This window comes from Cupriavidus sp. P-10, from assembly GCF_003402535.2.
In the GTDB taxonomy this organism is placed as follows: Bacteria; Pseudomonadota; Gammaproteobacteria; order Burkholderiales; family Burkholderiaceae; genus Cupriavidus.
The window spans coordinates 796541-909342 of sequence record NZ_AP025171.1; the positions used below are offsets into that span (position 1 = coordinate 796541).

Here is a 112802-nt window from a genome sequence, read left to right on the forward strand (position 1 = left end):
GAAGGGCAGGCCACCCGGTCCGCCCCCTTCGGCCACGCGCTGGTGGAACTGGGCCGCCAGAAGCAGAACGTGATCGGCATGACCGCCGACCTGGGCAAGTACACCGACCTGCATATCTTTGCGCAGGCGTTCCCCGAGCGCTATTACCAGATGGGCATGGCCGAGCAGTTGCTGATGGGCGCTGCCGCCGGCCTTGCGCACGAGGGCGCGCAGCCCTTCGTCACCACCTACGCGGTGTTCGCCACCCGGCGCGCCTATGACTTCATGCACCAGACCATTGCCGAGGACAACCTCGACGTAAAGATCGTCTGCGCGCTGCCCGGGCTGACCACCGGCTACGGCCCCAGCCACCAGGCGGCGGAAGACCTGGCGCTGATGCGGGCCATGCCCAACATGACCGTGATCGACCCGTGCGACGCGATCGATATCGAGCAGATGGTGCCGGCCATTGCCGCGCACAACGGCCCGGTGTACGCGCGCCTGCTGCGCGGCAACGTGCCGGTGGTGCTGGACGAGTACGACTACAAGTTCGAGCTGGGCAAGGCCAGGCTGCTGCGCGACGGCGCCGAGGTGCTGGTGATCTCGTCCGGCATCATGACCATGCGCGCGCTGGAGGTGGCCAAGGCGCTGGAGAAGGACCGTATCGGCGTGGCGGTGCTGCACATACCGACCATCAAGCCGCTCGATACCGAGACCATCCTGCGCGAAGCCAGGCGGCAAGGGCGCCTGGTGGTGGTGGCCGAGAACCACACCGTGATCGGCGGCCTGGGCGAGGCCGTGGCGGCCACGCTGATGCAGGCGGGCACCATGGTGCCGTTCCGGCAGGTCGGGCTGCCCGACGCCTTCCTCGATGCCGGCGCGTTGCCCACGCTGCACGACCGCTATGGCATCTCGGCGGGCGTGATGGCGCAATCGATCCGCGACTGGATCGCCTGACGGCCGTCTTGCACATCGCCATGGTCATTCCCGCGTTCGCGGGAATGACAGCGTGGCTCAGATCCCGGACAGCGCGTGGCGCAGTAGCAGTGCCGACAGCACGAACATCGTCACGCCGATCAGCCCGTCCAGCACCCGCCAGGCCCACGGCCGCGCAAACCACGGCGCCAGCCAGCCCGCCCCGAATCCCAGCAGCCCGAAACAGAACAGGCTGGCCGAACTCGCGCCCGCCACGAACCAGCCCCGCAGCGCCGCCGGCTGCTGCGCGCCGATGCTGCCGACCAGCAGCACCGTGTCGAGGTAGACATGGGGATTGAGCAGCGTGAACGCCGCCGCCTGCGCCAGCGCCGCACCGCGGCCCAGGCGGTCCTGTCCGGCCGCCGCCCGCAGCTGGTGCGACTGGCGCGCGCGCTTCAGTGCCCGCCATCCGTATAGCGCCAGGAACGCGGCGCCGGCCAGCGCCAGTGCGCGCGCCAGGCCGGGGCTCTCTCCCAGTGCTTGCGCCATGCCCATGACCCCGGCGGCGATCAGCAATGCGTCCGCGATGGCGCAGAACAGCACCACGCTGCCGACATGCTCGCGGCGCAGGCCCTGGCGCAGCACGAACGCGTTCTGCGCGCCGATGGCGACGATCAGGCCGAGGCCCAGGGCCATGCCCTGTAGTGAGACCTGTACAGAAACCGACAGCGGGAGGGAAGGGGTGGCGAATAGCGTCATCATGGGCGCAGCTTGCCTGCACGCGCCGATGAAGACAAACTAGCTTTCCTTTATTCGGTTTAGAAAAACTTAAGCCATGCTGGACTACTCGGCACTCTCCGCGCTGGCCGCCGTGGTGCGCGAAGGCAGCTTCGAGCGCGCTGCCCGCGCACTTCATGTCACGCCATCCGCCATTTCCCAGCGCATCCGGCTGCTGGAAGAGCGGCTTGGCTGTGCGCTGGTGGTGCGCGACCAGCCTTGCCGCGCCACGGAGGCGGGCCGCAAGTTGTGCCAGCACGTCGACCGGGTGCGGTTGCTCGAGCAGGATTTGCAGGGCGCATTGCCGGCACTGGCGCCGGAAGGCATTGCGCGCGTCGTGCTGCCGGTCGCGGTGAATGCCGACAGCCTCGCGACCTGGGCCGCGCCTGCCATTGCGGCCTTCGCGGCGGCCAGCCCCGTGCTGATGGAAGTGGCCGTGGACGACCAGGACCACACCACCGAGTGGCTGCGCAGCGGCGCCGTGCTGGCGGCCGTGACCGCGACGGCGCGCCCGGCGGCAGGCTGCAACAGCCAGCCGCTGGGGGCCATGCGCTACCTGGCGGCCGCCAGCCCGGCCTTCGTGCGGCAGCACTTTGCCGGCGGCGTGGGTGCCGGCACGCTGGCCAAGGCCCCCAGCCTGGTGTTCAACACCAAGGACGAACTGCAGGTGCGCTGGGCGCGGCGGCAGTGCCATCGGCACGTGGAACTGCCCCGGCACACGCTGCCTTCGTCGCAGGCGTTCGTGACCGCGGCGCTGGCCGGCATGGGCTGGGGCCTGCATCCGCAGTCGCTGATTGCGCAGCATCTCGACGACGGCTCGCTGGTCGAGCTGGTGCCGGGTACGCCGCTGAACGTGCCGCTGCACTGGCAATACGCGCGCGCCGCGTCCGGATTGCTCGACGGCCTGAGCAGGGAGGTGCTGGCCGCCGGGCGCGCCGCGTTGCTGGCTCCCTGACTTGCCAGCGCTAACTCACCGGCGTGCCGGTGTCAGTCGTGCAGGTGCTCGTCGACGAAACGCCGGAACAACGCCATGCTCGGCGCCTCGGTCCGGCCCGCCAGCGTAAAGAACGCATACCTGGGACCATCGTCGACCGCCGGCGTGGTCACCAGCTCGCACAGCTTGCCCTCGGCGATTTCCGTCCGCACCGCCGCGACGATGCTGAACAGGATCGCGTCCGAGACCAGCACGGCCTCGACCAGGCTGCGCACGTTCTCGCAGCGCAGGCTCAGGCAATGCTCCGGGTCGGCGCGCGGGCCGAAGCGCTTGACCAGCCCGCGCGCGACTTCCGGACTCAGCGGTGCCGACGCCAGCGGATAGCGCATGACAGCGTCGAAGGTCACGGCGTCGCCGGCGGCGGCCTGCTGCAGCAGGGGATGCCCGGCGCGGCAGATGAAGCGGCCCTGCAGCTGCGCCAGCAATTCATGGCGCAGGTCGGTGGCGGGCGCCACGCTGGTGACCTCGACGATGACCGCGTCCAGCGTGCGCTGGCGCAGCTGGATCATCAGCGCATCGGAAGTGCCGAGCGACACCGCCACCTGGATGCCGGGGTGGTGCATGGCCATGTGCCGGAGGAAGGGCGTCATCAGCACCGCGCCCGGGCCCGCGCCCAGCCCGACGCGGATGGCGCCGAGGTGATGGCGGTGGAACAGTTCGACGCTGCGATGCAGCTCGGCCTCCTCGAACAGCATGCGCCGGGCCCGTTCCGCGATCAGCTCGCCCAGCGGGGTCAGCACATTGCGCCGGCCATGGCGGTCGATCAGCTTGCCGCCAAGCTCGTCCTCCAGCGCCTGGATGCTGCGGCTCAGCGCCGACTGGGTCAGGTGCAGGCGCTGTGCCGCGCGGCTGAACGATTCCACGTCCGCAACCATGAGCAGGTGCCGCAGGTGTTTGAGGTGCATCGATGCCTTGTGAATGAGTTTTATGAATAAATTCTAGACGAGTAATGCATTGGACACATAGCAGGCTGGCCGATACGATCCGTCGCACAACACCCACACAAAGCGACGCAAGGCGCCCAGGAGACTGCCATGACCCCAATCCGATTCCAGAACATTGCCCGCCGGCTGCTGCGCGGCGCGGTGGCCGGCCTGCTGTGCGTAGGCCTGGCGCCGGCCTACGCCTACCCCGACCGGCCGGTCACGCTGCTGGTGCCGTTTCCGGCGGGCGGGCTGTCGGATGTGGTGGCCCGCAACCTCAATGCGCCGCTGGGCCGGCAGTTCGGCCAGCCGGTCATCGTCGAGAACCTCGGCGGCGCCGGCGGCGCGATCGCCGCGCAGAAGGTACTGCATGCGCCGGCCGACGGGCACCTGCTGTTCCAGGCCGGCCCGGGCGAGCTGATCACGACGCCGCTGGCCAACGCCGCCATCAAGTACAAGAGCGAGGACTTCCGGCTGGTCCACATGGTCGGCGTGGTCGACCTGGCCATCCTGGTGCGCAAGGACCTGCCGGTGAAGGATGTCGATGAACTCGCCGCCTATGCCGCGCAGGCGGCCCGGGCGGGCAAGCCGCTGACGTACGCCAGCGTCGGCGTCGGTTCGCTCTATCACCTGCTGGGGGCACACCTGTCGCAGACCATCGGCGCACCGATGACGCACGTGCCCTACAAGGGCGGCGCGCCCGTGATCCAGGACCTGGTGGGCGGCATCGTCGATATCTTTATCTCGCCGTTCGGCAAGCCCGATATCGAGCGCATGCGCACCGGCCAGGTCAGGATGCTGGCGGTGCTGTCGCCGAACCGGCTCGACGCGGTCAAGTCCGTGCCGAGCGTCAATGAAAGCAGGGCGCTGCGCGGCTTCAACTACTCGACGTGGGCCGGCGTGTTCGTGAAGAAGGACACCGCCGAGCCAGTCGTGCAGGCGCTGCACAAGGCGCTGGCGCAGACGCTGGCCGAGCCGGCGGTGCGCGCCAGCCTGGACGCCGCGAACCTGCCCGCATCCCGTCCGGCATCGCTGGCGGAAAGCCAGAAGGCGTACCAGCAGAGCATCGACCAGTACCGCGGCATTGCCCGTGCCATCGGCCTGCAGCCGCAATGAAGGAAGCCATGCATCCCATCCTGGCAGCGCTGCGGGACAGCGCCGAAGCCTTCGTTGCCATCCGCCGCGATCTCCATCGCCATCCGGAACTTGGCTTCGAGGAACATCGCACCAGCGACATCGTGGCCCGCCTGCTCGCCGAATGGGGCTACGAGGTGGAGCGCGGGCTCGGGGCCACCGGCGTCGTTGGCCGGCTGCGGCGCGGCAACGGCGGGCGCAGTCTCGGCATCCGCGCCGACATGGACGCGCTGCCGATGGCGGAAGCCACCGGGCTGCCCTATGCCAGTTGCCATCCCGGCGTGATGCACGCCTGCGGGCATGACGGGCATACCGCCATGCTGCTTTGCGCAGCCAGGCATCTCGCGCGGCATGGCAACTTCAGCGGGACCCTGAACCTGATCTTCCAGCCGGCGGAGGAGGGGTTGGGCGGCGCAAAGCGGATGATGGAAGCGGGGTTGTTCGACAAGTACCCGTGCGATGCCATCTTCGCCATGCACAACGTCCCGGGCACGGCGCCGGGCCGGTTGCTGCTGCGCCAGGGCGCGGCGCAGGCTTCGGCGGATAACGTGACCATCACGCTCGCCGGCATCGGCGGCCACGCGGCGTTCCCGCACAACGCGGCCGATCCGGTCGTGGCCGGTGCTTCGATCGTGATGGCGTTGCAGACCATCGTGGCGCGCAATGTCGATCCGCTGCAAGCGGCGGTGATCACGGTGGGCGCGTTCCAGGCGGGTACCGTCTCCAACATCATTCCCGCGCAGGCGGTGCTCCGGCTGAGCGTGCGCGCGCTGGACCGCCGCGTCCGCGAACAGCTCGAACAGCGCATCCGCGAACTGGTGGCCGCGCAGGCGCAAAGCTACGGCGTGACGGCGCAGGTCGACTACGAGCGCGGCTATCCGGTGCTGGTAAACACGCCGGCGGAAACGGCGCTTGCCGGCCAGGTTGCGCTGGAGCTGCTGGGGCCCGGCCACGTCGACTGCCAGGCGCCGCCGATCGCGGCGAGCGAGGACTTCGCCTTCATGCTGGACGCGGTGCCCGGCTGCTACCTGTGGATCGGCAATGGCGAAGGGGCCGAGGGTGGCTGCATGGTGCATAACCCCGGCTACGACTTCAACGACGGCAACATCCCGGTGGGCGCGGCGTACTGGGCGCTGCTCTGCGAGCGCTTCCTGGTGGACCAGCCATGGCCGGCGCATGTGACGAACGCGGCCGCCCGGACACCTGCCTAGGCCGGCCTGCCGCTCTGCTGCACCAGCCATTGCCGGAAGGTGCGCGCGACCGACGTCTCCACCCGGTCCCGATGCCACAGCGCGTAATAGCCGCCACCGAGTGTGGCGCTGGCCTCGCAGGCGCGTACCAGCCGGCCGTCCTTCAGGCAGCCGTCGATCATGTGGCGCCAGCCCAGCACGATGCCGTGGCCTTCGATCGCGAGCTGCACCAGGATCGGGTAGGCGTTCGACACCACGGTGTTCTGCACGCGTGCCTTGCCCAGCCCGTTCTGCGCCAGCCACGCCGGCCACGACATCCACTGGCGCTGCGCGTCTTCCAGCACCAGCAGCGTCTCGCCCGGCAGGTCGGCCACCGCCAGCCGCCGGCCGCGCAGGTAGCCGGGCGCGCAGACCGGCACCACTTCCTCGTCGTAGAGCCGCTGCGCGGCCAGTCCTTGCGGCGGGCCTTCGCGCAGGTAGTACAGCGCGACGTCGAAGCTGGTGTCGACCAGTGACGCGAGCCCGTCGCTGACGAACAGCCGCACCTGTACGTCGGGATGCTCGGCGCGGAATTGCGCCAGCCGCGGCGCGATCCACAGCGTGGACACGCCCGACGACGCCGCCACCGTCAGCTCGGTGCTGCCCTTGCGCCGCATCACGCTTTCGGTCGCTTCGGCGCAGTCGACCAGCAGGCGCTGGATCTGCTCGGCGTATTGCTGGCCGCTGACCGTCAGGCTCAGCGCGCGCGGCCCGCGCTCGAACAGTTTCTTGCCGAGGAAGCGTTCCAGCTGCGCCACCTGCCGGCTGATCGCGCTCTGCGTCAGGTGCAGTTCCGCGGCCGCGCGGGTGAAGTTGCCGTGCCGCATGGCCGCCTCGAAGGCGACCAGGCAGGGAAGGGGAGGAAGGGGGGAGATGCGCATGGGACGGCCGGACGTCGGGGAACCAGCCGCCCATCTTAAGGGAAAGCCAGCCGAAGGCTTACCCCTGCCGCGCGTGGATGCGCCCGGCCTGCATGACCAGAGAGATATGCTCGCCCTGGCCGCACAGCAGGCTGATGTCTTGCAGCGGGTCGCCGTCGACCACCAGCAGGTCGGCCAGCGCGCCGGCCTTGACCGTGCCAAGCTCGTCCTCGCGCTGCAGCACCGCGGCGGCAATCGAGGTGGCCGAGCGGATGGTCTCCAGCGCGCCGAGCAGTTCGGCGCGGATGCGGAACTCGTCGGACTGGTAGTGGTGCATCTCGCCCAGCAGGTCGGAGCCGAAGGCCATCGGCACGCCGGCCTCGGCGTAGATCGCCAGCGAGTTGCGGCCGGCCTCGCGCACGGTCTCGATCTTGGCGACCGATTCCGGCGGCAGGCCCAGGCGCGCGCCGTCGCGGGCCAGCGCATCGTAGGTGACCAGCGTCGGCACCACGAAGGCGCCGTGCTCGCGCATCACGCGCGCCGCCGCGGCATCGACCAGGTTGCCGTGCTCGATGGTGCGCACGCCGCAGCGGATCGCCCGCGTGATGGCGCGGCCGGTGTAGGCGTGTGCCATCACGTAGGTCTGCGCGGCTTCGGCCTCGGCCACGATCGCGCGGATCTCGTCCTCGCTGTACTGGGTGTTGCCGATCGGGTCGGTCGGCGAGGCCACGCCGCCGGAGGCCATGATCTTGATCTGCGTGGCGCCCTTCTGGATTTCTTCGCGCACGGCTAGGCGCACCGCGTCGACGCCGTCGGCAACGCGCGCGATGGCGCCGGCACGGAAGGCGCACGAGCAGGGCTCGAGCACGTCGGCGCGCGGGCGGAAGTCGCCATGCCCGCCGGTCTGCGACAACGCCTTGCCGGACGGGAAGATGCGCGGCCCGGGGATCAGCCCGGTGGCCACTGCCTGCGACAGGCCCCAGTCGGCGCCGCCGGCATCGCGCACGGTGGTGAAGCCGCGCTCCAGCATCGACTTCATGATCGGCATGGCGCGGAAGGCCACCAGCACGTTGGGCTGCACCGCGTTCACGCCGAGGTTGGCCAGCGCGGCCAGCACGTGCACGTGGCAGTCGATCAGGCCAGGCATCACGGTCTTGCCGGTGACATCGATCTGCCGCGCGTGCGGCGCCACGATGCCTTGCGCGGAGACTTCGACGATGCGCTCGCCCTCGATCAGCACATCGGCGCGCGGCAGCGCGGTGCCGCGGGCGGGGTCCAGGACGTTGCCGCCCTTCAGCAGGATCTGGTTCATGGTCATTGCTTGCGGAGGTAGGCCGGTTCGCGCACCAGCAGCGTGCCGGCAAAGCTGATGGCGGCGGCGATCATCACGTAGAACGCGGGCGCCATGGTGCTGCCGGTGGTGGCGATCAGCCAGGTGATGATGAAGGAGGCGAAGCCGCCGAAGATGGTGACCGCCAGGTTGTAGGCGACCGACAGGCCGGTCGACAGCACCTTGGCCGGGAACAGTTCGGAGAAGGCCGCCAGGATCGGGCCGGTGTAGCCGGCGATCAGCACGCCGAACACCAGCTGGAACACCAGCAGCGAGAACAGGCCCGGGACCTGGTTGATGTACACGTACATCGGCCAGGCCAGCACGAAGATCAGCGCGGCCGAGCCCGACAGCAGGATGCGGCGGCCGTAGCGGTCGGCCAGGCGGCCCACCAGCGGCGCGAACACCAGGATCGCCATGCCGCCGACCATGCCGGCCACGAAGCCCGACGACTGCGGCACCTTCAGCACCTTGACGGCATAGGTCGGCATGTAGAACAGCAGCACGTAGGTGCATACCGTCCACAGGATCACCATCGAGAAACTGGCGGCGGTCTGGCGCGGGTAGTCGCGCAGCACTTCCTTCAGCGGCGAATCGGTCTTGTCCTTGGCTTCGCGGAAGGTCGGCGTTTCATCGAGGTGATGGCGGATGTAGTAGCCCACCGGGCCGATCAGCATGCCGATCAGGAAGGGCAGGCGCCAGCCCCAGCTGTTGAGCGCCTCGGGCGGCAGCGACGAGGTGACGAAGGTGCCGACTGCCGCGCCCAGCAGCACGGCCACGCCGATGCTGGCCTGGATCCAGCTGGAGTAATAGGCGCGCTCGCGCTCGGGCGCGTACTCGGTCAGGAAGGCGGTGGCGCCGCCCATCTCGCCGCCGGCGGAGAAGCCCTGCAGCAGGCGCGCGAGCACGATCAGCATCGGCGCGAACAGGCCCACCTGCTCATAGGTGGGCGCGATGCCGATCAGCGTGGTGCCCACCGCCATCAGCAGGATGGTCAGCGACAGCGCCGCCTTGCGGCCGACGCGGTCGGCATAGATGCCGATGATGATGCCGCCCACCGGCCGCATGAAGAAGCCGACGCCGAAGGTGGCGACGGCCAGCAGCAGCGACGACAGTTCGTCGCCGGTGGGGAAGAACAGCCGCGCGATGATGACCGCGAAGAAGCTGTAGACGGTGAAATCGAACCACTCGAGACCGTTGCCGATCACGGTGGCAACGATGGCGCGGCGCCGCTGGCTGGCGGCGATCGGCGCGCTCACGCGGTCAAGGGTTGGGTTGGCTTGCATGTCACTCCACTCCAGGCGACAGATCAGGGCTATGGGCTACGGAAGATGCCGGGCGCGTATGCCAAAGACATCGGCAGGCATCGGTAGGCAAGCCGATGATAGGTGTCGGCCCGATGATGAAAAAAACGATATCTGCGCATGGAGGCATGCGCGTAGCGCATGGCGGGGCGGGCGAGGCGGGCGGTGGACCACGGCCAAGCCGCGCCGGGGCAGGGCTGGCGGGCAGCAGGCCGGAAAGCCTTATGCCACGCCGCTGGCAAGGGCGAAACAGGGGATATCAGGGTTTGCCCTGATGCCGGCGCAGGGCATGCGCGCCGCGCATGCCTCGGGCTCGGCCCGCCGGCGCTCAGCCGGGCTCGCGCCGCAACCCCCGCCGCAACGTCTCCACCAGCGCATGGCGCACCGCGCGGGCGCTGGCATCGCTCATGCCGAACAGGTACTGCGCCGACACCCCGCGCATGGCGCCGATGATTGCCACCGATTCGGCCAGCGGGTCGACATCGGCGCGGATATTGCCCGCTTCGATGCCGCGCCGGATATGCCCTTCCAGGATCGCCACCGATTCGCGGTTGAGCCGGTCCAGCGCGTCGGCCACCGCCCCGCGGGTGACCACGCTTTCCGACAGCAGCACGTGCAAGGCGCGCAATGTGGTGTCGAGCGACGGGTGCCGGCCGACGTAGAAGCCGACGATCCCCAGCACGCTTTCCAGCCCGGGGGCCCAGTTGGCCACCTCCTGGCGCTCATCGCGCACGTCCTTGCCGATCTGCTCGACCAGCGCCACCAGCAGTCCTTCCTTGTGGCCGTAGTGGTGCGCGGCAAGGCCGCGGCTGTAGCCGGCGCGTTCGCCCACCTCGCCCAGCGTCAGGCCGGCGATGCCTTTTTCGCACACCAGCGCCATGGCGCTGTCCATGATCCGGCGCGCGGCCTCGTCGCGCCGCTCCTTCTGCGTGCGGCGCCTGGCGGGGGCCGGCGCGGCCCCGACTTCGGTCGTCATCTGTGTTCTCCGTGGGAATCCGCCTGGACACGCCGATGGTAACGCAGTGATGCGGGCATAACCCCGCCGCGGCGCCTCGGGATTTCACTTACTTGTTTATCAACAAGCAAGTTATAAGCTTCTCCGGCGGGCATGCCCGACCCACGGACAGACCGGCCCGTCACGACAAGAAGACCACCAGGAGACAGCTGTGACCGTAAGCGTTTCAAGCAGGAAAGCCTGTGCCGTGGCGATGACGGCATGCGCGCTCGGGTGGCTCGCCCCGCCGGCGCTGGCCACCCCGGCCGAGGCGGGCGACTACCCGAAGAAGCCGATCCACATGGTGGTGCCGTCGACCGCCGGGGCCGGCGCCGACATCCTGGCCCGGCTGGTCGCCGACAGGCTTGGCAAGACGCTGGGCCAGCCTGTCGTGGTGGAAAACAAGCCAGGCGCCAGCAGCGTGATCGGCACCACGGCGGTGGCGCGCGCCCAGCCGGACGGCTACACCATCCTGTTCACCTGGACCGCGCTGATCCAGTCGTCGGTGCAGAAGGCGAAGCCGCCGTATGACGTCTTTACCGACCTCGCGCCGGTCGCGGAAGTGGCCCGCTCCAGCTTCGTGCTGATCGGCGCCGCGTCGGCCCAGACCGGCAGCGCCAAGGATTTCATCGCGACGGCGAAGCAGCGGCCGGGCCAGTACAGCTATGGCTCGTACGGCAACGGCACTTCCTCGCACATCCTCGGCGAGCTGTTCAAGCAGAGCGCCGGCATCAGCATGGTCCACGTGCCGTACCGCGGCGGCGCGCCCTTGCTGTCGGACCTGCAGGCGGGCCATATCCCGGTGGCGTTCCTCGATTTCGCCAGCGCGCGCGCCAATGCCGGCAACGAGCGCATGAAGATGCTGGCGATCACCAGCAGCGAACGGTCGCCACATTTCAAATCCACGCCGACCTTCGGCGAACTCGGCATCCGCGGGCTCGACCTCGAAGGCTGGTTCGGCGTGCTCGCGCCGGGCAAGACCGACCCGGCCATCGTGCAGAAGCTGTCGGCGGCCGTGGCCAAGTCGTTGCGCGACCCGGACGTGTCCCGGCGCATGGAAGAGCTGGGCGTGACCGTGGTCGGCAACAGCCCCGACGAGTTCGCCGCCAAGCTGCGCCGCGACGAAGAGAAGTGGCGCACCGTCATTACCCACGCCGCTATCCGTGCCGACTGACGCGCCGACTGATCCGGAACCATGACGATGATCCACGCTTCGCCTTCCTTCTTCTCGCTTGCGCTGGCGGCACTGCGCCGCTATCCCGAACGCATCGCGTTCCAGTGGGCCGGCGGCCGGCTGACATACCGGCAGGCCACCAGCCTGATCGGCTGCTACCAGGCCGTGCTGGCGCGGCATGGCATCGGCGCCGGCACCCGCGTGGCCCTGCTCAGCGCCAACCGTGCCGACAGCTGGTGCGCTGGCATGGCAGTGCAGGGCCTGGGCGCTGCCGCCAGCTGGCTGCACCCGATGGGCTCGCTCGACGCGCATTGCTTCCAGGTCGAGGATGCCGACGTTGCGGCGGTCATCGTCGATGCCGCCAGTTACGGCCACCGCGCCGGCGAGATCGCGGCGCGCCTGCCCGGCAGCTGCATCCTGACGCTGGGCGCCGCCGATGCCGGCACCGACCTGGCGGCGCTGGCAGAGGCGGCCGGCGATCCGGATCCGGTTGACCATTCGCTGGCCGGCGCCATGGCCACGCTGTCCTACACCGGCGGCACCACCGGCCGGCCCAAGGGCGTGATGAAGTCGGGCGGCGCCAATGGCCATGTCGCGCTGCAGATGCTCGCCCATTTCGACATGCCGCTGGCGCCGCGCTTCCTGGCGGTGGCGCCGATCACCCACGTCACCGGCACCAATGTCGTGCCGACGCTGCTGCGTGGCGGCACCGTCCACCTGATGGCGCGCTTCGACCCGGAAGAAATGGCCGCCACCATCGCGCGCGAACGCATCAACGCGACCATGATGGTGCCGACCATGGTGTATGGGCTGCTCGATCATCCGCGCTTCGATGCCTTCGACCTGTCGTCGCTGGAAACGCTGCTGTATGCCGGTGCGCCGATCTCGCGCCAGCGGCTGATCGAAGGCATCGAGCGCATCGGCCCGGTGTTCTGCCAGCTGTATGGCCAGTCGGAATGCTCGCCCATGACCGCGCTGCGCAAGGAAGACCACGACCTGTCGCGGCCGGCGCTGATGGACGCCTGCGGCTTTCCGCTGGCGGGCTGCGAAGTGCGCCTGCTCGACGACGACCACCGCGAGGTGGCACCGGGCCAGCATGGCGAGATCTGCGTGCGCAGCCCCGCCGCGATGAGCGGCTACTGGCGCCAGCCGGAACTGACGGAGCAGGCCTTTGCCGGCGGCTGGCTCCATACCGGCGACGTTGCCGTGGCCGATGACTGCGGGCGGCTGGTTATCGTCGACCGCAAGAAGGACATGATCGTCAGCGGCGGCTTCAACGTCTATCCGCGCGAGGTCGAGGACGCGCTGGCCATGCACCCCGCCGTCAGCATGGGCGCGGTGATCGGCGTGCCGGATGCCAAATGGGGCGAGGCCGTGACCGCCTACGTGGTGCTGCGCGCCGGCAAGTCGGCGACGGCGGACGAGCTGATCCACCACGTCAAGGCGCTCAAGGGCAGCGTCAATACGCCCAAGCGCGTGGAGATCGTCATGGCCCTGCCGCTGACCGCGCTGGGCAAGCTCGACAAGAAGGCGCTGCGCGCGCGCCACTGGAGCGGCCAGGGCCGCAACGTTGCCTGATCCCGAAAATGTCTTCCTACTGCACCGATATGAACGCCATCCCTGCTCCCGGCCAGCGCCTGCCGCAATCGATCACCCGCCGCCTGTCGCTGCCGCTGATCGCCGCGCCGATGTTCCGCGTCTCAGGTCCGGACCTCGTGCTGGCCGCGTGCCGTGCCGGCGTGATCGGCTCGTTCCCCACGGCGAACTGCCGCTCGACCGAGGAACTCGACGCGTGGATGACGCGCTTCGGCGCGGAGCTCACGCCCGACGACGCGCCGGTCTGCCCCAACCTGATCATGCGCCGCGAGGCATTGCAGCAGGAACTGGACTGCCTGCTGCGGCACCGGGTCGAAATGGTCATCACCAGCGTAGGCGCGCCGGATGCGGTAGTCGGTCCGCTGCACGAGATCGGCTGCCTGGTGCTGGCCGATGTCGCTTCGGTGCGGCATGCGCGCAAGGCCGTGGCGGCAGGCGCCGACGGCCTGATCCTGCTGACCGCCGGCGCGGGCGGTCAGACCGGGTGGGCCAATGGCTTTGCCTTCGTGCGCGCCGTGCGGCAGTTCTTCGACGGGCCGGTGGTGCTGGCGGGCGGCATCTCCGACGGCGTGGGCCTGTTGTCGGCACAGGTGCTAGGCTGCGACCTCGCCTACATGGGCACCCGGTTCATCGCCACGCGCGAGAGCATGGCCGTCGACGGGTACAAGGACATGCTGGTCAGCAGCGAGCTGGACGACGTGATGCTGTCGCGTGCCTTCACCGGGCTGGAAACCAACACGCTGCGTCCGTCGATCGTCGCCAGCGGCCTCGATCCGGCCAACCTGCCCACCGACATGACCCAGGAGCGCGCCGATGCGCTGTACGGAAGCCAGGGGTCCGCCGGCATCAAACGCTGGCGCGATATCTGGAGCGCGGGGCACTCGGTGTCGGGTGTCGCGCAGGTGGAGTCGGTGGGGGAACTGGTGGCACGCACGCGGCAGGAATTCGACGGAGCGCGCGCGGCAGCGTACCGGGCGCTGGCGCCGGTGGCTTGCGCGTGACGCGCCTGGCGCGATCCGCCGCACTACATCACGCGCCCGAACCACCACAGCGACAGCAGCCCCGCCATCGTCGCCAGCAGCGCGCCCAGCGCGGTGAAGAACGCGGTGACTTCCACCTGGTCGCGCTTGTCGAACGCCAGCTTGGCGTGGAGCGCGCGGTACACCTTCTTCAGCTGGGCCGTATCTTCCAGCCGGAAGTACTCGGCGCCGGTCGCGTCGGCGACCTGCTTCAGCACCCTCTCGTCCAGCCTGACGCGGGACGACATGCCGTCGACCGACAGCACCACGCCTTCGGGCGTGCCGACGCCCACGGTATAGACGCGCACGCCGTGGGTGGCGGCGAGTTGCGCGGCCTGCAGCGCGCCCGGGCCGGCGTTGCTTTCGCCGTCGGAGAACACGACGATCGCGCCCGCGCCGTATGAGCCGGGCGCAACGGCATCCGCGTCGCTGTCGCTGGAAGAGGAGGAGCCGCTGCCCGAGACCGCCGGTTTCTTCGGCTGCGGAGTGTCGTCGTTCATCAGGCGTTCGGCGTCGTTGGTGGCCTCCGGCAGCAGCGCGGTCAGCGCGATCAGCAGGCCATTGCCCAGCGCCGTGCCGCCCTGCGGCTTCAGGCGTTCGATGGCGGCAGCAACGTCGTCCTTGCTGCGGCTGGGGGCCTGCGCCACGGCGGCGGTGCCTGCCATCGCCACCACGCCGACGCTGACGCTGGAGGGCTGGTCGGCAAGCAAGACCCTGGCGGCCTGCTGCGCGGCGCGGATGCGGCTGGGCTTGATGTCCTGCGCGCGCATGCTGCCGGACAGGTCGATGACCAGCACCACCGTCTTGATGCGCGAGGGCAGCGTCAGCACGGCCTGGGGCCGCGCGATGGCGATGATCAGCGCGGTCAGCGCCAGCAGCGCGAGGACGGGGGACACGTGGCGGCGCCAGCCTGTGCCGCCGCGGATGGCCACGCCGACGGTCTTCAGCGCGGGGTAGTGCACGGTCGCGCGCCGGCGGCGCGCATCCAGCCACAGGTAGCCGCCCGCCAGCACCAGCACGGTCGCGAGCCCCCACAGCATGCTCGGCCACAGGAAGCTGAAGACAGGCAGCCGGCTTATCGCATCGGTCATGCTGCACCCCTGGCGGTTCCCTGCCGGTGACGCCGCTGGCGCGTGAAGTGCAGCAGCGCCAGGTCCAGCCGGGCGTAGGTCGACAACGTCAGGCACTGCACGCCGGCGCGCGCGAAGGCCTGGTGCAGCTCGGCCTCGCGCGCTTCGGCCGCGGCGGCGAAGCGCTTGCGGAAGGCCGGGTCATGCGTGTCGACGAAGATCTGCTCGGCGGTCTCGGCATCCTGCAGCACGACCAGGCCCAGGTCGGGCAGGGCCAGTTCGAGCGGATCGACCAGCCGCACCGCGACCACTTCATGGCGCCGCGCCAGCATGCCGAGCGATGCCTGCCAGCCGGTCGCGCTGATGAAGTCGGACACGACGAACACGACCGAGCGGCGCCTGGCGACCGAGCGTGCCTGCTCCAGCAGGTCGCGCAGCCGGGTTTCGCCCGGGCACGCCGCCGGCGTGGCATGCATGCGGTCGAGCACGTGCAGCAGCTGGCGCCGGCCCGAGCGCGCGGGGATGACAGGCGCAGCGGACGCAGCCTTGTCGGTGGCGCCGCCATAGAGCACCGCGCCAACGCGGTTGCCATAGCGCGTCAGCAGCAGCGCCATCACGGTGGTGAAATCGGTGAGCAGGTCGCGCTTGCGCACCGCGCCCGACCCGAACTCGACCGACCCGCTCAGGTCCAGCACGAACCACGCGGAGACGTCGCGGTCTTCCTGGAACTCGCGCACGTGCGGGGTCTGCAGCCGCGCGGTCACGTTCCAGTCGATATGGCGCACGTCGTCGCCGGGGCGGTATTCGCGCAGGTCGGCCAGGTCGAGCCCGAAGCCGCGGAACAGCGTGCGGTAGTCGCCCTGCAGCAGGCCGTCGAGCCGGCGCACCACTGTCCATTCCAGCCGGCGCAGCAGCGCCTCGGTCTGCTTCGACCCGACCGCGGCCACCGCTGCGTTGGCTGCAGCGGTGGCCGCCGCTTTTGCAGATGCGGCAGCAGGCGCCGGGGCGTCCGCCCCGCGCCGGAACCTAGCGCTCAGCCGCCCGAACATGGGATTCCAGCGGCCGCTCGGGGAGCGGCTGCGCCTGCAGGATGCGGCCGATGAGCTGGTCGGCGGTCACGCCGTCGGACATGGCTTCGTATGACAGCGCCAGGCGGTGGCGCAACACGTCCGGCACCAGGTCGGCCACGTCTTCCGGCAGCGCATAGTCCCGGGCGCGCAGGAAGGCCAGCGCGCGCGCGCCCTCGATCAGGCCGATGGTGGCGCGCGGGCTGGCCCCGAAGGCAATGTAGCGGTCCATGTCTTCCACGCCGTAGCTGCCGGGCTTGCGGGTAGCCGCGACCACGCGCACCGCGTACTGGATCAGCGCGGGATCGACATAGACCTTGCGGCACGTCTCCTGCAACGCGGCCAGGTGCTCGGGCGTGGCGATCGCGCCCACGTTGATGCGCGGGCCGGTGACGCGGTTGACGATCACGACCTCTTCTTCCTCGCTCGGGTAGCCCACCAGCACCTTCATCATGAAGCGGTCGACCTGCGCCTCGGGCAGGGGGTAGGTGCCTTCGGTCTCGATCGGGTTTTGCGTGGCCATGACCAGGAACGGCGAGGGCACGCGGTGGGTCTCGCCGGCGATGGTGACCTGCTTTTCCTGCATGACTTCGAGCAGGGCGCTCTGCACCTTGGCCGGCGCGCGGTTGATCTCGTCGGCCAGCAGCAGGTTGGCGAAGACCGGGCCGCGCACGGTGGAGAATTCGCCGGTGCCCTGGTTATACATGCGGGTGCCGACCAGGTCGGCGGGCAGCAGGTCGGGCGTGAACTGGATGCGCTTGAACGTGCCGCTCATGGTCCGCGCCAGCGTGTTGACCGTCAGCGTCTTGGCCAGCCCCGGCACGCCTTCGACCAGCAGGTGACCGCCGGCAAGCATCGCCACCAGCACCCGTTCGAGAAAGTGGTCTTGCCCGACGACCACGCGCTTCACCTCGTACAGCAGGCGTTCCATCAAGTCGGCGCTGTCCGCAGCACCCCTGGCTTGGTCGTTCATAGGCCCTCACGTTTCAGAAAGGAGAAGATCCGATGGCAACGCCGGCGTTTTCGATGGTGACGGCAAAGCCGATGCCAAGGAAGGTGCCGCTCTGGTTAGGGTTGAGGATGGCGGTGACGATGCCAACCACTTCGCCATCCATGTTCACCAGCGGCCCGCCCGAGTTGCCCGGGTTGGCCGCGGCGTCAAACTGGATGAGCTTGTCCAGGCTCTGCTTGTGGTCAGGCGAGACGAACTGGCGGTCGAGCCCTGACACCACGCCGGCCGACACCGACGGGCCGATGCCGAACGGAAAGCCCACCGCGACGACTTCGCTGCCGGGCGCCAGCTCGCGGCTGGAGCCGAGTGTCGCCGCCGGCAAGTCGTCGGGAATGGATTTGGGCCGGAGCACGGCGAGGTCTTTCTCGGGGATGGCCTGCACCACGGTGGCTTCGGCCATGTGGCCGTCGTGGAACCTGACCTCCAGCCGCTTGGCATCGGCGACGACGTGGTAGCTGGTCAGCACCATGCCGCTTTCAGTCACGACCACGCCCGAGCCGATGTGGCGCGCTTCGCGCTTGCCGCCGGCCGGATCCTTGCCGTCGGGCGGGTCGCGCTTGGCAAGCTCATCCTGCGGCGCGGGCTGGGCGGGCGGTGTCGATTTGCGCCGTGTGGCAGGGGGATCACGCTTGGCCTTCGGCGCCGACGCGGCTTCCACGGGTTGTTCCGCCGGCGTATAGCTGCGGATCTCCACCACCGATTCGCGCACCGCCTCGGCCGCCCTGGCCGTGCGCGACGGCAGGCTCTTGGTCTGCAGCGTGTGCAGCACCGCCGCGTCGATGTCTGCCTGCTTGAGCACGCGGGGTGGTGGCTGCGACCGCCAGGCGATGGCCGCGCCCGCCGCAATGACCACGACGACCGCCGTCGAGACCAGCCCGTAGATCGTCACCCGTTTCATCGCAGCCCCCCAGGTCCCGTCCCGCCTTGGAAAATACAGTACCATCCTCTTAACCACGCGCCAAGGAGCAGGGCATGCAGTTTCTCTGGCCGCAGATGCTCTGGTTGCTGCTGGCGCTCCCGGTGCTGGCAGCGGCCTACCTGTACCTGCTCGCGCGGCGCAAGAAATCCGCCCTGCTGTATGCCAGCCTTGCGCTGCCCCGCGCCGCGCTGGGCCCGCGCCAACGCCTGCGGCGTCACATCCCGCCCCTGCTGTTCCTGATCGCGCTGGGCGCGGCTTTGCTGGCCTGCGCGCGGCCCACCGCCACCGTTACCCTGCCGTCCGACACCATCACGCTGGTGCTGGCCATGGACACCTCGCGCAGCATGGAGGCCACCGATGTGCCGCCCACGCGCATCAGCGCCGCGCAGCAGGCCGCGCGTGACCTGATCGTGGGACTTCCGGCCAGCGTGCGGCTCGGCATCGTGTCCTTCGCCGCCACCGCGACCGTGGTGCTGCCGCCGACCAGCAATCGCCAGGACATGCTCGACGCGCTCGATCGCTTCCAGCTGCAGCGCGGCACCGCCACCGGCAGCGGGCTGATCCAGGCGCTGGCGGTGCTGTTCCCCGACGACGGCATCGATCTTGAGGCGATTCTCTTCAACGACGCCGCGAACCCGTTCGGCCGCAGTTCGCCGTCGCTGGACGAGGCCGCCGCCGCGGAGGCCGCGCGCAAGCGCGACCAGAAGCGCCAGCCAGTGCAGCCGGGCACATACCGGCACGGCGCGGTCATCCTGCTCAGCGACGGCCGGCGCACCACCGGCCCGGACCCGATCGACGCCGCGCGCATGGCGGCCGAGCGCGGCGTGCGCGTCTATACCGTCGGCTTCGGTTCGCCGCAGGGTGCCAGCATGCCGGAGTCGAGCCTGTCCTACTTCATGCAGCTCGACGAACCCGCCCTGCGCGCGGTCGCGACGCTGACGGGCGGCGAATACTTCCAGGCGGGATCGGCCGCCGACCTGACCAAGGTGTATCGCCAGCTCAGCGCCCGCTTCGCGCTGGAGCGCCGGGAAACCGAGGTGAGTGCGTTGTTGTCCGCGGCAGCCGTGCTGCTGCTGGTGCTGGCATCGGGGCTGTCGCTGCTGTGGTTCCGGCGTTGACAGGGCCCCGGCGTTAAGAGGAGCCAGCGAGGGCAGGTCGCGTCACGTGGCGCGACATGCGGCACGACACTTGGCGCGTCACGTACCGGTCACTTCGTAGCGTTTCGTATCACAGGCGATTCGCCCTGCGCGTCGGCGCGGCACGCAGGGACAGTACAATGCCGGACGCTTGATTTACCGGACCTGCCTTTTCCGCCACCCCGACCGCTTCGCCCATGTCTAATCTCATCGTCCACGGTGGCACGCCCCTGCGCGGCCGCATCATCCCCTCCGCCAACAAGAATGCCGTGCTGCCGGTGCTTTGCGCCACGCTGCTGACCGACCAGCCGCTGCGCCTGCACGGCGTGCCGGACATCACGGATGTCCGCAAGATCCTCGATATTTTCCGCATGCTGGGCAGCGATGTCCGGCTCGATGAAGCCACCGGCACGCTCGACCTGCACCACCGCGACACCACTTTCGACGCCACCTCGCACCGGCTGCCGGAAGAAATGCGCTCGTCGATCATGCTGGTGCCGCCGCTGCTGGCCCGCTTCGGCGTGGCGCGGCTGGAAGACAACGTCAAGGGCTGCACGCTGGGCGTGCGCGAGATCGACCCGCACGTCGACATCTTCCGCTCGTTCGGCGGCGAGGTGGAGCGCGCCAGCGGCTCGCTGCTGGTGCGCAGCGGCGGCCCGCTCAAGCCCACGCACCACTGGCTCGACTATGCCTCGGTGACCACCACCGAGAACTTCGTGCTGTGCGCGGCCGCCGCCGAAGGCGAATCGACGCTGACCAATGCCGCGTCCGAGCCGCATGTGCAGGAGTTCTGCCGCTTCATGCAGATGATGGGCGCCGATATCGACGGCATCGGCACCTCGCGCCTGACCGTGCGCGGCGGCGGCCGGCTGCGCGGCGGCGAATTCACCTTCGAGGAAGATTTCCACGAGATCACCACCTTCCTCGCGCTGGGCGCGATCACCGGTGGCGACGTGGTGGTGCGCAACAGCACGCCGGGCAATTTCCCGCTGATCGACCGCACCTTCGCCAAGTTCGGCGTGCAGGTGGTGCATGAGGACGGCTGGTCGCGCGCGCTGCTGCAGGGGCCGCTGAAGGTGCAGACGCCGTTCACCAGCAACGTGCTGACCAAGGTCGAGGCCGCGCCGTGGCCGTATTTCCCGGTCGACCTGCTGCCGATCTTTATCGCGCTGGGCGTGCGTGCGCAGGGCAACGCGATGTTCTGGAACAAGATCTACGACGGCGCGCTGGGCTGGACCGGCGAGCTGTCGAAGTTCGGCGCGCATGTGTTCCAGTCTGACCCGCACCGGCTGATCACCTTCGGCGGCAATCCGCTGACGCCCGCCGTGGTGGAAAGCCCGTACATCATCCGCGTCGCGATTGCGCTGTTCATGGTCGCGGCCAGCATCGAAGGCCGCTCGGAGATCCGCAACGCCACGCCGATCCGGCGCGCGCATCCGCGCTTTGTCGAGAACCTGCGCAGCCTCGGCGTCCATGTCGAGTGGACCAGCGAGGAATAATTACAACCCTGCCCGTGGCGCGAGGGCGGCCTGCACCTCGATGACCAGCAGGCTGCCCCTCAAGGCCCGCGCCGCCCCACTGGTTGTAGCGCTCGAAGGCACCTGCCAGGCATGGCGGACGCGGCGCGACAGCGTCGCCACGCCATGCTGCCGCAACCATCCTTCGATATGCGGCCGCCCCGTCTAAGCAAAGAAGAATCCCTGCGTTCGCAAGCGCGCGTGCGGTCCTTACGATGTCAGCTTCGTCGACGACACACGAGGGGAAGCTACAGATGGCACGACGCAACGACCAGATCCGACTGGGCGCGTTTCTCTACCCCAGCGGCCACCATATCGCCGCATGGCGCCATCCGGACGCCAGGGCGGATGCGGGCATCGATTTCCGGCACTACGTCGAACTGGCACAGGCCGCGGACGCGGCGAAGTTCGACCTGGTGTTTCTTGCCGATGGCGTCGGCACGCGCGGCGACGATGTCGAGTTCCTCAGCCGCACCGCGCACAGCTACCAGGCGCAGTTCGAGCCCATCACGCTGCTGTCGGCGCTGGCCGCGGTGACCTCGCGCATCGGCCTGGTCGGCACGGCCTCCACCAGCTTCAACGAGCCGTACCACATCGCCCGCAAGTTCGCCTCGCTCGACCATATTTCAGGCGGCCGCGCCGGCTGGAACCTGGTGACTTCGTCGAGCGCGCATGAGGCGCGCAACTTCAACCGCGACGATCATTTCGACCACGCCGACCGTTATGGGCGCGCCGAAGAGTTTGTCGACGTGGTGACCGGGCTGTGGGACAGCTGGGAAGACGATGCCTTCGTGCGCGACAAGGCCGCCGGGCGCTTCTACGATCCCGCCCGGCGCCATGTGCTGGGCCACAAGGGCGCGCACTTCTCCGTGCAGGGGCCGCTGAACGTGGCGCGTGCGCCCCAGGGACATCCGGTGGTGGTGCAGGCGGGCTCGTCCGAGGCCGGCAAGGAACTGGCGGCACGCAGCGGCGAAGCGGTGTTCACGGCGCAGCAGACGCTGGACGACGCCATTGCCTTCTATGCCGACCTGAAGGGGCGCCTGCCGCGCTATGGCCGTTCGGCCGACGACCTGAAGATCCTGCCAGGCGTGTTCCCGGTGGTCGGGCACAGCGAGAGCGAAGCCAGGGAAAAATTCGAGCAGCTGCAGTCGCTGATCGATCCGGTCGTGGGCCTGGCGCTGGTGGCCGGCCTGAGCGGGGGCTTCGACCTGTCGGGCTATCCCCTCGACGGCCCGATCCCGGAGCTGCCGCCCACCAACGCCAGCAAGAGCCGCCAGCGCCTGGTGATCGACCTGGCCCGGCGCGAACAGCTGACGATCCGGCAGTTGTACCAGCGCGTGGCCGGCGCGCGCGGCCACTGGCAACTGGTCGGGACGCCGGCGCAGATCGCCGACGAACTGGAGGCGCGCTTCCTGGGCTACGGCGCAGACGGCTACAACATCATGTCGCCACTGCTGCCCGGCGGCCTGACGGATTTCATTGCGCTGGTGCTGCCGGAACTGCGCCGGCGCGGCCTGTTCCGCGAGGAGTACACGGGAACCACGCTGCGCGAGCACCTGGGCCTGGCGCGGCCGCAGCACCCGGCGGTGCGCAACCAGCGCGAGCCGGGCCACGTGGCCGTGGCGTAAGGCAAACATGAGGGGGGCCGCCGCGCGGCGGCCCTGTCACGGGCGCCGCGAGCGGTCGTCTTCCCGGCGGCCCCAGCCGGGCGGATAAAGCGGATGACGCAGCGCGGCATACACCAGAACCACGGTTGCCACGGCGGTGATCCAGTCGAGCAGGTCCATAACCCTCCTTGCGGCCCCCGGGTGACTGGCATGCGCGGGGGAACGCTTCCACCATAGTCCAGCCCTGACGGCAGGGGAACTAAGGTGTACGCAGAACCATATGCCCGCGGCAATGGTCCGCGCCGGCCGGGCTGCGCTAGACCTGTTGCTGGAACGCCAGGTAGTAGCCGTTGCAGTCCGTCATGCCGAACTCGTGCGAGCCGTACGGCATATGCTGCAGCGGCCAGCTGATGGCCACCTTGTCCTTGACCTGCGCGTAGTAGCGCGCCACATCCGGCACGGAGATGTAGACGGTGCCGGTCAGCCCCGGCGTGGTGGCGGGCCAGAGGGGCTGGTCGGTAAACAGCAGCCTGGCACCGTCTTTTTCCACCGTGATCGTGTTGCCGGCGGATGCCACGACCCGGAAGCCGAGCGCGGTGTCATAGAACGACCCCGTCTGGGCGAGGTCAGTGCAATGTAGAAGCAGGGTCAGCGGCATCAGTGCTCCGGCGGCGGCATGGTGACGCCGCAGGCATGCGCCACGGCCAGCAGCTTGTCGAGATCCGGTGCGCCGGGCTCGATTTCCTCATCCAGCCGCGTGAACAGGCGCGAGGCGTTGCCGTTGTGGCTGGTGACCGAGACCATTTCGCCCCCGCCGGCGCCGAAGCGGAAGTAGTGCATCGTGCCTGCCGGCACATGGACAAAGGTGCCGGCGACCGCCTGGACTGCCTGCCCGCCATAGCCGATCTCGATCGTTCCGCGCGTCACGAAGAATGATTCGTCCCAGTCGTGGCAATGCGGGGGCGGACCGGTGCCTTCGTCGCCCTGCTGCAGGAAGACCTCGTAGCCCTGCGTGGCGGTGTTGGAGGCGAGTACGGTGATCTTCTCTCCGACCACGTTGAGTGCGCGCGCATACGCGTCCGGCGTCACCACAAAGGGTTCTGGCTTCATGATTCGCGCCTCCGTCTGTCGGGACCTGGATCCGGGAATGGCACCGGCGCCCGTGCCGGGCGCCGTGGTGTCAGCCTATTCTAGGCGCGGGCGCCGGGCTGTCCTAGCCCGGAATGCCGCACGCATGGCTCAGCCGCGCGCTCCCGCGTGATGCGGGCAGCCCGGCGGCGGCTCGCCGATCAGGCTGCGCGCCGACCACAGCTCGGGGAACGGCAGCTCGTCCAGCGTCGGCTTCAGCCACGCGACGCCCTCCGTGCCGAAATAGGCAGGCCGCGTGCCGAAGGTGCGGCGAGTGGCCATCAGGTGGCGGAATTTCCAGTCGGTGAACGCTTCCGCCAGGTCGGCGAGCGTCTCGCCAAGCTGCACCAGCCCGGCGTTGCCGTCCGCGTTGGCGTAGATGTCGCGCCAGGCTTGCTCGACTTGCCGGTGCGGCACGTAAGGCTCGGCCAGGTCCCGGTCCAGCAGCGCGCCGGGGATGGCCACGCCCGCCCGTGACAGGTAGGCGAGCACGTCGTCATACAGGCTTGGCGCGGACAGCGCTTCGTTCAGCATGGCCCAGCGCTGCGGCTGCGGGACGAAATGCTGCAGGTGCTCGCGCTGCTTGATGCCGAGCAGGTAGACCATGTGCCGGTAGGTCCAGCCCTGCAGCGCGGTGTCCTTGCCGTGCGCTTCGCCGACACGCGACAGCATCGCCAGCAGGTCGTTCGGCGTCATCCACGCGATCGAGCGCCACGTGGCGTTGAGCGGCGCGTGGTGGGCGATCACGCGCTGCAGCGCGCGCAGCGCCGCGGCGAGGTCGCCGGCGCGCAGATGGCCCTGTGCCGCCTGGAGCTCGCGGATGATCAGCATCCAGAGCAGCTCAGAGACCTGCGCGACGACGATGAAGCCGAATTCGCCGGGATGGCCGCTGACCGGGCGCTGCAGGCTGTGCAGCGCGTCGGTCTGCAGCCACGCGCTGTAAGGGGTGTGCCCGGCCGCGTCCTGGTCGGGCGGGGCGGACGTGGTCGACGTGGTGGACGTGGTGGACGTGGTGGACGTGTCGCGTGTGGCAAGTTCTGCGGCTTGTGTGGGGTTCATGTCGTGCTCCTCCGGGATGGCAATGCGCTTCAGGCAAGGGCTTCAGGCAAGGGCTTCAGGCAAGGGCTTCAGGCAAGGTTGTGGTCTGGGCTGGACGGCGCCTCCAGCAGGCGTTCGATCTCCAGTGCGATCTTCAGCAGGGCGCCGTCGTCGCCGGGGCGGGCGACGACCTGCATGGCGGCGGGCAGGCTGCCGTCGCGGGCGGGCAACGGGATCGAGATGGCCGGGAAGCCGGCGAGGTTGAACGGGGCGGTATAGCCCATCAGCGCCTGGCGCACCGTGCCGGACCAGCCGTCGATCGTGATCGAGTCGGCGCCGTGCGGCGGTGCCAGGCACGGGCAGGTCGGCAAGACCAGGTAGTCAACGGTCGACAGCAAGGCCCGCAGCGCGCGGATCAGCCGGTGGCGGGTTTGCTGGGCCTGCGCATAGTCGCCCATTAACAGGTCTCCGGCCAGGGCCAGCCGGCCCTGCGTTGCCTCGCTGTAGGACGCGGCAATACGCGCCGCGTCGTTCCTGCGGAAGTGTTCCATGGCGGCCTCGGCCAGCACGATGCCAGCGAAGGCTTCGTAGGCGCCGTCGAACAGGTTGACGGCGGGCAGGGCCTCGCAGGAAAGCACCTTGCCGAGCCTGGCGATGGCGTCATCGAACGGGGCCGCGACCGCCGCCTCGGGCGGTACCGGCGGGATGCCCGCCAGGACGCCAAGCCGCGCCGACAGCCACGCATCGCTCTCGGGGATGGCGATGCCGAACGCCTCCGCCAGCACGATGATGTCGTCGACGCCCCCACCCAGGAGGCCAGGATGGTCCAGCGTCGGCGCCAGCGGGAAGATCCCGCGCGTCGGCAGTGCGCCCAGCGTCGGCTTGAAGCCCGCCACGCCGCAGAGCGCCGCCGGAATCCTGACCGAGCCGCCGGTATCGGTGCCGAGCCCGGCCGCCACGGCACCCCCGGCGATCGCCGCGGCGGCACCGCCGCTGGATCCGCCCGGGATCCGGCGCGTGTCCAGCGGGTTCAGGGTGTCGCCGAAGGCTGCGCTCGCGGTGGTGACGCCCCACGCGAACTCATGCGTGGTGGTCTTGCCGACCACGATCGCGCCGCGTTCCACCAGGGCCTGCACTACCTCGGCATCGGCGCCCGGCACGTGGCCCAGGTATGCCTCGGAGCCGTAGCGGGTCTCGATGCCGCGGGTGTCGATCAGGTCCTTGACCGCAATGGGCAGTCCTTCCAGCGGCCGCGGCTGGCCTGCCTCGTAGCGGCGGTCGCTGTCCGCCGCCGCCTTGAGCGCGCGCTCCCAGTCGATCACCGAAAAGGCATTGAAGTCGCGCTTGCACGCTTCGGCGCGAACCAGGGCCTGCTTGATCTCCGCATGGGCCGTCGTGCGGCCATGGCGCAGCGCGGCGAGCGTGCCGCGCAGGCCCGGGCTGGGGGCGAGGGCGGGGCGGTAGTCCGCCGTCTTCACCACAGGCCCTCCAGCAAGGCATCGAGTGCGGCGTCATGGCCATCGCCAAGGTCGCCAACCTCGTCCGGATAGTGTTGCCGCAGCAGGGCGGCGACTTGCGCCAGCTGCGCGCGGTCGAAGCCGACCATGCGCAGGCGGTCAGGCAGGCCCAGTTGCGCGACTGCCCGCGCGATCCTGTCGGCCAGCTTTGCCGCCGCGTCCTGGCCCGCGTGGCCGGCGCAGAAGATCCGCAGCTTGTCGCCATAGCGTGCGCCGCAGGCGCGCAGCACCGGCGCCAGGGTGATGCACGAGGTAACGCTGTGCGGCAACCCGAAGGTGCCACCGAGGATATGCCCGATGCGGTGGCTGAGGCCGTAGATCACCGACGCCGGGAAGAAATAGCTCTGCCACGCGGCAAGCTGCAGCTGCAGCAGGTCGTCCGCCGTGATCCGCCCCGTGGCCAGCGCCTGCGCGGTATCGAGCTGGCCCGGCCACTTCTCCAGCACCGAAAAGAACCGCGCCACGCCAGCGGCCGCCAGCATCGCGTGCGGATGGCCTGCATCGACCTGGCGCATCCCTTCCACGGCATGGTCGATGCCCTTGATGGCCGATGACAGCAGCAGTTCGCGCGGGGTATGGCGCAGCAGCAGCGGGTCGAGGGCCACCACCTTCGGCACTGTCTCGCGCACGGCATGGCTGCGCTTGAACGGCTCGGGCCCCGTGGTCTCGGTCACGCCGAAATAGTGCGAGAACTCGGATCCCGACAACGTCGTCGGGAAGGCCGCGATGGGCAGGTAGCGGCCGGTCTGCTGGTGGTGCAGGTGCGAGACCGCCTTGGCCGCGTCGAGCACCGAGCCGCCGCCCAGCGCGAGGATCGAATCCGCCTCGGCGCGCACGCAGGCGTCCAGCGCGCGGCGCACGCCGGTATCCGGCGCATGCGGCGGCAGGTCGGTGAAGATGCCGGCGGCGCCTTGCACGTGCGGCTGCAGGTGCCGCGCATGGAAGTCGCGCAAGGGCTCGACGGTAAAGGTCAGCGGGCGCCGGATGCCGTGCTTGCCGAGCGATGCGGCGGCGGCCGGCAGGATGTCGTGGCCCCACAAGACCGCGTCTTGTGGCAGGCAGTTCAGCTGGTTCATCAGTCTCCTCCAGGATGACAGCGCAAGCGGCTGGTCTCTGGATGGAAACGATAGTGGAATGGCCCGGCGTTGAAAGCCTGCCAGCGGCGAACGCAGCGTCTGGGAATCCCGAACGCGGGACTTGCGCGTGCGCCGGCCCCGCTCAGGAAGGATCGAACGCCGTGATCCGCGGAAACTCGGTGGCCAGGAAATCGACCAGCGACCGCACCGCCGGCAGCAGCCCGGTCCGGTATGGAATCAGCGCCGAGATGCGCGCATCCGCGGCGATCCAGCCCGGCAGCACCTGCCGCAACACGCCGGCCTGCAATTCCTGCCGGCAGATATAGCCAGGCAGTGCCGCCACGCCGATATTGGCGCAGGCCGCTTCCTTCAGCGACATCATGCTGTTGCTCTGGAAGCGCGGCTCGACCGGCAGCGTGAAGACCCGGTCGCCGGGGCCTTGCAGCTGCCATTGCAGCGGCCCCTTGCGTGCCATCGAGATGATCGTGTGTGATGCCAGCTGCTCGGGCTGCTCCAGCGGCGGCATCCGTTCCAGGTAGCCCGGGCCCGCGAACAGGCACCACGGCGCGCGCGCCAGCGGCCGCTGCACCAGGTTGGAATCCTGCAGGGGCCCGGTATGCCCGCGGATCGCAAGGTCGAAGCCTTCGCCGACGATGTCGACGAGCCGGTCGGTGGCGACTTCCACGAAACCGACCTTGGGATGCTTGCTCAGGAACGCCGGCAGGATATTGCGCAGCGCGAACTGCGCGACCTCCACCGCGACCGTGACGCGGATGATCCCGCTCGGCTCCGCCATGCGCTGGCGCATCGCCTGCTCGGCGACCTCGGCGCTCTGCAGCAGCGCGACCGCGTACTGGTAGAACTCGGCGCCCACGTCGGTCACGCCGAACTGGCGCGAAGTGCGATTGATCAGCCTGACGCCGAGCGATGTCTCCAGCTCCTTGACCCTGTGACTCAGCGTCGACTTGGGCAGCCGCAGGCTGTCGCCGGCGGCCGTGAAGCCACCGCGGTCGACCACTTGCACGAAGTAATAGACGTCTTTCAGGTCGAGCATCGGACTGGTTGGGGAGGTGTCTGCGTTCGCTCGCATGGTACTGCCTGGGTGCGCGCTTTGCCATGGTGCGGCGCCAGTGTGGCGCCACCGCAGCGATTGTTCGGCGCCCTTGGACATTGCGTACGAGCGCGGGGGGCTGCTCAACCGGATGGGAGCCACTAAGCTGCATTGCACGATAAGAGGAGACACGAACATGGATGTTGCAGGTGTAGTCGATGCGCTGATCCGCGGGCGCCAGACCAAGCGCGGCTTTCTCGATCGTGCGGTGCCGCTCGATACCGTGCGCGAGATTCTTTCCGTGGCGCGCTACGCGCCGAGCTCCAGCAATACGCAGCCGTGGCGCTGCTACATCGCCGTCGGCGACGCGCGCAAACGGCTCGCCGATGCCGCGGTGGATGCGTACCGGGCCGACCCCGAGAACCTGGAGCCTGAATACCCCTTCTTTCCCACGCCGCTGCATGAACCCTATTCGGCGCGCTTCAACACCTTCCGCGGCCAGCTCGGCGATGCGCAGGGTGTGCCGCGCAGCGACAAGGCCGGGCGCAGGCGCGACGTCGAGCGCCAGTTCCGCTTCTTCGACGCGCCGGTCGGCCTGATCTTCACCATGGATCGCCGCCTGGAGCGCGCCAGCTTTATCTGCTACGGCTGCTTCCTGCAGAACATCATGCTGGCCGCCCGCGCCAGGGGGCTGGACACCTGCCCGCAGCAGATCTGGTCGCTGCAGTTCACCGTGCTGCGCGAGCACCTGGCCATTCCGGAAAGCGAAATGGTAGTGGCGGGCATGTCGCTCGGCTACGCCGACGACAGCCTGCCGGAGAACCGGATGCAGCTGCGCAAGCTGGAGCTGGAAGAGTTTGTTTCGGTCGTCGGGGCGTGAGCGCCGGCGACAGCGCCGCCATGCCGCATTTTTATTCGCATGGTTTAACTTCAAGTGGGAGAGACAGATGTCGATGATCAAAGGGTTTCATCACCTGACCGCGGGTGTCAGCGGCGCGCAGGAAGACGTGGATTTCTACGTCAGCTTGCTGGGGCAGAGCCTCGTCAAGAAAACCGTGCTGCTTGACGGCGACGACCCCATCTACCACCTCTATTACGGCAACGCCAACGGCGATCCCGGCACGCTGGTGACGTCGTTCCCGTTCCGGCAGAAGGGCGTCAAGGCGCGTCCCGGATCGGGCCAGGTGCGTGTCATCAACTACTCGGTGCCGCGCGACGCGCTGGAGTTCTGGCGCGAACGCTTCGCGGCGAGGGGCGTGGCCTACGACGCGGACATGACTGAACGCTTCGGCGAACGACGCCAGCGCTTCTACCACCCCTGCGGCATTGAGTTTGACCTGGTGGAAACCGATCACGACGCGCGCCCGCCATGCACGGCCGCCGGCATTCCCGCCGACGTGGCCATCCGTGGCGTGCACAGCGTCACGCTGTCGCTGCGCGAGGTGGCAGAGTCGATCCTGTTCATGACCGAGGCGCTGGACTTCCGCCATGTCGACACGTCCGGTCCCTACCATCGCTTCGAGACCTACACCGGTGGCCCGGGCATGGTGGTGGAATTCCTGCACGAGCCCGACCGCCTGCAGGGGTCGTCCATCTATGGCGAGGGCACGATCCACCATGTTGCCTTTGCCGTCGACAGCGTGGCGCAGCAAATGGTGCTGAAGGACCGCTTCATGGCCATGGGCCATATCGACACCTCCGAGTCGGTCAACCGCAACTACTTCCGCTCGATGTATTTCAAGTTGCCCGGCGGCGTGATCTTCGAAGCGACGACCACCGACATTGGCTTCGCGATCGACGAGCAGCCCGGCCACTTCGGCGAGGAATTCCAGCTGCCGCCCTGGCTGCGCGAGTGCAAGGACGAACTGCTCGGCCGGCTCGAGCCGATCGCCGTCTAAAGCTTTGTACCTTTACCTCAACTTCCAATGACGATGTCCAAACCTAAAGTCCTGATCGCCTTCTATTCCCGCAACCGCAACACGGAGATGCTGGCCAGGGCCGTTGCCGAGGGCGCCATGGAGCTTGGCGCCGAAGTGCGGCTGCGCCGGGCCCGCGAAGTCGTGGGCCCGGACGTCATGCACCAGGCACCGGGCTGGCTGGAGAACGCCACCGCGATGAATGCGCGCTACGAAGCACCGACGCCGGCTGACGCCGAATGGGCCGATGCCATCGTGTTCGGTACGCCGACGCGCTTCGGCTCGATCGCAACCGAGCTGAAGGCCTATATCGATGGCCTGGGCGGCCTGTGGTTCCAGGGCAAGCTGAATGGCAAGGTCGGCTCGGTGTTCGGTTCTGCCTCGTCGAAGCATGGCGGCAACGAATCGACGCTGCTGTCGATCTACACGCCGATGGCGCACCTGGGGCTGATCATCGTGCCGCTTGGCTATGCCGATGCGGTGATGTTCAAGGCCGGCACGCCTTACGGCGCCACCCATGTGTCGAACCGCGACGCCGACCTGCCGGATGACGATCACCTGGCGGTCGCGCGCTTCCAGGGCCGCAGGGTGACCAGTGTCGCCCGGGCGCTGCACGGCCATGGCGAGGTCGCCGCGGTGCCTGCCGCAGTGCCTGCATGAGATAGCGTGGGAAGGTGGCGCAGGTAGGTAGCGCAGGTAGGTAGCGCAGGAAGGCAGCACGATTCACCCCGGCGGGCCGGCCTGACTGGTGCCCGCCGGGCAACGCCATGGGTACCGCCAGCGCCTACCGCCCGCGATGTCCGTCAACTACCCTTTCTTCCATGCGGCACCCCGCCGCGATCGGTGCCCCGGGCATCGCCCCAATCGTCCGGTCCAACAGGAGATACCATGACGCAACGCATCAACTACATCAAGCAATCCCCCGAACTGTTCAAGAAGTACCTGGAATTCAGCACGCTGCTCGACAACAGCGCGATCGAGGCCTCGATCCGCGACCTGGTCGAGATCCGTGCATCGCAGCTCAATGGCTGCGGCTTCTGCCTCGACATGCACATCAAGCAGGCGCGCATCCACGGCGAGCGCGAACTGCGCCTGCACCACGTGGCGATCTGGCGCGAATCGACGCTGTTCCAGCCGCGCGAACGCGCCGCGCTGGCATGGACCGAGGTGCTGACCAACCTGCCGCCGCACGGCGTGCCCGACGACATCTATGAGCGCGTGCGCGCGCACCTGTCGGAGAAAGAACTGTCCGACCTGACCTTCCTGGTCATGTCCATCAACGGCTGGAACCGCGTGAACGTAGCCTTCCGCACGGTGCCAGGGTCATCCGACAAAGCCTACGGCCTCGACAAGGCCAACCTGGAATAACCATCATGAAACGCGCCAGACAATACGGCATCGCCGCGCTGGTGCTCAGCGGACTGCTGGCCCTGCAGCCAGCGGTGGCGGCACCCCCGGAAGCCAAGGTCACGCTGCTGACGACGGAGCCCTTGCCGCAATACCCGGGCAAGGAAGTGCAGATCATCCTGGTGGAATATCCGCCCGGTGGCGCCGACCCGATCCATCGCCACGATGCGCATGGATTTATCTATGTGCTGGAAGGGACCATCGTCATGGGCGTCAGGGGCGGCAAGGAAGTCACGCTGACCGCTGGCCAGACCTGGCATGAAGGCCCTGACGATATCCATTCGGTGGGGCACAACGCCAGCAAGACCCAGCCGGCGAAATTCCTGGTGATGCTGCTGAAGAACAAGGGTGCGCCGATCCTGACGCCGGTGAAGTAGGGCGCAGCCGTGAGGACGAAGGGGCGCGCTGGCGCGCCTTCGTTCTTTGCGGCCAGGTCGAAGGACTTACTTGGCAAACGCTTTGTATTCGGCAGCCGCTGAATCCGGTCGGCAGGCGCATCAACGGCCCATCAGCTCCCCATCAGCTGCCACACGCATGGATCAGGAATTCCCGCAGCGCATCGGCCGGCTTGCCCAGCTTGCGACCCGGCTGCCACAGCATGCCGACCTCCATGTCCGGCACCGCGTTGGCGATCGGCCGGGCTTCGATCTGCTTGCCCTCCAGCGACCACGGGCGGTACACCATGTCGGACAGCACGGTGACGCCGAAGCCGTGCGCGACCAGTCCGCGCAGCGCCTCCATCGATCCGGTGCGGAAGGCGACATTGGGCGCGAGCCTGAGGCTGCGCCAGTAGCGCATGGTCGATTCCTCGGCCTCGTCCACCGTGATCAGGATGTAGGGGTAAGCGGCGATGTCGCGCAGTGACGGCCGCTCGACCTCCAGCAGCGGATGGCTGGCCGAGGTCCACAGCTGGCGCCGGGAGCGCATCAGCGTGTGGCGCTTGAAGCGCTGCGGCCGCTCCAGGTTGGACAGCAGGGCGATGCCCAGCTCGATCTCGCCCGCCAGTACGGCGCGCTCGATGTCCGGCCGGTCCATGTCGAGCAGGTCCAGCTCGATATCGGGGTAGTTGGTGCGGAAGCGCGCCAGCAGGCCCGGCAGGAAGTAGCCGAGCACGGTATAGGAGGCGGCCAGCCGCACGCTGCCCTGCAGGCCGTGCACCTGGAAGCGTGGCTCGCGCAGCGCATCCTCGACCGAATCCAGGATCTGGCGCGCATGCTGGTAGAACAGGTGGCCTTCCGCGGTCAGCGTCACGCCGTGCGGCCGCCGCTCGAACAGGCGCACCGCCAGCCGCTGCTCCAGCGCCAGCACGGCATTGGTCACCGCCGATTGCGACACATGCTCGGCGGTGGCCGCCATCGAGAACTGTCCGGTTTCCGCCGCCGCGACAAAGTAGCGGAACTGCCGCAATGTGATTTCCTTGGCAAGTCTCTCCGAGCTTTCGCGCGCCTGGGCCATGATCGTCTCCGGGATATCCGTTTTGCAGATATCAGGTGTTGGAATTCTTGATTTTACGATAGCCAGCGGCCTTCCTACACTGCTCCGGACACCAGAATAAGCACGGAGACATCGTGAACGCACCCCTACCCCACGCCCTGCTCGACACCCTGGCCAGCACCAGCCTGGATGACAAGTACACCCTCGACAAAGGCCGCGTCTACATGAGCGGCGTCCAGGCCCTGGTCCGCCTGCCAATGCTGCAGAAGGCGCGCGACCGCGCCGCCGGCCTGAACACGGCCGGCTATATCTCCGGCTACCGCGGCTCGCCGCTGGGCGGCGTCGACCAGGCGCTGTGGAAGGCCAAGCAGCACCTGGCAGCCAGCGACGTGGTGTTCCAGCCCGGCGTCAACGAAGACCTGGCCGCCACCGCGGTATGGGGTTCGCAGCAGGTCAACCTGTTCCCCAACGCCTCGCGCGACGGCGTGTTCTCGATGTGGTATGGCAAGGGCCCGGGCGTGGACCGCTCCATCGACGTGCTCAAACACGCCAATTCCGCCGGCTCGTCGCGCCATGGCGGCGTGCTGCTGCTGGCCGGCGACGACCATGCCGCCAAGTCCTCCACCGTCGCGCACCAGTCCGAGCACGTGCTGCAGGCCGCCGGCATTCCGGTGCTGTATCCGTCCAACGTGCAGGAATACCTCGACTACGGCCTGCACGGCTGGGCCATGAGCCGATATTCCGGCCTGTGGGTGTCGATGAAGTGCGTCACCGACGTGGTCGAGTCGACCGCCTCGGTCGAGATCGACCCCGACCGCGTGCAGGTCGTGCTGCCGCAAGACTTTGCCATGCCGGCCGGCGGCCTCAATATCCGCTGGCCAGATACTCCGCTGGAACAGGAAGCGCGCCTGCTCGACCACAAGTGGTACGCGGCGCTGGCCTATGTCCGCGCCAACCGCCTCAACCGTGTCGTGCTCGATTCGCCCGACGCGCGCTTCGGCATCATGACGGCGGGGAAGGCTTACCTCGATGTGCGCCAGGCGCTGGTCGACCTCGGCCTCGATGACGAGACCTGTGCCCGCATCGGCATCCGCGTCTACAAGGTGGGCTGCGTGTGGCCGCTGGAGGCGCATGGCGCGCGCGAGTTCGCCACCGGCCTGGAAGAAATCCTGGTGGTGGAAGAGAAGCGCCAGATCCTGGAATACGCGCTCAAGGAAGAGCTGTACAACTGGCGCGAGGACGTGCGGCCCAAGGTGTTCGGCAAGTTCGACCAGCGCGGCAACGACGGCGGCGAATGGTCGGTGCCGCGTGGCGACTGGCTGCTGCCGGCGCACTACGAGCTGTCGCCGGCGCTGATCGCCAAGGCCATCGCCCGGCGCCTGGAGCGCTTCGACCTGCCTGAAGCCGTGCGCGCCCGCATTGCCGCGCGCGTGGCGGTAATCGAGGCCAAGGAGCGCGAGGCCGCGCAGCCGCGCATCGCGGTCGAGCGCAAGCCCTGGTTCTGCTCGGGCTGCCCGCACAACACCTCCACGCGCGTGCCGGAAGGGTCGCGCGCGCTGGCCGGCATCGGCTGCCACTACATGACCTTGTGGATGGACCGCAATACCGACACCTTCAGCCAGATGGGCGGCGAAGGGGTGGCGTGGACCGGCCAGATGCATTTCACCAGCGACAAGCATGTGTTCGCCAACCTGGGCGACGGCACGTACTTCCACTCGGGGCTGCTGGCGATCCGTGCCTCGATCGCGGCCAAGGCCAACATTACCTACAAGATCCTGTTCAACGACGCGGTGGCGATGACCGGCGGCCAGCCGTTCGACGGCGTGCTGACGGTGCCGCAGATCGCCCACCAGGTGCTGGCCGAGGGCGCCAAGAAGCTGGTCGTCGTCACCGACGAGCCGCAGAAGTACGGCGATGGCAGCATGCTGCCGTCCGGCGTGACCGTGTTCCATCGCGACCAGCTCGATGCCGTGCAGCTTGAACTGCGCGACACCGAGGGCGTCACCATCCTGATCTACGACCAGACCTGCGCCACCGAGAAGCGCCGCCGCCGCAAGCGCGGCACGTATCCGGATCCGGCCAGGCGCGCCTTTATCAACGACGCAGTCTGCGAAGGCTGCGGCGACTGCTCGGTCAAGTCCAACTGCCTGTCGGTGGAACCGCTGGAAACCGAGCTGGGCACCAAGCGCCGGATCAACCAGTCGTCGTGCAACAAGGACTTTTCGTGCGTCAACGGCTTCTGCCCCAGCTTCGTCACCGCCGAGGGCGCGCAGGTGCGCAAGCCGGCGGCGGCGGGCGGCAAGGGCGCCGGCGCCGATTTCGACGCGCTGCCGCTGCCTTCCCTGCCCGCGCTGGAACGGCCGTACGGCGTGCTGGTGACGGGCGTGGGCGGCACCGGCGTGGTGACCATCGGCGGCCTGCTCGGCATGGCCGCGCACCTGGAACGCAAGGGCGTCACCGTGCTCGATATGGCGGGCCTGGCGCAGAAGGGCGGGGCGGTGATCAGCCACGTGCAGATCGCGCCGGCGCCGCACGACCTGCATGCCACGCGTATCGCCACCGGCGAAGCGCGGCTGGTGATCGGCGGCGATGCCATCGTCTCGGCCTCGTCCGAGGTGCTGTCCAAGACCCGGCACGGCGTCACCGCCGCCGTCGTCAACAGCGCCAACACTCCGACCGCCGAGTTCATCAAGAACCCGAAGTGGAAATTCCCCGGCGCCAGCGCCGAGCAGGACCTGCGCAACAGCGTGGGCGAGGCCAGCGCGTTTATCGACGCCAGCGCATGGGCAGTGACGCTGCTGGCGGATGCCATCTACTCCAACCCGTTGCTGCTCGGCTTTGCCTGGCAGAAGGGCTGGATCCCGCTGCAGCATGCCAGCCTGCTGCGTGCGATCGAACTCAACGGCGTGTCGGTCGAGAAGAACCGCCAGGCGTTCGAATGGGGCCGGTATCTGGCGCACCACGGCGAGGCTGCCGTGAAGGCGCTGATGCCGGATGCGCCGGCGCAGACGGCCCACGTGGTGGCGATGCCGCAGACGCTGGACACGCTGATCCGCAAGCGCGAGTCGATGCTGACCGACTACCAGAACGCCGCGTACGCAAACCGCTACCGTGAGGCGGTCGAGCGCGTCCGTGCCGCCGAGCAGAAGCTGGGGGCCGACCGCAAGCTGCCGCTGACCGAAGCGGTGGCGCGCAACCTGGCCAAGCTGATGGCGTACAAGGACGAGTACGAGGTGGCGCGCCTCTATGCCGATCCGGCGTTCCTCGACAAGCTGCGTGCGCAGTTCGAAGGCGAGCCCGGCCGCGACTACCAGCTCAACTTCTGGCTGGCCCCGCCCACGCTGACGAATGCGGGCAAGACTGACAGCAAGGGCCATCCCGTGAAGCGCCGCTTCGGCCCGCGCACGCTGACCGCCTTCCGCTTGCTGGCCCGCCTGAAAGGCCTGCGCGGCACCGCGTTCGACGTGTTCGGCAAGACCGCGGAACGCCGCGCCGAGCGCGCCCTGGTGGCCGGCTACCTGGCCATGGTCGAAGAGTTCGCTGCGTCGCTGAGCGCCGACAAGATGGACACGGCGCTGGCGCTGGCCGCCTTGCCCGACGACATCCGCGGCTACGGGCACGTCAAGGAAGCCAGCATGCAGGCGGCCGCCGCGCGGCGCGAGGCCCTGCTGGCGCAGTACCGCGGGGCGGCACGCCGGGCCGCGGCCTGATCCGCGCCCGCGTGCAACCGGGGGAAAGCCCGGGCTGGCCGGACCTGACATGGTCCGGCCACAATCGGCTATCCTCCCGGCTGCACCGGAGAATCCCTTGACGCAAGACCCCGTATTCCCCCGCAAGACCCCCACCGACGATGACGCCATACTGCGCCGCGAGGCCATCCGCTGGATGGCCGAACTGCCCGAGGCCGTGCGGCCGGTGGAACTCGGACGCGCCTTCCCCCGGATCGTCAATACCGTCGCCGCCAAGTGGTTCGACGCGGTCGGCTGCCGGGAGTACCTGAGCGGCTTGCAGTTCGACGACCGCGGCGGCCGCCAGGGCTTTTCGTTCGCCGTCGTGCAGGAGATTGCCGCGCTGCGCGAGCATTTCGACGCGGTCTATCCGCCGGGCCACGACGTCTGGCAGAAGGCGTTCGATGCCGGCCAGCGCTGACGCGGCTGGAAGCGGAGGCCCTGCGCAGCTGCCGGAGGACGCAACGGTGTTGCAGGCCCCGGCACGGAGCTGACAGAGGGACGGGGCTGACAGAGGGACGGAGCTGACAGAGGGACGGAGCGGGCAGAGGGTCGGGGGACGGAGGGACGGAGCCAGAAATCAAAAACGTGCAGATCAGACCCGGGACCAGCCGCGCTATAGTGGTGCGGCCATTCACGGCATGACCGCACAAGGAGTTCTCCATGGCCGTCTTCTCCCTTGCCGCCACCGTGCGCCGCACCGCGTGGCTCGCCGTTCCGGCGTCCCTGCTCGTCCTGTCAGGCATCGCCAATGCGCAACTCGGCGACTTGCTGAAATCGACGCCCCTGGGCGGCGGCACCGGCGCCACCCAGGGCGCTACCAGCGCGCTGGGCGGCCTGGGCGGGCTGTCGCTGTCATCGCTCACGTCCGGCACTGCCGGCAACGCCGCCGGCGTGATCGAGTTCTGCATGAAAAACAACTACCTGAACGCCGATGCCGCCACTTCCGCGGTGAAGGACAAATTGCTCGGCTCGGTGTCCGGCGGGAGCCAGGACAGCGGCTACACCGATGGCTCGCGCGGCATCCTGTCCACCAGCGGCGGCAACAAGCTCGACCTGAGCAGCAGCGGCCTGAAGGCCGAAGCCACCAAACAGGTCTGCGACAAGATCCTGGCGCAGGGCAAGTCGATGCTCTGACCAGCCGCGCCACGCGCCCGCGCCTTCACTTCCCGACATTGTCATCGCGGCGTGATAACGTCGCGCGAGGCAAATTTCACGTGGGGGAGCAGGCATGCAAGCGGGCATTGTCGAGGCGGGCTATGGATCGGACCCGGTCGGCCTGGTCAGCGGTTTCCTGTTCGCGCCCGGCGGCGCCGTGCGCGAGATCGATTCGCGGGGCGCTGCGGCATGGCTGCAGCAGGCGCCGCAGGATGCCGCGCACGAGCGGCCCCTTCGCCCCCTCGGCCCTTTCCTCTGGCTGCATTTCAACCTGTCGCACAGCGCCTGCGAACGCTGGATGAAAGCGCACCTGGAGTTGCCGGACGAGTACTTCGAGGCGCTGCGACAGGGCTCGCGCTCGACGCGGATCGAGCGGCAGGACGCCGCCTTGCTGGCCGTGGTCAACGATGTGATCTACAACTTCGGCGTCACATCGACGGACATCTCCACCATGTGGGCCCATGCCGACCACCGCCTGCTGGTCACGGCGCGGGCGCGGCCTTTGCGCTCGGTGGACCGGCTGCGCGAGGCGGTGCGGCACGGCGAGGCCTTCCGCTCGCCGCTGGACCTGATGGTGCACCTGCTGCGCGACCAGGCCGACGTGCTGGTGCAGATCGTGCGCGAGACCGGCGTGAACGTCGACCAGATCGAGGACCAGCTGCTGTCGCAGCGCCTGCAGGGCAACCGGGCCGACCTCGGCGCGATGCGCCGCGGGCTGGTGCGGCTGCAAAGGCTGCTGGCGCCCGAGCCGGGCGCGCTGTTCCGGCTGCTGAACCGGCTGCCGGCGTGGCTGCAGGAAACCGACCTGCAGGAGCTGCGCGAATCGACCGAAGAGTTCTCGCTGGTGCTCAACGACCTTGCCGCGCTGGTCGAACGCATCAAGTTGCTGCAGGAAGAGATCGCCGCCAAGCTCAACGAGCAGACCAACCGCACGCTGTTCACGCTGACGCTGGTCACCGTGCTGGCGCTGCCGATCAATATCGTGGCCGGCTTCTTTGGCATGAACGTGGGCGGCATCCCGCTGGCCGAGCATCCGCACGGATTCTGGGTGCTGGTGGCGCTGGTGGCCAGCTTTACCGTGCTGGCGGGGCGCTGGGCGTTCCGCAAGCAGCAAGGCTAGGTGCGCCCCGGCCGGGCTGGCATGCCGCCAGTGTGTGCCGGATCCCCTCGGCGTACGGCGTCTTGCGGATCGGCCCGATCAGCCGCCGCGCACGAGCGCTACCTGGCCGCACACGCGGTGCCGCAGTCACTGGAGGAACTGGCCGGGTTTGCCATGATCGGCTTCGACCGGGAGACGCCGTTTATCCGCCGCCTGCTGGAGCGCTTTCCGGCGTTTCCTTGCGAACGCAGGGCCTTCCGCCCCGACAGTGACCTGGCGCAACTGGGCGCCATCCGCGCCGGGTTCGGCATCGGCGTGTGCCAGTCCGCGCTGGCGGCGCGCGACCCGCGGCTGGTCAGGGTGTTGCGCGGCGAGTTTTCCGTGCAGATGGATACGTGGGTCGCCATGCACGAAGACCTGCGCGCCAGCGCGCGCTGCGCGGCCACGTTTGCCGCGCAGGTGGCGGGACTGCGCGGCTACGCGGAAGGCGCGTAGCCGCGGCGCCTGTCAGGTGGCGCTCTTGCGATCCCTGCGAGCGCTGCTGGCGCAAAGCGCAAGGATCGCAGCCGGGCCGGCACTGCTCAGCCAACTCCGGCGCTACTCAGGCGTGACGCCAGTGGCCTTGATCATCCGGGCCACCACCGGCTCCTGCGTATCGAACTCGCGCCGGAATTCGGCACCGCTGCTGCCGGCCGGATGGAGCGACAGCGCATCGAGCCGTGCGCGCATGGCCGGGGACTGGATCGAGGCGCGCGCTTCGGCTTCCAGCTTTGCCTGGATCGGCGCCGGCGTGCCGGCACGCGCGAACAGGCCGATCCAGGCCGGCGAGCGCAGCTCCTGCTCCGCCAGGCCGGCCTCGGCCATGGTCGGCACGTCGGGCAGTTCCCTGATGCGCTTGTCGGCAAGCACCGCCAGTGCGCGGATGCGGCCGCTGCGGACCTGCGGGCCGAGCGTGGTCATCGAGCCGACCGCCCAGGCGATGTTGCCGCCGATCATGTCCTGCACCATCGGCATTTCGCCCTTGTAGGCGACATGGGCCATGTCCAGGCCGCGCGACTGGTTGAAGTAGGCGCCGACCAGGTGCGGCAGCGCGCCGACGCCGTAGGAGCCGTAGCTGACCTTGCCGGGGTTTTTCGCGGCCCAGGCCAGCAGTTCCTGCACGTTCCTGGCCGGCACGTCGCGGTGGACGGCCAGGATGATCTTGCCGACGGCGAGCTTGCTGATAAATGCCAGGTCGCGCCGCGCGTCGTACGAAACGTTGCGGTACAGGTGCGGCGTATTGACCAGCGGCGTGGAGTGGGTGAGCAGCAGGGTATAGCCGTCCGGCGCGGCGCGGGTCACGGCCTGGACCGCGATCACGCCGTTGCCGCCGCCCTTGTTGTCGATCACAACGGGCTGGCCCAGGCGTTTGCCAAGGTCTTCGGCCAGCGCGCGGGCCACGGCGTCGGTGGCGCCGCCCGGTGGCGCGGGCACGACCATGGTGATCGGGCGCGACGGGTAGCCTTGCGCGCTGCATGCGGCGCTCCAGGCGCCAAGGGTCATCGTAGCGATCGTGGCGATCGCAATCAGGAATGGTTTGCGCATCTTGTTCACCTTGTAAGGAGGGAGGGATCGGCGTGGCGCCTCAGCTCCCGGTCATTTCCTGCTCCTGCAGTTCGCGCCATGCGATCTTGCCGGTGGCGGAGCGCGGCAGGCGCTCGACAAACTGCACGATGCGCGGTGCCTTGTAGTTGGCCATGCTGGCCCGGCACCAGTCGATCAGCGCTGACTCGGAAGCCTGCTGCGCGCCGTCGCGCAACACGATCACCGCCTTCACGGTCTCGCCGCGGTGCGGGTCGCGCGCGGCGATGACGCAGGCTTCGAGGATGGCGGGGTGGGTGTGCAGGATCGCTTCGACCTCGGCCGGCCACACCTTGTAGCCCGAGGCGTTGACCATGCGCTTGAGGCGGTCGCGCATGCGGAAGTAGCCGTCGGCGTCGACGCTGGCCAGGTCGCCGGTGCGGAAGAAGCGCTTGCCGTCGATGGCGATAAAGCTCTCCTCATTGGCGCAAGGCTTGTTCCAGTAGCCCAGCATCACCTGCGCGCCGTGCACCACGATCTCGCCGACCTCGCCCTGCGGCACTTCTGCGAGCGTCTCCGGGTCGATTACGCGTGCGTCGACGCCGTAGGTCGGCACGCCCAGGTGGCCGCTGCGCGGCGCCGCCATCGGGTTGGCGATGATGAACGACGCCGTCTCGGTCAGGCCGTAACCTTCGACGAACTGCAGCCCGTAGCGCTCCTTCATCAGCCGCGCGGTGCTGTCCGGCACGGCCGCGCCGCCGCCGACCACGCACGCCAGGCTGCCCAGCTCGAACGACTCGAGGCCGGGCTGCGCGAAGAACTCCACCAGCATCGGCGGCGGCGCGGCCCAGAACGTGACGCGGTGGCGCGCGATCAGCTGGGCGGCGGTGCGCCGGTCCCAGCGCGGCAGCAGCACGATGGTGCCACCCAGGTACACGGGCGCGTTGATGCCGCTCTGCAGCCCAAGCAGGTGGAACATCGGTGCCACCGCCAGGAAAGTCGATTCGGCATGCGAACGCCGCCACAGCTGCGAGCCCGCCACCGACACCATCACCGTGCGGTGCGTATGCATGCAGGCCTTGGGCGCGCCGGTGGTGCCCGAGGTATAGGGCAGCATGCACAGGTCGTCGGGCGTGCTGCCATAGACATGCGGCGCAAGCGCGCACGCCATCGCATGCCTCCAGTGAACCGCCCCGTCGGGCAAGGCCGCGCCATCGCTGCGCGCGCGCACCCAGTCGGGAATGGCCAGCGTGTCGTCGTCATGCCCGGGCAGGGCATCGCCGTAGTGATGCACGATCAGGTGCCGCAGCGGCGTCTGCCCCAGCAGCGGCGCGATCTGGCCGCCCAGCTCGCCGGCGGCAAAGGCCGCGACCGCGCCGCTGTCGGTAACGATGTGGCGCAGCTCGTCGGCCAGCAGCATGGCATTGGCCGGCACCACCACCGCGCCGGCGCGCAGGATGGCAAAGTAGGCAACGATGAACTGCGGGCAGTTCTGGCTGAACAGCACCACGCGGTCACCGGGATAGACGCCGCAAGCGTGCTGCAGGTAGCCGGCCATGCGCTCGGCCTGCGCCAGCAGCGCGGCGTAGGTGGTGGCGCCATGGTAGAACTGGATTGCCACCTTGTCCGGGAAGCGCCTCGCTGACAGCGCCAGGTTCTCGAACACGGTGGTGTGCGGCGGATGGAACACGCGCGGCACGTCGCCGAGCGTGATGCGGGGCCCGGCCGACAGCGGGCCGGCCGGCGCGGCGACGATGTTTGCGTCGCCGGCGGGATCGATGGTCATGGAGGTCTCCTCTGTGGGATGCGGTGGCCGCGCGCACGCGGCGGCTTTCAGAATGCGGTGTCGCCGTCCAGCAGCCGGCGCGCGATATTGCGGCGCTGGATCTCCGAGGTGCCGTCCGGGATGCGCATGGTGCGCGCCCAGCGGTAGCCCGCTTCCAGGCGCAGCTCGTTGGTCAGACCCATGCCGCCGTGGACCTGCATGGCGCGGTCGAAGACCCGGCCCACCATCTCGGTGGCTGCGGCCTTGACCATCGACACTTCCTTGGTGGCGGGCTTGCCGTGGTCGACCAGCCAGGCGCAATGCCGGATCATTGACTTGGCGGCGTAGATGTCCATCGCGCTTTCTGCCAGCATGATCTGCACGGCCTGATGCTCGGCGATGGGCTGGCCGAAGGTCTTGCGCACCCTGGCGTAGGCCAGCGCCTGGTCCAGCGCCCACTGCGCCAGCCCGACGCAGCTGGCGGCCATGCTCAGGCGGCCGGCGTTGACGCCGTCCAGCGCCACGCTGAGGCCGCGGTCCACCGGGCCGAGGCGGTGGCTGTCGGGCACGCGCACGTTGTCCAGCGAGATGATGCCGATGTCGGCGCCGAGGTGGCCCATCACCGGGATCACGCTGGGCACCGAGAAGCCAGGTATATTGGTGCGCAGGAAGAAGCCGGTGATGCCGCCGCGTCGCGCACGGGCCTGCTCTTCGTCGGTGATGGCAAAGATCATGGCGTAGTCGGCATACGGCGCGTTGGTGATCCATTGCTTGGTGCCGTGGATGACCCAGTGGTCGCCGTCGCGCACGGCGCGCGTGCGCATGCCGAGCACGTCGGAGCCGGCATCGGGTTCGGACAGGCCGAAGCACATGGTGCTCGCGCCGCTGGCCAGTTCGCCGTGCACGGTCTCCAGCAGCGCGGGCTCCATGTGCCTGAGCACCGGCGACAGGCCGTTGGTGAAAGGCGAGGGCAGTACCACGGTCTGCACCAGGTGGCGCTCCGGCCCGCAATGGGCGTTCAGGCGCTCCTGGATATAGACCGCCGCCTGCGGGCCGAGGCCGCCGCCACCCAGCGACTCGGCGCTCAGTGCGGTATAGAAGCCCAGCTCAGCCGAGCGCATGCGCACCTGGCGGCGCAGTGCCAGCACTTCGGGCGCGTAGCGGCCGTCGGCGGTGTAGACGGTGCGCTCGCTGGCCAGCAACGCGCGGTGCTCGTGCTCTAGCGCCGCGACCTCGCGGTCAATGAACTTGAGCAGGGCGTCGCCGAACTCGACCCATTCGCTCGGGATCTCGAAATCCATCTTGGTGTTCTCCTGGTGTGGTATGCCGGGTATGGCCGCGCCGCCTAGCGCACGGCGCCGTGGTCGCGAAGGTGCCGGATCTCGTCCTGGCCGTAGCCGGCGGCCAGCAGGATCTCGTCGGTGTGCTCGCCCAGCAGCGGCGCGCGCCGGCGCACTGCACCGGGCGTGCGGCTGAGCTTGATCGGCACGCCGGCGATCTTCACCGGCTGCGCGCTGCCGGGCTGCTCCACGTCGACCAGCATGCCGCGCACGCGGTAGTGCTCGTCCTCGAAGATCTCCGCCGAGGTGTAGACCGGGCCGAACGGCACCTTGCCGCCCAGGCACCGGCCGATCTCTTCCTTGGTGCGGACCGAGGTGAAGGCCTCGATCGCATCGATAACCTGCTGCGCGTTGCGCACGCGCGCGGCGTTGGTGGCGAAGGCCTCGTCACGGCCCATCTCAGGGCGGCCGATGGCGATCGCCAGCGCTTCCCAGAAGGCATCGGTGGCACAGGCGATCGACACATGGCCGTCGCGCGCGCGGAACAGCCCGAACGGGCACAGCAGCGGATGGCGGTTGCCTTCGGGCGCCGGCACGGTGCCGGTATAGGACGTCTGGTAGACGATGCGCTCGCACATCGCCAGCACCGCGTCGGTCATGGCAACGTCGACGAACTGGCCCTCGCCGGTGTCGCGGGCGCGGTGCACCGCGGCCAGGATGCCGATGCACAGCATCAGCGCGGGAATGGTGTCGCCCACGCCCGGCCCGATCTTGGTCGGCGTGTCACGGTCGGCACCGGTGATGCCCATCATCCCGCCCATGGCCTGCGCGACCACGTCATAGGCCGGCCAGCGCGCGTACGGGCTGGCGCCGCTGCGCGGGTCGCCGAAGCCGCGCACGGTGCCGTAGACCAGCCGCGGGTTGGTGGCGCGCAGCGTTTCGTAGCCCAGTCCCAGGCGCTCCATCACGCCGGCGCGGAAGTTCTCGACCACGATGTCGGCGCCGTCGATCAGGCGGTGTACCAGCGCGCGGCCGGCCTCGGTCTTCAGGTCCACGGCAATCGAGCGCTTGTTGCGATTGACGCTCTGGAAATAGCCGCCGTAGCCGCGCAGGTCGTCGTCCTGGCAAAAAGGACCGGTCACGCGGGTGCCGTCGCCATCCATGGTTTCGACCTTGATCACTTCGGCGCCGTGGTCGGCCAGCATCTGGGTGCAGAACGGGCCGGCCAGCATCTGCGTGAGGTCGATCACGCGCAGCCCGGCAAGGGCGCCACCGGCGGCGGTGGCAGCGCGGGCGGCAACAGAATGCGTGGAAGCTTGCATGTCAGGCTCCGGCATCGGTCAGGCTTCGGCCTTGCCCATCAGCGCGTCGGAGATGATGCGCATCTGGATTTCCGAGGTGCCTTCGAAGATCTTGGTCAGGCGCGCGTCGCGCCAGTAGCGCTCGGCGGCGAAGTGCGTGGTGTAGCCGGCGCCGCCGTGGACCTGCAGGCCCTCGCTGGTGACGCGCTCGGACATCTCGCTGGCGAACAGCTTGACCATGGCGGCCTCGGTCGAGCAGCGCTGGCCATCGTCGATCTTTTCGCAGACGGCGTAGAGCAGGGCACGCGCCGCTTCGATCTGCGTGGCCATGTCGGCCAGCTTGAAGCGGATCGCCTGGAAGTTGCCGATCGGCACGCCGAACTGCGCGCGCTCGCGTGCGTACTGCAGCGAATCTTCCAGGCTGCCCTGGGCCAGCCCGATCGAGCGCGCGGCGGTGTGGGCGCGCGCGGTCTCCAGTCCGGCGGTGGCGAGGTAGAAGGCCTTGCCTTCCTCGCCCACCATGCTGGAGGCCGGCACGCGGCAGCCGTCGAAGGCCAGTTCCCAGGTGGTCCAGCCGTGGTAGCCGATCTTGGGGATCACGCTGCCCTTGACGCCCTCGGGCAACCGGCCGCGCGGCTTTTCCACCATGAAGGCAGACAGGCCGCGGTGGCGCGCACGCGGATCGATCTCGGGATCGGTGCGGCACACCACCAGGATGAAGTCGGCCTCGTCGGCGAAGGTGCACCAGTACTTGCTGCCGGTGATGACCCATTCGTCGCCGTCGCGCACGGCGCGGCAGGCGATATTGGCCACGTCCGAGCCGGCATTGGGTTCCGACAGCGAGAACGCGCCCAGGAACTCGCCGCGCGCCATGCGCGGCAGGTATTCGGCCTTCTTCTCCGGGCTCAGGCCCTTGAGCGCACCGATCAGCCCGTTGCCGCGCGCGATCAGGCTGCCCACGCTCATCCAGGCGCGCGACAGTTGCTCGGCCACCAGGCAGTACTCGTAGGCGCCCAGCCCCAGGCCGCCGTATTCCTCCGGGATCAGGATGCCGAAGTAGCCAAGCCCGGCCATCTCGTCGATCAGTTCGCGCGGGATCTGGCCTTTTTCGGGATCCAGCTTGTTGGCGATGGGCAGCACGCGCTCCATCGTGAACTGGCGCGCGGCTTCCTGGATCATGCGGCGCTCTTCGGTCAGTTTTTGCACTTCTGCACTCCTTTCAGGCGATCCGTGTGGCGCCGTCGTTTTCCGTGTATGTCCGTACATAATAAATCGAAGATCGGGTGGGCAGGCAAGCCCGATAGCTGCTACCCACCCGAATAAGGTGGGTTGAATCGGGCTTAATTCGGCAGGTTTTGGGGTATGCGCGGCGAAAGTTGACAGCCCCGTTTTTGCCGTACATTATGTACGGACATAATCGATTCGGGGTTAGACCCCGGCGGAGAGCGAGGAAAGACAATGCAGAAGGACCGCACCGGCAACTTTTTTGAAGACTTCCGCGTGGGCATGCGCATTCGCCATGCCACGCCGCGCACGCTGACGGAAGGTGACCGCAGCCTGTATATCGGCCTGACCGGCAGCCGCACCGCGCTGGGCACCGCCGACACCTGTGCCGCGCAGCTGGGCCTGCCGCGCCGGCCGCTGGAAGACCTCCTGGTGTTCAACACCGCCTTCGGCAAGACCGTGCCGGACATTTCGCTGAACGCGGTTGCTAACCTGGGCTATGCCGAAGTGCGCTTCCTGGCGCACGTCTGGCCGGGCGACACGCTGGCGGTAGAGAGCGAGGTCATCGGCCTGAAGGAAAACTCCAGCCGAAAGAACGGCGTGGTCTATGTGCGCTCGACCGCGCGCAACCAGCATGGGCACGAGGTGCTGAGCTGGATCCGCTGGGTCATGGTGCACAAGCGCGACCACGGCGCCGCTTGCGGGCAGGCCATGGTGCCGGCGACCGAGCCGGTGGTGCCGGCGGCGCGTCTCTGGCACGGCGACCTTGGCCCCGCGGTGCGCGAGATCTGCGGGCTGACCGGCGTGGACGACCTGTGGGAAGACTATGCGACGGGCGAACGGATCGACCACCCCGGCGCCATGACGGTCAACGACAGTGACCACAGCATCGCCACGCGGCTCTACCAGAACACCGCCAGGGCCCACTTCGACGGCTTCGCCATGGCGGCGGCGGGCGGCCAGCGGCTGGTGTACGGCGGCCACGTGATGTCGCTGTGCAAGGCGCTGTCGCATGACGGGCTGGAAAACGCGCTGTCGATCCTGGCCATCAACGGCGGCAGCCATGTCAATCCGACCTACGCCGGCGACACCATCGCGTGCGCGACCCAGGTGCTGGACAAGCCCGACCTGGGGCTCGCGCACGTCGGCGCGCTGCGCCTGCGCACCATCGGCATCAAGAACGCACCCGCCGCCGCCGTGGTGTTCCCGCCAGCGGGCGAGGGCAAGGCCGCGCATCCGGCCAACGTGGTGCTCGACCTCGACTACACCATCGCCATCCCGCGCCGCGGCCGCTGAGCGGCTTACCACCGGCCTACCCCCGGCCACCCCCCGGCTTACCCCATTCGCACTTTGCACCAGGAGATACCCATGACCACCACCCATCCGCGCGACGCGCTGTTTGCCGGCGAGAAGCCCTTCCCCGTACTGGCAGCGTGCGAGCACTTTGCCGGCAGCGAGAAGCTGATCGGCAAAGCCTTCGACCTGCAGGTCGAGTACGGTCCCGTGTTTGACGTGACCTGCGATTGCGAGGACGGCGCAGCCGCCGGACAGGAGCGCGAGCATGCCGCCATGGTGGCGCGCATGATCGCTTCGGAGCGCAACCGGCACGGCCGTGCCGGCGCACGTATCCATGACCCGTCGCATCCGGCCTGGCGCCAGGATGTCGACATCATCGTTGGCGAGGCCGGTGCGCGCCTGGCCTATCTCACCATCCCCAAGGCCACCAGTGCCGCCCAGGTGGCCGAGGTCATCGGCTACATCGGCCAGGCCGCGCGCAACGCCGGCCTGCAGCGCGAGATCCCGGTCCACGTGCTGGTGGAAACGCACGGCGCGCTGCGCGAGGTGTTCGAGATCGCCGCGCTGCCACACATCGAAGTGCTGGACTTCGGCCTGATGGACTTCGTCAGCGGCCACCACGGCGCCATCCCTGCGGCGGCGATGCGCAGCCCCGGCCAGTTCGAGCACGCGCTGCTGGCGCGCGCCAAGGCCGACATGGTGGCCGCGGCACTGGCCAACGGCATCGTGCCGGCGCACAACGTCTGCCTGAACCTGAAGGACGCGGCAGTCATCGCCGGCGATGCGGCGCGTGCGCGCAACGAGTTCGGCTTCCTGCGCATGTGGAGCATCTACCCGGCGCAGATCCTGCCGATCGTCGATGCGATGCGTCCGGACTTTGCCGAGGTGGAAGACGCGGCTGGCATCCTGTGCGCCGCGCAGGACGCGGAGTGGGGGCCGATCCAGTACCAGGGCGAACTGCATGACCGCGCCACCTACCGCTATTTCTGGGAGGTGCTGGAAAAGGCCAGGGTGACCGGCATGGCGCTGCCGGCGCAAGCCGAACGGCGCTTCTTCGGCGCCTGAGCCTGCGGGGCGGCGGCCAGCGCGTGGCTTACAATGCGCGTCAGCCATTGCGAGCCACCCGCCCCAAGCCGCCATCAAGCAGCCATCGTCACCCCATGCGCAACGAACTGAAGGACAAGCCCGCCGCGGCGCCCCGCTATGCCGAACTGGCCAGCACGCTGGTGCGCGACATCCAGGAGGGCCGCCGCGTGGTCGGCAGCCTGCTGCCCACCGAGCCGGAACTGGCCGGGCAGCACGGCGTCAGCCGCCACACGGTGCGCGCCGCGCTGGCGCTGCTGCAGGACTGGGGCTATATCTCGCGCAAGAAGGCGGTGGGGACCATCGTCGCGAGCGCCAACCCCGATGCCGCATACACGCAGTCGTTCGGCACCGCCGAGGATCTCGTGCGCGTGGCCGCCACGGAGGTCCGCAGCATCGGCTCGGCGCGCCGCGTCACGCTGGACCGCGCCGACGCGCGGCTGCTGGAAGCGCCGATGGGCAGCGAATGGCTGCGTTTCAGCGGCACCCGCGTCGACGCGCGCAAGGGCAATACGCCGGTGGCGCATGCGGAGATCTACATCGATGCCGCGCTGGCGCACCTGGAGCAGGCCATCCGCGACAGCCCGCAGGTGCTGATCAGTGCGCTGATCGAGCGCGAATGCGGGATTGCCATTGCGGAGATCCGGCAGGTCATCCACGGTGTGCTGATCGACGGGGACCTGGCGCAGGAGCTGGGCACCGAAGCACGCACGGCGGGCCTGCGGCTGATCCGGCATTACAAGGACGCGCAGGGCAAGATCCTGGAAATCACCGACACCATCTACCCGGCCGACCGCGTGACCGTGGCGTTCCAGCTCCGGCGCAGCCGCGTGCAGCCGTAGCATGGCGGCACCGCCTGCACGGCGGGGTTCCTCGCGCTAGCCGGAGCGTGCCTGCTGGCGCAAAGTGTGAGTGCGTGCGGCGAGATAGGGCAGGTTTGCCGCGACAAAGAGCGCCAGCAGCAGCGCGCCCGCGCTCCACGCCAGCGCCGGCACCCACGGCAACAGGCTGGCCAGCACCGCGCCCTTGGCGGCGCCGGACGCCACCATGGCAATGCGCAGGAAGGCGGCGATGGCGAGCACGGCAAACACCAGTCCGGTGAACCTGCCTTCACTGCCCACGTGGCCGGCATCCAGCGCGGCATTGGCCGCGGCGCCGAACATGATGCCCCACATGCCGCCGGCCAGGCATTGCGCTACCAGTACCGCCTGCAGCGACGCGGCGGCAGTGAAGCCGGACAATGCCAGCGCGCCCAGCACCGACGCGGCGAGCAGCAGCACGTAAGCAGGAAAACGGCGCAACCATGGCGTCTCGGGCAGCAGCACGCACAGGGCAAAGCCAATCCAGAACGCCGGCATCACCCGTACCAGCTCGGCGCTGGCAACGAAGCGCAGATAGCCAGGCGCCGAATTGATCGCGGTGTGGACCTGGAAGCCCAGCGCGAGCAGCCAGACCGCCGCGAACAGCAGCCACAGGCGCCGCAGGCCGATGCTGGCAGGCGGCTCCGCTGCGGCACGCCGGGATGCCGGCGGCAGTTCGACCCAGCGCAGCGCGATCACGGCGAGCACCAGGGCCGCGCTGGCCGCGACAAAGGGAATCAACGGGGAGGCCTCGCGCAGCCGCGCCGTCAGCACCGGCGCCACCGCACCTGCCAGGCCGATGCCGAGCAGCGACGCCGCCACCAGGAACGACGAAGCCGACCCCTGCAGCCGCCGCGCGATGATCACCATGGGCGGCGCGCGCAACGCCGAAGAGGTGGCGGCCCATAACGCCGTCAGGGCAAGCAGCAGCAGCGGTGAGGAAGCGGACGGCAGCAACACGAACGCCAGCGCGGAAACCACCGACAGCGCCAGGATCCAGCCGCCGAGCCGGCGCATGCCGTTGGCGACACGGTCCGCGGCGATGCCCAGTGCCAGGTCCATGGCGACAAAGATCACCTGGTCCATTACCAGGATCCACGCGACGTGCGCGCGAGGGATGCCGGCCTGCGCGGCCAGCTGCGGCAGGAACGCCACGTAGAGGGTCCACGTGACCGCCAGCAGGAACTGCACGGAGCAAAAGATCAATGCGTGCATGCGGCCCACCTTGCCCGATGTTTTTCTTGGAAGGATAGGGCAAGGAAGGCGCAACGACAGGGGGGCGAAGGCTCGGTGGTTACTGAGCCTTGCCGCTGTTGACCGCGACGGGCGGCCGGCGCGCTTTCAGTCGCCGGACCTGACCGAGCGGACCAGGTTGTTGCGCAGCGTCGCGACTGCCTTCTGCAGCCGCGCGAATTCGTCCGGCGTCAGGCCGGTGGCATCGGCGAGGCTGCCTTCGAGGCGCTTTTCGCGCAGGCGCCGGCCGTTGCGGGTCAGGCTGACCCGCACCTGGCGCTCGTCTTCGGGATCACGCTGCCGTTCGACGAAGCCCATGGCTTCCAGCTTCTTCAGGATCGGCGTCAGGGTGTTCGATTCCAGGAAGAGCTTTTCGCCGAGGCTGCCCACGGTCTGGTCGTCTTCTTCCCACAACGCCACGATGGTGATGTATTGCGTGTAGGTCAGCCCGAGCTGTTCGAGGACGGGCTTGTACGCCTTGCCGAACGCGAGGTTGGCGGAATAGACCGCGAAGCACAGGAAATCGGACAGTTTCGGATCCGCGGTTGCGGCCTTGTCGTTGGCTTTCATGCTCTGGCTCCCGTGTCTGGATGGCGATGCGTGGAATTATAAATCGTATGCGATTGTATCGGTGATGCGATAACCGGATGCGACTCTTGGGCCCCGTACCGCGCCTTGGCGGGCGTGGTGCGGGGCCGCGCGCCTGCGTCAGCCGGTGATGACGTTGATCGCCACGTCGATATTGCCGCGCGTGGCCTTGGAGTACGGGCAGATTTCGTCAGCGGCATGCGCCACCGCCGTCGCCACGTCGTGCGGCACGCCAGGCATGCGCACGTTCAGGCGGGCCTGCAGCAGGTACTCGCGGCCGGTCTGGCCCAGGTCCACCTCGATCTCGACGGCAAGGTCGGCCGGCAGCGTCAGCTTGTGTGCCTTGGCTGCAAGGCCCACGGCGCTGATATAGCACGCCGACCACGCCGCCGCGAACAGCCGCTCGGCGGTGGGATGCGCATCGCTGCCATTGAAGACATGGGCCGGGTTGGCTTCGCTGCCGGGCGACGACAGGCGCATGTCAACGGTGCCGTCATGGCCGCGGGGCGTGTTGCCGGCGGCGCTGAGGATGGTGTAGGTCTTGCCGGTGGCCAGGACTTTGTCGATCTTGCTCATGGTGGGGTTCCTTTCGGTGAGGGTGGTGACTTTGATATCGTATGCGATTACATCGTATACGATATTAATTGGTAAAAAATAAGCAGCTTCCGCTGATTTGTCGCAAGCGTTTAAATCGCATGCGATGAAAAGCATAATGGGATACGGATCGACTGAAGTCAAGGAGAATTTCCACGCCATCTTGCAGGTGTGCAGGGCCGGGCTCAGTCTTCTTCGACAAAGAATTCAATCGCCTCCTGGCCGGCATCGCCGGGCGGCGAGAACGTGATCCAGCCGTGGCCCCGCAGCGTGATCTCGTCGCGGCGCAGCATCAGGTTGTCTTCGCCGTCGATGCGGACGTGGGTGCCGTTGGAGCTGCGGTCGATCAGGACGAAGCGGCCGCCGCGCGGCTCGACGGTAGCCTGGAAGCGCGAGACCTGCCGGTCCAGGATGACGATGCTCATGGTGGCGTCGCGGCCGATGGTCAGCGGCGCCGAGGTGGCGTCCATCTCGAACAGGGTGTCGCGGTAGCGCAGCGACAGGAACAGCGAGCGGCGCGCGGCGACGTCCACCGGGGCGACCAGCGTCAGCTCGGTGTTCTGTTGCCAGATCGCCTCGTAGAGTTCCACCAGCTGGTGCTTGCCCCGCACCTGGATCGGATATAACGCGCGCGTCATCTGCCGCAGCGGTGCCGACAACTGCTCCACCGCATGCTTGCTGGTGATGATCTGCCCGCGCGAGGCCAGCTTGACCAGCCGCGCGGCCAGGTTGACCGTGTCGCCGAACACATCGCCGCCTTCGTCCGACAGGATCGGGCCGTGATGGAAGCCGATATGGATCGACAAGGCAATGCCGGCGATTGGCGCCAGCCCGGCCACGCCTTCCTGCATGTCGAGTGCCGCCTGCATCGCCTGGTCGGCGGCGGGGAACAGCACCATGATCTCGTCGCCGATAGTCTTGACCACGCGCCCCTGCGCCTGCGCGGCGCGCGTCTTCATCAGCGCCAGGCAATGGCGGATGGCGGCGAGAGCCACCGCGTCGCCGGCCTTGTCGTAGAGCCGCGTGCTGTCGCAGATGTCCGCGAACATCACGGCGCCGTCGCATTGGTCAGCTGGCGAACCTGGATCCTTTTGCATCACCGGCGAGATTGTCAGTTTTCCGGGTGGGCCGCGCCGGGCTACTTCAGGCGCGCCACGTCTGCATGATAGGAATTCCACTGCCGGATTGCTGCCCGCACGCGCTCGCCGCCAGTGCGCGAACGCTCAGGTGTGGCGTGGCGCCGACTAGAATGAATCAGCCTGCTTTTGTCCCTGCAACCCGTGAGGAAGATGCCATGGCGGAAATCGAGAAAGACAAGGTCGTCGGGGTGCTGAACCAGATACTGGAAGCCGAACTCGCCGGGGTTGTGCGCTATACGCACTATTCCTTCCTGGTGTTCGGTTTCGGCCGCATCCCCGTGGTGTCGTGGCTGCGCGAGCAGGCCGACGAATCGCTGCTGCATGCACAGCAGGCCGGTGAGTGGATCACCACGCTGGGCGCCTATCCCTCGCTCGGCATCGCCAAGCTGCTGGACAGCCATACCACCGATATCGGCACCATCCTGCGCGAATCGCTGGCCAACGAGCGGCAGGCGCTGGAGCTGTACCGCCAGTTGCTTGGCCTGGTCGAAGGCCGCTCGGTGGCGCTGGAAGAATATGCGCGCGAGTCGATCCAGCTGGAGGAACTGCATGCCGGCGAGGTCGAGAAGATGCTGCGCAAGCCCGGACAAACGTAGCCCCGGGGCGGCATGCATCGGGGCACGCACGTGGCCCGGGTGACGGAAAGGTTGCCCGAGCCCGCTGGCTCGCCTAGACTGGAGTGCGGCCGGCGCCCAGCGCAAGGCTGGCGTACCGATGTGAACCTTTGCGACTTGCACCGCAGGGAGACGATCGATGTTGCCCACGCCCATTTCCGAGAAGACGCTGTCCCGCGGGTTGCTTGACGTACTGATCCGGGCCGGGCTGATCGCCGTCCTGGCGATCTTCTGCTTTCAGATCTTCCACCCGTTTGTCGACCTGTTGCTGTGGTCCGTGATCCTGGCGGTGACCATCTACCCGCTGCAGGTCAGGCTGCGCGCGCGGATGGGAGGCCACGACGGGCGTGTCGCCACACTGATCGTCGTGCTGGTCCTTGCCATCATCCTGGTGCCGACCTACCTGCTGGGCCAGGCACTGATAGATTCGGTGGAGAACGCCATCGCCATGGTCAGGGACGACCGCGTGCATATCCCGATGCCGGCTGAATCGGTCGCCGCGTGGCCGCTCGTCGGGCAGCGGCTCTACGATTTCTGGCTGCAGGCGGCCACTGACCTGACCGCGGTGATGGAAAAGCTGATGCCGCAACTCAAGGGCTTCAGCCTGGCGCTGCTGGGCAAGCTCGCCGGCGTCGGCGTAGCCCTGCTGATCCTGCTGTTCGCGCTGATCATCGCCGGCATCATCATGGCCTATGGCGAGGAAGGGACGCACAGCGCCAGGCGGATCGCCTCGCGCGTGTTCGGGCCGGAGCGCGGCCCCCGGCTGGCCGACCTGTGCACCGCCACCATCCGCGCCGTGGCGCAGGGCGTGGTAGGCATCGCCTTTATCCAGATGCTGCTGATCGGCGTCGCCTTCGTGGTCAAGGGCATCCCCGGCGCCGGCCTGCTGGCGCTGGCGGTGCTGCTGCTCGGCATCATGCAATTGCCGGCGACGCTGATCACCATCCCGGTGATCGCCTTTGTCTTCGCCACCGAGGGCGCCAGCCTGGCGACCATCATCTTTGCCATCTACACCTTCGTTGCGGGTCTGGCCGACAACGTGCTCAAGCCGCTGATGCTCGGCCGCGGCGTGGACGTGCCGATGCCGGTGGTGCTGATTGGCGCGCTGGGCGGGATGGTCACCGGCGGTGTCATCGGGCTTTTTATCGGACCCGTGATGCTGGCGGTGGCCTACCGGTTGTTCTGGCAGTGGGTTGAAGACCAGCCGCCGCCGCAGCCAACCCAGCAGGTTCCTGAATCCATCGAGCAGACCGCGGAATAGCGTAAGCCGGCTCGCCCCATGCCCGACCGCAACCGGCTCAACGGAATGCTGCTGGCCGGCGCGCTGTGCCTGGGCGCGTGCGCGCGGGTGGGGCCGGACTTCCAGCCGCAGCGCGAGGCGTGGACGCCGTCATGGGACAGCCCCGCGCTGCAGGGTGCCACTGAGCAGCGCCCGGCGCCCGACATCCGGCAGTGGTGGCAGGTATTCGACGACCCGACGCTGGAGCGCCTGATCGCCGAGGCCGATGCCAACAACGCCGGCCTGCGCATCGCCGGCCTGCGCGTGATGGAAGCGCGCGCGCAGCTCGGCATCGCCCAGAGCGGCCGCTACCCGCAGTTGCAGCAGGTGAGCACCGACGTGCTCTATACCTCCAGCCGCCAGGCCGGCGGGCGCAACCCGCAGAACAACCGCTTCTGGCAGTTCAGCGCGGGTTTTGACATTGGCTGGGAGCTGGATTTCTGGGGGCGCTTCAGCCGCGCCATCGAGTCGGCCGATGCCGCGTATTTCGCGGCGCGCGCCAACCACGAGGATGTGCTGGTCCTGCTGCGCGCCCAGATGGCCGAAACCTATTTCGCGCTGCGCACGGCCGAGGCGCGGCTGCGCATCGCGCGCGACAATGCCCGGCTGCAGCAGCGCAGCTATGAAATCACCGAGCGCCTGTTCCGCAGCGGCGAGACCGACGAGCTCGACCTGCAGCAAGCCAAGACGCAGTACCTGGGCACGCTCAGCAGCATCCCCGAGTTCGAAGGCCAGATCCTGCGTACGCGCAATGCGCTGGCGGTGCTGGCGGGCCATCCGCCCGGCGCGCTGCCGGAGCTGCCCGACCTGGCGGAGCGGGAAGGGGCCTTGCCACTGATCGACCGCGCCGTGGTGCAGGACGTGCCCGCCAGCCTGCTGCTGCGCCGTCCCGATGTGCGCGCCGCAGAACTGCAGATCGCGGCACAGTCCGCGCTGATCGGCGTGGCAGAGGCCGATCTCTACCCGTCGGTGTCTCTGCTGGGCAGCATCGTATGGTCTGCCAGCACGCTGGCCGGCACGCCCAACGCGCTGGCGCTGGTTGGCGGGCCGAGCCTGCGCTGGAACGTGTTCGACTATGGCCGCATCCGCAACAACGTGCGGGTGCAGGATGCGCGCTTGCAGCAGCTGATCGTGGCCTACCAGGACGCGGTGCGGCAGGCCGCGCGCGAAGCGGACGATGCCGCCAGCAGCCTGCTCAAGTCGCTGGAGCGCGAGCAGATCCTGCGCGACGGCACCGTCGCCGCCAACCGCTCGCTGTCACTGGCCAATTCGCTCTACCGCGAGGGCTATTCCGACTTCCAGCGCGTGCTGGACGCGCAGCGTGCGCTGGCGGCCCAGCAGGACGCCTACGTGCTCAACCGCAGCAGCGCCGTCAGCAACCTGATCGCGCTGTACAAGGCGCTGGGCGGCGGGTGGCACAGCGAACTGCCGCTGGTCGATCCGGCCACGCGCCAGCAGATGCAGCAACGCACCAACTGGGGCGATCTGTTCGACGAAGCCGCGCGGCCGGCCGTGCCCGCCAGCGCCGGCGTTCCTGCGACACCACGGCAGGTATCCAACGCGGAGGCCCGATGAGCGACGCGCCGCAGCCCGCAGCAGTCCCGCCGCCGCCTCCGCCGCCAGCGGCGGCGCCGGCCGCCGATCCGGCAAAGAAAGGCATCCGCTGGGTGCTTGTGCTGATTGCCGTCAGCCTGGTGTGGTACCTGATGGCCGACCGGCTTACGCCGTACACCTCGCAGGCGCGCGTGCAGGCCTTCGTGGTGCCGGTGGCATCGGAGGTCTCGGGGCGCGTGACGCGCGTCCAGGTGCGCAACAACCAGGACGTGGCGGTTGGCACGGTGCTGTTCGAGGTCGACCCGCAGCACTACCGGATCGCCGTCGACCGCGCGCGCGCCGACCTGGAATCGACGCGCCGGCAGATCGGCGCCAGCACCGCCGGCATTGAATCGGCGCAGGCGGCGCTGCGCGCGGCGCGCGCCAACGAGGTCAAGGCGCGTCAGGACAGCGAACGCCTGGAGCGCCTGTACCGTGAGGACCAGGGCACGATCTCCCTGCGCCGGCTCGAGATCGCGCGCGCCAGCCTGGAAGCCGCCACCGCCCAGGTTGCCGCGGCGCGTGCCGAGGTGCAGCGTGCGCGCGAGCAGGAGGGCGGCAGCGCGGAAGACAACGCCAAGCTGCGCAGCGCCGCCACCGCGCTGGAGAAGGCCGAGCTGGACCTGGCCAATACCAGCGTGCGCGCGCGCTCGGCCGGGCTGGTCACCGACCTGCGCACCGAGACCGGCCAGTTTGCCGCCGCGGGCAATCCGGTCATGACGCTGATTACCATCCACGACGTGTGGATCAATGCGGAGATGACCGAGAACAACCTTGGCCACGTGGTGCCCGGCACGCCGGTGGCGATCGTGCTGGATTCGCTGCCAGGGCGGATCTTTACCGGGCGCGTTCGCAGCGTCGGCTACGGCATCAGTGTCGGCGGCCCCCCCACGCCGGCCGGCAGCCTGCCGACGGTGCAGAACAGCCGCGACTGGCTGCGCCCGGCCCAGCGTTTCCCGGTGACGGTGGAGTTCGATCCGGGGCAGCTGTCGTCGCTGCGCGGCGTGCGCGTGGGCGGGCAGGCCGAAGTGATGGCGTTCCCGACGGAGGGCAACCCGCTCAACCCGCTCGGCCGCGCCTTCCTGTACCTGATGAGCTGGCTGTCGTATGTCTACTGACGGCCCCGTGCCGGCACCGCTACCGTCACCGCCATCACCACCGCCGCTACCTTCGCCGCGCGCACGGCGCGCGCTGCGCCTGGCCAGCGGCACCGCGTTGTGCCTGGCGGCCAGCTTCGGCCTGGGCCTGCCGATCCCGATGCTCGCCCCCGTGCTGGCGGTGTTCCTGCTGGCCAGCATGAACCGTCCGCTGGCCCTCAAGGCCGGCGTGGGCCTGTCGCTGGTGGTGATGCTGACCACCGGCAGCGGCCTGCTGCTGATTCCCCTGCTGCGCCACTACCCGGCGAGCGGCGTGCTGCTGACCGGCCTGTGCCTGTTCCTGGCATTCCGCGATGGGCTGCGCGGCGGCAACAACCTGGTCTCGACCTTCCTGGTAGTCGGCCTGACCATGATCTCGTCGGCCGGCACCTTCGACTTCGGCCTGGCCGTGACGGTCATCGCCGCGCTGGTCAAGGGGCTGCTGCTGGCGGTGCTGGCGCTGGCGATCGGGCACTGGCTCTTTCCCGAGCCCGCGGGGACGCCGCCGGCGCCAGCGGCCAGCACGCTGCCGGACGACCTGGCGGCGTGGGTGGCGCTGCGCGCGGCGCTGGTGGTGATGCCCGCCTTCCTGCTCACGATGACCGATCCCACCGTCTACATGCCGATCATCATGAAGGCCGTCAGCCTGGGCCGGCAGAGCTGCACCACCTCCGCGCGCAACGCGGGCCGCGAACTGCTGGGCTCGACCCTGCTCGGCGGCCTGCTGGCGATCGCGTTCTGGGGCGCGCTCAGCCTGTTCGTGCACCTGTGGATGTATTTCCTGTGGATGCTGCTGTTCGCGCTGCTGGTGGCGCGCAAGCTCTACGGGCTCAGTCCCACGCGCCAGGCGCCCGGCTTCTGGCTCAATACGCTGGTGACGCTGGTCATCCTGCTGGGGCAATCGGTGCAGGACAGCGCGGCCGGCAAGGACGTCTATACCGCCTTTGTCGTGCGCATGGGGCTGTTTATCGGCGTCACGCTGTACGCCTGGCTGATGATCGAACTGCTGGACCAGCCGCGCGCGGTGCGCCGGGCAGCACGCTGATACGGACGACGCCTGCTATCCCAGCGCCAGCCCGCCATGCGCCAGCAACTGGCGGAAGACCGCCAGCTGGGTGTCACCGGTCTCGGCCAGCCGGTGGCAAACGTGGACGTGCGCATCCATGTCGCTGTGGCCGCGCAGCGCGTCCTTGCACTCGCGCTCGGAAATCTCCAGGTGTACCCCGGTCAGGATGGCGCGCCCGTAGCCGACGCGCGCGGCCACGATGGCGGGCGGGGTGCTGGCCATGCCCGTGTAGACCGCCAGCACCTGCGTACCGGGGCCGGGCTCGCCCCCGAAATCGAACAGGCAGCCGCCGTGGTAATGCGTGTAGAGCGAGACCGGCGCCGGTGTCAGGTGGTCGGTGGTGCGGATCTCCACGGCGGCGGCGGTGCGCGGCGTGCCGTCGTACAGGCGTCCGCCGGTGAGGTCCGGCAACGAGCCGACCGCCACCGCGTCGACAAAGCGCAACTCGCGCGCGCCGCAGATCGCACCGGACGTGCCGGCGTGAAAGGCAAGTTCGCGGCACGCGTAGTAGGCGCCGGCGCAGATGCCGAGGTAGACGCCACCCCTCTCGACGAAGCTGCGGATGCGTGCGTTGGGTGCGCCATTGAGCGCCGCGCAGTAGGGCAGGTCGGCACCGCCGGGCATCACGAACATCACCGCGTCGTCGAACAGCGTGCGGTCATGGCGGATATCGTCGGCCATGACCGCGCGGATTTCATAGGCGCCGGCCTGCAACTGGTGGCCGATGGTGCGCATCAGGCAGGCGGTCCAGTCGGAGGCGCCGGCGTCGACATAGGTCAGGATCTGGGGCTTGGACATGCTGGTCGTGGCGATTGGTTCGGGGTGGCACAGGCAACGCGTGCCCCTGGCCAGATTTCTACCTTAGTTTGCGCGCTGGCGCAGTACCGGCTTTCCTGGGTGCCGCCCGCGCCGCCATGGTTTCACCGACGGCTTCGCGTACGCATTCCGCCAGCAGCGCCGCCGCGCGCGTCTGGCCGGTACCCGCCTGCGCGATCACCAGCGGCTGGCGCACAGTTTCCTCCAGGATCGGCTTTTCCACGACGCTGGCTGACTGGCCGGACGCCGGCGCCTGCGTGATCAGCAGCGCCGAACCAAGCCCGTTCGCCACCATGCTGCGCGCCAGCTCCAGCGACGTGGCGCGGTAGCGCACCTCCGGCTGCAGGCCGAATTGCCAGAACGGCGCCATCAGGAATTCGCGGCTGTGCGGCAGGTCGATCAGGATCAGCGGCTCGCGCGCCAGCGCGTGCAGCGAGATCGCCGCCTTGCCGCGGGCCAGCTTCGAGCCGGCCGGCACCAGCCCATAGGGCCGCAGTTCCGCCAGCACTTCGCGGCCGATCTCGGCAGGCAGGCCCACGTCATAGGTCAGGGCCAGTTCGATCTGGCCGCCGTGCAGCCAGTCTTCGAGCTGGGCCAGGTCGCCTTCGACAAAACGCACCGCCAGCCTGGGATAGCGCTCGCGCGCCACGCGCAGCACCGCCGGCAGGTAGGCCGGCGCCAACGTGCGGAAGACGCCGATGCGCACTTCGCCGGCGTCGCCGTCGCCACGCTTGTCAATCTCGAATGCCGTCGCCGCGCCCAGGATCTGGCGCGCTTCCGCGAGTTTGCGCGCGCCGAAGCGCGTCAGGGCCAGCTTCGTGCCGGCGTCGCGTGCGAACAGGGCTTCGTCGAACAAGCCTTCCAGCTCGCGGATGGCAACCGAGATGGAGGGCTGCGAGACGTTCAGCAGCCGCGCCGCTGCGGTGGTGCTGCCGGTTTCCGCCGTGGCGGCGAAGTAGCGCAGCAGGCGCAACGAGACGCGCGCGGGAGAGGTTGGCGAAGGCATTAGAAAAGCCTATAGGTGCTACTAGAAATCAATATTTTACTTGATAGCCTGCGCTGCGCAGAATCGGCTGACTGGAACCCGTTGCCGGGCCCCGCAAGCCCTGGAGGAACAAGACAATGACCCACCTGTCCGATTTGCCGCTGGCCGGCCTCCGCGTGATCGATTTCTCGCGCGTGCTCGCCGGCCCCTATTGCACCGCGCTGCTCGGCGACCTCGGCGCCGAAGTGATCAAGGTCGAGCCGCCCGGTGGCGACGACTATCGCGCGGTCGGCCCCTTCGCCGACGGCAAGAGCGGCCTCTTCTCCGCGATGAACCGCAACAAGCAGAGCATCGTGATCGACCTGAAGACGGAGGACGGCCTGGCCGTCGCCCGTGCGCTGTGCCGCGGTGCCGACGTGGTGGTGGAGAACTTCCGTCCCGGCGTCGCGGACAAGCTCGGCATCGGCTACGCCGCGCTGCGCGAACTGAACCCGTCGCTGGTCTACGCCAGTGTGTCGGGCTTCGGCCAGACCGGCCCGGAATCGCACCGGCCGGCCTACGACATCATCCTGCAGGCGATGTGCGGGCTGATGGATGCCACCGGCGCGCCCGACGGCGCGCCGACCATGCTTGGCGAAGCCGTGTCCGACGCGGTCAGCGGCCTGTTTGCCTCGTGGGGCGTGCTGGCCGCGCTGCTGGCGCGCGAGAAGACCGGGCGCGGCACGCATGTCGATGTGTCGATGTTCGACGCCACGCTGAGCCTCAGCGCCACGCTGGTCGCGCGCTACGCGGCCACCGGGCTGGCACCGCGGCGCGTGGGCAACCGCCATCCGTCGTCCGCACCGTTCGGCGCCTACCGCGCCGCGGATGGCTTCTACGTGGTGGCGGTGCTGAACAACAAGCTGTTCCAGGCGCTTGCCGACGCCATTGGCCAGCCGGCGATGGCGCAGGATCCGCGCTTTGCCGATGACGAGACGCGATGCCGCTTCGAGTCCGACCTGCGCGCCATGCTGGAAGGCTGGTCGGCCACGCGCACCGTGGCGGAGGTAAACGCGGCGCTGGGCGCAGCGGGCATCCCGGTCGCGCCGATCCGCAATGTCAGGGAAGCGCTGGAAAGCGAGCACGCCGCGCATCGGCGCCTGTTGACCGAGGTGCCCGACACGGACGGCGGCACGGTGCGCCTGCCGTCGCAGCCGGTCAAGTTTTCCGCGTACGGCGCCAACCGCGTGACGCCCGCGCCGGCACTGGGCCAGCACACCGAGGCCATCCTGGCCGTGCACGATTTCAATAAGGAGAAGCAACATGCATAAGCGAATGGGCGTCGAAGCGGAAGACCTGGAGATTGCCGATGCGATCGGCCGCTTTGCGCAGAGCGAGCTGGCGCCGAACGCCGCCGAAGTGGACCGCGCCGAAACCTCCACCACGCGTTACGTGCCGCAGCTTGCCGAGCTTGGCCTGATGGGCATGAACCTGCCGGAACGCTGGGGCGGCACCGAGACCTCGCCGGTTGCGCTGATCCTGTCATTGGTCGAAGTCGCGAAGGCCTGCGCGTCGACCTCGTCGATGATCGGCGCGCACTACCTGGCCACCGACTCCATCCTGATCGGCGGCGACGACAGCCTGCGCGAACGCTACCTGCCCGCCGCCGCCGCCGGCCGCAAGCTGGGCGCGTTCGCGCTGACCGAGCCGCGCGCCGGCTCCAACCCCGCCGACATGGCCACGCGCGCCACGCCCGAGGGCGACGGCTACCGCCTGCGCGGCGTCAAGCATTTCATCTCCAATGCCGACGCCGCCGACTTTATCGTCGTCTACGCCAAGACCGATCCCGCCGCCGGCACGCGCGGCATCAGCGCTTTCGTGGTGGATCGGCACAGCGCCGGCGTGGAGGTCGCGCCCGCCGAGAAACTGATGGGCATCCGCGGCGCGCCGGCGCACGAGGTGGCGCTGGACTGCTTCGTCCCGGCCGCCAACCGGCTGGGCCCGGAAGGCAGCGGCTTCCGCACCGCGATGAAAGTGCTCGACAACAGCCGCCTCGACGTCGCCGCCACCAGCCTCGGCATTGCCGAAGCCGCGCTGGCGTGCGCGGTCGACTGGGCCCGGCAGCGCCAGGTCGGCGGCGAGCCGCTGGCGCGCAAGCAGGGCCTGCAGTGGATGTTTGCCGACATGCGCACGCGTCTGGAAGCGGCCTGGCTGCTGACGCTGCAGGCCGCGGTGCGACGCCGCGACGGCGAGCCCTTTACCGAGCAGGCATCGATGGCCAAGCTCTACGCCTCGGAAACGGTCGCCTTTGTGACCGATACCGCATTGCAGATCCATGGCGGCTACGGCTTCACCCGCGAGATGCCGCTGGAGCGGCTGGTGCGCGACGCGCGCATCCTGCGCATCTACGAGGGTTCTTCGGAAATCCAGCGCACCGTGATTGCGCGCGCGGTGCTGGCGTAGGGCAGGCGCAGCAAGACGCCCAGGCCACGCCCAGGCCACGCCCAGGCCACGCCCAGGCCACGCCCAAGCCACGCCCAGGCCGCATCCGGCGATCTCGCCCATTCAGGAAAACGACAAGGGCGCAGCTGCCCGCCGCTGGCTATAGTCTGCGGGGGCCGCGCGCCGCTTGCGCAATCAATGCAATCAATGCAATTGATGCGCAACTGGCATGAATGCATGCGCGTCCCGACTCAATCCGAAGGACCGGACCAGGCAGGGCGGCGGACGGCCCTGCAAAAGGGGGAGGCATGGACGTCGAACTGCAGCGCGCCATATTGAACAACATCCCGGACCAGGCCTGGCTGAAAGACGCCAGCTCGCGCTACGTGCTGGTCAACGATGCCTTCATGGCCGCATGCGGACGCACCGAGGCCGAGATCCTGGGCAGCACGCCGGACCAGGTCTGGTCGGCGGAATGGGGCCAGGTCTACCTCGATACCGACAAGTCGGTGGTCGACAGCGGCGTGCGCCGCCGCTACGAGGAAAGCCGGCATGGCAAGGACGGCAGCGTGCGCTGGTTCGACACCATCAAGATGCCGATCCGCAACCCGCGCGGCGAGGTCATCGGCACGGTGGGGATCTCGCGCGATATCACTGACCGCAAGCGCTCGGAGCAGGAGCTGCTGGCTTCGCGCGCGCAGCTGCGCGAGCTGTCCGCGCACCTGCAATCCGTGCGCGAGGCCGAACGCACCCGTATCTCGCGCGAGCTGCACGATGAGCTGGGCCAGTCGCTGACCGCCTTGCGCCTGGGCCTCAGCTTCATCGAGGCACAGCAGGGGCCGGCTGCCGACGATGCGTACCGCAGGCACGTGCAGATGCTCAAGGAGATCGCGGACTCGACGGTGGACGCGGTGCAGCGCATTGCGGCGGACCTGCGCCCGCCGGTGCTGGACGAACTGGGGCTGGCCTCGGCGATCGACTGGCTGGTCGAGTCGGTGTCCGAGCGCAGCGGCATTGCCGGCGAAACCGCGCTTGAGCCGGTAGCGGACCTCAGTGCGGAAGTCAGCACCGCGGTCTTCCGGATCGCCCAGGAAGCCCTGACCAATGCCTGCCGCCATGGCCAGGCCGATCGCGTGCGTGTTGAGCTGGGCGAGGCGGACGGCATGCTGCGGCTGGTGGTTGCCGACAACGGCTGCGGCATCGATACCTCCGTCACCGGCCGCCGCCGCAGCCTGGGCTTGCTCGGCATGCGCGAGCGCGCGCTAATGCTGGGGGGCAAGCTGATGGTGACCAGCGAAAAGGGCTGCGGCACGCGGATCGAGGCGCTGATTCCGCGCGACAGCGTTGCCGGGGCTACCGGCGCTACCGGCGCTACCGGGGCTACCGGAGGAGACACCAGATGATCCGCATCCTGCTGGCCGATGACCACACCATCATCCGCGACGGGCTGAAGAAGATCCTGTCCACCGTGCCGGACATGCAGGTGGTGGCCGAGGCCGCCGACGGCAACGAACTGCTCGCGCTGCTGCGCGCCGAACTGCCGGACGTGCTGCTGCTGGATATGTCGATGCCGGGCCGCAGCGGCATCGTGCTGATCCAGCAGCTGCAGGCCAGCTATCCCACGCTGCCCGTGCTGGTGCTGAGCATGTACCGCGAGTCGCAGTACGCGGTGCAGGCGATCCGCGCCGGCGCTGCCGGGTATCTCACCAAGAATGTCGAATCGGACCAGCTGATCGGCGCCATCCGCAAGGTGGCGCGCGGCGGCACCGCGGTGTCGGCCGCGATTGCGGACAAGCTGATCGGGCAGGCGCGGCAGCCGCTGGCAGCCTTGCCGCATGCGCGGCTGACGGCGCGCGAACTGCAGGTGTTCCAGATGCTGGCCGAAGGGCAGGGCATCAATGAGATCGCACTGACGCTGTCGCTCAGCGGCAAGACGGTCAGTACGCACAAGGCCAATATCCTGGCCAAGCTGGAACTCTCCTCCACCGCCGGGCTGGTGCACTACGCCATCCGGCACGGGTTGCTGGCGGAAGCGGGAGAGCTCGGGGAGGCCAGCCACACCCCATAGCATGCTGCGGCGCAGCTAGGCCGATCCTTAGGTCGAATTCAGCCGATCCTGATGCAGCCGGCGCGCGCCGGCACCTACGCTTCAGGTCACGGGGCAGCGGCTCCGACAGAACCACAAGACCCGAGGAGACACGCCATGCAGCTGGACCTGCTGATCCGGGACGCGTGCGTCCGCGACGACGCGCCCCTGACCGATATCGCCATCCGCGACGGGCGCATTGCCGCCATCGAACCCGGCATCGACGCGCCGGCGCACGAAGTGATCGAAGCCGGCGGCCGCGCCGCCATCCCGGGCCTGGTGGAACCGCACCTCCACCTGGACAAGGCGCTGCTGCATCGCCGGCTGCCCGCCCGGCTGGGCACGCTGGACGAGGCCATCCGCGTCACCGGCATCCTGAAAAGCAAGCAGCAGCGGCACGACGTGCTGGACCGCTCGCGCCAGGTGCTGGACATGGCGGTCCGGCACGGCACCGTCGCGATCCGCGCCCATCCCGACGTCGACCTGATCCAGGGGCTGATCGGGGTGGAGACGCTGCTGGAGCTCAAGGCGGAATACCACGACCTGCTCGACCTGCAGATCGTGGCCTTCCCGCAGGAGGGCATCCTGAAGTCGCAGGGTACGCGCGAGCTGATGATCGAGGCCATGGACATGGGCGCGGACGTGGTCGGCGGCTGCCCGTACAACGAGCTCAGCTGGGCCGACACCGTGCGTCATATCGACATGGTGTTCGAGCTGGCGTAACGCTATGACGCGCCGGTCGACATGCATGCGGACTTTGCCGACGACACCGCCGACCAGCGCTTTGCCGCGGTCGACTACATCGCGCGCAAGACCATCGAATGCGGCTACCAGGGCCGCGTCTCGCTGGGCCATGTGACCAGCCTGGGCGCGCTCGACATGGCGCAGCTGGAGCCGCTGGTGGCGCAGCTGCGCGAGGCCGGCATCAGCATCGTGACCCTGCCCGCGACCGACCTGTACCTGGGCGGGCGCAAGGACGCGCAGAACCAGCGCCGCGGGCTGACCCCGGTGAAGGCCCTGCATCACGGCGGGGTCAACGTGGCGTATTCGTCCAACAACATCCGCAATGCCTTCACGCCGTTCGGCAAGGCCGACATGCTGCAGATCGGCAACATGCTCGCGCACGTGGCGCAGCTTGGCGTGCCGGAGCACCAGCTCGCGGTGCTCGGCATGGGCACGCACAACGCCGCGCGCGCGATCGGGCTGCAGGACAGCTATGGCCTGGAAGTGGGTCGGCAGGCCGATATCGTGATCCTCGACACCTTCAGGGTGGCGGACGCGCTGATCGACATTCCGCCGCGCCTGTGGGTGGTCAAGCGCGGGCGGATCACGGTGGTGACGCAGCACCGCTGCGACATCCGCCGGCACCAATGCTGCGCGCACTGAACCGCCCCCATACCTTTCAAGTTTTCCAGGAGACGATCATGAAGAAGCTGCCCGCCGAAGTCGTGGCCTCGCTGCTGGCCATCACCACCGTGCCCATTGCCGCGCATGCCTCGCACCTGCCCCCGTGGGCCATCTTTATCAGCTGGGCCGCGACCTTTGCCATGGGCGGGCCCACGCCGGAGAACCTGAAGAAGCTCTGGCCGACCTTGCCGGTGGGATCGCTGTTCGCGTTCGTGATCGTGCTGTGCTTCAGGCAGGCCGCCGAGCAGTTCTCGGGGCCGGCGCTGATCGCGGCGGAGATGGTGATCCTGTTCATGCTCAACGCCAGCATGATGTTCCTGGCGCGCGTCTTTTACACGCTGCGTTTTATTCCCGGGATGTTCTTCGGCTTTGCCTCGTACTTCGCCACGCTGTTCGGCGGCTTCGGGCCCACGCCGGGCGATCCCGTCGCCGCGCTCGGCGCCGTCATCGCCATGAATGCAATGGGGCCGGCCTATGCGTGGATCAAGGCGCGCTACTCGGCGCCGGAAAGCCTGGTCGAGCGCCCATGGCCGGCGCACAAGCGCGAGGCCTGAGCCGCCATCACATCGTCATCATCATCGCGGCTGCCCGCGCGGCGCGGCGCAGCCAGTCTTCCCGGGGGAGTGGGCATGGAACATACGATTGAAGTCGATCCCTGCGGCGGCACTTCGCGCAGGGCATTCCTGGCAGGCTCGGCGGCGCTGGCGGGCAGCACGATCCTCGCGCCAGCAGGCGCCGAGGCGGCGCAGGACGTCGCCCCCGCGGCGCGCACCAGTCTCGCGCATTCGGATGCAGGCATGGTCACCAGCCCGCACGGGCTCGCCAGCCAGGCGGGGCTGGAAGTGCTGAAGGCAGGCGGCAATGCGATCGAGGCCGCGATTGCGATCGGCGCCGTGCTGGGCGTGACCTATCCGCATTTCACGGGGCTTGGCGGCGATGCCTTCCTGGTGATCAGCGACCGCGACGGCAATGTGCGCTCGTTCTCCGGGATCGGGCAGGCCGCTGCAGAATCGCCTGGCTACAGCGGCGCCATCCCGTTGCGAGGGCCGGGATCTGCGCTGACCGCGGCCGCGACGGTCGCGATCTGGGACCGTGCCTTTGCCTTCAGCAAGAGCCAGTGGAGCGGTACCCAGTCGTGGTCGGCACTGCTGGCGCGCGCCACCGAGTACGCGGCCAACGGCTTCCCGGTCACGCCGTCGCAATGCTTCTGGCAGGAGTTCCGCGCCGCGGACCTGCCGGCCTGGAGTGGCTTCGGCCGCGTGTTTGCCCCCGACGGGCGCATGCCGAAGCCGGGCCAAATGTTCCGCCAGCCCGAGTTGGCGCGCACGCTGGACCGGCTGGCGTCGCAGGGCGGGCGGGAGTTCTATGAGGGCGATATCGCCGGCCGGCTTGCGGCAGGGCTGGCGCAGGCCGGCTCGCCGTTGCGCGCCAACGACCTGGCGCGCTGCCAGGCACGCGAGGAAGTGCCGCTGCGCGTTGCCTACCGTGGCGGCGAACTGCTGGGCCTGCGTCCGCCCACGCAGGGCGTGACGACGCTGGAGATCATGGGGATCCTCGACCGCTTCGACCTGTCGGCCGTGCCCGAGGGCAGTGCGGACTACTATCACCTGCTGGTCGAATCCGTGAAGCTGGCGTTTCTCGATCGCAATCGCTACGTTGCCGATCCCGATTTTGTCGACGTACCGGTGGATCGGCTGCTGTCGCGCCGGCACCTGGATGCGCAGGCGCAACGCATCCGCATGGCACGGGCCATGCCGTGGCCGCATGTCTACCAGCCCGGCGACACGGTGTATATCGGCGCGGCCGACCGCGAGGGCCGCTGCGTCAGCATGCTGCAAACGGTGTATTTCGACTGGGGCAGCGGCGTGGTGGTGGGCGACACGGGCGTGCTCTGGCATAACCGCGGCGCGTCGTTCAGCCTCGATCCCGCCAGCCCCAACGTGCTGCAGGGCGGCAAGCGGCCCTTCCATACGCTGAACCCGGGCATCTACCTGAAGAACGGCCGGCCGCGGCTGCTTTACGGCACGCAGGGCGCCGACGGACAGCCGCAGACGCTGGCGGCGGTGCTCACGCGCATGATCGACTACGACATGGATCCTCTGACCGCGCTTGGCCGGCCGCGCTTCCTGCTGGGCAAGACTTTCTCGGACAGCCGCGACAGCCTCAAGCTCGAACAGGACGCCGGCCGGCAGGTGTTCAGTGAACTGGCGGCGCGCGGCCACCAGCTGAGCCCGATCCCGGCGCAGAGCCAGCTGGCCGGGCATCCGGGCGCGATCCGGATCGGTCCGAAGGGGCAGCTTGCCGGCGCGCACGACCCGCGCAGCGACGGCCGCGCGCTGGGGCTGTAGCCGGCGCGCGGCTAGCCGCGCCCGCGCAACGGCTTCAGCAAGTGGGACAGGCCGTTGTGGTCAAGCTCGTGCATCAGCGCCAGCAGCCCGCCAATCTCCCCTGGCGGGAAGCCTTCGCGGGCGAACCAGTTAAGGTAGTTGCCCGGCAGGTCGGCGATCACCGTGCCCTTGTGCTTGCCGTAGGGCATGGTGACGCTGACGAGCCGCTTCAGTGCATCGGAATCGAACGGAGTCATGGTGGCGTCAAATCGGCAGGGCGCTACGCTACCACAGCTTGCGCCCGCCGTTGACGCGCGGGGACTGGCGTCAGGCGCCGTCGAGGAAGGAGCTGCGCTGGCCCAGGCGGGTGCCGAGCGCATCGGGGGCCAGGCTCATGCTGGCGGGGTCGACGGCGCCGGCCGGCGCGGCTGCCTGCATCGGATCGACCGGGGCAGGCGCCATGCCCGGTTGCGCGGGCTGGCCTGCCGGTGCGTACGGGCTGGCTGCGCCCGGGGCTTGCGCGACCTGTGCGGACGGCGCGGTGGCCGGCATGGCTTGCATCGGCTGCGCGGACAGCGCCGGCGGGGTGGCTTGCATCGGTTGCGTGGCTGGCATCGGCTGGGCCGGTTGAAGGGGCTGGGCCTGCTGTGCGAACAGCGGGTAAGACGCGACCATCGCGCCAGCCATCAACAGGGATTTCGCCAGATGTTGCTTCATGCGTGTACCTCCAAAATTGCCTTCAGGCATGGGAAGGGCCACTTTAGCGCCGAGCCACCTGACATTCTGTTTGTTTTTGCAACGGTGATTTACCAGCCTTGCCAAGCCCGCGTGAGCGGGTTAATTACGCGCGCGATGCCAGCGCCACCGCTTCCACCTCCACCTTGAGCCCAAAGTGCAGCGGGCCGGTGGGCACCACCGCGCGCGCCGGCCGCGCTGCGCCCGCCCACGCGGCGTAGATCGCGTTGAAGACAGGCCAGTTGTCGATGCTGTCGACATAGACGCGCACCTGCACCAGCGCACCGATGCTGCTGCCGCCTGCTACCAGCGCGGCTTCGACGTTGGCCAGCACTTGCATGGCCTGCTCGGCGAATGGCGCGTCGGCCAGCTTGCGGCCGTCCGGCGTGATCGGCAGTTGCCCCGAGATGAAGACCATGCCGTTGGCGACGGTGGCGTGGCTGTAGTGTCCGCCCGGGGTGGCCAGGGTGTCCGGGGAGATCGTCCGGATCGTGCAGATCGTGCGGTCGCTTGTGTCGGGGTTACCAGCCATGCAGTCGGCTCCATTCGGTGGTCTCGCCGTCGGCGGCGAGCGCGTGGTACGTGGGGAACTGCGCACCGGTGGCGCAGGCGTGGTTGGGCAGGATACGCAGCAGCGTGCCGATCGGGAAGCGCGCGGCGATATCGCGGTCAGGCTCGCCCTCGCGCGACAGGATGCCGTGTTCCTGGTTGGCGCCGCTGAGCACATAGCCGTCGATGGCCGCGCCGTCGAGCGCGCACACCTGGCCGTAGCCGAAATCGCGCTTCTGCTTCTGCGTGCCGCGGTCGCGGCTCATCGCCATCCAGCCCGCGTCGACGATGGCCCAGCCCTTGTCCGGCTGGTGCCCGATCACTGTGGTCAGCACGCTCAGCGCGACGTCGCCGGTGGCGCATACGCCAACGTTGTGCATGACCAGGTCGAAGAAGACGTAGACGCCCGCGCGCACTTCGGTCACGCCCTCCAGGCCTTGCGCGGACAGCGCGGTGGGCGTCGAGCCCACGCTGACCACAGCGCACGGCAGGCCCGCCCCGCGCAGGCGCTGCGCCGCATGCACGCAGCCGGCGCGTTCCTGCTCGGCCATTGCCGCGAGTGCCTCGGGCGTGTCCAGGTCGTAGCTGGAGCCGGCGTGCGTCATCACGCCGCCCAGGCGCGCGCCGCCTTCATGCAGCACGGTGCCGACTTCGAGCAACGCCGGCTCGTCCGGGCGGATGCCCGAGCGGTGGCCGTCGGTATCGATCTCGATCCAGACCTCGAACGCTTCGCCATGCGCGGCGCCGAACGCCACGATGGCGCGTGCGGACTCTACGCTGTCGGTGACGATCCTGAGGTCGCAGCCCTGGCGCCGCAGCGCCAGCGCCTGCGGCAGCTTGCTGGCCACCATGCCAACGCCGTAGAGGATGTCGCTGATGCCGTGGGCAAAGAAATGCGCGGCCTCCTTCAGCGTCGAGACGGTGATGCCGCTGGCGCCCGCATCGATCTGCGCGCGCACGACCGGCGTGCATTTGCTGGTCTTGGCATGGGGGCGGAAGCGCACGCCGAGTGCATCCATGCGCGCCTGCATGCGGTCGATATTGCGCTGCATGCGCACGATGTCGATCACTGCCGCTGGCGTTTCAAGTTGCGCCAGCGGGGTATGGGAAAGGGTCATGTTTTTTCACGGGTGGTTCTGTCAATGGCTGGAGTGGCATGGTTTCCCCAAGTGTAGGAAGCAAACGGTAGCCCGTGGTTAAATGGCGGAACATCAATCGTTAAGCTGAAGTGAATGATCCAGATCGAGGACTTGCGCCTGGTCGATGCGCTCGCGCAGTCGCCGTCGCTGAGCGCGGCCGCGCGTTCGCTCAATGTGACGCCGCCCGCGCTGTCGGCACGGCTGCGCAAGCTGGAGGCCACGCTGGGGCTGGCGCTGGCCACCCGCACCGCCAGGCGGCTGAGCCTGACGCCCGAGGGCGAGCGCTTTGCCCGTGAGGGCACGGCGCTGCTGGCGCAGCTGGAGGCGTTGCCGGAATCGTTCCGGCGCGAGGACAGCCGGCTCACGGGCACGCTGCGCATCGCCGCGCCGTTCGGCTACGGGCGGCACCACGTGGCGCCGCTGCTGGCGCGCTTTGCCGAGCGCCACCCGGGCCTGCGGCTGCAGCTGGACCTGCGCGAGACGCCGTGGCCTGACCGCCATGATTCCGATGCCGTGATCCACGTCGGCGCGGTGCGCGACTCGTCGTGGATCGCGCGCACGCTCGCGCCCAATGCGCGCTGGCTGTGCGCGAGCCCCGGCTACCTGCGCCAGCACGGCACGCCCGCCGAGCCGCGCGACCTGCTCGACCATGCCTGCATCTGCATCCGCGAGAACGATGAGGACGTGACGCTATGGCGCTTCCGCCGGCCAGCCACGCGCGCCGCCAGGCGCCCGCCCGCGCGCGAAACCGTGCGCGTGGTGCCGGCCTATACCAGCAACGACGGCAGCGTCGCGCGCCAGTGGGCGGAACAGGGGCTCGGGCTGGTGCTGCGCTCGGAATGGGATACGGCCGATGCCATCGCGCGCGGCGCGCTGGTGCGGGTGCTGGCCGACTGGGAGTGCGACAGCGCCCCGGTGACCTTGCTGGTGCCCACGCGGCGCGGGCGTACGGCGCGCGTGCAGGCGCTGATGCAGTTCCTGGAGGAGGCGCTGGGCAGCGGACGCGGCAGGGCCGACGGCAAGGGCCGCCGCTAGCGCAGCGAAAGCGCCGGCGCGGTTACACGTTGCTACGTGCCTAACGTTCTGCCAACACCTGCGGCCGCGGGGCGCCGCTACATTGCCGGCCAGGAGGACATCACCATGCGAACAATCCTGGCCGCCTGCGCTCTCGCGGGCGTCGCAGTCATGGGTCCGGGCACCGCCCAGGCCCGCGTCAACGTTGATATCGGCATCGGCGTTCCGGGCTATGCCGTGGCGCCGCCCCCGGTCTACTACGAGCCGGCGCCGGTCTATGTGGCACCACCCCAGCCGGTGGTCGTGGCGCCGGCCTACTACGACGACGGGCATGCCCGCGCCTGGCGCGAACAGCAATGGCGGGAGCGCAAGTGGCGCGAGCGCGAGTGGCGTGAACAGAGGCGGCGCGAGCGGGAATGGCGCCGCTGGCACGATGGCTACGACGATTGAGTGATGCCCGCGGCCTATGGCGCCTGAGCGTCTACGTTCGCTGTCGCTTTCCGTGCGAACCGGATGAAGCGCGGGTTCCGGCCGCCTTGACCCGGGTCAAGGCCCAATCGGTCTTGCCGCCTAGACTGGAAGCAAACAAGACCGAAGCGAGGGCATCATGGCCTACGACAGCATCCTGGTCCACCTGGACGGCAATCCACAGTCCTGCCGCCGCCTGCACCTTGCCGGCCGCCTTGCCAGCGCCGCCGGCTGCCCGCTGATCGGCCTGCTGGCCGGGCGCGTGCCCGACCCCGGCTGGTCCTACCGCACGGGCAATGCCCAGCGCTGCCTGGCCGAAGACCAGGAGCGCCGCCGGCTGCAGCGCGAAAACATGCACTGCGCCTTCGAGGCAGCCACCCGCGAACTGGGGGTCGTGGCCGATTGGCGTGCCGTCGATCGCGACCCCGTCACGCTGGCGCTGCGCGAAGCGCGCGAGGCCGGGCTGATCGTGTCGGGCCAGTACGATGGCGACAATATCGAAGGCCCGGTCGCGCGGCAGTTGCTGGAAGCGCTACTGCTGGAATCCGGCCGGCCCACGCTGGTGGTCCCGTGCGCCGGCGAATTCAGCACCGTCGGCACGCGCGTGCTGCTGGCCTGGAATGGCAGCCGCGAGGCCGCGCGTGCCCTGCATGACGCGCTGCCCCTGCTGGCTGGCGCGCAAGTCCGCGTGCTCGGCGCCCATACCGCTGCCAAGGAGTTGCGCGCCGATGCCACGCCAGTCAGCCACGCGGTGCAGGTGCTGGAACGGCAAGGCGCCTCGGTCGAGGTCGAGCACGGCCCCGGCGGCGCCGACCTGACCATCGGCGAGCTGATCCTGTCGCGCGCCGCGGACTTTGGCGCCGACCTGATCGTGATGGGCGCCTACGGCCATGGCCGGCTGCGTGAGCTTGTGCTTGGCGGCGTGACCCGCGTGCTGCTGCAGTCGATGACCGTGCCGGTGCTGTTCTCGCACTGAAGCCCGCGCCGCCGCAACCTTCTTGCCGTCTTACTTCAGCTGCGAGGCAAATTCCTCCAGCTGCGTGATGCAGGTATTCCAGCCCTCATGGAAGCCCAGTTCTTCATGCTGCTTGCGCGTGGCCTCGTCCGGATGCATCACGCGCGCGGTGTAGCGCGTGCCGTCGCCTTCGTCTTCCATGGTGATGACCGCGGTCATCGACAGCCATGGCGTGGCCGGGCGATAGCCCGCGACCAGTGCCGAGGTGGAGACGATGCGCTCCATCGGCACCACCTCCAGGAAGCAGCCGGGATTGTCGCTGGTGCCACCGTCGGGGCCTTGCATGAAGGTATGGAAGGCGCCGCCGGGGCGCAAGTCGAAGGCGCGCACCTCGGTGGTCCAGGGCTTGGGGCACCACCATTGCCTGAGCAGTTCCGGATCGCTCCACGCGCGCCAGACCTTGGCGCGCGGGGCCTTGAGCAGGCGCGAGATGACCAGGTCCCGGGTGGCTTCAGGGCTTGTGTTGGGGCTTGCGTTGTTTCCGTTCGGCATCAGACAGTTCCTCCTGGTGAAGCGCTTCGACAAAGGCGGCGAGGCGGTCGGTGCGGGCCTCCCAAAGCGCATGTTGATCGGCCAGCCATTGCTGCGCCTCGGACAGCGGCTGCGGCACCAGCTCGCAGGTGCGCACGCGCCCCGTCTTGCGCGAGCGGATCAAACCGCTGCGCTCCAGCACCTGCAGGTGCTTCAGGAACGAGGGCAGTGCCATCGCGAACGGGGCTGCCAGCGCCGAGACCGTTTCCGGACCGCCTCCGAGCATGGTGACGACGGCGCGGCGGGTGGGATCCGCCAGCGCGTAGAAGACGTCGGACAGCTCGGGAACGGCAGATAAGGCGGATTGGGCGGACTGGGCGGACTGGGCGGACTGGTCGGCGTAATGGTTAGCCATGTGGCTAAGTATAGGAATGCCGTCGCGTCTGGCAAGGCAAAAAGGCAAACGCCCCGGCGACGGCCGGGGCGCGATTTGCAGGGCGCGTGTTATTGCTGGCGCACGTAGGCCGCCAACGCGCGTACTTCGTCGGGCTTCAGGCTGGCAAACGGCGGCATCGGCACCGCGCCCCACTTGCCGCTGCTGCCGCCGCGGATGCTGGTTTCGAGCTTCGCCTGGGCCTGCGCATCGTTCTTGTAGCGCACGGCGACCTCATGGTAGGCCGGTCCCACCACCTTCTGCGTCACGCTGTGGCAGCTCAGGCAGGCATTCTTTGCCAGCAGCCCCTGCAGGTCGACGCTGGCCGCGGCGGCGCTGGGGGCAGGGGCGGCGGCCGGTTTGCCGGCCTTCTGCGCGATCGCCACGATCTCGGGATCCCTGGCCTTGGCCGAGCCATACGCCACGGCAAGGTAGGCGCCGAGCTGCTCGACCTCGGCATCGTCGATCGGCGCGCCGTAGGCCTGCTGCATCTTCTTCATCTCGGCGGTCCATTGCGCCAGGCTCAGGCCGGGCGGCTGGTAGGAGACGTAGTCGGCCGAATGGCAGATCGCGCATTTCTGCATGGCGATGCCGTAGCCCGGCAGCTTGGCGGGTTTGAGCTTGATGTTCTCCGCCGGCAGCTTGATGTCCTGCGGCGCGGCGCAGGCACTGCCGGCACCGAGCAAGGCGAGCGCCAGCAGCGCGGGGGCGATGGTTGCTTTCATGGCGCGTTCCTCAGGCGATGGTGACCGGCGTGGCTTCGATGACATTGCGGCGATAGCCGGCGGGGTTCCAGCTGGCCTTGGCCGGTTGGGTCTCGCCGTTGTTGCTGGTGGCGCGCACCATCAGCACCGCGGGGCCTTTGCGAGCGAACTTCACCGGCAACTGCCACGCGCGGAACGAGAAGCGGCCCAGGTCCTCCCCGAGCGTTGCGGCCTGCCAGTTCTGCCCGCCATCGACCGAAACCTCGACGGTGCGGATGCCGGCGCCGCCGTCGAAGGCGATGCCCTTCAGCGCCACGGTGCGGTCGGCCGGCAGCCTGGCGCCGCTTTCGACGCTGGTGATAAAGCTGCGCACGGCCAGCGTCGAGATCGGCCGCGTCCTGGCGGGCGGCGTGCCGGGGGCCACGCACTGGCAGTCGTTGTCCGGCACGCGGTAGCCCTTGGTCATGAAGAACGCGTCATGGCCCTCGAACGGGTGGTCGAGCACTTCGATCTCGGACAGGTGCTTGATCCAGTAGGTACCGAAATATCCCGGCACCACCAGCTTGAGCGGATAGCCGTTAAGCAGCGGCAGGTCTTCGCCGTTCATGCCCCAGGCCAGCAGCGGTTCGCCGTTCATCGCGTGCGCGATATCGAGCGACTTGCGGAAATCCGGCGTGCTCGGCAGCACCGGCGTATCCATGCCGTTGAAGGTCACGACCTTGGCCCCGGCCTTGACGCCCGCATGCTCCAGCACCTTGCGCAGCGGCACGCCGGTCCAGCGCGCATTGCCCATCGCGCCGTTGGCGAGCTGCGCGCCGAACACGCGCGGCTCGGCAAAGCCGCGGCTGTTGCCCGAGCACTGGTTTACCGCGACCACCTCGACCGGGTCGGCCAGCTTCTTGAGTTCATCCAGCGACAGCCGCAACGGCTTGCCGACGTGGCCGCCCACGCTCAGCCGGTACGTGTTCAGGTCCACCGACAGCGGGATATTGGCCAGGTGATAGCGCACGAAGAAGGCGTCGTTTGCCGTGATCGGCCCTTCGTTGAACGTGGAGAAGGGCGTTTCCAGGTGCGGCGGGCGGGTGCTGACGCGCACCAGCGGGCGCTTGCCGGGATAGCGCACCAGCGGGCGCGGGCCGTCGGCGAGCGTGACGCCGTCGGTCGCCTTTGCGGCAAGGGCGCCAAGCGGCGAGGCGACCAGCGCCAGCCCGCCTACATGGCGGACGAAGCGGCGGCGCGCGGGGGCGTAGTGGGGATTGCGGTGGGGGTTGCTGTCGGGGGCGACGGCAGGCTCGGCGGGATGGGTCTTGTCTCGCATGGGGGCTTCCTCCTTGGCGCTCGCGGGGTCGGGCGCGATGCGTTGTGGCGCACACTTTGCTCCGGCAGCGTTAGCTTGTGAAACGGGTTTTCCTGCTAGCTGTTATCGATTTAGTCGATATAGGGCTTGAGGTGGCCGGAGAAACCGCTTGCATCGCAGTTTTGGTTTCCCTACACTTACCAAAACGTTTTTGTTAGCGGAAATCCATAACATCTGAGGCGAACTGCGCACAGACGCAGCGGCTTGGCCACCGGCCACCGCACAACCGCCCGGCACACCAAACGAGGAGCCTTTAAATGTCCCACGCCGCCCCCGCGCCGGTGGACGAACTGCTGCCATGGCGGCGCCTGTTCGTCTTCGGCCTCCAGCATGTCCTTGTCATGGCCGCGTCTCCGATCGCGTCCGTGTTCCTGATGAGCAAGGCGCTCAACTTCCCGCCCGCGCTGGCGGTGCAACTGCTCAGCGCCACCTTCGTGATCTGCGGGCTGGGCACGCTGCTGCAGTCGCTCGGCAAGCGCGGCATCGGCGCCAGGCTGCCGTTCGTGATGCTGCCCGGCGGCGCGCCGATCGTGCTGTTTATCCTGATCGCGCAACAGACCGACGTGCAGACCGCTGCCGGCGCGGTGATCCTGACCGGCGTCTTCTATTTCTGCGTGCTGCCGGTGTTCCGGCGCTGCCTGCGGTATTTCCCGCCGGTGGTGGTGGGGACGATGCTGCTGCTGGTGGCGATCAACCTTGCGCAGGTATCGGGCCGGCTGGTCGCGGGGCATCCTGCCGCGGGCACCACGGTCGATCCGCTCAACCTGCTGCTGGCGTTTGCCACCATCGCCTGCACGGTGGCCGCGTCGCGGTTGCTGACGGGCATGCTGGCGCAGCTGGCAATCCTGCTGGGATTGCTGGGCGGGGCGCTGGTCGCGGCGCTGACCGGTGCCTTCCATGTCGGCCATGTGTCGATGACGCCGGTCATCGCGCTGCCCACGCCGTTCCCGTTCGGCATGCCGACCTTCGACGTGGTGGCCGCGATCCCGCTGATGGTGTTCGCCGTGATCTCGATGGTGGAGGCGACCGGCCAGACGCTGGCGATCAGCGATGCGGTCGGCAAGCCGGTGGACCAGCAGCGCGACGTGCCGCGCACCATCCGCGCGGATGCGCTGACCTCGCTGGTGGGCGGGATGTTCGGCACCTCGCTGGTCATCACCAGCGGCGAGAACATCGGCATCGTCCGTGCGACCGGCGTGCGCTCGCGCTTCGTCACCGCGGTGTCGGGCGCGATCCTGGTGGTGTTCGGGCTGCTGGTGCCGGTGTCGTCGCTGATCAGCGCGATCCCCGAGGCGGTGGTAGGCGGCACCGGGCTGGTGGTGTTCTGCATCGTCGGCACCATGGGCATCGACATGCTGCGCAAGGTCGACCTGCGCCATCACGCCAACATGTATGTCGTCGCGGTGGCGCTGGCAGTGGGCCTGCTGCCGATCCTGGTGCCTGGCATCTATGGCGGGCTGCCGGCCAACCTGCGCATCCTGGTCGGCAATGGCGTGGCCATGGGCGCCATCACCGCCGCGCTGCTCAACTTCCTGTTCTTCCACACGGGCTTGCGTGCCGCGGCACCGGCCCCGGCGGTCGGCGACGATGCCGCCGCCACGCACTGATCCCGTTTCCTGAATCGCAATGACTCGACACGATGCAACCTCGCCGGCCTGGCCCGGTGAAAATACTCCGGCACTGCTGCCGGACCTGTTCAAGCAACCGCGCATCCTGCTGCCGGAATGGACGCTGCTGCGCCAGGGCGCGGTGCGCGGGCATGCGGTGGTAGTGGAGGATGGCCAATTCACGGCCGTGGGCAGCGCCGATGAGGTGAAGGCAAGGTTCCCTGAACTGGAAACCCTCCCGCTGCCGCGCATGCTGCTGATGCCGGGCATGATCGACACGCACCACCACCTGACGCAGTCGTTCGGCAAGTCGCTGGTGTTCGGCGAGCCGTCCGAAATCTTCCGTCGCGTCTGGGTGCCGCTGGAGGGCAGCCTGACGGCGGAGCACCTGTACCTGTCGTCCAAGCTGGCGGCGCTGGAAGCGCTGCGCGGCGGCTTTACCACCGTGGTCGATGCCGGCACGCGCAGCGAGGCGGGGCTGGATGCGATCGCGCGCGCGGTCACCGATGCCGGCGTGCGCTGCGTGCTGGGACTGATCTGCAACGACAAGCCCGGCGCCGAAACGCTCGACGCCGCGCCAATCCTGCGCCGCGCCGCCGCGCACCTGGACAAGTACGCCAGCGACCCGCTGGTGGCGCCGTCGCTGGCGATCTCGATCCCCGAAGTGGCCTCCGACGCGATGCTGCACCACGTCTACCAGCTCTGCGCCGAGTCTGGCCGCATCTTCCAGACCCACGCCAACGAGCATCTGGTCGCGGTGGAGCGCTCGCTCAACGCCTGCGGCCGCCGGCCCATCGAACACCTGGCGGCGGTCGGCGCACTGGGGCCGGCGGCGCTGCTGGCGCATGCCACGCTGGTGACGCCGCAAGAGATCCGCCTGCTGGCCGATACCGGCGCGGCGGTGGCCTACAACCCCGTAGCCAGCGCGTGGAAGGGCAACGCGGTAGCGCCCGCCGAAACCATGGCGACCTTCGGCGTGCGCCTGGGCCTCGGCACCGACGGCACCCGCAGCGACGCCTTCCGCCTGCTCGACTACGCCGAGGCGGCGCAACGCTTTGCCTTCGGCATCGGCGTGGGCGATTCGTCGTGCGGCGCCGGCTGGCGCTGGGTCGACATGGCCACGCATGACGCCGCCGATGTCGCGGGGCTGGGCGCACTGACCGGCGAGATTGCCACCGGCAAGCGCGCCGACTTCCTGCTGGTCGACCTCGACGTGCCCGAGCTGGCGCCGTCGTGGGACCTGACCTGGGAGTTGGTGCGACTGGCCAATCGCGACCAGATCCGCGCGGTGTTTGTCGACGGCAGCCTGCGCCTGTGGCAAGGCTGGCCAACCGACTGGGATGCCCGCGCGCTGATGCAGGCCATCCACGCCATGGCCGCGGACACCGTCGCGAACGCGCCGATCCGCAAGCTGCATGACGCGGCCGACGTGCACCGCGCGCGCCATGCCTCCGGCATCGCAACCGGCGAGGCAGCGTGACGATGGACATGACGTGGTTCAGTGTCGGCGTGGCGGTCTTCACCGGCGCGCTGATCCAGGGCGCGACCGGCATGGGCTTCGCGCTGATCGTGGTGCCGGTGCTGGCGCTGGCCGCGCCGGCGATGCTGCCGGGCGCGTTGCTGCTGGCGATGCTGCCGCTCAATGCCTATGTAGCCTGGCGCGAGCGCCACGCCATTGACCTGCGCGGCGCGGGCTGGATCAGCGCCGGGCGGCTGGCGGGCACCTTCGGCGGGCTGTGGGTGCTGGTGGCGATGCCGATGGCGTGGCTCAATGCGCTGGTCGGCGGCAGCACCATTGCGGCCGCGCTGGCCTCATTGCTGGCGCCGGCCTTTACGCCGGGGCGGCTGACGTTTGCCTCGACCGGGCTGATCACCGGCGTCACCGAGACCGCCACCGGCGTGGGCGGCCCGCCGCTGGCGCTGGCCTACCAGCACGCGCCGGTGGCAACGCTGCGCGCGACCGTGGCGCTGTGCTTCCTGGTCGGCGAAGTGATTTCGCTGGTGGTGCTGGCGCTGAGCGGCAAGCTCGGCATGGAGCAGGTGTTCTACGCCGCCGGCCTGTTGCCGGTGCTGGGCGTGGGCATGGTGGCCAGCCATCTGGTGCACCGGCGCATCAACCAGCGCATGCTGCGCATCGGCGTGCTGGTGTTCGCGCTGGTGTCGGGTGCGGTGGTGCTGCTGCGCGGCTAGGCCAGGGGCTATGCGGCTGGCGTCGACGAGGCCCGCACCACCAGTTCGGGTGCGGGCCCGGCGATCACCGTGTGGCTGCGATCGCCGGAGAGGTGGGCGAACAACAACTCTACCGCCAGCGACGCCACCCGCTCCAGATGCAGGTTGACCGCGGTGATCGGCGGCTGCGCGCCGCGGGCGCGGATGCCGTCGTAACGGGTGGCCAGCAGCACGTCGTCGGGCACGCGCTTGCCCAGGCTTTGCAGGTGGGCCATCGCGCCCACCGCAAACGCATCGACCGGCGCGCACAGCGCATCGAGCTGCGGCATCTGCGCCAGCAGCTGCGCGCAGGCATCGGCACCGCCGGCTTCGCCGCGTTCCTCGGGCGCCTTGGCGATGTGGCAGGGCAGGCCGGCCGCCTGCGTGAATTCGCGATAGGCGCGCTCGGTTTCCACATATGACTGCCGCGGCGCGGCGCCGATCATCAGGCCGATATGCCGGCGGCCATGTCCATGCAGGTGTTCCAGCAGCAGGCGCGCGGTTTCGGCGGATTGCAGGTCGACGCAAGGCACCGGCGTCTCGGTCAGCGGCTCGCGCCCGATCGACACGATGCTGACGCCGCGCTCGCGCAGCCGTGCGATATGCGGGTCGCCGGCAATCGGCTCGATCACGATGGCGCCGTCGATATCGAGCGTATCGAGCAATCCGCCCGCGCCTTCCAGCGGCGGCACCAGCACCACGCCAAGCCCGCGCCCCATTGCCGCTTCGGCCGCGATCGCCGCCACTTCCATCATAAACCCCAGCCGCGACGTCCCGCCCGCCACCGCGAACGGCATCGACGACAGCAGCGCGATGCAGTTGGCGCGGCCCGACTGCAGCCGCTGCGCACGCACGCTGGGCCGGTAGCCCAGTTCCGCCGCGATGCGCTTGACGCGCGCGCGCGTGGCCGGGTCCAGCACGCCGCGGTCGTTCAGCGCGTGCGAGACCGTGGTCAGCGACACGCCGGCGGCGCGGGCAACGTCGTGGATGGTGAGGCGGCGGGGGCGGTCTGGCGTGGAATCGGTCATGCCGGGTTTGAGCTGGGAATCAGCCGGAGCATACATCAGCGGACATGGGCAGGTCAGCGGCGCGCGCCTTGCCCGGTTGGCGCCGACGACAATTCCTTCCAATGCTCGCGCGTGAATGCGTAGAGCGTGTCGAGCGCCGGCGACAGCACGCCGAACAATCGGCGCCTTCGACGCCGCGGGAGCGGATGCCATTTCCGCCCGCATGGAGTCTGCACTGGCCTGAGACAGCAGGCCTCAGGTATGGAACTCGCCGGTGGGGGCATCCGAAGAAGGCGGTTGCTCCCAGCCGCTGCGCTCGAATTCGGCGATCACCTGCGCCCCGAGCAACAAGAGTGTCGCCGCGATCTCCAGGCTCAGCAGCACCACGATCGCGGTGGTCAGCGAGCCATAGACCCGTCCCACCTGCGACAGCGTGGTGAAGTACCACACCAGCACATGGCGCGAGATCTCCCACAGCACCGCGGCGAGCACAGCGCCGCACAGGGCATGGCGCAGCGACAGCCGGCCCACCGGCATCACCATGTAGATCGACGTCAGCAGCAGGATCTCGCCCAGGAAGCCGAGCAGGTATAGGAGGGTGGTGGAAAGCCGGTCGAGCGACCAGTCATGGCCCAGCACTTCCACGTGACGTTCGCCGATGGCGATCAGCCCGCCCGAGACCAATGTCACCAGCAGCAGCCCTACACTCAGCACCGCGATATAGCAGTAAGGCAGCACCGCCGAGATCAGGAAATGCCGGCGCCGGATCGCCACCCGATGGACGAAGATCACCGACATGGCGTTTTCCAGCACGGTAAACGCCAGCGAGCTGAAAAACAGCATCGTGCCCAGCAAGACCCAGCCGACCGTGGCGCGGCTGCGCAGGAACGACGCCAGCTCGGGCACCAGCGCCCTGGACTGTCCCGGCACCACCCACTCCAGGTAGCGCGCCAGCGTCGACAGCAACAGCCGTGGGTCGATCACATGCGACAGCGCGATGACCATCAGGATCAGCAACGGCACGATGGACAGCAGCGCGTAATACGCAACCGCGCCGGCAAGCAGCAGGCCCTGGTTGGCGCGAAACTGGAGCAGCGTGCGCCACAGGAAGCGCCCCGGATGACGGAGCAGGTCGCGGACGCGGGCGTCGAGAAGCTGCATGGGGGGCACCGGAGAGTGCAGGTGCCGACATTATGCGTCGGCGGGCGCCCATGTGTCCGGCCCGAGGTGCCGGCAGCGCCCGCGCCGCGACGGCTTGCGCCGCGCGAAAATCAGATCTTGATGTCGATGGTCTGGCCCAGATGCGGCGGATTGCTGGCCGCAACCGGCTGGGGCATGGCCTGCAGCAGTGCAGCCACGCCTTGTGCCTGCATGTCCAGCGACTTGCGCAGCATCAGCAGGCCCACCGCATCGGCGCCCGGATCGCCAGCCAGGCCGGCGGTGACATTGGAAATTTCCATGAAGAGGATTCCTTGGTGAAGGTTGGGAGGGACGGCGGAACGGAACTGCCGCCAACACCCAATGACGGCCCCGGCCGTTCAACCTTGAGGGTGGCGCCTGTTCTTGAATGCTTCCGGCACGACCGAATATCACAGCTCCTGCCCTTCATCGATCACTTTCCGGCGTAGCTTTCAGGCTGCCCCGCGACAGTCGCCCATGCCTGCCACTCGCTACGCCAGCGGCGCCTCCGCCGGCGCCTGCGGCGCCCCGGCCGCCCGCCGCAAACAACCCAGCATCGCTGCCACCGCCGCGCGCGATTCGCCGTCCGCGCGCCAGTACATCGACACCGAGCCGAACCCCGCCAGCCGCAGCGGCACGATGCGCAGTGCCCCAAGTTCTTCCAGCCGGCGTGCGGTACGGTGCGAGGCCAGCCCGACCATGTCGCTGTTGTTGAACAGGGTCAGGTTCAGCACGGTAGAGTTGCTTTCCACGCAGTCCGCCGGCAGCGCGCGCCCGGCGCTGGCCAGCGCGCCTTCCAGCGCGTTGCGGATCGGCGTGCCGCGTGGCCAGACCACCCAGCGGTGGCGGTACAGGTCGTCCCAGGCAACCTTGCCGCCCTGTAGCAGCGGGTGCCGCGGCCGGGCGACGAAGTGGATCGGCTCCATGTAGAGCGATTCGGTGCGCATCTGCGCGTCCTGCAACTCCGGCGCAGAACGGCCCACCACAATATCCAGCTCGCTGCGCGCGAGCTGCCCCATCAGCCGGTCCATGGTGGTTTCCAGCAGCCGCACACTGGCGCGGGGCATCTGCTGCAGCAATTGCAGCGCGGCCAGCGGCACCGTGTCGGCCGCCGAGGCGCCCGAGGTGCCCACCACTACCAGCCCGCTGCCGCCGTCGCGCATGGCCTGCAGGTCGTCGCGGGCGGTGTCGAGTTGCGCCTCGATCCGGCGCGCGTGCTCGATCAGCGACTCGCCGTAGGGCGTGGGCCGCAGGCCGCGCGCCTGGCGCTCGAACAGCGGCAGGCCGATATCGTCCTCCAGGTCTTTCAGCCACTTGGAAAGCCCGGGCTGGGTGGTGTTCAGCATGGCGGCGGACTGGCTCATGTTGCCGGTCTCGGCCAGGCTCAGCAGCATCTGCAGGTTGCGCAGGCGCAGTCTCTGGGTCCAGTCCATGGTGAGTGACCTATACGGTAAATAGTATCGATAAGATGAAAAGTTCATTTCAAATCTTATAGGGCGCGGCGTATAACGACAACACAGACGGTGCGCAGTCATCCAGGCACCCACCCAAAAGCGCTCTCAAAACGCCCTGTGCGAAGTTACGGAGACAGCATGTCCGAGCACACCCCAGACCCGGCCCGCGTGGCCTACTACGAAGAAATCGGCCGCAGCCACATGACCCCGTTGTGGGAGTCGCTGCACGCCCTGGTGCCGCCACAGCCGCGGCCGCAGATTGTTCCCGCCATCTGGAAGTACGCGCAGATCCGCCCGCTGGTGATGCAGGCCGGCGGCGTCATCAGCGCCGAGGAAGCGGTGCGCCGCGTGCTGGTGCTGGAGAACCCCGGCATCCCTGGCAAGTCCAGCATTACCTCAACGCTGTATGCCGGCCTGCAGCTGATCCTGCCCGGCGAGATCGCCCCCAGTCACCGTCATACGCAATCGGCGCTGCGCTTTATCGTCGAAGGCAAGGGCGCCTGGACCGCCGTCAACGGCGAACGCACCACCATGCATCCCGGCGATTTCATCATCACTCCGTCGTGGACCTGGCATGACCATGGCAACCCCGGCGTGGAAGACGGCGGCGAGCCGGTGGTGTGGCTCGACGGACTGGACATCCCGCTGGTGCAGCAGTTCGACGCCGGCTTTGCCGAGAACTACCCCGAGTCGCAGCAGCCCGTGACCCGCGCCGAAGGCGACAGCTTTGCCCGCTTCGGCCACAACATGGTGCCGGTGCGGCACCGCGTGATTGATCCCACTTCGCCGGTCTTCAGCTACCCGTACGCGCGGTCGCGCGAGGCGCTGGACCAGCTCTACCGCAACGGCGAGCTCGATCCCTGGGATGGCGTCAAGCTGCGCTACGTCAACCCGGCCACCGGCGGCTGGCCGATGCCGACCATCGCCACCTTCATGCAGTACCTGCCCGCGGGTTTCCAGGGCAAGACCTACCGCAGCACCGACGCCACCGTGTACAGCGTGGTGGAAGGGCGCGGCACGGTGCGCATCGGCGATGCACAGTTCCAGTTCGAGCCGCGCGATGTGTTCGTGGCGCCGTCATGGGCGCCGGTGCAGCTCGGCGCGCTGGAAGACGCCGTGCTGTTCAGCTATTCCGACCGGCCGGTACTGTCCGCGCTGAACCTGCTGCGCGAATCGCGCACCTGAGCCCGCCAACCCTGACCACAGCCGCCGCGCGCGGTGCCGGCCGGCACCGCCGGGCCGGCGCTCACCTGACAAATCCTTGGAAGCCTTGACCATGTCCTACGTCTTCACGCCCCCCGCCACCGTAGCCATCCCCGTTGCCGGCAGCGATGACCAGTTCGCCGTGCGCCGCGTCTACTGCGTGGGCCGCAACTACGCCGCCCACGCCCGTGAAATGGGCTTCGATCCCGACCGCGAGCCGCCGTTCTTCTTCTGCAAGCCGGCCGACGCCATCGTCCCGGTGCAGGCCGGCACCACGCTCGACCTGCCATACCCGGCGCAGACGCAGAACTACCACTACGAGGCCGAGCTGGTGGCCGTGGTCGGCAAGGGCGGTTCCGACATCCCGGTGGAGCAGGCGCTGGAGCACGTCTGGGGCTATGCCGTCGGCCTCGACATGACCCGCCGCGACCTGCAGATGAAGATGCGCGAGATGGGCCGCCCGTGGGAAATCGGCAAGGCCTTCGACGCCTCGGCGCCGGTCGGCCCGATCCACCGTGCCAGCGATATCGGCCACCCGCAGCAGGCCGGCCTCTGGCTGACGGTCAACGGTGAAACCAAACAACGCAGCACCGTGGCACACCTGATCTGGTCGGTGGCCGAGACCGTGGCCTACCTGTCGCAGTTTTTCCGCCTGGAACCGGGCGACGTCATTTTCACCGGCACGCCCGAAGGCGTGGGCGCGGTCAAGGCCGGCGACACCATGGTCACCGGCGTCGACGGGCTGGGCGAACTGACCGTGCGCGTGGTCTGACCCCGCGCCAGGCACAGCACACAGGCAATCCGACCATGCAGCTCTACAGCTTCTTCAACAGCTCGACCTCCTACCGCGTGCGTATCGCGCTGGCCCTCAAGGGCCTGCCGTATGACTACCTGGGCGTCAATATCCGCACCGGCCAGCACCGCGAAGCCGAATACGTCGACGGCATCAACCCGTCCGCTTCCGTGCCCGCGCTGGTCGATGGCGACTTCACGCTGGGGCAGTCGTTCGCGATCATCGACTACCTGGACGCGCGCCATCCCGAGCCGTGCCTGCTGCCGCAAGACCCCGGGCAGCGCGCGCGCGTGCTGGAGCTGTCGATGCTGATCGGCTGCGATATCCACCCGGTCAACAACCTGCGCGTGCTGCGCTACCTGCAAGACGTACTGAAGGCCACGCCCGAGCAGAAGGACGCCTGGTACCGGCACTGGATCGACGAAGGCATGGCCGGTGTCGAGCGGCTGCTCGCGCGCCACGGCCATGGCAAGTGGTGCTTCGGCAACGCGCCCACGCTGGCCGATGTCGCGCTGGTTCCGCAGGTAGCCAACGCGCTGCGGATGGGCTGCGACCTCAGCGCGTACCCGCGTGCCATGGCGGCCTATGCCCACGCCAGCGAGCATCCGGCCTTCGCCCAGGCGGCGCCGACACGCCAGCCAGATTTCATCGCCTGACGCCAGCGGCGCAGGCCAGGAGACAAGCATGAGCAGCACCAACAACGCGACCGGCAAGGTCCTTATCATCGGCGGCGGCATCGGCGGCATCGGCGGCCTGGCCGCGGCGCTGGCGCTGGCACGCCAGGGCATCCGCATCGAACTGCTGGAACAGGCCGAGCAGATCGGCGAGATCGGTGCCGGCATCCAGCTGGCCGCCAATGCCTTTGCCGCGCTGGATGCGCTGGGCGTGGGCGAGGCCGCGCGCGGCCGCGCGGTCTTTACCGATTACCTCAGCCTGCGCGACGCCATCGACACCCGCGTCATCGCGCAAGTCGATGTCGGGCAGGCGTACCGCGAGCGCTTCGGCAACCCGTATGCGGTGATCCATCGCGCCGACATCCACCTGTCGATCCTGGAGGCGGTGCAGGATCATCCGCTGATCACCTTCCGCACCAGCACCCGCGTGGAGCAACTGCTGCAGGACGACCACGGCGTGACCGTGATCGACCAGCACGGCGAACACCACCGCGGCGACGCGGTGATCGGCTGCGACGGCGTCAAGTCCGCGATCCGCCAGGCGCTGATCGGCGACGAGGCACGCGTGACCGGCCACGTGGTCTACCGCGCCGTGGTCGACGTGGCCAACATGCCCCGGGACCTGCAGGTCAACGCCCCGGTGGTGTGGGCCGGCCCGCACTGCCACCTGGTGCATTACCCGCTGCGTGGCGGCCAGCAGTACAACCTGGTGGTGACCTTCCACAGCCGCGAACAGGAAACCTGGGGTGTGCGCGACGGCAGCAAGGAAGAAGTGCTGTCGTATTTCGAGGGCATCCACCCGCTGCCGCACCAGATGCTGGACCGGCCGAACTCGTGGAAGCGCTGGGCCACCGCCGACCGCGACCCGGTCGAGCGCTGGAGCTTCGGCCGCGCCACCATCCTCGGCGATGCCGCGCATCCGATGACGCAGTACGTTGCGCAGGGCGCCTGCCAGGCGCTGGAAGATGCCGTGACGCTGGGCGCGGCGGTGAAAGCGGCGGATGGCGACTACGCTACGGCCTTCAAGTTGTACGAGCAGGCCCGCATCCCCCGCACCGCGCGCGTGCTTTACGCCGCGCGCGACATGGGGCGTGTCTACCACGCCAAGGGCGTCGATCGCCTGGTGCGCAACAGCCTGTGGACCGGTCGCAGCCAGTCCCAGTTCTACGACGCGCTGCGGTGGCTGCACGGCTGGCGCGCGGAGAACTGCCTGAGCCCCACGCCGTGGCTGTAAGCCGCTGAGCGCGGCGCTTTTCCCCGCAATGACCCGATAGCAATCCGGCGGCCCATGCCGCCGCCGGGCCCTCGCACGCCCCTAATCCTGGCATCAAGGAGGAGACACCATGCCTGCCAGCCAACCGCTTGACGTCACCGCGTTCATCGACCGCCAGCCGCTGTCGGCGTTCCAGGTGACCATCGTCGTACTGTGCTTCCTGATCGTCGCCGTCGACGGCTTCGATACCGCCGCGATCGGCTTTATCGCGCCCGCCATCCGCGCCGAATGGCAATTGACGCCGGCACAGCTGGCGCCGCTGTTCGGCGCCGGGCTCGGCGGCCTGATGGCCGGCGCCTTCCTGTTCGGCCCGCTGGCCGACCGCTTTGGCCGCAAGGGCGTGCTGGTGCTGTCGGTGCTGTTCTTCGGCGCGGCCAGCCTGGCTTCTGCTTGGTCGAATGACCTGTGGACGCTGGTGCTGCTGCGCTTCCTGACCGGGCTGGGCCTGGGCGGCGCCATGCCCAACGCGATCACGCTGACCTCGGAGTTCTGCCCGGACAAGCGCCGCTCTTTCCTGGTCACCACCATGTTCTGCGGCTTCACGCTGGGCTCCGCCTTCGGCGGCCTGGCCTCGGCCGGGCTGATCGACGCCTTCGGCTGGCGCTCGGTGCTGGTGGCCGGCGGCGTGCTGCCGCTGCTGCTGGCGGTGGCGCTGGTCTGGATGCTGCCGGAATCGGTGCGCCACCTGGTGATGACCGGCAAGTCTCGCGAGCGCATCGTCGCCACGCTGCAGAAGATCGCCCCGCATGAAGACCTGCGCAATGCCAGCTTCGCGGTGGGCGGGCAGCGGGTCACCACCTCGCCGGTGCGGCACCTGTTCCGCCCCGAGCTGCTGCGTGGCACGCTGCTGTTCTGGCTGACGTTCTTCATGAGCCTGCTGGTGATCTACCTGCTGTCGAGCTGGCTGCCGACGCTGCTGCGCAGCACCGGGCATTCGCTGCGCACGGCTGCGCTGGTGACGACCATGTTCCAGGTCGGCGGCACGGTGGGCGCCATCGCGCTGGGCTGGCTGATGGACCGGATCAATCCGCACTATGTGCTGGCTTCCAGCTATTCGCTGGCGGCGGTGTGCATCGCGGCGGTTGGCAGCTTTGCATCTGAACCGGTCGCCGCGGGGTTTGCGGTGTTCCTGGCGGGGTTCTGCATTTCCGGATCGCAGGTGGGGGCCAATGCGCTGTCGGCCAGCTTCTATCCGACGGACTGCCGCGCCACCGGCGTGAGCTGGGCCAATGGGGTGGGGCGCATGGGCTCGGTGGTTGGGTCCGTGGGCGGTGCGACGATGTTGTCGTTGGGAGTGGGGATGCCGGCGCTGTTCGTGCTGATCGGGGTGCCGGCATTGGTTGCCGGGATGTCGATGTTCTCGCTGGGCGTGGTCAGGCGGGAGAGGACGGTGGAGAGGCTGGCGGTCTGACCTGGGCTTCGACCGGGGTGGTCGTGGCTACATGGCCGCGCAGGACCGGGGGCCGGGAACGCCTCGGCCGGGACCGGCCCGCCGATCAGGTAGCCCTGCAGGACATCGCAGCCGAGCCTGGTCAGGGTGGCCTGCTGCGCGGCGGTCTCTATGCCCTCGGCGACGATGGTCAGGTTGAGGGTGCGGCCAAGCGCGATGATGGCGGCAACAATGGCGGCGTCGCCGCTGTCGCGCGCAAGGTCCCGCACGAAGTCGCGGTCGATCTTCAGTTCCTTGGCCGGCATGCGTTTGAGATAGAGCAGGCTGGAGTGTCCCGTGCCGAAGTCGTCGATGGCGATGCGCACGCCCATCTCGTCGAGCTGGCGCAGGATCGCCAGGCTGCTCTCCATGTCGCGCATCGCCGTCGACTCCGTGACTTCGACGGTCAGGGCGCGCGGGTCGAGCCGGTGCTTCTCGATCGCGGCGTGCACCGTGTCGATCAGCGAAGGGTGGCCGAACTGGACGGCGCTCAGGTTCACGGCGATGGTCCACTGGCTGCGTCCCGCGGCATGCCAGCGGGCAAGCTGGGCGCAAGCCTCGTCCAGCGCCCACGCGCCGATCTGCAGGATCAGGCCGCTCTTCTCCGCCAGCCCGATGAACTGATCGGGCATCAGCAGGCCACGCCTGGGATGGCGCCAGCGCAAGAGCGCCTCGGCGCCCAGCACGCTGCCGTCGGATGCCGCGATCTTCGGCTGGTAGTGCAGCTCGAATTCGTTGCGCGTCAGTGCCAGGCGCAGGTCCTGTGCCAGCTCCAGCCGCGCCTGCGCATCGTTGTTCATGGCATGCGTGAAGAAGCAGCAGCTGTCGCGGCCCGATGCCTTGGCGTGATGCATCGCCGCGTCGGCATTGCGCAGCAGCGTGCGCTGCCCGGTACCGTCGTCCGGATAGATGGCGATGCCGATGCTGGCGGAGATCTGCAGGGACTTGGCGCCAACCTGAAGCGGCTCGCGCAGGTCGTCGAGGAGGCGCATGGCAAGGGCGCTGGCCTCTTCGGGCGCTTCGATCACGGTCAGCAGCACGATCTCATCGCCGCCGAGCCGGCCGGCGATATCGTCGGTGCCGAGATTGGCGCCGATGCGCCGAGCGGCTTCGGCAAGCACGTGATCCCCGACATGATGGCCGAAGGAATCGTTGATGCCCTTGAATCCGTCCAGGTTGATGAACAGCACCGCCATGCGCTGGCGATGCCGTGCGGCGGCCTGCAGCGCCTGCTCGAAACGGTCTTCCAGCAGCGCGCGGTTGGGCAGCTTGGTCAGCTTGTCGTGCAGCGCCAGGTACCCGAGCTCCTGTCTCGCCGCCGCCAGCGAGGAGGCCAGCGCAGCGGTGCGGGCCTCCACCCGCAGGTCTTGCATTGCCGTCACCAGGGCCATCGCCAGCACGCAGATGGTGATGACCAGGATCGGCAGCGCCAGTTCGTCGCCCGCGAGGCCGGTGTCCGCGGCGCCGCAGACGCTGCCGGGCGCGAAGCGCGCAGCCGCCATGCCGATATAGTGCATGGAAGCGGTGGCGAGGCCCATCAGCCCGGCCGCACCGAGGCGAAGCCGCGTGGTGTGGCGGCCGTGGTGGCGAAGCTGGAAGGCCATCCACAGCGCCGTGCCGCATGCCGACACGGCAACCACGATGGACAGCGCCACCAGCAGCGGGTCATAGTCGATGGCGGGGTGCATGCGCATCGCGGCCATGCCGGTGTAGTGCATGCCCGCCACGGCACCGCCCATCAGCACTGCGCCCAACGCCAGCCGTCGCCACGGCAGGGTGTCCGTGCAGACCAGCCGCAGCGCGAAGCCCGACGCCGCCACCGCGATCAGCAGCGAATACGCGGTCAATGGCAGGTCATAGCCCAGCGGGATCGGCAGCTGCAGTGCGAGCATGCCGATGAAATGCATCGACCAGATGCCAAGTCCCATCACCACGCTGCCCGCGGCAAGCCAGACCTGCGCGGCACTGCCGCGCGCGTTGGCCAGCCGGCTGACCAGGGTCAGCGCCGTATAGGACGCCATCGCCGCCACCAGCACGGAGAAGAGCACAAGAAGATTGTCGTAGCGAGGGGCGAGCACGAATGAAAGCTTGGGGGGCGAAAATGCAGGAACGACGGCAACGGACCGGAATGCTACGCGCAATCAGCGCAAGCAGCAGCGCAAGCAGCAGCGCAAGGAGCGCAAGCAGCACCGACAGGCGACCGTGGTCGCCGTGATCGTCGGTATCTTCGGTATCGTTCCCCTCCTCAGAACGGCAGCGGCCCGACCGCTGACCGGGGCGGCGCAGGCGGGAAGCCGATCGGGTCCGTCTGGCGCTGCAGCGCGTAGCGCACGTACATGCCGGCGTACCACTGCCGGTAGTCGCGCGCATTGTCGATGCCGACCAGGCCCCCGACGTACAGTTGCTGCGCCGCCTGGTACTCCAGGGCCCCCACCAGGTTGTAGGCCAGGCCGGTCTTGGACTGGCCGGCATAGACCGCCGAGGTCTGGCTGGTCAGGTTGTTGGCCCTGGCGAGCGCCACCGCGGCATTGGCCGCGGCCTGGGCGCCGGCATTGGTCGGGAAGTACGGGGCGTCGTCCTCGTTGAACGCCTGCACGCCCAGAGCGCCCCGCACATGGTAGGACAGCCGGCCGCTGCGTCCCTCCAGCGCCAGCGGCACGGTGACCGAGAAGTAGGTCTGCGGGCTGAAGTAGCCGCCATGGCCAAAGGTGAAATAGCGCAGGTTCTCGCTGTAGCCCATCGACGTGAAGTTGATGCCCGAGGTGAAGCGCTGCGTGTCCGAGTCGACCAGCTTCATGTAGAAGCCGCCGCCGCCTTCCCACTTGTTGTTGCGCGCGACATCGTGGCCGGTCAGCACGCTGTAGCCGCCGTAGCCGTAGATGCCGAACGAACCGTCGCTCCAGCCGAGTTCGGCGCGGCCGCCGGTCGCCATCACGCCGCCCCAGGTCAGGCCAGCGCGCTCGTCGCGCGCGCCCGCGTAGGACAGCAGGCTGTCGGTGACCGGGCGGCGCGCCGCGGCCAGGCCGAGCGTGGTCCGCTGCGTCAGCGGCAGGTTCAGGCGCGCGCCGGCGTTGACATCGGTGTAGCGGAAGCCGAGCGGCGTGCTGCCGATGTCCACGCCGAAGCGCTCGGCCTCGTAGGCCAGGCCGAGCGCCACGCCAAACGCACTCTGCGAGCCGGCCGACGTTGCATTCAGGTTCTGGCCGAACAGGTTCTGGCTGGTGCCGGGCACGGCCCAGCCCTGCGGTCCGGCGCCAAAGCGGCTGCCGTTGTTGAAGTCCGAGCCGACCGTGCCCGCATCGAGCGCAACCGGGGTGACCCGCGCCACCAGCTTGCCGTCGCCGACCGGCACCTTGCCTTCGGCCACCACCTGCAGTTCGGTCAGCTGGCTCATGCCGGAGTCGCCGCTGCGGCCGCGCAGCATCGGGCCGCCCGCGAACGAGCTGGTGCGTTGCTGCTCGATCTCGCGCAGCTCCTCCAGCGCGGTCTTCGGGCCGGCGGGCGCGGCTGGCGTGTCGGCATCGGCCAGCCAGGGCAGGCGCGACTGCGCGCCAAGCGCAGGCTGACCCTGCGGTGCCGCGTACGCCTGCGTGGCCACCATTTCGGGCTGCGCATACGGTTGCACAGTCGGCTGCGCCGCGACGGCCGGCGCGCGTCCGGCCTTGGCCGGGCGTGCCGCGGCGCTGGCGGTACCGGCAGCCGCAGGGTAATACGAGGCCGGCGCCATCATCGGGGCTTGAGCCGCCGCTACCGCAGGGGCGCCAGCGGGCTGCGGGATATATGGCTGTCCCGGCGCCGTGCCGGCGGCCTGCCGTACTGCCATCCCCGGCACGGGCGGGTACGGCGCGGGCGATCCTGCCGGCGGCAGCGTCGACGCCTGCCGCTGTCCCGGCAGCCCGACGAAGGGATTGGCCGGCACGCGGTCGAAGCCGCCGCCGGGCTGCATACCGGCGCTGGCTACACCCGCGCGGCTGCCTTCGGCCGCGACCGCGGCGCGGAAGTACTCCGCCGCCCTGGCATTCTTGCCTTGTGCCTTGTACAGGCGGCCGGCCGCGGTCAGCACGTCCGGAGAAGCGGGTGCCTGCTTCAGGGCCGGCTGCAGGGCACGCTCGGCCCAGCCGTATTCCCTGGCGGCCGTGGCGGTACCGATGGCGGCCAGCCGCAGGTCGAGATTGCCCGGTTCCTTGGCCAGCACGCTTTCATAGAGCGAGAGTGCCTTGTCGTTCTCGCCGGCCTGCGCGTACATGCGCGCCAGGCTGGCCCGCACCGACGGGTTGCCGCCGCGCTCGGAGAGTGCCGTGGCGAGGGTGTCGTAGGCGGCGACGAGATCGCCCGCCGCGGTCAGCGCGTCGGCCTGCCGGACGATATAGGCGATGCGGATATCGTCGTAGCCGCGCCGCTGCTCGGGCGTCATTCCGGCGCCGGCGAGCTGGCGCAGCAGGCCGGCCAGCTCCATGTCCTGCTGCGCCTTGAGCAGCACCGCTGCGTACTGGAGCTGCATGCCGACATCGGGCACCACCGCGCGGCGCATCGCATTACGCATCAGCGACAGCGCCCGCGCGGTGTCGCCCGCGTCGGCGTAGCCCTGTGCGATGGCCCCGGTCAGTTCCGCGTCCTGTCCGGCAAAGCGCTCGGCCTGCTGCAGCACGCCGATGGCGGCGGCCTGCTGGCCGGCAGCGGCCAGTTCGCTGGCGCGCGCGGCTTCGGCGTGGACCCACAGGCGTCCCTGGAGCTTGCCCATGTCGGCGCTGCGCCGGTTGGCGGGCACGCGCTCGAGCAGGTCCAGGCCACGCTGCCATTCATTCGATTCGGCGGCGGCCAGCGCGCTGGCGTAGAGCGCTTCGGGGTCGTCCGGCACGGACATCAGCAGGTTGTCCATGACGCCGCGCGCCTGGTCCTTCATGCCCATCGCGAGGTACAGGCGCGCGACCTCCAGCCGCACCCACGCGTTGGTCGGGTCGGCCGCCATCGCGTCTTCAAGCAGGCGGCGCGCGCCGGCCGTGTCGCCTTGCTGCATGGCCTGGCGGGCCTGTGCGCGGGCCTGGTCGGCGCGCAGCCGCCCGAGCGGGGCAAGCTGCCCGCGCTGGGCCGGCGTCATGCGCTCGACCAACCCCAGTGCTTCCGTGGTCTTGTTCTGTGCCTGGAGTACCTCCACCAGCCCGCGCGTGGCCGCAGCGTTGCCGGGCTGCGCGCGCAGCACGCGGCGGTAGCCCGCCTCGGCGGCGGCGTATTGCCGCGCGTCGGCCTGCAGGTCGGCCAGTGCCACCTGCGCGGCGGGCTCGTTCGGCTCGATGCGTTGCGCCTGCTCCAGCAGGCGGCGTGCCTCGGTGGCATTGCCCGCGTCGCGCTGGGCGGCGGCACGCTGCACCAGCAGCCAGTAGCTGGCGCTGTTGCTGGCCTGGCGGTAACGGCTGCCGGAGCCGTGGCGCGACGCGCGCGCGAAGTAGTCCGCCGCTTCCGCGAACTGTTCCTGCCTGAGCCGCAGCACGCCCATGCCGCCGAGCGCATCGGGATCGTTAGGCTGCTGCGCGAGTGCGCCCTGGAAACGCTCGCCGGCGCGCGCAAGGTCGCCGGCGTCCAGTGCCGCGAAACCCTGCTGCACGATGCCTCGCATGGCGTCGGTTGCCGCCGCGCCGGGCTGGCGGGCCGTGGCAGGCTGCCGCGTCGCGGCTTCCAGGCGGGCGCGGATGGCGGCGTCGTCAGGATGCGCCGCCAGCCAGGCCTGGTAGAGCGGGGCGTCCGCGGGGCGCTCGCCGAGCCAGCCCAGCGCGCGGCGCCAGCTCTCGGTGGCGTCCTTGCCAACGTCAGGGCGGCTGGCCAGGCTTTCCAGCTGGCGGATGCCGTCGCGGCGCGTGTTGTCGCGGTAGGTCAGGTGCTGCGCCAGTGCCAGCTGCGCGCGGGCATCGGCCGGGTTGGCGCGCGCCAGGCGCTCCATGCCCTGCCGTGCAGCGTCCCAGCCCTGCGCGGTGCCGCCCAGCGTCTGGTAGTACTCAAGCGCGAGGCCGCCCTGCGGCACGTTGCCGCCGGCGGCTTCCTCATAGCGCCTGACGGCCTGCTCGGATTGTCCGCTGCGCGCGAGCTGGCGCGCCTGCTCGACCTGTTGCCGGGCGCCGGCGGTACCGCCGCGCGCGATCTGGTCGCCCAGTTGCCTGGCCAGCGCGGAGTTTGGGGCCGCTTTCTGCAGGCGGTCCAGGTAGGTGCGCGCCGAGTCCGGCCGCCCCGCCTCCAGCTCGGCAACGCCCATGCCGTACAGTGCATCTGGCTGCGCCGGGTTCAGGCGCAGCAGCTTCTGCCACACCTCGGCCGCGCGGTCCGGCCGGCTGCGCGCCTGCCAGTATTTGCCTTGCTCGACGAGCGCCTTGACGGGATCTTCCTGCGCCGCGGCGGGCCCGATACTCCCGGCCAGCAGCGCCAGCACCAGCGCATGCCTGCGCATGCGCCGGCTGGAGGACTCGCGAGTCCGGTTCATTGCCGTGCGCATGCCTTGTTTCCGCTCTTGCCCTGCAACCACCGCAGCTCCAGTTGTCCCGACGGGACGAAGTGATAGTGACCGTCGGCGTGCCCGAGTCCGAACAGGCCCAGAACGGTGTCGTAATAGGTCGCCCTGGCCGTGGCGTCGGCCAGGCCTTGCGCGCGTGCGCGCTGCACTGTCGCCACCGGCGAGCCGGCAGCCTGCAGGAAAGGCAGCAGCGCGGCCGAGAAGCCGGCCGGGCCTTCGCCTGCAAGCGCACCGGTGGCGGCGCGCATTTTTTCCGGCGGCGCCTGCCGGCCCTGCATCAGCTGCGCGACCGGGGCGAGCGTTTGCATCAGCCGGCGCGACGCGGCGTCGCCTTTGGGCGTGATGCCGGCCCACAGGTAGACACGGATGGCGTCGTAGCTGCCGACATCGCCCTTGTCCGGATCGATGCCCCAGCCCGCCGGCTGGCCCGGCCTGGACTGGTATGCGGACCAGTCCGGCACGATGCCGCGCGGGGCCACCGCCTGCACCATCGCGGGCACCTGGTTCGCCAGCGCGCCCCAGGGCCCGGCGGGGTCGAACGCGGCCAGCCGGCGCAGCAGCGGCACGGGCAGGTAGCTGGCGTTGAGACGCCATACGCGCGTGTTTTCCGCCTGGTCATGGACAAAGCCCTGCTTGCCGGGCAGCAGCATGGGGCCGAAGCCGGGCAACGTCACCACCTCGTGCTTCGCGACCAGGCGCAGCAGCGCGCGCGCGGCCTGCGCATAGGCGGGCGCCTTCCAGGCCCGCGCGGCTTCTGCAAGTGCGTACGCGTACCAGAGGTCGGCGTCCGAGGCCGGGTTGGCATCCAGGACACCCCATGAGCCGTCGTCACGCTTGCCCCAGCGCCAGGCGGGCAGCTTGTCGGCGAGATTGCCGCCGCCAAGGTTGGCCACGCTCCATTGCCATGCCTTGTCGAAGGTGGCGCGGTCGTTGGCGATCAGCGCGAACACCATCGCGTAGGACTGGCCCTCGGAGGTGCTGTGCTGCTCGCGCACGGACGGGTCGATGACGCGCCCGTCGGCCTGCATGAAGCGGCTGAGGAACTGCTCGTAGAGCGGCCACGGGCAGGCGGTACGCGCGGGGGCGGCTGCGACAGCCGGCAATGCGCCGGCAACCGCGCCCAGCGTGACGATGGCGCCCGCGCCGAGCAGCGCGCGGCGGCGCGGGTCGGGCCCGGTCGGGGTCATGCCTGGCCTGCCTTGCGGCGCCTGGCGCGCTGGCGCAGCATCAGGAACAGTACGGCGGCGAGCAGCGGCGTGGCCAGCGCCAGCATCAGCGCCATCGCGTACGGCCGCTGCGACAGCCACCAGTGCACATAGGTCCAGGGATTGAGCTTGCCAACATGGTAGTTCTGCTGCGCCGCGAGGCTGTCGACCGACGTGCCGCGCACCAGCACCAGGCTGCCCTGTACCCGCGGCAGGCGCTCGGCGTCGAGCAGGGTATCGGTGACGGCATGCAGGCCGCCCGGCGTGTTGCTGGTGATGGCGACCACGCTGCGGCCGGCGGCCAGCGGCGACTCGAACCCGGCCAGCGCCGCATCGGTGCCGGGGCTGTTGAGCGACAGGTTCGCTTCGACCGGGCGGTTGCGATTGCCGTCGGCACCGTTCCACCAGCCCATGACGGTGTCATAGACCCCCGTCAGCGTGAAGCGCTTGCCCGCGCTGGCCAGCGACACCGGCATCTGGTCCGCCCATTGCGTCAGCAAGGGCTGGCTCTGCGCGGTGCCGATCACCAGCAGGTCGCGGTCGGCCACCTGCTGGACCTCGGCGGGCGCGGCGATCCTGACGCCGGTCGCCGGGTAGCCGGTCGACTCGCCCATGCGGCCCATCATCGTCAGGTAGGTCGAATAGTCCTCCGCCGATGGCGTTGCCGGCAGCACCACCGCGGTCTCCGACAGGTCGGCCAGCCGCGTGAACGGGAAGCCGCTGTTGCCGAAGGCGGCCAGGTCGGGCAGGGCGATGAAGTGCGGCAGGCCCGAGATGTCGATGGTCGAATCCGGGTCGATGGCGCCCTTCACGTTGTCGACCAGCACGTCCTTGCAGGCGCCTTGCTTCAGGTAGTCGTAGTAGTAGTGGAACTGCAGCTGCGATTGCGCCGGCAGCATGAACAGGGGCAGGTGCAGCGTGTGGCGTGCCGGCACCGAGCCGTCGGGCAGCACGCGCGCGACCAGTTCGGAAGCCTTGCCCTGATCGTCCTTGAGCGAGCGCAGTGTGTACGCGCGCAGGAACTGGCGGTTGACGTTGACGTTCAGCGTGGACTTGTCCAACGTCGGGCGCGGCGTGTAGCGATAGCGCAGGTCGATCGGGATGCCGCGCGAGCGCCAGCCGAACAGGTCGGGCGGCACGCGGAAGTTCACGCGCACCAGGTCCGGCTGATAGCCGGATACGTTGAGCTGCTCCACCGGCATCAGCTCGCCGAAGCGCACCGGGCGGTCGCTGCGCAGCCAGTTCGGGGCATCGTAAGGCCTGCGCGGTGCCACCGCTTCAAGGCTCGTGATGGTGGCGCGCGGACCCGACAAGGCCTTCGCCCCAAGCACCAGCGCGCGCGCGGCGGTCTTCAATTCGGCGCTGTCGCGGCCCAGCACCAGCAGCAGCTTGCTGCCGGGGTCATTGGGATGGGGCACGACCGCCAGGGTCGGGCCATCGAGCTGCGGCAGCTCGATGCCGGCCGGGCGTTCCTGCTGCGTGGCGAACACGACGGCGTTGCCGCCGGCCGGCACCTGGTTGAGCGAAACCGGGAAGGTGGCGCCGCGGTAGCCCGCCAGTCCGCCGAACCACGACGACACCGCGCCCGCCGCTTCCAGCGCCGCCGGCGATGGCGAGCCGGCGAACACGAACGGCAGCTTCAGTCGCCGGACGTCGCGGCGGTCGAAGAAAGGCAGCGGCAACAGTGCCAGGTCATTGGCCAGCGCCATCGGCGTCACCGTGAGTTCCAGCACGCTGCTGTTGCTGACCGTGGCCCACAGGCTCGAATGGAACGGGTCTTCGCAATCGGTGGTGTAGTGGCCGATCAGCTGCAGGTTGAGCCGGTTGAATTCAGTGATCAGCCGCGGCTCCAGCGTCAGGTCCTTCTCCAGGTTGCTGCCGGCCGTGTCGCGCGGCACGGGCACGGTCTGCGCGACCTCGCCGTTGACCAGCACGTTGATGTGCGAGATCTGCGGCAGCAAAGCGGGGGAGTAGCTGTAGCGCAGCTTCAGGCGCGCACCGGTGACGACCTCGTCCGCGCGTACGGAAAAGGGCACGCCGTTGATCCCATCCACGCCACGCAGCTGGAATGGAAGATCCGCGCCGAGCTGCTTGAGCGTCATCGACACGACGCGGCTGCCAGAGCGGGCAGCGGGAACGCCGGAACCAGCCGTGTCAGTGGTCGTGGCAGATGTCGTGGCAGGGGCGGCGCCAACCCCCTGCGGCGCGCGCGGCTGCGCCTGCGCTGCAGCGCACGCGCTAGCCGCGAGCAGGGGAATGACGCAACGGGCGAGCAGGCTGCGGACCGGAGTGGGCGGCGTCATGATTCAGGCGAATTCCTTGTTGCCAGGTTGGGTATGGGATCGGATGCGGCCGACAGGGTCGGGCGGAGCCACTGCAAGCAAAAAGCCGGGGATCGCGGAGCAGGCGTTTCAGGTGCGTGCCGCCTCTCCGCGCCGCATCAGCTTGCGCAGCTCACGGCCAAGGTGGAAGGTCACGTTGCGGAACCCAAGCAGGCCGATCTGCATGATCTGGCCCAGCGCCAGCCGCGGCGTGTCGTGCCGCTTGGCGCCCCAGGAATCGAGCCATGCGTCGGCCCGGGAGAAGGTGCACTGGATGAAGGCCATTTCCTGCGCGGGGGTCATCTGCTCCAGGCGCAGGCCGGTATGGTTCTGCCCCTGGAATACCACATGGGCCGGGAACACATGCTCGGCGTTCTGCAGGTATAGCGAGACCCCGACCCTCTCACCGACACGCGCCACCACGCCCTGGGGCAGCCGGATGCCGATGCCGCGCTCGGCAAAGTCCACGGTCTCGCAGGTCACGGCGCGGCCGTCGTCGAAGCGCAGCGTCGCGGGCAGCTTCATGGCGACGCGGTGCGCTTCGCGCACCTGCCGCGTCTCGCTTGCCACCGCGATCGATGCGCCGATGATGATCAGGTTGTAGGCGGTCCACAACAGGTTCAGGACCACCGTGATCGCTTCATCGGGCATGCCATGGCTGCCCGCTGCGAGCTGCCAGATGCCCAGGCCGAAGCCCAGCAGGTTGAATACCAGCAGGACCAGGTAGGGGCGCGAGATGATCCAGTCGAAGTACGCCTCCTCGATGACGCCGCCCTTGGGCGTCACGTTGAACTTGCCCGCCGCCGGGTTGATAAAGGCGACCAGCGTCGGCCGCATGATGTACCACGCGAGCACCGACTCGTAGACCTCGTTCCAGAACGAATGCCGGAAGCGGCCCTGGATGCGCGAGTTCGTCATGTTCGCGTGCAACAGGTGCGGCAGCGCAAAGATGGCGATACTCAGCGCCTGCGCATTGATGACGTGCGCGCCGAACAGCAGGTACGCCAGCGGCGCCGTCAGGAACACCAGCCGCGGCAGCCCGTAGAAAAAATGCAGCATCGCGTTCAGGTAGCACAGCCGCTGCGGCAGCGACAAGCCGGGCCCGAGCAGCGGATTGTCGATGCGGCAGATCTGCGCCATGCCACGGGCCCAGCGGATGCGCTGGCCAACGTGGCCGGACAGGCTTTCCGTGGCCAGCCCCGCGGCCTGCGGGATGGCCAGGTAGGCGGTGCTGTACTTCAGCCGGTGCAGCTTCAGCGCGGTGTGGGCATCCTCGGTCACGGTTTCGACCGCGATGCCGCCAACCTCCAGCAGCGGCGCGCGCCGGATGATCGCGCAGGAGCCGCAGAAGAAGGTGGCGTCCCACAAATCGTTGCCGTCCTGCACCAGCCCGTAGAACAGCTCGCCCTCGTTGGGCACGTCCTGGAAGGTGCGCAGGTTCTTCTCGAACGGGTCGGGCGAGAAGAAGTAGTGCGGCGTCTGCAGCATGGCCAGCTTGCGGTCCTTCAGGAACCAGCCCATGCAGAGCTGCAGGAAGGAACGCGTCGGGATGTGGTCGCAGTCGAAGATCGCGACATACTCGCCGCTGGTCTGCGTCAGCGCCGCATTGATGTTGCCGGCCTTGGCGTGGCGGTTATTGTCGCGCGTCAGGTGCCTGACGCCGACCTTCTCGCAGAAGGCGCGGAATTCTTCGCGGCGGCCATCGTCCAGCACGTAGACGTTGATCTTGTCGCGCGGCCAGTCGAGCGACATTGCCGCGAAGACCGTCGGCTTCACCACCGACAGCGGCTCGTTGTAGGTCGGGATGAAGATGTCCACCGTCGGCCACTCCGCCAGGTCCCGCGGCATCGGCAGCGGCTTGCGCTGCAGCGGCCATGCGGTCTGGAAGTAGCCAAGCACGAGCACCACGAAGGCGTAGGCCTCGGCCGCCAGCAGCCCGGCACCGAAGGCCATGTCGACCCAGGACTCGAAGGCCGTGGTCTCGGTCAAGCGCCAGTACATATAGCGGCTGGTGGCGGCCAGCGACAGGATCACCATCATCAGCGTGGCGAGGTGGCCCCTGGTCCGGGAAAGCCATACGGCCATCAGGTAGCAGGCCGCGGCAAAGCCGACCTGCTGCCAGAAGTCCAGCGGCACGGTCACGACGATCGCGAACAGCAGCAGGCCGAGCAGCAGCCCCGCCGTGCGGCCGGCGACGTTGTCGAACGGCAGGTCCGCCAGCCATTGGGCCAGGCCGCTCCTCGGCGACGCCGGCGCGCTGGCGGGCCTGGAAGGCTTCGGGGAAGTCATCAGGCTTGCTCTTGAAGGGTGGCTTGTGGGGTGGCTTGGGGGGTGGCCTGCAACCTGCCGCGCAGCCAGGTGGCGCAGCGGCGGATGTCCTGCCCGGCCTGGCTGTGCGGGCTGCGTTCAACGACGGTGCAGTCGTGCGCCAGCGCCTCCGGGACGGCCTGGTCCTGGTGGATGACGCCGAGGACGCGATCGCCCAGCTGGTTGCGCAGGACTTGCACCACGTCCTTGCTCAGCTGGCGCGCCATGTCGACCTGGTTGATGACCAGTGCGTGGCCGAGGAAGTCGGAGCGGCGCTCGCAGTAGGTACGGATCAGGTCGTCCATCAGCGGCAGGGTGGCGTACGACGCCGCATCCGGAAGCGTCACCACCAGGCAGACGTGCGCACACGACAGTGCCTGCCGCATGTAGGGCGACGGGCCGGGCGGGGTGTCGATGACGACAATGTCGTCTTCGGCCAGCCCGAGCGCGCCCAGCTGGGTGCGCAGCCAGTTCGGATGCGTGGCCAGGTGCTGCTCGAAGGTGGCGCGGTCGGACTCGTTGAGGCTGCCAAACGGCATCACCAGTGCGCGCCCGCCCGGCCAGATGCTTTCGAGCCAGCGCTCGCCGGCGAGCGTGGCGCGGGCGTGGCCGGCGACGTCCTGCACCGGCATGCCAAAGTGCAGGCGCAGCGCATTCTGCGGGTCGAGGTCGATGGCGAGGACACGATTGCCGGCCTGCGCCAGCGTATCGGCGAGCGTGGCCGACAACGTCGTTTTCCCAACTCCGCCCTTGGCGGAGACAACGGCTACGATTTTCACGGACGGATGCTCAGCTGCGCTTCAGGCGATCGAGGAAGGAACGGCGGGCCGGCGTGTGCTCCGGCTGCGCCGCCGGCATGGCCTGGCCCTCAAGCCGCGCGAAGACCTGGGTCAGCGGAGTATGGCCGGCGGGTCTTGGGGCGGCAGCGGGCGCGGCAGCGGCCGGCCGGGGTTCCGCGGCGACATCGGCGGTTGCCGGGGCATTCGCCCAGCCAGCGGGTTGCAAGGGCTGTGCTGGCGTGTTCAGGACCGGATGGGGCGCGCCGGCCTGGACCGGCGGCTGGACCGGCGCGGCAACGACCGGCTGCGCGGCGGCGGGCGCCACCGGCATGCCGATCCCCAGTGCCTGCACCGGCGGCACCACTGTGTTGCGATCTACCCGCAGCGCAGCGAGCAATGGCCAACGCTGCTGGGCCTCTTCGGCAGCGTCCTCGCGGACAATTTCGCGGTAGGTCTCGGGGTGGCCACCAAAGCGGCTGAACAGCTTGGACAGATCGTCGGACTGGCTCATGGCAACAGGAAATCGCCCGCGCCCCGGGCAGGAACGCGGCACGGCTACGGAATCAATGGACTGGGGTGGTGGAACCTGTGGCTGTTCAGCGTCCGAGCCGGAAGCTCATGCTTCCGGTCGCATCGAATGGTGACGCTGGCGTAACCTGCAGCAAGCCGGGCGATCCGAGCGACTGGAACCAGTGCTGGTAGGCGCCAGTCAGGAATGCGGCCTGCCAGGGCGCGGCAATGCCATCATCCGGCCGGGAGCGGGGCGCGCAGTGGTGGCGCACGAGCAGGGCATCGCCGGTGTCGGAAATGCTGGTCCAACCCCAGTCGATGTCCAGCCAGGTCTGTGCGATGGCGCGTTCGAGATCTTCAACCGTATTGCAGGCGCCGAGCGGGAAACGTGCGGCGAAACGGGCGCCGGCCGCTGCCATGATCGCGGTCACGCCGGCATCGCTCAGTTGTGCGGACATTTCCTCGACCAAGGCTTCGATGAAATCACGCCATTGTATTGAGGCGTGACGCTCGGTCAGGTATTGAAGTAAAGCATCGTCCACTTAAGATTCCCCGTTCTCGTCTTATTTTTCTGCGGAACGAATGGTGGCCGATTGTTTAGGTCTGCGCAAAGGTTTTGTAAAAAACACACGATGCGCGCCAGCAACACCTTTTTGGGAAAGCTATGGAAAGCTATGGAAATCTATTAAGTACCTACATATAAATGGAAATGTCGCGTCAAAGTCATTTCAATCTGGCATACGCCATTTGCGGCGCTTAATTCTCACGCGCACCAAAGTCGGGCCTTAAACAACCGCGCGATCGCAGAGGGGCGTCATCGAGCCGAATATGCCAAAAATGCCGAAACGGCATTAAATTGAAATATTCGGCGGCTAATCATTCCACGTCAATCACCCGCCCCGGACACAGAATCAAATTCGGATCCAGCGAACGCTTAAGCAAGCGCATCAACCCCAGCGCCGCCGGCGTGCGCGAATGCCCGAGGAAGGGCTTCTTGTGCGTGCCGATGCCGTGCTCTGCGGAAATGCTGCCGTCGAATTCGCGCACCTTCGGATAGAGCACCTCACTGATCTCATGCTCCGGAAAATTTTCTGCGGTCGCGCCAGGCAGATAGACACTGACATGCAGGTTGCTGTCGCCCACATGGCCGAAGTTGACCAGCTCGGCGTGCGGCCACCGCGCCAGCACCGCCGCGCGCAGGCTCTCGGCGAAGCGGCCGATCTGGCCGATCGGCAGGCTGACGTCGTAGGCGGCATTGGGCGCCCACATCACGGGGAACTCGGCGACCGCGTCGCGCAGTTTCCAGAAGCTCTCGGCTTCCTTCTCGCTGGATGCCACCGCGGCGTCGGTGATCAGGCCGGCTTCCATCGCCGTTTCCAGCATGGATTCGAAGGCCGCGGCGTCCTGGTCGGCGTCATTGCCCTGCAGGTCGACCAGCACATAGAACGGCGAGCCGGCCGGCAGGGGGGCGCGCACGCCGGGCACGCGCGTTGTCACCAGGTCATAGAAATCGGCCCACATCGCCTCGAAGGCCGAGACGCGGCCGGACAGGCGGCGCTGCGCATGACGCAGCAGCGCCACCACGTCTTCGTAGCTGCGCAGCGCGCACAGCGCGGTCTGCGTGCAGCCTGGCAGCGGCGCGAGCCGCAGCACGGCGCGCGTAATCACGCCGAGCGTGCCTTCGCTGCCGATAAAGAGCTGGCCCAGATCGTAGCCGGCGTTGTTCTTCTGCATCTTGTTGAGCGAGCTGACCACGGTGCCGTCGGCCAGCACCGCTTCAAGGCCCAGCACCTGCTCGCGCATCATGCCGTAGCGGATCACGCGGTTGCCACCCGCATTGGTGGCGATATTGCCGCCGATCTGGCAACTGCCGCGCGCGCCCAGGTCCACCGGAAAGAGCCAGTCCGCCGCGCGCGCAGCGTCCTGCACGGCTTGCAGCGTGGTGCCGGCCAGCACGGTCATGGTGCCGGCCTGCGCGTCGATCTCTTCCACGCCGCGCATGCGCTCGAGCGACAGCACCAGTTCGCCGCCGGCGGGCGTGGCGGCGCCCGCCAGGCCGGTCAGGCCGCCCTGCGGCACCACCGGCTGCCGGTGGCGATTGCAGATCGCCAGCACCGCCGACACCTCGGCCGTGCTGCGCGGCCGCGCCACCGCCATCGGCGGCTGGGGATCGAGCGGCGCGTACCAGTCCTTGCGGAAGCGGGTTTCGATGGCATCGCCAACTTGCAGGCCGGCGGAGTCGAGAACGCCGGCCAGTTCGGCCAGCAGGGCGGAGGGGTCTTGCACGGTTGCCATCGAGGGTCTTTCCGGTTGCGTGGATGAGCGGGGGAGAGTGCTTGGGCGCAGCCACGAATGCTATGGCAAGGCCGCGCATGGTGATAAGAGCCAATCGGCGCCGGCGCGGTGGCACCACGCCTTGCGCCCGGCTTCACGTGCTTGCCTTATGCACCGCTCCATGCTTCGTTGTTGATGCGCGCGCTGAACTCGCGCGGCGGCTGGCGCGTGCGGGCCAGGTGATCCATGGCGGGTTCGATGACTTCGGCCAGCTTGTGGAAGGCGGGGCCGATGTCGTCCTCCGGTACGCAGGCGTAGCCCAGCAGCAGCCCTTGCCGCGCCCGCTGCTCGTTGCTGTAGTAGCGCGACAGCGGCCGCGCCGACAGGCCCTGCGTACGCGCCGCCATGCTGATGCCGAGATCGTCGGCGCCCGGCGGCAAGTGCATCACCAGGTGCAGCCCGGCCTCATGCGTGGAGGTGGGCCAGTCCTGGCCGAAGCGCTTCGCAATGGCCTCGCGCAGCAGCCCCTGGCGCTGCGCATAGCGCTGGCGCATGCGGCGCAGGTGCGTGGCGTAGTGGCCTTCCTCGATAAAGTCCGCCAGCACCGCCTGCTGCATCAGTTGTCCCTCGCGGAACAGTTCCGACAGGCCGGTGGCGAAATGCGGCGCCAGCGGCTTGGGCAGCACCATGAAGCCCATGCGCAGCCCGGGGAAGAGCGTCTTGGAGAAGGTGCCCATGTAGATGACCCGGTCGTGCTCGTCCAGGCCTTGCAGCGAAGCCAGCGGCCTGCCCTCGAAGCGGAACTCGCTGTCGTAGTCGTCCTCGACGATCCAGGCGCCGCGCTGCCGCGCATATTCCAGCAGCATGCGCCGGCGCGTCAGGCTCATCACCGTGCCGAGCGGGTACTGGTGCGAGGGGGTGGCAAAGATAAAGCGGGGCGGGTCCTGCAGCGTGGCGGCATCGGGCGCGATGCCTTCGTCATCCACCGGCACCGGGATCACGTCGACGCCCGCGTTGGTCAGCAGGCTGCGCGTGCCCCAGTAGCCGGGGTCTTCCATCCATGCCTTGTCGCCCGGATCGGCCAGCAGGCGCGCGATCAGGTCGATGGCCTGGTGGATGCCGGTGGTCAGGATGATCTGCTCGGGCTCGCAGCGCACCGCGCGCGCCAGCCGCAGGTGCTCGGCCAGCACGCGCCGCAGCGGCATATAGCCGCCGTGGTGGGCATAGGTCAGCAGTTCCGGACGCGGGTTGCGCCAGTGCTTGTTCAGCAGCCGGGCCCAGGTCGCGTGCGGGAACAGCGAGACATCGGGCACGCCCGCCATGAAGGCGCCCCACTGCCGATCCGACGCGCCGGCGTTGGACACGAGGTGCATCCCGCGCCGTGACAGATCGAAACGGTTTGAATTTTGCTGCACTGCGGGCACAGGCGTGGTGCCAATCCGGGCACCAGGCTTGTGCAATGCACTATGGTCGGGAAAAGTCTGCGAGACAAAGGTGCCACGTCCGGTCGATGCGGTGACGTAGCCTTCTGCCAGCAACTGCTCATACGCGTACAAAACGGTATTGCGGGAAACCCCTATCTCCGTCGCCAGCAGCCGCGATGCGGGCAGCTTGCTGCCCGCGGAGATAGAGCCAGCAAGGATTTCCTGGCGAATCAGCTCATACAGCTGGCGGTTCATATGCGTCCCGTTGCGGTCCGCCTGCGTTCCCGCCGGGCGCTCCAATCGCTGCAGCAACAACTCGGACAGAATCGTTTCCTTCAAAGTGGCTCCAGCAAATATCGTGAATATGGATCTATGTATGGTACCAACGATCGTTTAATTTTCCATCCGTGGTTGGCGTCATCGAGAAATTTTTCGTGATTGCCGATCGATGCGTTGGCTTTGCGTCCCCTTGATGCGTCCCCCTCATGCGTCCCCCTCGCCAGGAGAGTTTTCATGTCAGGTCCCGATTCCCTCACGGTCAGTCTGTCCCCCGTACAGGCGGCGGTACCCACCACCGCTGAACTCTCGCAGGCCGTGCGTGAACTCTTGCCCTATATGGTCGAGAAGCTGTCCGGCTTCGTGGCCGCCAGGAGCCCGTCGGGCGAAGAGCAGCCCGCGGCGGACTTCATCGAGGGCGCGCTGGCCGAACTGGGCCTGGCTTCCGAGCGCATCGCGCTGCGCACCGAGGACATCCGCCACTTGCCGATGTACTCGCCGGCGTGCTGCCCGGACGGCGGCCGCTACAACCTGCTGGCGACGCACCGGCCCAGCGGCAAGGGCGGGCGCTCGGTGCTGTTCAACGGGCATCTCGACGTGGTGCCGACCGGTCCGGAATCGATGTGGAGCCAGTCGCCGTTCGCGCCGGTGGTTAAGGATGGCTGGCTCTATGGCCGCGGCGCCGGCGACATGAAGGGCGGCATCGTGTGCGCGCTGGCCGCGTTCAAGGCGCTTGCCAGCCTGGGCCTGCAGCCGGCGGGGGCGGTCGGCTTCAATGCCGTGCTGGAAGAAGAGAACACCGGCAATGGCGCGCTGGCCACGGTGGCGGCGCTGCGCAGCGCGGTTGGGGCCGGCAAGCTGGCATCTTTCGACACCGTGATCATTCCCGAGCCGCTGGGCGAGAGCCTGATGAGCGCGCAGGTCGGCGTGTTCTGGATGTTCATCGAGCTGACTGGCAAGCCGGCGCACGCGGCCTACATGACCAGCGGCGTCAACCCGGTCGAGGCAGGCATCGCGGTGATGGCAGACCTGCGCCAGCTGGAGGCCAAATGGAACCGCCCCGAGCACCGCCCGGCGGCTTACCGCGACCACGCCCACCCGATCAACTTCAATCTCGGCCAGATCCAGGGCGGCGAGTGGAACTCGTCGGTGCCGTGCACCTGCACGCTGGGCGTGCGCATCGGCTTCTTCCCCAGCATGGATATCGACGAGGCCAAGGCCACTGTGGAAGCGCGCATCCGCGCCACCGTGGAGCGCCTGGCCAGCAACCTCGAACTGCGCATCCGCTATGAAGGCTTCCACGCCCCCGGCTGCGAATTCGATCTCGACGTGCCCAGCATGCAGGCGCTGGGCGAAGCGCACCGCAAGGTCAATGGCACGCCGATCCGCCGCGAGGCGACCACGGCAACCACCGATGCCCGGCATTTCCGCATCGGCCTGGAAACGCCGGTGACCTGCTACGGCCCCGAGGCCCGCAATATCCACGGCATCGACGAATCGGTGTCGCTGGAAAGCATGGTGCGAGTGACCACGACGCTGGCCCAGTTCCTGGTGGACTGGTGCGGCGTGGAACCGGCCGGCGACGCGGCCTGAAGAAGCCGCGCGCAAGCACAACCGGCTTGCCATCCCAAAGTCATCACTGCTCCGAGCCAATCCGAGCCAAACTGAGGAACTGCCCGATGAACCGATTCACGATGCGCCTGACCAAGAGAGCATTTTCGATGGCGCTTGCCGCCGCCGGCCTGTCGCTGCTGCCGCTGGCATTGCCGGCAGGTAACGCCATTGCCCAGACCAAGGGCGGCACGCTGTCCGGTATCGTCCAGCCCGAGCCGCCGATCCTGGTGAGCGCGATGAACTCGCAGGCGCCGACGCAGTACGTCGCCGGCAAGATCTACCAGGGCCTGCTGACCTACAGCGCCGACCTGAAGCCGCAGCCGGAGCTGGCCAAGTCGTGGACCATCTCGCCGGACGGCCTGACCTACACCTTCGAGTTGCAGAAGGGCGTGAAATGGCATGACGGCAAGCCGTTCACGTCCGCCGACGTAGTGTTCTCGATCGACAAGATGCTGCGCGACGTGCACGTGCGCACGCGCGCGGTCATCAACAAGTACATGGCGTCGATCCGCGCGGTCAACGACAGCACCGTCGAGATCAAGCTCAAGGAGCCGTTCCCGCCGTTTATCTCGATGTTCGAGACCGGCACCATGCCGATGATGCCCAAGCACATCTACGACGGCACCGACTACCGCAACAACCCGGCCAACCAGAAGCCGGTCGGCACCGGCCCCTTCATGTTCAAGGAGTGGAAGAAGGGCGCCTATATCAAGCTGGCGAAGAACCCCAACTACTGGAAGGCGGGCAAGCCCTACCTGGATGAGCTGGTGTTCTACGTGATCCCCGATTCCGCCTCGCGCGCCGTGGCCTTCGAGAAGGGCGACGTGCAGGTGCTGCGCGGCGGCGATGTCGACAACGTCGACGTCAAGCGCCTGCGCGCGCTGCCCAACGTGGAGTACACCACCAAGGGCTGGGAAATGTTCTCGCCGATGGCCAGCATGCTGCTCAACGAGCGCAAGCCGCCGTTCGACAACGTCAAGGTGCGCCAGGCCGTGATGCACGTGCTCAACCGCAAGATGATCGTCAACAACATCTTCTTCGGCATGGGCAAGCCGGCGGTCAGCCCGTTCTCGTCGACCACGCTGTTCTTCGACAAGAACATGCCCGAGTACGACTTCAACCTGAAGAAGGCGCGCGAGCTGGTCAAGGCGTCGGGCGTTGACGTGGGCAAGTATCCGGTCAAGATCCTGTCGACCTCGTACGGCGCCAACTGGGATCGCCTAGACGAGTACGTCAAGCAGATGCTCGAGCAGCTCGGCTTCAAGGTCAGCATCGAATCGGCCGACGCCGGCACCTGGTCGGCACGCGTCAGCAACTGGGAATTCGACCTGACCACGACCTACACCTACCAGTACGGCGACCCCGCGCTGGGCGTCGAGCGGCTCTACGTGACGCGCAATATCGTCAAAGGCACGCCGTTCGCCAACGTGCAGGGCTACAGCAATCCGAAGGCTGACGAGCTGTGGGCCAAGGCCGGCTCGACCATGGACACCGCGGAGCGCCAGAAGCTGTACAGCGAGCTGCAGAAGATCCTGGTGACCGACGTGGCCAACGCCAACCTGTTCGAGGTGGAGTTCCCCACGCTGTATCGCAAGCATTTCAAGAACCTCGTGACCACCGCCATCGGCCTGAACGAGTCCTTCGACAACGTCTCGCTCGAGAAGAACTGAGCGAGACCGGAGCCACTGCCCGCGCCCGAGCCGGCGCGGGCAGGCAATCTTGAAGCCTGAAATCCGCTGCCATCGCCGCGCCCCGCATGGGGAACGGCGAGGGCCAGCTGCATCCCAGTGCCGTGGTGGCCAGCCCGGCCGCCAGCGTGGAGCAAGCCGTGAACTTTCTATCCTTTCTTGGCGCCCGTCTCGGAAAGGCCGTCGTGGTCGTCCTTGGCGTGGTCGTCATCAACTTCTTCCTGATCCGGATGGCGCCGGGCGACCCGGCCACCGTGATGGCGGGCGAAGCCGGTGCCGGCGACGCCGCCTTCGTCAACCAGCTGCGCGAGCAGTTCGGGCTCGACCAGCCCGTGATGACCCAGCTTGGCATCTATCTCAAGGGCGTGGCGCAGCTTGACCTGGGCTACTCATACCGCAACCACCTGCCGGTGCTGGACCTGATCCTCGACCGGCTGCCCGCGACCTTCCTGCTGATGAGCGGGGCGTTTCTCTTTTCCATCGTGCTGGGCGTGCTGCTCGGCGTGATCGCGGCGCGCACCCGCTACGAGAACCGGCGCCGCTGGATCGACAGCGCGGTGATGTCGGGCGCGCTGCTGCTGTATGCGACGCCGCTGTTCTGGCTGTCGCTGATGGCCATCATCCTGTTCTCGGTGGTGCTGGGCTGGCTGCCGGCCTTCGGCATGGAGACCATCGGCGCCGGCTACACCGGCCTGGCCCGCGTCAAGGACGTGGCGCTGCACCTGATCCTGCCGACGGTGTCGCTGGGCTGCTTCTTCATGGCCGTGTACGTGCGCCTGACGCGCGCTTCCATGCTGGAGGTGATGGGCATGGACTACGTCAAGACCGCGCGCGCCAAGGGCGTTCCCGCTGGCCGCGTGATCCGCGTGCATATGCTGCGCAACGCGCTGCTGCCGGTGATCACCTTCGCTGGCATCCAGCTGGGCCAGATGGCCGGCGGCGCGGTGCTGACCGAAACCGTGTTCTCGTGGCCGGGCATCGGCCGGCTGATGTTCGATGCGCTGCTGCAGCGCGACTACCAGCTGCTGCTCGGCATCTTCTTCGTGACCTCGGCGCTGGTGGTGTTCTTCAACCTGGTGACCGACGTGATCTACCGCTTTATCGACCCCCGCATCGCCGCGGGTGGCAAGGGAGCCACCGCATGAAAGCCTTCCTGCAACGTTATTGCCGCAACTATGGCGCGGTGATCGGCCTGCTGGTGCTGTTGGGCGTGCTGGCACTTGCCGTGCTTGCGCCGATCTTCTACGAAGAGTCGCCGTGGCTGATGGTGGCCGAGCCGCTGGTGCAGCCGTTCACCGACCCGGCGCTTCCTTTTGGCACCGACATGCTCGGGCGCGACATCACCGCCGGCATGCTCTACGGCGCGCGGGTCTCGCTGCTGGTCGGCGTGATCTCCACCGCGGTGGCGCTCGCCGTCGGCATCGCCGTGGGCGCGGTCGCGGGCTATTGCGGCGGCCGTGTCGACGATGCGCTGATGCGCATCACCGAGTTCTTCCAGACCATTCCGCAGCTGGCCATGGCAGTTGTGATCGTGGCGATCTTCAACCCGTCGATCTATTCCATCGTCGCCGCCATCTCGGTGGTGTCGTGGCCACCGGTGGCGCGCCTGGTGCGCGGCGAGTTCCTGTCGCTCAAGCAGCGCGAATTCGTGCAGGCCGCGGTGGTGATCGGGCAGAAGCCGGTGCGCATCATCGCCACGCAGATCCTGCCCAATGCCATGTCGCCGATCATCGTGTCGGCCTCGTTCATGGTCGCCACCGCGATCCTGACCGAATCGGCGCTGGCCTTCCTGGGGCTGGGCGACCGCAACATGATGAGCTGGGGCTTCATGATCGGCGCGGCGCGCACCATGATCCGCGAAGCGTGGTGGATGAGTGTATGGCCCGGCGTGGCGATCCTGCTGACGGTGCTGTCGATCAACCTGATCGGCGAGGGCCTGAACGACGCCATGAACCCGCAGCTGCGCCGCCGCGGCGAGTGAGCGCCCGCCTGGAAATGCAAAGGACAACTGTGATGAAGACCAGCGACCAAGCGCCCCTGCTGTCGATCCGCGACCTCTCGATCGCGCTGCCCGCGGGCGGCGACCGCCCCTACGCGGTGCGCGATATCTCCTATGACCTGCATGCCGGCGAGATCCTCTGCATCGTCGGCGAATCGGGTTCTGGCAAGTCGATGAGCGCCAACGCCATCATGGGCCTGCTGCCAACCTACCTGAAGCCGGAGCAGGGCCAGATCCTGTTCAAGGGCCGCGACCTGCTGACGCAGGACGAAGCCACGCTGCTCGGCATGCGCGGCAAGGACATGGCCATGGTGTTCCAGGAGCCGCTGTCCGCGCTGAACCCGGTGATGACCGTGGGCGACCAGATCGCCGAGGTCATGCGCGTGCACAACGCCTGTTCGGGCGAGGCGCGTGCGCGCCGGGTGCTCGAATT

General features: G+C 68.6%; 101 protein-coding genes and 2 pseudogenes (2 of these 103 running past the window's edge). 52 read left to right on the forward strand and 51 right to left on the reverse strand.

Going from position 1 to position 112802, the window contains the following annotated elements; all coding sequences use genetic code 11:
• Positions 1 to 936: the 3' portion of a transketolase family protein gene (locus CTP10_RS20710; protein WP_116319753.1), read on the forward strand. 87 nt of this gene lie to the left of the window's left edge; the window shows 936 of its 1023 coding nt (coding positions 88–1023); the start codon falls outside the window, past its left edge; the stop codon is at positions 934 to 936.
• Positions 937 to 993: 57 nt separating this feature from the next.
• On the opposite strand, the gene CTP10_RS20715 is transcribed toward CTP10_RS20710, so the two are convergent.
• A complete protein-coding gene (locus CTP10_RS20715) occupies positions 994 to 1656 on the reverse strand; it encodes a LysE/ArgO family amino acid transporter (protein ID WP_116319752.1) in 663 nt (220 codons plus the stop codon).
• Positions 1657 to 1729: 73 nt separating this feature from the next.
• Here CTP10_RS20715 and CTP10_RS20720 point away from each other — a divergent pair, with 73 nt between their 5' ends.
• Positions 1730 to 2626 (forward strand): LysR family transcriptional regulator ArgP, encoded by an 897-nt coding sequence (locus tag CTP10_RS20720; protein ID WP_116319751.1) that lies wholly within the window; start codon positions 1730 to 1732, stop codon positions 2624 to 2626.
• Positions 2627 to 2658: 32 nt separating this feature from the next.
• Here the strand turns inward: CTP10_RS20720 and CTP10_RS20725 are convergent, their stop codons facing one another.
• Complete coding sequence (locus CTP10_RS20725; RefSeq protein WP_116319750.1) at positions 2659 to 3570, reverse strand: LysR family transcriptional regulator; 912 nt, start codon at positions 3568 to 3570, stop codon at positions 2659 to 2661.
• Positions 3571 to 3699: 129 nt separating this feature from the next.
• Between CTP10_RS20725 and CTP10_RS20730 the strand changes: the two genes are divergently transcribed.
• Both CTP10_RS20730 and CTP10_RS20735 read left to right on the forward strand, forming a co-directional pair.
• The gene (locus tag CTP10_RS20730) at positions 3700 to 4704 is read left to right on the forward strand and encodes a Bug family tripartite tricarboxylate transporter substrate binding protein (protein ID WP_116319749.1); all 1005 of its coding nucleotides are present in this window, start codon (positions 3700 to 3702) and stop codon (positions 4702 to 4704) included.
• 8 nt (positions 4705 to 4712) lie between these two features.
• Positions 4713 to 5933: a M20 aminoacylase family protein gene (locus CTP10_RS20735; protein WP_116319896.1), complete on the forward strand. Its 1221-nt coding sequence runs from the start codon at positions 4713 to 4715 to the stop codon at positions 5931 to 5933.
• Here the strand turns inward: CTP10_RS20735 and CTP10_RS20740 are convergent.
• The 4 genes from CTP10_RS20740 to CTP10_RS20755 form a co-directional block, all read right to left on the reverse strand.
• Positions 5930 to 6832 (reverse strand): LysR substrate-binding domain-containing protein, encoded by a 903-nt coding sequence (locus tag CTP10_RS20740; RefSeq protein WP_116319748.1) that lies wholly within the window; start codon positions 6830 to 6832, stop codon positions 5930 to 5932. The genes CTP10_RS20735 and CTP10_RS20740 overlap by 4 nt on opposite strands.
• Positions 6833 to 6890: 58 nt before the next feature.
• Positions 6891 to 8123 (reverse strand): metal-dependent hydrolase family protein, encoded by a 1233-nt coding sequence (locus tag CTP10_RS20745; protein WP_116319747.1) that lies wholly within the window; start codon positions 8121 to 8123, stop codon positions 6891 to 6893.
• Positions 8124 to 8125: 2 nt separating this feature from the next.
• Entirely contained in the window at positions 8126 to 9427 is a 1302-nt protein-coding gene (locus CTP10_RS20750; RefSeq protein WP_116319746.1) for an MFS transporter, read from the reverse strand.
• Between the two features lie 346 nt (positions 9428 to 9773).
• Positions 9774 to 10421: a TetR/AcrR family transcriptional regulator gene (locus CTP10_RS20755; protein WP_233528128.1), complete on the reverse strand. Its 648-nt coding sequence runs from the start codon at positions 10419 to 10421 to the stop codon at positions 9774 to 9776.
• A gap of 232 nt (positions 10422 to 10653) precedes the next feature.
• On the opposite strand from CTP10_RS20755, the gene CTP10_RS20760 reads away from it, so the two are divergent.
• Genes CTP10_RS20760 through CTP10_RS20770 form a run of 3 tightly spaced genes read left to right on the forward strand, consistent with a single transcriptional unit; the run spans position 10654 to position 14210 of the window.
• Entirely contained in the window at positions 10654 to 11613 is a 960-nt protein-coding gene (locus CTP10_RS20760) for a Bug family tripartite tricarboxylate transporter substrate binding protein (protein WP_116319745.1), read from the forward strand.
• A gap of 21 nt (positions 11614 to 11634) precedes the next feature.
• Positions 11635 to 13191: an AMP-binding protein gene (locus CTP10_RS20765; protein WP_116319744.1), complete on the forward strand. Its 1557-nt coding sequence runs from the start codon at positions 11635 to 11637 to the stop codon at positions 13189 to 13191.
• Positions 13192 to 13220: 29 nt separating this feature from the next.
• Complete coding sequence (locus tag CTP10_RS20770) at positions 13221 to 14210, forward strand: NAD(P)H-dependent flavin oxidoreductase (RefSeq protein ID WP_116319894.1); 990 nt, start codon at positions 13221 to 13223, stop codon at positions 14208 to 14210.
• 23 nt (positions 14211 to 14233) lie between these two features.
• On the opposite strand, the gene CTP10_RS20775 is transcribed toward CTP10_RS20770, so the two are convergent.
• The 4 genes from CTP10_RS20775 to CTP10_RS20790 are packed head-to-tail and all read right to left on the reverse strand — an operon-like array spanning position 14234 to position 18275.
• Positions 14234 to 15319, reverse strand: coding sequence for a VWA domain-containing protein (locus CTP10_RS20775; protein WP_116319743.1), 1086 nt, complete (start codon positions 15317 to 15319; stop codon positions 14234 to 14236).
• The gene (locus tag CTP10_RS20780) at positions 15316 to 16347 is read right to left on the reverse strand and encodes a DUF58 domain-containing protein (RefSeq protein WP_116319893.1); all 1032 of its coding nucleotides are present in this window, start codon (positions 16345 to 16347) and stop codon (positions 15316 to 15318) included. Before CTP10_RS20780 ends, CTP10_RS20775 begins: the two co-directional genes overlap by 4 nt.
• The gene (locus CTP10_RS20785; RefSeq protein ID WP_116319742.1) at positions 16325 to 17338 is read right to left on the reverse strand and encodes an AAA family ATPase; all 1014 of its coding nucleotides are present in this window, start codon (positions 17336 to 17338) and stop codon (positions 16325 to 16327) included. Before CTP10_RS20785 ends, CTP10_RS20780 begins: the two co-directional genes overlap by 23 nt.
• A gap of 13 nt (positions 17339 to 17351) precedes the next feature.
• On the reverse strand, positions 17352 to 18275 hold the full coding sequence (locus CTP10_RS20790; RefSeq protein WP_116319741.1) for a S1C family serine protease: 924 nt from the start codon (positions 18273 to 18275) through the stop codon (positions 17352 to 17354).
• 74 nt (positions 18276 to 18349) lie between these two features.
• Here CTP10_RS20790 and CTP10_RS20795 point away from each other — a divergent pair, with 74 nt between their 5' ends.
• From CTP10_RS20795 to CTP10_RS20805, 3 genes are all read left to right on the forward strand, one after another.
• The gene (locus tag CTP10_RS20795; RefSeq protein WP_116319740.1) at positions 18350 to 19414 is read left to right on the forward strand and encodes a VWA domain-containing protein; all 1065 of its coding nucleotides are present in this window, start codon (positions 18350 to 18352) and stop codon (positions 19412 to 19414) included.
• 215 nt (positions 19415 to 19629) lie between these two features.
• The gene (locus tag CTP10_RS20800) at positions 19630 to 20931 is read left to right on the forward strand and encodes a UDP-N-acetylglucosamine 1-carboxyvinyltransferase (protein WP_116319739.1); all 1302 of its coding nucleotides are present in this window, start codon (positions 19630 to 19632) and stop codon (positions 20929 to 20931) included.
• A gap of 272 nt (positions 20932 to 21203) precedes the next feature.
• On the forward strand, positions 21204 to 22577 hold the full coding sequence (locus CTP10_RS20805) for an LLM class flavin-dependent oxidoreductase (protein WP_116319738.1): 1374 nt from the start codon (positions 21204 to 21206) through the stop codon (positions 22575 to 22577).
• Between the two features lie 36 nt (positions 22578 to 22613).
• Here CTP10_RS20805 and CTP10_RS20810 read toward each other — a convergent pair whose 3' ends face one another.
• From CTP10_RS20810 to CTP10_RS20840, 7 genes are all read right to left on the reverse strand, one after another.
• Positions 22614 to 22736 (reverse strand): hypothetical protein, encoded by a 123-nt coding sequence (locus CTP10_RS20810; protein WP_271815877.1) that lies wholly within the window; start codon positions 22734 to 22736, stop codon positions 22614 to 22616.
• A 136-nt stretch (positions 22737 to 22872) separates the two neighbouring features.
• On the reverse strand, positions 22873 to 23214 hold the full coding sequence (locus CTP10_RS20815; RefSeq protein WP_116319737.1) for a VOC family protein: 342 nt from the start codon (positions 23212 to 23214) through the stop codon (positions 22873 to 22875).
• Positions 23214 to 23666 carry a cupin domain-containing protein gene (locus tag CTP10_RS20820; RefSeq protein WP_116319736.1) on the reverse strand — a complete coding sequence of 151 codons (453 nt, stop codon included), beginning with the start codon at positions 23664 to 23666 and terminating at the stop codon, positions 23214 to 23216. Before CTP10_RS20820 ends, CTP10_RS20815 begins: the two co-directional genes overlap by 1 nt.
• A 129-nt stretch (positions 23667 to 23795) precedes the next feature.
• Entirely contained in the window at positions 23796 to 24743 is a 948-nt protein-coding gene (locus CTP10_RS20825) for a tryptophan 2,3-dioxygenase (protein WP_116319735.1), read from the reverse strand.
• Between the two features lie 68 nt (positions 24744 to 24811).
• Entirely contained in the window at positions 24812 to 26200 is a 1389-nt protein-coding gene (locus CTP10_RS20830; RefSeq protein WP_116319892.1) for an amidase, read from the reverse strand.
• Positions 26197 to 27315, reverse strand: a complete 1119-nt coding sequence (locus CTP10_RS20835) for an iron-containing alcohol dehydrogenase (protein WP_116319734.1) — start codon at positions 27313 to 27315, stop codon at positions 26197 to 26199. The genes CTP10_RS20830 and CTP10_RS20835 overlap by 4 nt, the downstream gene beginning before the upstream one ends.
• 142 nt (positions 27316 to 27457) lie before the next feature.
• Entirely contained in the window at positions 27458 to 28369 is a 912-nt protein-coding gene (locus CTP10_RS20840; RefSeq protein WP_116319733.1) for a LysR substrate-binding domain-containing protein, read from the reverse strand.
• A 193-nt stretch (positions 28370 to 28562) separates the two neighbouring features.
• On the opposite strand from CTP10_RS20840, the gene CTP10_RS20845 reads away from it, so the two are divergent.
• The 5 genes from CTP10_RS20845 (at position 28563) to CTP10_RS20865 (ending at position 32066) form a co-directional block, all read left to right on the forward strand.
• Positions 28563 to 29246: a nitroreductase gene (locus CTP10_RS20845; protein ID WP_116319732.1), complete on the forward strand. Its 684-nt coding sequence runs from the start codon at positions 28563 to 28565 to the stop codon at positions 29244 to 29246.
• Between the two features lie 67 nt (positions 29247 to 29313).
• Positions 29314 to 30264: a VOC family protein gene (locus CTP10_RS20850; protein ID WP_116319731.1), complete on the forward strand. Its 951-nt coding sequence runs from the start codon at positions 29314 to 29316 to the stop codon at positions 30262 to 30264.
• Positions 30265 to 30297: 33 nt separating this feature from the next.
• Positions 30298 to 30942 carry an NAD(P)H:quinone oxidoreductase gene (gene wrbA, locus CTP10_RS20855; RefSeq protein ID WP_116319891.1) on the forward strand — a complete coding sequence of 215 codons (645 nt, stop codon included), beginning with the start codon at positions 30298 to 30300 and terminating at the stop codon, positions 30940 to 30942.
• A gap of 228 nt (positions 30943 to 31170) precedes the next feature.
• Complete coding sequence (locus tag CTP10_RS20860) at positions 31171 to 31650, forward strand: carboxymuconolactone decarboxylase family protein (RefSeq protein ID WP_063240720.1); 480 nt, start codon at positions 31171 to 31173, stop codon at positions 31648 to 31650.
• 5 nt (positions 31651 to 31655) lie between these two features.
• Positions 31656 to 32066 carry a cupin domain-containing protein gene (locus tag CTP10_RS20865; protein ID WP_116319730.1) on the forward strand — a complete coding sequence of 137 codons (411 nt, stop codon included), beginning with the start codon at positions 31656 to 31658 and terminating at the stop codon, positions 32064 to 32066.
• A 142-nt stretch (positions 32067 to 32208) separates the two neighbouring features.
• Here CTP10_RS20865 and CTP10_RS20870 read toward each other — a convergent pair whose 3' ends face one another.
• Positions 32209 to 33144 carry a LysR substrate-binding domain-containing protein gene (locus CTP10_RS20870; protein ID WP_116319729.1) on the reverse strand — a complete coding sequence of 312 codons (936 nt, stop codon included), beginning with the start codon at positions 33142 to 33144 and terminating at the stop codon, positions 32209 to 32211.
• 113 nt (positions 33145 to 33257) lie between these two features.
• On the opposite strand from CTP10_RS20870, the gene CTP10_RS20875 reads away from it, so the two are divergent.
• From CTP10_RS20875 to CTP10_RS20895, 5 genes and pseudogenes are all read left to right on the forward strand, one after another.
• Positions 33258 to 36833, forward strand: a complete 3576-nt coding sequence (locus tag CTP10_RS20875) for an indolepyruvate ferredoxin oxidoreductase family protein (RefSeq protein WP_116319728.1) — start codon at positions 33258 to 33260, stop codon at positions 36831 to 36833.
• Positions 36834 to 36930: 97 nt separating this feature from the next.
• Entirely contained in the window at positions 36931 to 37272 is a 342-nt protein-coding gene (locus CTP10_RS20880) for a hypothetical protein (protein ID WP_116319727.1), read from the forward strand.
• Positions 37273 to 37514: 242 nt separating this feature from the next.
• The gene (locus tag CTP10_RS20885) at positions 37515 to 37988 is read left to right on the forward strand and encodes a DUF2501 domain-containing protein (RefSeq protein ID WP_116319726.1); all 474 of its coding nucleotides are present in this window, start codon (positions 37515 to 37517) and stop codon (positions 37986 to 37988) included.
• A 94-nt stretch (positions 37989 to 38082) separates the two neighbouring features.
• The gene (locus tag CTP10_RS20890) at positions 38083 to 39129 is read left to right on the forward strand and encodes a transporter (RefSeq protein ID WP_116319725.1); all 1047 of its coding nucleotides are present in this window, start codon (positions 38083 to 38085) and stop codon (positions 39127 to 39129) included.
• Between the two features lie 87 nt (positions 39130 to 39216).
• Positions 39217 to 39603: pseudogene (locus CTP10_RS20895) on the forward strand (LysR substrate-binding domain-containing protein); the annotation flags it as partial.
• Positions 39604 to 39705: 102 nt separating this feature from the next.
• Here the strand turns inward: CTP10_RS20895 and CTP10_RS20900 are convergent.
• From CTP10_RS20900 to CTP10_RS20920, 5 genes are read right to left on the reverse strand one after another with little or no spacing between them, the layout of a single operon-like run.
• On the reverse strand, positions 39706 to 40692 hold the full coding sequence (locus CTP10_RS20900; protein ID WP_116319890.1) for a Bug family tripartite tricarboxylate transporter substrate binding protein: 987 nt from the start codon (positions 40690 to 40692) through the stop codon (positions 39706 to 39708).
• Positions 40693 to 40732: 40 nt separating this feature from the next.
• Positions 40733 to 42454, reverse strand: coding sequence for a long-chain fatty acid--CoA ligase (locus tag CTP10_RS20905; RefSeq protein WP_116319723.1), 1722 nt, complete (start codon positions 42452 to 42454; stop codon positions 40733 to 40735).
• A 47-nt stretch (positions 42455 to 42501) separates the two neighbouring features.
• Complete coding sequence (locus CTP10_RS20910; RefSeq protein ID WP_116319722.1) at positions 42502 to 43734, reverse strand: acyl-CoA dehydrogenase family protein; 1233 nt, start codon at positions 43732 to 43734, stop codon at positions 42502 to 42504.
• A 44-nt stretch (positions 43735 to 43778) separates the two neighbouring features.
• Positions 43779 to 45035: a CaiB/BaiF CoA transferase family protein gene (locus CTP10_RS20915; protein WP_116319721.1), complete on the reverse strand. Its 1257-nt coding sequence runs from the start codon at positions 45033 to 45035 to the stop codon at positions 43779 to 43781.
• Positions 45036 to 45053: 18 nt separating this feature from the next.
• Positions 45054 to 46220: an acyl-CoA dehydrogenase family protein gene (locus tag CTP10_RS20920; RefSeq protein ID WP_116319720.1), complete on the reverse strand. Its 1167-nt coding sequence runs from the start codon at positions 46218 to 46220 to the stop codon at positions 45054 to 45056.
• A 252-nt stretch (positions 46221 to 46472) separates the two neighbouring features.
• Between CTP10_RS20920 and CTP10_RS20925 the strand changes: the two genes are divergently transcribed.
• From CTP10_RS20925 to CTP10_RS20935, 3 genes are all read left to right on the forward strand, one after another.
• A complete protein-coding gene (locus CTP10_RS20925; RefSeq protein ID WP_116319719.1) occupies positions 46473 to 47534 on the forward strand; it encodes a MaoC family dehydratase in 1062 nt (353 codons plus the stop codon).
• A 72-nt stretch (positions 47535 to 47606) separates the two neighbouring features.
• A complete protein-coding gene (locus CTP10_RS20930) occupies positions 47607 to 48599 on the forward strand; it encodes an HpcH/HpaI aldolase/citrate lyase family protein (RefSeq protein ID WP_116319718.1) in 993 nt (330 codons plus the stop codon).
• Positions 48600 to 48694: 95 nt separating this feature from the next.
• The gene (locus tag CTP10_RS20935; protein ID WP_116319717.1) at positions 48695 to 49459 is read left to right on the forward strand and encodes a GntR family transcriptional regulator; all 765 of its coding nucleotides are present in this window, start codon (positions 48695 to 48697) and stop codon (positions 49457 to 49459) included.
• Positions 49460 to 49495: 36 nt separating this feature from the next.
• Here the strand turns inward: CTP10_RS20935 and CTP10_RS20940 are convergent, their stop codons facing one another.
• The 4 genes from CTP10_RS20940 to CTP10_RS20955 all read right to left on the reverse strand — a co-directional run bounded on the left by CTP10_RS20940 (position 49496) and on the right by CTP10_RS20955 (position 52941).
• Entirely contained in the window at positions 49496 to 50692 is a 1197-nt protein-coding gene (locus CTP10_RS20940) for an MFS transporter (protein ID WP_116319716.1), read from the reverse strand.
• Positions 50693 to 50818: 126 nt separating this feature from the next.
• Positions 50819 to 51280, reverse strand: coding sequence for a MarR family winged helix-turn-helix transcriptional regulator (locus tag CTP10_RS20945; RefSeq protein ID WP_116319715.1), 462 nt, complete (start codon positions 51278 to 51280; stop codon positions 50819 to 50821).
• 138 nt (positions 51281 to 51418) lie between these two features.
• Complete coding sequence (locus tag CTP10_RS20950; protein WP_116319714.1) at positions 51419 to 51874, reverse strand: Ohr family peroxiredoxin; 456 nt, start codon at positions 51872 to 51874, stop codon at positions 51419 to 51421.
• 203 nt (positions 51875 to 52077) lie between these two features.
• The gene (locus CTP10_RS20955; RefSeq protein WP_116319889.1) at positions 52078 to 52941 is read right to left on the reverse strand and encodes an adenylate/guanylate cyclase domain-containing protein; all 864 of its coding nucleotides are present in this window, start codon (positions 52939 to 52941) and stop codon (positions 52078 to 52080) included.
• A gap of 245 nt (positions 52942 to 53186) precedes the next feature.
• Here CTP10_RS20955 and CTP10_RS20960 point away from each other — a divergent pair, with 245 nt between their 5' ends.
• The 5 genes from CTP10_RS20960 to CTP10_RS20980 all read left to right on the forward strand — a co-directional run bounded on the left by CTP10_RS20960 (position 53187) and on the right by CTP10_RS20980 (position 58698).
• Positions 53187 to 53627, forward strand: coding sequence for a ferritin-like domain-containing protein (locus CTP10_RS20960; RefSeq protein WP_116319713.1), 441 nt, complete (start codon positions 53187 to 53189; stop codon positions 53625 to 53627).
• 157 nt (positions 53628 to 53784) lie between these two features.
• Positions 53785 to 54906, forward strand: a complete 1122-nt coding sequence (locus tag CTP10_RS20965; protein WP_116319712.1) for an AI-2E family transporter — start codon at positions 53785 to 53787, stop codon at positions 54904 to 54906.
• A gap of 18 nt (positions 54907 to 54924) precedes the next feature.
• Positions 54925 to 56499 carry an efflux transporter outer membrane subunit gene (locus CTP10_RS20970; protein WP_116319711.1) on the forward strand — a complete coding sequence of 525 codons (1575 nt, stop codon included), beginning with the start codon at positions 54925 to 54927 and terminating at the stop codon, positions 56497 to 56499.
• Positions 56496 to 57635 (forward strand): HlyD family secretion protein, encoded by a 1140-nt coding sequence (locus CTP10_RS20975; RefSeq protein WP_116319710.1) that lies wholly within the window; start codon positions 56496 to 56498, stop codon positions 57633 to 57635. Before CTP10_RS20970 ends, CTP10_RS20975 begins: the two co-directional genes overlap by 4 nt.
• Complete coding sequence (locus CTP10_RS20980; RefSeq protein WP_116319709.1) at positions 57625 to 58698, forward strand: DUF2955 domain-containing protein; 1074 nt, start codon at positions 57625 to 57627, stop codon at positions 58696 to 58698. Before CTP10_RS20975 ends, CTP10_RS20980 begins: the two co-directional genes overlap by 11 nt.
• 15 nt (positions 58699 to 58713) lie before the next feature.
• On the opposite strand, the gene CTP10_RS20985 is transcribed toward CTP10_RS20980, so the two are convergent.
• Both CTP10_RS20985 and CTP10_RS20990 read right to left on the reverse strand, forming a co-directional pair.
• Entirely contained in the window at positions 58714 to 59517 is an 804-nt protein-coding gene (locus CTP10_RS20985; protein ID WP_116319708.1) for a BPL-N domain-containing protein, read from the reverse strand.
• A gap of 58 nt (positions 59518 to 59575) precedes the next feature.
• Positions 59576 to 60541, reverse strand: coding sequence for a LysR substrate-binding domain-containing protein (locus CTP10_RS20990; RefSeq protein WP_116319707.1), 966 nt, complete (start codon positions 60539 to 60541; stop codon positions 59576 to 59578).
• Positions 60542 to 60657: 116 nt separating this feature from the next.
• On the opposite strand from CTP10_RS20990, the gene CTP10_RS20995 reads away from it, so the two are divergent.
• The 8 genes from CTP10_RS20995 (at position 60658) to ggt (ending at position 68782) form a co-directional block, all read left to right on the forward strand.
• Positions 60658 to 61830: a CaiB/BaiF CoA transferase family protein gene (locus CTP10_RS20995; protein ID WP_116319706.1), complete on the forward strand. Its 1173-nt coding sequence runs from the start codon at positions 60658 to 60660 to the stop codon at positions 61828 to 61830.
• On the forward strand, positions 61823 to 62962 hold the full coding sequence (locus tag CTP10_RS21000; RefSeq protein ID WP_116319705.1) for an acyl-CoA dehydrogenase family protein: 1140 nt from the start codon (positions 61823 to 61825) through the stop codon (positions 62960 to 62962). The genes CTP10_RS20995 and CTP10_RS21000 overlap by 8 nt, the downstream gene beginning before the upstream one ends.
• A gap of 287 nt (positions 62963 to 63249) precedes the next feature.
• Positions 63250 to 64344 carry a PAS domain-containing sensor histidine kinase gene (locus tag CTP10_RS21005; RefSeq protein WP_116319704.1) on the forward strand — a complete coding sequence of 365 codons (1095 nt, stop codon included), beginning with the start codon at positions 63250 to 63252 and terminating at the stop codon, positions 64342 to 64344.
• Complete coding sequence (locus CTP10_RS21010) at positions 64341 to 65009, forward strand: response regulator (RefSeq protein ID WP_116319703.1); 669 nt, start codon at positions 64341 to 64343, stop codon at positions 65007 to 65009. Before CTP10_RS21005 ends, CTP10_RS21010 begins: the two co-directional genes overlap by 4 nt.
• A gap of 135 nt (positions 65010 to 65144) precedes the next feature.
• Entirely contained in the window at positions 65145 to 65750 is a 606-nt protein-coding gene (locus CTP10_RS21015; RefSeq protein ID WP_233528127.1) for a hypothetical protein, read from the forward strand.
• Between the two features lie 21 nt (positions 65751 to 65771).
• Positions 65772 to 66413 (forward strand): amidohydrolase family protein, encoded by a 642-nt coding sequence (locus CTP10_RS21020; protein WP_233528126.1) that lies wholly within the window; start codon positions 65772 to 65774, stop codon positions 66411 to 66413.
• Positions 66414 to 66451: 38 nt separating this feature from the next.
• Positions 66452 to 66988 (forward strand): DUF1097 domain-containing protein, encoded by a 537-nt coding sequence (locus tag CTP10_RS21025; RefSeq protein ID WP_116319702.1) that lies wholly within the window; start codon positions 66452 to 66454, stop codon positions 66986 to 66988.
• Between the two features lie 75 nt (positions 66989 to 67063).
• On the forward strand, positions 67064 to 68782 hold the full coding sequence (ggt, locus tag CTP10_RS21030) for a gamma-glutamyltransferase (protein WP_116319701.1): 1719 nt from the start codon (positions 67064 to 67066) through the stop codon (positions 68780 to 68782).
• 11 nt (positions 68783 to 68793) lie between these two features.
• Here the strand turns inward: ggt and CTP10_RS21035 are convergent, their stop codons facing one another.
• The 4 genes from CTP10_RS21035 to CTP10_RS21050 form a co-directional block, all read right to left on the reverse strand.
• Positions 68794 to 69018 (reverse strand): DUF3820 family protein, encoded by a 225-nt coding sequence (locus tag CTP10_RS21035; RefSeq protein WP_063240740.1) that lies wholly within the window; start codon positions 69016 to 69018, stop codon positions 68794 to 68796.
• A gap of 70 nt (positions 69019 to 69088) precedes the next feature.
• Complete coding sequence (locus CTP10_RS21040) at positions 69089 to 69478, reverse strand: hypothetical protein (protein WP_116319700.1); 390 nt, start codon at positions 69476 to 69478, stop codon at positions 69089 to 69091.
• A gap of 124 nt (positions 69479 to 69602) precedes the next feature.
• Complete coding sequence (locus tag CTP10_RS21045) at positions 69603 to 70028, reverse strand: RidA family protein (RefSeq protein ID WP_116319699.1); 426 nt, start codon at positions 70026 to 70028, stop codon at positions 69603 to 69605.
• Complete coding sequence (locus tag CTP10_RS21050) at positions 70018 to 71163, reverse strand: DSD1 family PLP-dependent enzyme (protein ID WP_116319698.1); 1146 nt, start codon at positions 71161 to 71163, stop codon at positions 70018 to 70020. Before CTP10_RS21050 ends, CTP10_RS21045 begins: the two co-directional genes overlap by 11 nt.
• Before the next feature lie 114 nt (positions 71164 to 71277).
• On the opposite strand from CTP10_RS21050, the gene CTP10_RS21055 reads away from it, so the two are divergent.
• From CTP10_RS21055 to CTP10_RS21065, 3 genes are all read left to right on the forward strand, one after another.
• A complete protein-coding gene (locus tag CTP10_RS21055; protein WP_116319697.1) occupies positions 71278 to 72219 on the forward strand; it encodes a LysR family transcriptional regulator in 942 nt (313 codons plus the stop codon).
• A 105-nt stretch (positions 72220 to 72324) separates the two neighbouring features.
• Positions 72325 to 72648 (forward strand): hypothetical protein, encoded by a 324-nt coding sequence (locus CTP10_RS21060; protein ID WP_116319696.1) that lies wholly within the window; start codon positions 72325 to 72327, stop codon positions 72646 to 72648.
• A 157-nt stretch (positions 72649 to 72805) separates the two neighbouring features.
• A complete protein-coding gene (locus CTP10_RS21065) occupies positions 72806 to 73642 on the forward strand; it encodes a universal stress protein (RefSeq protein WP_116319695.1) in 837 nt (278 codons plus the stop codon).
• Positions 73643 to 73672: 30 nt separating this feature from the next.
• Here the strand turns inward: CTP10_RS21065 and CTP10_RS21070 are convergent, their stop codons facing one another.
• The 4 genes from CTP10_RS21070 to sorA all read right to left on the reverse strand — a co-directional run bounded on the left by CTP10_RS21070 (position 73673) and on the right by sorA (position 76607).
• A complete protein-coding gene (locus tag CTP10_RS21070) occupies positions 73673 to 74173 on the reverse strand; it encodes an SRPBCC family protein (protein WP_116319694.1) in 501 nt (166 codons plus the stop codon).
• On the reverse strand, positions 74133 to 74567 hold the full coding sequence (locus CTP10_RS21075) for an ArsR/SmtB family transcription factor (protein ID WP_116319693.1): 435 nt from the start codon (positions 74565 to 74567) through the stop codon (positions 74133 to 74135). Before CTP10_RS21075 ends, CTP10_RS21070 begins: the two co-directional genes overlap by 41 nt.
• A gap of 89 nt (positions 74568 to 74656) precedes the next feature.
• Positions 74657 to 75310, reverse strand: coding sequence for a SorB family sulfite dehydrogenase c-type cytochrome subunit (sorB, locus tag CTP10_RS21080; protein ID WP_116319692.1), 654 nt, complete (start codon positions 75308 to 75310; stop codon positions 74657 to 74659).
• Between the two features lie 10 nt (positions 75311 to 75320).
• Positions 75321 to 76607 carry a SorA family sulfite dehydrogenase catalytic subunit gene (sorA, locus tag CTP10_RS21085; RefSeq protein WP_116319691.1) on the reverse strand — a complete coding sequence of 429 codons (1287 nt, stop codon included), beginning with the start codon at positions 76605 to 76607 and terminating at the stop codon, positions 75321 to 75323.
• 296 nt (positions 76608 to 76903) lie between these two features.
• Between sorA and CTP10_RS21090 the strand changes: the two genes are divergently transcribed.
• Genes CTP10_RS21090 through CTP10_RS21100 form a run of 3 tightly spaced genes read left to right on the forward strand, consistent with a single transcriptional unit; the run spans position 76904 to position 80443 of the window.
• Positions 76904 to 78253, forward strand: coding sequence for a uracil-xanthine permease family protein (locus CTP10_RS21090; RefSeq protein WP_116319690.1), 1350 nt, complete (start codon positions 76904 to 76906; stop codon positions 78251 to 78253).
• Between the two features lie 19 nt (positions 78254 to 78272).
• Entirely contained in the window at positions 78273 to 79733 is a 1461-nt protein-coding gene (locus CTP10_RS21095) for an amidohydrolase family protein (protein WP_116319689.1), read from the forward strand.
• A 2-nt stretch (positions 79734 to 79735) separates the two neighbouring features.
• Complete coding sequence (locus tag CTP10_RS21100) at positions 79736 to 80443, forward strand: sulfite exporter TauE/SafE family protein (protein ID WP_116319688.1); 708 nt, start codon at positions 79736 to 79738, stop codon at positions 80441 to 80443.
• A gap of 8 nt (positions 80444 to 80451) precedes the next feature.
• Here the strand turns inward: CTP10_RS21100 and CTP10_RS21105 are convergent, their stop codons facing one another.
• From CTP10_RS21105 to CTP10_RS21120, 4 genes are all read right to left on the reverse strand, one after another.
• Positions 80452 to 81489 carry a LacI family DNA-binding transcriptional regulator gene (locus tag CTP10_RS21105; protein ID WP_116319687.1) on the reverse strand — a complete coding sequence of 346 codons (1038 nt, stop codon included), beginning with the start codon at positions 81487 to 81489 and terminating at the stop codon, positions 80452 to 80454.
• A 234-nt stretch (positions 81490 to 81723) separates the two neighbouring features.
• On the reverse strand, positions 81724 to 82629 hold the full coding sequence (locus tag CTP10_RS21110) for a YihY/virulence factor BrkB family protein (protein WP_116319686.1): 906 nt from the start codon (positions 82627 to 82629) through the stop codon (positions 81724 to 81726).
• A 110-nt stretch (positions 82630 to 82739) separates the two neighbouring features.
• Positions 82740 to 82928 (reverse strand): YjfB family protein, encoded by a 189-nt coding sequence (locus tag CTP10_RS21115; RefSeq protein ID WP_116319685.1) that lies wholly within the window; start codon positions 82926 to 82928, stop codon positions 82740 to 82742.
• Positions 82929 to 83138: 210 nt separating this feature from the next.
• Positions 83139 to 84080, reverse strand: coding sequence for a LysR family transcriptional regulator (locus CTP10_RS21120; RefSeq protein ID WP_116319684.1), 942 nt, complete (start codon positions 84078 to 84080; stop codon positions 83139 to 83141).
• Between the two features lie 159 nt (positions 84081 to 84239).
• On the opposite strand from CTP10_RS21120, the gene gtdA reads away from it, so the two are divergent.
• From gtdA to CTP10_RS21145, 5 genes are all read left to right on the forward strand, one after another.
• A complete protein-coding gene (gtdA, locus tag CTP10_RS21125) occupies positions 84240 to 85286 on the forward strand; it encodes a gentisate 1,2-dioxygenase (protein WP_116319683.1) in 1047 nt (348 codons plus the stop codon).
• Between the two features lie 91 nt (positions 85287 to 85377).
• Positions 85378 to 86076, forward strand: coding sequence for a fumarylacetoacetate hydrolase family protein (locus CTP10_RS21130; protein WP_116319682.1), 699 nt, complete (start codon positions 85378 to 85380; stop codon positions 86074 to 86076).
• Between the two features lie 35 nt (positions 86077 to 86111).
• Positions 86112 to 86753, forward strand: a complete 642-nt coding sequence (maiA, locus tag CTP10_RS21135; protein ID WP_116319681.1) for a maleylacetoacetate isomerase — start codon at positions 86112 to 86114, stop codon at positions 86751 to 86753.
• Positions 86754 to 86781: 28 nt separating this feature from the next.
• Positions 86782 to 88005 (forward strand): 3-hydroxybenzoate 6-monooxygenase, encoded by a 1224-nt coding sequence (locus CTP10_RS21140; RefSeq protein ID WP_116319680.1) that lies wholly within the window; start codon positions 86782 to 86784, stop codon positions 88003 to 88005.
• 109 nt (positions 88006 to 88114) lie between these two features.
• Positions 88115 to 89455 (forward strand): MFS transporter, encoded by a 1341-nt coding sequence (locus CTP10_RS21145; RefSeq protein ID WP_116319679.1) that lies wholly within the window; start codon positions 88115 to 88117, stop codon positions 89453 to 89455.
• Between the two features lie 59 nt (positions 89456 to 89514).
• Here CTP10_RS21145 and CTP10_RS21150 read toward each other — a convergent pair.
• The 10 genes and pseudogenes from CTP10_RS21150 to pdxR all read right to left on the reverse strand — a co-directional run.
• Positions 89515 to 91551, reverse strand: a pseudogene (locus CTP10_RS21150) (putative bifunctional diguanylate cyclase/phosphodiesterase); the annotation flags it as partial.
• Positions 91552 to 91718: 167 nt separating this feature from the next.
• A complete protein-coding gene (locus CTP10_RS21155) occupies positions 91719 to 95954 on the reverse strand; it encodes a cellulose biosynthesis protein BcsC (protein WP_116319678.1) in 4236 nt (1411 codons plus the stop codon).
• On the reverse strand, positions 95939 to 97159 hold the full coding sequence (bcsZ, locus tag CTP10_RS21160; protein ID WP_116319677.1) for a cellulose synthase complex periplasmic endoglucanase BcsZ: 1221 nt from the start codon (positions 97157 to 97159) through the stop codon (positions 95939 to 95941). Before bcsZ ends, CTP10_RS21155 begins: the two co-directional genes overlap by 16 nt.
• Complete coding sequence (gene bcsB / locus CTP10_RS21165; RefSeq protein ID WP_116319676.1) at positions 97156 to 99480, reverse strand: cellulose biosynthesis cyclic di-GMP-binding regulatory protein BcsB; 2325 nt, start codon at positions 99478 to 99480, stop codon at positions 97156 to 97158. The genes bcsZ and bcsB overlap by 4 nt, the downstream gene beginning before the upstream one ends.
• 108 nt (positions 99481 to 99588) lie before the next feature.
• Positions 99589 to 101787: a UDP-forming cellulose synthase catalytic subunit gene (bcsA, locus tag CTP10_RS21170; RefSeq protein ID WP_116319675.1), complete on the reverse strand. Its 2199-nt coding sequence runs from the start codon at positions 101785 to 101787 to the stop codon at positions 99589 to 99591.
• Positions 101787 to 102584: a cellulose biosynthesis protein BcsQ gene (bcsQ, locus tag CTP10_RS21175; protein ID WP_116319674.1), complete on the reverse strand. Its 798-nt coding sequence runs from the start codon at positions 102582 to 102584 to the stop codon at positions 101787 to 101789. Before bcsQ ends, bcsA begins: the two co-directional genes overlap by 1 nt.
• Before the next feature lie 10 nt (positions 102585 to 102594).
• Positions 102595 to 103095, reverse strand: a complete 501-nt coding sequence (gene bcsP / locus CTP10_RS21180; protein ID WP_116319673.1) for a cellulose biosynthesis protein BcsP — start codon at positions 103093 to 103095, stop codon at positions 102595 to 102597.
• An 85-nt stretch (positions 103096 to 103180) separates the two neighbouring features.
• Complete coding sequence (gene bcsD, locus CTP10_RS21185) at positions 103181 to 103636, reverse strand: cellulose biosynthesis protein BcsD (protein WP_116319672.1); 456 nt, start codon at positions 103634 to 103636, stop codon at positions 103181 to 103183.
• Positions 103637 to 103970: 334 nt separating this feature from the next.
• On the reverse strand, positions 103971 to 105389 hold the full coding sequence (locus CTP10_RS21190) for an FAD-binding oxidoreductase (RefSeq protein ID WP_116319671.1): 1419 nt from the start codon (positions 105387 to 105389) through the stop codon (positions 103971 to 103973).
• Positions 105390 to 105535: 146 nt separating this feature from the next.
• Positions 105536 to 107131: a MocR-like pyridoxine biosynthesis transcription factor PdxR gene (gene pdxR, locus CTP10_RS21195; RefSeq protein WP_199414587.1), complete on the reverse strand. Its 1596-nt coding sequence runs from the start codon at positions 107129 to 107131 to the stop codon at positions 105536 to 105538.
• A gap of 174 nt (positions 107132 to 107305) precedes the next feature.
• On the opposite strand from pdxR, the gene CTP10_RS21200 reads away from it, so the two are divergent.
• The 5 genes from CTP10_RS21200 to CTP10_RS21220 all read left to right on the forward strand — a co-directional run.
• Positions 107306 to 108661 carry an ArgE/DapE family deacylase gene (locus tag CTP10_RS21200; RefSeq protein ID WP_116319670.1) on the forward strand — a complete coding sequence of 452 codons (1356 nt, stop codon included), beginning with the start codon at positions 107306 to 107308 and terminating at the stop codon, positions 108659 to 108661.
• Positions 108662 to 108747: 86 nt separating this feature from the next.
• Entirely contained in the window at positions 108748 to 110352 is a 1605-nt protein-coding gene (locus tag CTP10_RS21205; RefSeq protein ID WP_116319669.1) for an ABC transporter substrate-binding protein, read from the forward strand.
• Between the two features lie 158 nt (positions 110353 to 110510).
• The gene (locus CTP10_RS21210) at positions 110511 to 111515 is read left to right on the forward strand and encodes an ABC transporter permease (RefSeq protein WP_116319887.1); all 1005 of its coding nucleotides are present in this window, start codon (positions 110511 to 110513) and stop codon (positions 111513 to 111515) included.
• Positions 111512 to 112351, forward strand: a complete 840-nt coding sequence (locus tag CTP10_RS21215; RefSeq protein ID WP_029044537.1) for an ABC transporter permease — start codon at positions 111512 to 111514, stop codon at positions 112349 to 112351. The genes CTP10_RS21210 and CTP10_RS21215 overlap by 4 nt, the downstream gene beginning before the upstream one ends.
• 32 nt (positions 112352 to 112383) lie before the next feature.
• Positions 112384 to 112802, forward strand: the start of a protein-coding gene (locus CTP10_RS21220) for an ABC transporter ATP-binding protein (RefSeq protein ID WP_116319668.1). Its footprint extends 1219 nt past the window's final position; the window shows 419 of its 1638 coding nt (coding positions 1–419); the start codon lies at positions 112384 to 112386; the stop codon falls past the right edge of the window.

Excerpts from the sequence above, each read along its gene's own strand:
- CTP10_RS20715 (WP_116319752.1), bottom strand. The coding sequence starts at position 1,656 with ATGATGACGCTATTCGCCACCCCTTCCCTCCCGCTGTCGGTTTCTGTA.
- CTP10_RS20720 (WP_116319751.1), top strand. The coding sequence starts at position 1,730 with ATGCTGGACTACTCGGCACTCTCCGCGCTGGCCGCCGTGGTGCGCGAA.
- CTP10_RS20725 (WP_116319750.1), bottom strand. The coding sequence starts at position 3,570 with ATGCACCTCAAACACCTGCGGCACCTGCTCATGGTTGCGGACGTGGAA.
- CTP10_RS20730 (WP_116319749.1), top strand. The coding sequence starts at position 3,700 with ATGACCCCAATCCGATTCCAGAACATTGCCCGCCGGCTGCTGCGCGGC.
- CTP10_RS20735 (WP_116319896.1), top strand. The coding sequence starts at position 4,713 with ATGCATCCCATCCTGGCAGCGCTGCGGGACAGCGCCGAAGCCTTCGTT.
- CTP10_RS20740 (WP_116319748.1), bottom strand. The coding sequence starts at position 6,832 with ATGCGCATCTCCCCCCTTCCTCCCCTTCCCTGCCTGGTCGCCTTCGAG.
- CTP10_RS20745 (WP_116319747.1), bottom strand. The coding sequence starts at position 8,123 with ATGAACCAGATCCTGCTGAAGGGCGGCAACGTCCTGGACCCCGCCCGC.
- CTP10_RS20750 (WP_116319746.1), bottom strand. The coding sequence starts at position 9,427 with ATGCAAGCCAACCCAACCCTTGACCGCGTGAGCGCGCCGATCGCCGCC.
- CTP10_RS20755 (WP_233528128.1), bottom strand. The coding sequence starts at position 10,421 with ATGACGACCGAAGTCGGGGCCGCGCCGGCCCCCGCCAGGCGCCGCACG.
- CTP10_RS20760 (WP_116319745.1), top strand. The coding sequence starts at position 10,654 with ATGACGGCATGCGCGCTCGGGTGGCTCGCCCCGCCGGCGCTGGCCACC.
- CTP10_RS20765 (WP_116319744.1), top strand. The coding sequence starts at position 11,635 with ATGACGATGATCCACGCTTCGCCTTCCTTCTTCTCGCTTGCGCTGGCG.
- CTP10_RS20770 (WP_116319894.1), top strand. The coding sequence starts at position 13,221 with ATGAACGCCATCCCTGCTCCCGGCCAGCGCCTGCCGCAATCGATCACC.
- CTP10_RS20775 (WP_116319743.1), bottom strand. The coding sequence starts at position 15,319 with ATGACCGATGCGATAAGCCGGCTGCCTGTCTTCAGCTTCCTGTGGCCG.
- CTP10_RS20780 (WP_116319893.1), bottom strand. The coding sequence starts at position 16,347 with ATGTTCGGGCGGCTGAGCGCTAGGTTCCGGCGCGGGGCGGACGCCCCG.
- CTP10_RS20785 (WP_116319742.1), bottom strand. The coding sequence starts at position 17,338 with ATGAACGACCAAGCCAGGGGTGCTGCGGACAGCGCCGACTTGATGGAA.
- CTP10_RS20790 (WP_116319741.1), bottom strand. The coding sequence starts at position 18,275 with ATGAAACGGGTGACGATCTACGGGCTGGTCTCGACGGCGGTCGTCGTG.
- CTP10_RS20795 (WP_116319740.1), top strand. The coding sequence starts at position 18,350 with ATGCAGTTTCTCTGGCCGCAGATGCTCTGGTTGCTGCTGGCGCTCCCG.
- CTP10_RS20800 (WP_116319739.1), top strand. The coding sequence starts at position 19,630 with ATGTCTAATCTCATCGTCCACGGTGGCACGCCCCTGCGCGGCCGCATC.
- CTP10_RS20805 (WP_116319738.1), top strand. The coding sequence starts at position 21,204 with ATGGCACGACGCAACGACCAGATCCGACTGGGCGCGTTTCTCTACCCC.
- CTP10_RS20810 (WP_271815877.1), bottom strand. The coding sequence starts at position 22,736 with ATGGACCTGCTCGACTGGATCACCGCCGTGGCAACCGTGGTTCTGGTG.
- CTP10_RS20815 (WP_116319737.1), bottom strand. The coding sequence starts at position 23,214 with ATGCCGCTGACCCTGCTTCTACATTGCACTGACCTCGCCCAGACGGGG.
- CTP10_RS20820 (WP_116319736.1), bottom strand. The coding sequence starts at position 23,666 with ATGAAGCCAGAACCCTTTGTGGTGACGCCGGACGCGTATGCGCGCGCA.
- CTP10_RS20825 (WP_116319735.1), bottom strand. The coding sequence starts at position 24,743 with ATGAACCCCACACAAGCCGCAGAACTTGCCACACGCGACACGTCCACC.
- CTP10_RS20835 (WP_116319734.1), bottom strand. The coding sequence starts at position 27,315 with ATGAACCAGCTGAACTGCCTGCCACAAGACGCGGTCTTGTGGGGCCAC.
- CTP10_RS20840 (WP_116319733.1), bottom strand. The coding sequence starts at position 28,369 with ATGCTCGACCTGAAAGACGTCTATTACTTCGTGCAAGTGGTCGACCGC.
- CTP10_RS20845 (WP_116319732.1), top strand. The coding sequence starts at position 28,563 with ATGGATGTTGCAGGTGTAGTCGATGCGCTGATCCGCGGGCGCCAGACC.
- CTP10_RS20850 (WP_116319731.1), top strand. The coding sequence starts at position 29,314 with ATGTCGATGATCAAAGGGTTTCATCACCTGACCGCGGGTGTCAGCGGC.
- wrbA (WP_116319891.1), top strand. The coding sequence starts at position 30,298 with ATGTCCAAACCTAAAGTCCTGATCGCCTTCTATTCCCGCAACCGCAAC.
- CTP10_RS20860 (WP_063240720.1), top strand. The coding sequence starts at position 31,171 with ATGACGCAACGCATCAACTACATCAAGCAATCCCCCGAACTGTTCAAG.
- CTP10_RS20865 (WP_116319730.1), top strand. The coding sequence starts at position 31,656 with ATGAAACGCGCCAGACAATACGGCATCGCCGCGCTGGTGCTCAGCGGA.
- CTP10_RS20870 (WP_116319729.1), bottom strand. The coding sequence starts at position 33,144 with ATGGCCCAGGCGCGCGAAAGCTCGGAGAGACTTGCCAAGGAAATCACA.
- CTP10_RS20885 (WP_116319726.1), top strand. The coding sequence starts at position 37,515 with ATGGCCGTCTTCTCCCTTGCCGCCACCGTGCGCCGCACCGCGTGGCTC.
- CTP10_RS20890 (WP_116319725.1), top strand. The coding sequence starts at position 38,083 with ATGCAAGCGGGCATTGTCGAGGCGGGCTATGGATCGGACCCGGTCGGC.
- CTP10_RS20900 (WP_116319890.1), bottom strand. The coding sequence starts at position 40,692 with ATGCGCAAACCATTCCTGATTGCGATCGCCACGATCGCTACGATGACC.
- CTP10_RS20905 (WP_116319723.1), bottom strand. The coding sequence starts at position 42,454 with ATGACCATCGATCCCGCCGGCGACGCAAACATCGTCGCCGCGCCGGCC.
- CTP10_RS20910 (WP_116319722.1), bottom strand. The coding sequence starts at position 43,734 with ATGGATTTCGAGATCCCGAGCGAATGGGTCGAGTTCGGCGACGCCCTG.
- CTP10_RS20915 (WP_116319721.1), bottom strand. The coding sequence starts at position 45,035 with ATGCAAGCTTCCACGCATTCTGTTGCCGCCCGCGCTGCCACCGCCGCC.
- CTP10_RS20925 (WP_116319719.1), top strand. The coding sequence starts at position 46,473 with ATGCAGAAGGACCGCACCGGCAACTTTTTTGAAGACTTCCGCGTGGGC.
- CTP10_RS20930 (WP_116319718.1), top strand. The coding sequence starts at position 47,607 with ATGACCACCACCCATCCGCGCGACGCGCTGTTTGCCGGCGAGAAGCCC.
- CTP10_RS20935 (WP_116319717.1), top strand. The coding sequence starts at position 48,695 with ATGCGCAACGAACTGAAGGACAAGCCCGCCGCGGCGCCCCGCTATGCC.
- CTP10_RS20940 (WP_116319716.1), bottom strand. The coding sequence starts at position 50,692 with ATGCACGCATTGATCTTTTGCTCCGTGCAGTTCCTGCTGGCGGTCACG.
- CTP10_RS20945 (WP_116319715.1), bottom strand. The coding sequence starts at position 51,280 with ATGAAAGCCAACGACAAGGCCGCAACCGCGGATCCGAAACTGTCCGAT.
- CTP10_RS20950 (WP_116319714.1), bottom strand. The coding sequence starts at position 51,874 with ATGAGCAAGATCGACAAAGTCCTGGCCACCGGCAAGACCTACACCATC.
- CTP10_RS20955 (WP_116319889.1), bottom strand. The coding sequence starts at position 52,941 with ATGTTCGCGGACATCTGCGACAGCACGCGGCTCTACGACAAGGCCGGC.
- CTP10_RS20960 (WP_116319713.1), top strand. The coding sequence starts at position 53,187 with ATGGCGGAAATCGAGAAAGACAAGGTCGTCGGGGTGCTGAACCAGATA.
- CTP10_RS20965 (WP_116319712.1), top strand. The coding sequence starts at position 53,785 with ATGTTGCCCACGCCCATTTCCGAGAAGACGCTGTCCCGCGGGTTGCTT.
- CTP10_RS20970 (WP_116319711.1), top strand. The coding sequence starts at position 54,925 with ATGCCCGACCGCAACCGGCTCAACGGAATGCTGCTGGCCGGCGCGCTG.
- CTP10_RS20975 (WP_116319710.1), top strand. The coding sequence starts at position 56,496 with ATGAGCGACGCGCCGCAGCCCGCAGCAGTCCCGCCGCCGCCTCCGCCG.
- CTP10_RS20980 (WP_116319709.1), top strand. The coding sequence starts at position 57,625 with ATGTCTACTGACGGCCCCGTGCCGGCACCGCTACCGTCACCGCCATCA.
- CTP10_RS20985 (WP_116319708.1), bottom strand. The coding sequence starts at position 59,517 with ATGTCCAAGCCCCAGATCCTGACCTATGTCGACGCCGGCGCCTCCGAC.
- CTP10_RS20990 (WP_116319707.1), bottom strand. The coding sequence starts at position 60,541 with ATGCCTTCGCCAACCTCTCCCGCGCGCGTCTCGTTGCGCCTGCTGCGC.
- CTP10_RS20995 (WP_116319706.1), top strand. The coding sequence starts at position 60,658 with ATGACCCACCTGTCCGATTTGCCGCTGGCCGGCCTCCGCGTGATCGAT.
- CTP10_RS21000 (WP_116319705.1), top strand. The coding sequence starts at position 61,823 with ATGCATAAGCGAATGGGCGTCGAAGCGGAAGACCTGGAGATTGCCGAT.
- CTP10_RS21005 (WP_116319704.1), top strand. The coding sequence starts at position 63,250 with ATGGACGTCGAACTGCAGCGCGCCATATTGAACAACATCCCGGACCAG.
- CTP10_RS21010 (WP_116319703.1), top strand. The coding sequence starts at position 64,341 with ATGATCCGCATCCTGCTGGCCGATGACCACACCATCATCCGCGACGGG.
- CTP10_RS21015 (WP_233528127.1), top strand. The coding sequence starts at position 65,145 with ATGCAGCTGGACCTGCTGATCCGGGACGCGTGCGTCCGCGACGACGCG.
- CTP10_RS21020 (WP_233528126.1), top strand. The coding sequence starts at position 65,772 with ATGCATGCGGACTTTGCCGACGACACCGCCGACCAGCGCTTTGCCGCG.
- CTP10_RS21025 (WP_116319702.1), top strand. The coding sequence starts at position 66,452 with ATGAAGAAGCTGCCCGCCGAAGTCGTGGCCTCGCTGCTGGCCATCACC.
- ggt (WP_116319701.1), top strand. The coding sequence starts at position 67,064 with ATGGAACATACGATTGAAGTCGATCCCTGCGGCGGCACTTCGCGCAGG.
- CTP10_RS21035 (WP_063240740.1), bottom strand. The coding sequence starts at position 69,018 with ATGACTCCGTTCGATTCCGATGCACTGAAGCGGCTCGTCAGCGTCACC.
- CTP10_RS21040 (WP_116319700.1), bottom strand. The coding sequence starts at position 69,478 with ATGAAGCAACATCTGGCGAAATCCCTGTTGATGGCTGGCGCGATGGTC.
- CTP10_RS21045 (WP_116319699.1), bottom strand. The coding sequence starts at position 70,028 with ATGGCTGGTAACCCCGACACAAGCGACCGCACGATCTGCACGATCCGG.
- CTP10_RS21050 (WP_116319698.1), bottom strand. The coding sequence starts at position 71,163 with ATGACCCTTTCCCATACCCCGCTGGCGCAACTTGAAACGCCAGCGGCA.
- CTP10_RS21055 (WP_116319697.1), top strand. The coding sequence starts at position 71,278 with ATGATCCAGATCGAGGACTTGCGCCTGGTCGATGCGCTCGCGCAGTCG.
- CTP10_RS21060 (WP_116319696.1), top strand. The coding sequence starts at position 72,325 with ATGCGAACAATCCTGGCCGCCTGCGCTCTCGCGGGCGTCGCAGTCATG.
- CTP10_RS21065 (WP_116319695.1), top strand. The coding sequence starts at position 72,806 with ATGGCCTACGACAGCATCCTGGTCCACCTGGACGGCAATCCACAGTCC.
- CTP10_RS21070 (WP_116319694.1), bottom strand. The coding sequence starts at position 74,173 with ATGCCGAACGGAAACAACGCAAGCCCCAACACAAGCCCTGAAGCCACC.
- CTP10_RS21075 (WP_116319693.1), bottom strand. The coding sequence starts at position 74,567 with ATGGCTAACCATTACGCCGACCAGTCCGCCCAGTCCGCCCAGTCCGCC.
- sorB (WP_116319692.1), bottom strand. The coding sequence starts at position 75,310 with ATGAAAGCAACCATCGCCCCCGCGCTGCTGGCGCTCGCCTTGCTCGGT.
- sorA (WP_116319691.1), bottom strand. The coding sequence starts at position 76,607 with ATGCGAGACAAGACCCATCCCGCCGAGCCTGCCGTCGCCCCCGACAGC.
- CTP10_RS21090 (WP_116319690.1), top strand. The coding sequence starts at position 76,904 with ATGTCCCACGCCGCCCCCGCGCCGGTGGACGAACTGCTGCCATGGCGG.
- CTP10_RS21095 (WP_116319689.1), top strand. The coding sequence starts at position 78,273 with ATGACTCGACACGATGCAACCTCGCCGGCCTGGCCCGGTGAAAATACT.
- CTP10_RS21100 (WP_116319688.1), top strand. The coding sequence starts at position 79,736 with ATGGACATGACGTGGTTCAGTGTCGGCGTGGCGGTCTTCACCGGCGCG.
- CTP10_RS21105 (WP_116319687.1), bottom strand. The coding sequence starts at position 81,489 with ATGACCGATTCCACGCCAGACCGCCCCCGCCGCCTCACCATCCACGAC.
- CTP10_RS21110 (WP_116319686.1), bottom strand. The coding sequence starts at position 82,629 with ATGCAGCTTCTCGACGCCCGCGTCCGCGACCTGCTCCGTCATCCGGGG.
- CTP10_RS21115 (WP_116319685.1), bottom strand. The coding sequence starts at position 82,928 with ATGGAAATTTCCAATGTCACCGCCGGCCTGGCTGGCGATCCGGGCGCC.
- CTP10_RS21120 (WP_116319684.1), bottom strand. The coding sequence starts at position 84,080 with ATGGACTGGACCCAGAGACTGCGCCTGCGCAACCTGCAGATGCTGCTG.
- gtdA (WP_116319683.1), top strand. The coding sequence starts at position 84,240 with ATGTCCGAGCACACCCCAGACCCGGCCCGCGTGGCCTACTACGAAGAA.
- CTP10_RS21130 (WP_116319682.1), top strand. The coding sequence starts at position 85,378 with ATGTCCTACGTCTTCACGCCCCCCGCCACCGTAGCCATCCCCGTTGCC.
- maiA (WP_116319681.1), top strand. The coding sequence starts at position 86,112 with ATGCAGCTCTACAGCTTCTTCAACAGCTCGACCTCCTACCGCGTGCGT.
- CTP10_RS21140 (WP_116319680.1), top strand. The coding sequence starts at position 86,782 with ATGAGCAGCACCAACAACGCGACCGGCAAGGTCCTTATCATCGGCGGC.
- CTP10_RS21145 (WP_116319679.1), top strand. The coding sequence starts at position 88,115 with ATGCCTGCCAGCCAACCGCTTGACGTCACCGCGTTCATCGACCGCCAG.
- CTP10_RS21155 (WP_116319678.1), bottom strand. The coding sequence starts at position 95,954 with ATGCGCACGGCAATGAACCGGACTCGCGAGTCCTCCAGCCGGCGCATG.
- bcsZ (WP_116319677.1), bottom strand. The coding sequence starts at position 97,159 with ATGACCCCGACCGGGCCCGACCCGCGCCGCCGCGCGCTGCTCGGCGCG.
- bcsB (WP_116319676.1), bottom strand. The coding sequence starts at position 99,480 with ATGACGCCGCCCACTCCGGTCCGCAGCCTGCTCGCCCGTTGCGTCATT.
- bcsA (WP_116319675.1), bottom strand. The coding sequence starts at position 101,787 with ATGACTTCCCCGAAGCCTTCCAGGCCCGCCAGCGCGCCGGCGTCGCCG.
- bcsP (WP_116319673.1), bottom strand. The coding sequence starts at position 103,095 with ATGAGCCAGTCCGACGATCTGTCCAAGCTGTTCAGCCGCTTTGGTGGC.
- CTP10_RS21190 (WP_116319671.1), bottom strand. The coding sequence starts at position 105,389 with ATGGCAACCGTGCAAGACCCCTCCGCCCTGCTGGCCGAACTGGCCGGC.
- CTP10_RS21200 (WP_116319670.1), top strand. The coding sequence starts at position 107,306 with ATGTCAGGTCCCGATTCCCTCACGGTCAGTCTGTCCCCCGTACAGGCG.
- CTP10_RS21205 (WP_116319669.1), top strand. The coding sequence starts at position 108,748 with ATGAACCGATTCACGATGCGCCTGACCAAGAGAGCATTTTCGATGGCG.
- CTP10_RS21215 (WP_029044537.1), top strand. The coding sequence starts at position 111,512 with ATGAAAGCCTTCCTGCAACGTTATTGCCGCAACTATGGCGCGGTGATC.